The 115,343-nt window shown below is 72.2% G+C and carries 102 protein-coding genes and 1 riboswitch (1 of these 103 cut by a window edge); of the genes, 41 read left to right on the top strand and 61 right to left on the bottom strand.

Translation table 11 applies throughout. The annotated features are described in order from the left end of the window. Positions 1 to 8: 8 nt before the first annotated feature. A complete protein-coding gene (locus tag FHX74_RS02565; RefSeq protein WP_182558496.1) occupies positions 9 to 1,751 on the bottom strand; it encodes a dynamin family protein in 1,743 nt (580 codons plus the stop codon). Continuing rightward, entirely contained in the window at positions 1,748 to 3,052 is a 1,305-nt protein-coding gene (locus tag FHX74_RS02570; RefSeq protein WP_182558497.1) for an MFS transporter, read from the bottom strand. The genes FHX74_RS02565 and FHX74_RS02570 overlap by 4 nt, the downstream gene beginning before the upstream one ends. A 112-nt stretch (positions 3,053 to 3,164) precedes the next feature. Further along, positions 3,165 to 3,244, top strand: a riboswitch (Fluoride riboswitch). Positions 3,245 to 3,316: 72 nt separating this feature from the next. On the opposite strand from FHX74_RS02570, the gene FHX74_RS02575 reads away from it, so the two are divergent. Genes FHX74_RS02575 through FHX74_RS02585 form a run of 3 tightly spaced genes read left to right on the top strand, consistent with a single transcriptional unit; the run spans position 3,317 to position 4,736 of the window. After that, positions 3,317 to 3,901 carry a histidine phosphatase family protein gene (locus tag FHX74_RS02575; protein WP_182558498.1) on the top strand — a complete coding sequence of 195 codons (585 nt, stop codon included), beginning with the start codon at positions 3,317 to 3,319 and terminating at the stop codon, positions 3,899 to 3,901. Then, entirely contained in the window at positions 3,898 to 4,197 is a 300-nt protein-coding gene (locus FHX74_RS02580) for a DUF211 domain-containing protein (protein ID WP_182558499.1), read from the top strand. Before FHX74_RS02575 ends, FHX74_RS02580 begins: the two co-directional genes overlap by 4 nt. Further along, complete coding sequence (locus FHX74_RS02585; protein WP_220483389.1) at positions 4,194 to 4,736, top strand: hypothetical protein; 543 nt, start codon at positions 4,194 to 4,196, stop codon at positions 4,734 to 4,736. Before FHX74_RS02580 ends, FHX74_RS02585 begins: the two co-directional genes overlap by 4 nt. On the opposite strand, the gene FHX74_RS21285 is transcribed toward FHX74_RS02585, so the two are convergent. After that, on the bottom strand, positions 4,723 to 5,118 hold the full coding sequence (locus tag FHX74_RS21285) for a transposase (protein WP_407941456.1): 396 nt from the start codon (positions 5,116 to 5,118) through the stop codon (positions 4,723 to 4,725). The genes FHX74_RS02585 and FHX74_RS21285 overlap by 14 nt on opposite strands. Here FHX74_RS21285 and FHX74_RS19775 point away from each other — a divergent pair. Both FHX74_RS19775 and FHX74_RS19780 read left to right on the top strand, forming a co-directional pair. After that, the gene (locus FHX74_RS19775) at positions 5,029 to 5,601 is read left to right on the top strand and encodes a type IV toxin-antitoxin system AbiEi family antitoxin (protein WP_235970083.1); all 573 of its coding nucleotides are present in this window, start codon (positions 5,029 to 5,031) and stop codon (positions 5,599 to 5,601) included. The two genes, FHX74_RS21285 and FHX74_RS19775, sit on opposite strands and share 90 nt — an antisense overlap. After that, complete coding sequence (locus tag FHX74_RS19780; protein ID WP_220483391.1) at positions 5,598 to 5,861, top strand: hypothetical protein; 264 nt, start codon at positions 5,598 to 5,600, stop codon at positions 5,859 to 5,861. The genes FHX74_RS19775 and FHX74_RS19780 overlap by 4 nt, the downstream gene beginning before the upstream one ends. 612 nt (positions 5,862 to 6,473) lie before the next feature. On the opposite strand, the gene FHX74_RS02600 is transcribed toward FHX74_RS19780, so the two are convergent. The 9 genes from FHX74_RS02600 to drmD all read right to left on the bottom strand — a co-directional run bounded on the left by FHX74_RS02600 (position 6,474) and on the right by drmD (position 27,841). Continuing rightward, positions 6,474 to 9,179: a DEAD/DEAH box helicase gene (locus FHX74_RS02600; RefSeq protein ID WP_182558501.1), complete on the bottom strand. Its 2,706-nt coding sequence runs from the start codon at positions 9,177 to 9,179 to the stop codon at positions 6,474 to 6,476. Then, on the bottom strand, positions 9,164 to 11,101 hold the full coding sequence (locus tag FHX74_RS02605) for a phospholipase D-like domain-containing protein (RefSeq protein WP_182558502.1): 1,938 nt from the start codon (positions 11,099 to 11,101) through the stop codon (positions 9,164 to 9,166). The genes FHX74_RS02600 and FHX74_RS02605 overlap by 16 nt, the downstream gene beginning before the upstream one ends. Positions 11,102 to 11,154: 53 nt before the next feature. Next, the gene (locus FHX74_RS02610) at positions 11,155 to 12,456 is read right to left on the bottom strand and encodes a hypothetical protein (RefSeq protein WP_182558503.1); all 1,302 of its coding nucleotides are present in this window, start codon (positions 12,454 to 12,456) and stop codon (positions 11,155 to 11,157) included. Then, positions 12,453 to 13,979, bottom strand: a complete 1,527-nt coding sequence (locus FHX74_RS02615; RefSeq protein ID WP_182558504.1) for a hypothetical protein — start codon at positions 13,977 to 13,979, stop codon at positions 12,453 to 12,455. The genes FHX74_RS02610 and FHX74_RS02615 overlap by 4 nt, the downstream gene beginning before the upstream one ends. A gap of 71 nt (positions 13,980 to 14,050) precedes the next feature. Beyond that, positions 14,051 to 14,806 carry a DISARM system phospholipase D-like protein DrmC gene (gene drmC / locus FHX74_RS02620; protein ID WP_182558505.1) on the bottom strand — a complete coding sequence of 252 codons (756 nt, stop codon included), beginning with the start codon at positions 14,804 to 14,806 and terminating at the stop codon, positions 14,051 to 14,053. Further along, positions 14,790 to 16,841, bottom strand: coding sequence for a DrmB family protein (gene drmB / locus FHX74_RS02625; RefSeq protein WP_220483392.1), 2,052 nt, complete (start codon positions 16,839 to 16,841; stop codon positions 14,790 to 14,792). Before drmB ends, drmC begins: the two co-directional genes overlap by 17 nt. A gap of 4 nt (positions 16,842 to 16,845) precedes the next feature. Continuing rightward, positions 16,846 to 20,589 carry a DISARM system helicase DrmA gene (gene drmA / locus FHX74_RS02630; RefSeq protein ID WP_182558506.1) on the bottom strand — a complete coding sequence of 1,248 codons (3,744 nt, stop codon included), beginning with the start codon at positions 20,587 to 20,589 and terminating at the stop codon, positions 16,846 to 16,848. After that, the gene (locus FHX74_RS02635) at positions 20,586 to 24,578 is read right to left on the bottom strand and encodes a DNA methyltransferase (RefSeq protein ID WP_220483393.1); all 3,993 of its coding nucleotides are present in this window, start codon (positions 24,576 to 24,578) and stop codon (positions 20,586 to 20,588) included. The genes drmA and FHX74_RS02635 overlap by 4 nt, the downstream gene beginning before the upstream one ends. Before the next feature lie 74 nt (positions 24,579 to 24,652). Then, a complete protein-coding gene (drmD, locus tag FHX74_RS02640; RefSeq protein ID WP_220483394.1) occupies positions 24,653 to 27,841 on the bottom strand; it encodes a DISARM system SNF2-like helicase DrmD in 3,189 nt (1,062 codons plus the stop codon). Positions 27,842 to 28,562: 721 nt separating this feature from the next. Here drmD and FHX74_RS02645 point away from each other — a divergent pair. Next, positions 28,563 to 29,831 carry a Bcr/CflA family efflux MFS transporter gene (locus FHX74_RS02645; protein ID WP_182558509.1) on the top strand — a complete coding sequence of 423 codons (1,269 nt, stop codon included), beginning with the start codon at positions 28,563 to 28,565 and terminating at the stop codon, positions 29,829 to 29,831. Positions 29,832 to 29,892: 61 nt separating this feature from the next. Then, positions 29,893 to 31,167 (top strand): Bcr/CflA family efflux MFS transporter, encoded by a 1,275-nt coding sequence (locus FHX74_RS02650; protein WP_182558510.1) that lies wholly within the window; start codon positions 29,893 to 29,895, stop codon positions 31,165 to 31,167. A gap of 34 nt (positions 31,168 to 31,201) precedes the next feature. Here FHX74_RS02650 and FHX74_RS02655 read toward each other — a convergent pair whose 3' ends face one another. The 7 genes from FHX74_RS02655 to FHX74_RS02685 are packed head-to-tail and all read right to left on the bottom strand — an operon-like array spanning position 31,202 to position 37,523. Beyond that, positions 31,202 to 31,954, bottom strand: a complete 753-nt coding sequence (locus FHX74_RS02655; RefSeq protein WP_182558511.1) for a metallophosphoesterase family protein — start codon at positions 31,952 to 31,954, stop codon at positions 31,202 to 31,204. Between the two features lie 24 nt (positions 31,955 to 31,978). Next, positions 31,979 to 33,970 (bottom strand): S9 family peptidase, encoded by a 1,992-nt coding sequence (locus FHX74_RS02660; protein WP_182558512.1) that lies wholly within the window; start codon positions 33,968 to 33,970, stop codon positions 31,979 to 31,981. A 54-nt stretch (positions 33,971 to 34,024) separates the two neighbouring features. After that, positions 34,025 to 35,224 carry a C15 family peptidase gene (locus FHX74_RS02665; RefSeq protein WP_182558513.1) on the bottom strand — a complete coding sequence of 400 codons (1,200 nt, stop codon included), beginning with the start codon at positions 35,222 to 35,224 and terminating at the stop codon, positions 34,025 to 34,027. Positions 35,225 to 35,244: 20 nt separating this feature from the next. Next, positions 35,245 to 36,066 (bottom strand): aldo/keto reductase, encoded by an 822-nt coding sequence (locus FHX74_RS02670; protein ID WP_182558514.1) that lies wholly within the window; start codon positions 36,064 to 36,066, stop codon positions 35,245 to 35,247. Between the two features lie 10 nt (positions 36,067 to 36,076). Then, positions 36,077 to 36,679: a maleylpyruvate isomerase family mycothiol-dependent enzyme gene (locus tag FHX74_RS02675; RefSeq protein WP_182558515.1), complete on the bottom strand. Its 603-nt coding sequence runs from the start codon at positions 36,677 to 36,679 to the stop codon at positions 36,077 to 36,079. Beyond that, positions 36,676 to 37,191, bottom strand: a complete 516-nt coding sequence (locus tag FHX74_RS02680) for an SRPBCC family protein (protein ID WP_182558516.1) — start codon at positions 37,189 to 37,191, stop codon at positions 36,676 to 36,678. The genes FHX74_RS02675 and FHX74_RS02680 overlap by 4 nt, the downstream gene beginning before the upstream one ends. Then, positions 37,188 to 37,523, bottom strand: coding sequence for an ArsR/SmtB family transcription factor (locus tag FHX74_RS02685; protein WP_328823580.1), 336 nt, complete (start codon positions 37,521 to 37,523; stop codon positions 37,188 to 37,190). The genes FHX74_RS02680 and FHX74_RS02685 overlap by 4 nt, the downstream gene beginning before the upstream one ends. A gap of 166 nt (positions 37,524 to 37,689) precedes the next feature. Here FHX74_RS02685 and FHX74_RS02690 point away from each other — a divergent pair, with 166 nt between their 5' ends. From FHX74_RS02690 to FHX74_RS02700, 3 genes are all read left to right on the top strand, one after another. Then, positions 37,690 to 38,493 carry a COG4705 family protein gene (locus FHX74_RS02690; protein WP_182558517.1) on the top strand — a complete coding sequence of 268 codons (804 nt, stop codon included), beginning with the start codon at positions 37,690 to 37,692 and terminating at the stop codon, positions 38,491 to 38,493. Positions 38,494 to 38,556: 63 nt separating this feature from the next. After that, positions 38,557 to 39,288, top strand: coding sequence for a DedA family protein (locus FHX74_RS02695; protein ID WP_182558518.1), 732 nt, complete (start codon positions 38,557 to 38,559; stop codon positions 39,286 to 39,288). After that, positions 39,285 to 40,193 carry a DMT family transporter gene (locus FHX74_RS02700; protein ID WP_182558519.1) on the top strand — a complete coding sequence of 303 codons (909 nt, stop codon included), beginning with the start codon at positions 39,285 to 39,287 and terminating at the stop codon, positions 40,191 to 40,193. Before FHX74_RS02695 ends, FHX74_RS02700 begins: the two co-directional genes overlap by 4 nt. A 116-nt stretch (positions 40,194 to 40,309) precedes the next feature. On the opposite strand, the gene FHX74_RS02705 is transcribed toward FHX74_RS02700, so the two are convergent. After that, the gene (locus tag FHX74_RS02705) at positions 40,310 to 41,833 is read right to left on the bottom strand and encodes a hypothetical protein (protein WP_182558520.1); all 1,524 of its coding nucleotides are present in this window, start codon (positions 41,831 to 41,833) and stop codon (positions 40,310 to 40,312) included. Positions 41,834 to 42,103: 270 nt separating this feature from the next. On the opposite strand from FHX74_RS02705, the gene FHX74_RS20630 reads away from it, so the two are divergent. The 7 genes from FHX74_RS20630 to FHX74_RS20895 all read left to right on the top strand — a co-directional run bounded on the left by FHX74_RS20630 (position 42,104) and on the right by FHX74_RS20895 (position 48,835). Further along, positions 42,104 to 42,235 carry a hypothetical protein gene (locus FHX74_RS20630; RefSeq protein WP_268925839.1) on the top strand — a complete coding sequence of 44 codons (132 nt, stop codon included), beginning with the start codon at positions 42,104 to 42,106 and terminating at the stop codon, positions 42,233 to 42,235. Then, on the top strand, positions 42,235 to 43,389 hold the full coding sequence (locus tag FHX74_RS02710; RefSeq protein ID WP_182558521.1) for a glycosyltransferase: 1,155 nt from the start codon (positions 42,235 to 42,237) through the stop codon (positions 43,387 to 43,389). Before FHX74_RS20630 ends, FHX74_RS02710 begins: the two co-directional genes overlap by 1 nt. A gap of 50 nt (positions 43,390 to 43,439) precedes the next feature. Beyond that, on the top strand, positions 43,440 to 44,963 hold the full coding sequence (locus FHX74_RS02715) for a sensor histidine kinase (protein ID WP_182558522.1): 1,524 nt from the start codon (positions 43,440 to 43,442) through the stop codon (positions 44,961 to 44,963). After that, a complete protein-coding gene (locus FHX74_RS02720) occupies positions 44,960 to 45,634 on the top strand; it encodes a response regulator transcription factor (protein WP_182558523.1) in 675 nt (224 codons plus the stop codon). Before FHX74_RS02715 ends, FHX74_RS02720 begins: the two co-directional genes overlap by 4 nt. A 91-nt stretch (positions 45,635 to 45,725) precedes the next feature. Next, the gene (locus tag FHX74_RS02725; protein ID WP_220483395.1) at positions 45,726 to 47,105 is read left to right on the top strand and encodes a PQQ-dependent sugar dehydrogenase; all 1,380 of its coding nucleotides are present in this window, start codon (positions 45,726 to 45,728) and stop codon (positions 47,103 to 47,105) included. A gap of 121 nt (positions 47,106 to 47,226) precedes the next feature. Then, positions 47,227 to 47,646, top strand: coding sequence for a COX15/CtaA family protein (locus FHX74_RS02730; protein WP_182558524.1), 420 nt, complete (start codon positions 47,227 to 47,229; stop codon positions 47,644 to 47,646). 61 nt (positions 47,647 to 47,707) lie between these two features. Continuing rightward, the gene (locus FHX74_RS20895) at positions 47,708 to 48,835 is read left to right on the top strand and encodes a phosphodiester glycosidase family protein (protein ID WP_182558525.1); all 1,128 of its coding nucleotides are present in this window, start codon (positions 47,708 to 47,710) and stop codon (positions 48,833 to 48,835) included. Between the two features lie 4 nt (positions 48,836 to 48,839). Here the strand turns inward: FHX74_RS20895 and FHX74_RS02740 are convergent, their stop codons facing one another. Together FHX74_RS02740 and FHX74_RS02745 are read right to left on the bottom strand one after the other, a co-directional pair. Next, on the bottom strand, positions 48,840 to 49,256 hold the full coding sequence (locus FHX74_RS02740) for a BLUF domain-containing protein (protein WP_182558526.1): 417 nt from the start codon (positions 49,254 to 49,256) through the stop codon (positions 48,840 to 48,842). Between the two features lie 79 nt (positions 49,257 to 49,335). Further along, a complete protein-coding gene (locus FHX74_RS02745) occupies positions 49,336 to 50,202 on the bottom strand; it encodes a phosphotransferase (protein WP_182558527.1) in 867 nt (288 codons plus the stop codon). Positions 50,203 to 50,383: 181 nt separating this feature from the next. Here FHX74_RS02745 and FHX74_RS02750 point away from each other — a divergent pair, with 181 nt between their 5' ends. Beyond that, positions 50,384 to 52,069 carry an alkaline phosphatase family protein gene (locus FHX74_RS02750; protein WP_220483396.1) on the top strand — a complete coding sequence of 562 codons (1,686 nt, stop codon included), beginning with the start codon at positions 50,384 to 50,386 and terminating at the stop codon, positions 52,067 to 52,069. A gap of 150 nt (positions 52,070 to 52,219) precedes the next feature. Continuing rightward, the gene (locus FHX74_RS02755; RefSeq protein ID WP_182558528.1) at positions 52,220 to 52,717 is read left to right on the top strand and encodes a pyridoxamine 5'-phosphate oxidase family protein; all 498 of its coding nucleotides are present in this window, start codon (positions 52,220 to 52,222) and stop codon (positions 52,715 to 52,717) included. A gap of 81 nt (positions 52,718 to 52,798) precedes the next feature. Here the strand turns inward: FHX74_RS02755 and FHX74_RS02760 are convergent, their stop codons facing one another. The 4 genes from FHX74_RS02760 to FHX74_RS02775 are packed head-to-tail and all read right to left on the bottom strand — an operon-like array spanning position 52,799 to position 56,970. Next, a complete protein-coding gene (locus FHX74_RS02760) occupies positions 52,799 to 53,806 on the bottom strand; it encodes an NAD(P)-dependent alcohol dehydrogenase (protein WP_182558529.1) in 1,008 nt (335 codons plus the stop codon). Between the two features lie 52 nt (positions 53,807 to 53,858). Continuing rightward, positions 53,859 to 55,103 (bottom strand): sugar ABC transporter permease, encoded by a 1,245-nt coding sequence (locus FHX74_RS02765; RefSeq protein ID WP_182558530.1) that lies wholly within the window; start codon positions 55,101 to 55,103, stop codon positions 53,859 to 53,861. Next, positions 55,100 to 55,879, bottom strand: a complete 780-nt coding sequence (locus FHX74_RS02770; protein WP_328823581.1) for an ATP-binding cassette domain-containing protein — start codon at positions 55,877 to 55,879, stop codon at positions 55,100 to 55,102. Before FHX74_RS02770 ends, FHX74_RS02765 begins: the two co-directional genes overlap by 4 nt. Beyond that, positions 55,876 to 56,970 carry an ABC transporter substrate-binding protein gene (locus FHX74_RS02775; protein WP_235970084.1) on the bottom strand — a complete coding sequence of 365 codons (1,095 nt, stop codon included), beginning with the start codon at positions 56,968 to 56,970 and terminating at the stop codon, positions 55,876 to 55,878. The genes FHX74_RS02770 and FHX74_RS02775 overlap by 4 nt, the downstream gene beginning before the upstream one ends. 133 nt (positions 56,971 to 57,103) lie before the next feature. On the opposite strand from FHX74_RS02775, the gene FHX74_RS02780 reads away from it, so the two are divergent. The 4 genes from FHX74_RS02780 to FHX74_RS02795 all read left to right on the top strand — a co-directional run bounded on the left by FHX74_RS02780 (position 57,104) and on the right by FHX74_RS02795 (position 60,924). After that, entirely contained in the window at positions 57,104 to 58,102 is a 999-nt protein-coding gene (locus FHX74_RS02780) for a LacI family DNA-binding transcriptional regulator (RefSeq protein ID WP_182558531.1), read from the top strand. A gap of 206 nt (positions 58,103 to 58,308) precedes the next feature. Further along, complete coding sequence (locus FHX74_RS02785) at positions 58,309 to 59,430, top strand: glycosyltransferase family 2 protein (RefSeq protein WP_182558532.1); 1,122 nt, start codon at positions 58,309 to 58,311, stop codon at positions 59,428 to 59,430. Positions 59,431 to 59,543: 113 nt separating this feature from the next. Continuing rightward, a complete protein-coding gene (locus FHX74_RS02790; protein ID WP_182558533.1) occupies positions 59,544 to 59,693 on the top strand; it encodes a hypothetical protein in 150 nt (49 codons plus the stop codon). A 133-nt stretch (positions 59,694 to 59,826) separates the two neighbouring features. Next, a complete protein-coding gene (locus FHX74_RS02795; RefSeq protein ID WP_182558534.1) occupies positions 59,827 to 60,924 on the top strand; it encodes a DNA glycosylase AlkZ-like family protein in 1,098 nt (365 codons plus the stop codon). Between the two features lie 12 nt (positions 60,925 to 60,936). Here FHX74_RS02795 and FHX74_RS02800 read toward each other — a convergent pair whose 3' ends face one another. Continuing rightward, positions 60,937 to 61,953 (bottom strand): glycoside hydrolase family 43 protein, encoded by a 1,017-nt coding sequence (locus FHX74_RS02800; protein ID WP_182558535.1) that lies wholly within the window; start codon positions 61,951 to 61,953, stop codon positions 60,937 to 60,939. Between the two features lie 340 nt (positions 61,954 to 62,293). On the opposite strand from FHX74_RS02800, the gene FHX74_RS02805 reads away from it, so the two are divergent. Then, positions 62,294 to 62,992 carry an SDR family NAD(P)-dependent oxidoreductase gene (locus tag FHX74_RS02805; protein WP_182558536.1) on the top strand — a complete coding sequence of 233 codons (699 nt, stop codon included), beginning with the start codon at positions 62,294 to 62,296 and terminating at the stop codon, positions 62,990 to 62,992. 13 nt (positions 62,993 to 63,005) lie between these two features. On the opposite strand, the gene FHX74_RS02810 is transcribed toward FHX74_RS02805, so the two are convergent. Beyond that, positions 63,006 to 63,671: a class I SAM-dependent methyltransferase gene (locus FHX74_RS02810; RefSeq protein WP_182558537.1), complete on the bottom strand. Its 666-nt coding sequence runs from the start codon at positions 63,669 to 63,671 to the stop codon at positions 63,006 to 63,008. 37 nt (positions 63,672 to 63,708) lie between these two features. Then, positions 63,709 to 65,343: a RecQ family ATP-dependent DNA helicase gene (locus FHX74_RS02815; RefSeq protein WP_182558538.1), complete on the bottom strand. Its 1,635-nt coding sequence runs from the start codon at positions 65,341 to 65,343 to the stop codon at positions 63,709 to 63,711. Between the two features lie 135 nt (positions 65,344 to 65,478). Here FHX74_RS02815 and FHX74_RS02820 point away from each other — a divergent pair, with 135 nt between their 5' ends. From FHX74_RS02820 to FHX74_RS02840, 5 genes are read left to right on the top strand one after another with little or no spacing between them, the layout of a single operon-like run. Beyond that, entirely contained in the window at positions 65,479 to 66,021 is a 543-nt protein-coding gene (locus FHX74_RS02820) for an RNA polymerase sigma factor (protein WP_182558539.1), read from the top strand. Then, on the top strand, positions 66,011 to 66,634 hold the full coding sequence (locus FHX74_RS02825; protein ID WP_182558540.1) for a hypothetical protein: 624 nt from the start codon (positions 66,011 to 66,013) through the stop codon (positions 66,632 to 66,634). The genes FHX74_RS02820 and FHX74_RS02825 overlap by 11 nt, the downstream gene beginning before the upstream one ends. 7 nt (positions 66,635 to 66,641) lie before the next feature. Further along, the gene (locus FHX74_RS02830) at positions 66,642 to 67,334 is read left to right on the top strand and encodes a hypothetical protein (RefSeq protein WP_182558541.1); all 693 of its coding nucleotides are present in this window, start codon (positions 66,642 to 66,644) and stop codon (positions 67,332 to 67,334) included. Positions 67,335 to 67,367: 33 nt separating this feature from the next. Next, positions 67,368 to 67,685 (top strand): hypothetical protein, encoded by a 318-nt coding sequence (locus tag FHX74_RS02835; RefSeq protein WP_182558542.1) that lies wholly within the window; start codon positions 67,368 to 67,370, stop codon positions 67,683 to 67,685. Positions 67,686 to 67,707: 22 nt separating this feature from the next. Next, entirely contained in the window at positions 67,708 to 68,115 is a 408-nt protein-coding gene (locus FHX74_RS02840; RefSeq protein ID WP_182558543.1) for an NUDIX hydrolase, read from the top strand. 232 nt (positions 68,116 to 68,347) lie between these two features. Here FHX74_RS02840 and FHX74_RS02845 read toward each other — a convergent pair whose 3' ends face one another. The 7 genes from FHX74_RS02845 to FHX74_RS02875 form a co-directional block, all read right to left on the bottom strand. Beyond that, entirely contained in the window at positions 68,348 to 69,253 is a 906-nt protein-coding gene (locus FHX74_RS02845; protein WP_182558544.1) for a phosphotransferase, read from the bottom strand. Then, a complete protein-coding gene (locus FHX74_RS02850) occupies positions 69,250 to 70,062 on the bottom strand; it encodes an alkaline phosphatase family protein (protein WP_182558545.1) in 813 nt (270 codons plus the stop codon). The genes FHX74_RS02845 and FHX74_RS02850 overlap by 4 nt, the downstream gene beginning before the upstream one ends. Next, positions 70,059 to 71,198 (bottom strand): homoserine O-acetyltransferase MetX, encoded by a 1,140-nt coding sequence (gene metX, locus FHX74_RS02855; RefSeq protein WP_182558546.1) that lies wholly within the window; start codon positions 71,196 to 71,198, stop codon positions 70,059 to 70,061. The genes FHX74_RS02850 and metX overlap by 4 nt, the downstream gene beginning before the upstream one ends. Then, the gene (locus FHX74_RS02860) at positions 71,179 to 72,507 is read right to left on the bottom strand and encodes a bifunctional o-acetylhomoserine/o-acetylserine sulfhydrylase (protein ID WP_182558547.1); all 1,329 of its coding nucleotides are present in this window, start codon (positions 72,505 to 72,507) and stop codon (positions 71,179 to 71,181) included. Before FHX74_RS02860 ends, metX begins: the two co-directional genes overlap by 20 nt. A 110-nt stretch (positions 72,508 to 72,617) precedes the next feature. Further along, positions 72,618 to 73,397 (bottom strand): HpcH/HpaI aldolase family protein, encoded by a 780-nt coding sequence (locus FHX74_RS02865; protein WP_328823582.1) that lies wholly within the window; start codon positions 73,395 to 73,397, stop codon positions 72,618 to 72,620. Between the two features lie 43 nt (positions 73,398 to 73,440). After that, positions 73,441 to 74,661 carry an FAD-binding domain-containing protein gene (locus FHX74_RS02870; protein ID WP_182558945.1) on the bottom strand — a complete coding sequence of 407 codons (1,221 nt, stop codon included), beginning with the start codon at positions 74,659 to 74,661 and terminating at the stop codon, positions 73,441 to 73,443. Between the two features lie 241 nt (positions 74,662 to 74,902). Continuing rightward, positions 74,903 to 75,952: an LLM class flavin-dependent oxidoreductase gene (locus FHX74_RS02875; protein ID WP_182558548.1), complete on the bottom strand. Its 1,050-nt coding sequence runs from the start codon at positions 75,950 to 75,952 to the stop codon at positions 74,903 to 74,905. Positions 75,953 to 76,027: 75 nt separating this feature from the next. On the opposite strand from FHX74_RS02875, the gene FHX74_RS02880 reads away from it, so the two are divergent. After that, complete coding sequence (locus tag FHX74_RS02880; RefSeq protein WP_182558549.1) at positions 76,028 to 76,438, top strand: TIGR03618 family F420-dependent PPOX class oxidoreductase; 411 nt, start codon at positions 76,028 to 76,030, stop codon at positions 76,436 to 76,438. 35 nt (positions 76,439 to 76,473) lie between these two features. Here FHX74_RS02880 and FHX74_RS02885 read toward each other — a convergent pair whose 3' ends face one another. The 11 genes from FHX74_RS02885 to FHX74_RS02940 form a co-directional block, all read right to left on the bottom strand. Continuing rightward, on the bottom strand, positions 76,474 to 76,833 hold the full coding sequence (locus FHX74_RS02885) for a hypothetical protein (RefSeq protein ID WP_182558550.1): 360 nt from the start codon (positions 76,831 to 76,833) through the stop codon (positions 76,474 to 76,476). A 329-nt stretch (positions 76,834 to 77,162) separates the two neighbouring features. Then, positions 77,163 to 77,861 carry a GntR family transcriptional regulator gene (locus FHX74_RS02890; RefSeq protein WP_182558551.1) on the bottom strand — a complete coding sequence of 233 codons (699 nt, stop codon included), beginning with the start codon at positions 77,859 to 77,861 and terminating at the stop codon, positions 77,163 to 77,165. A gap of 88 nt (positions 77,862 to 77,949) precedes the next feature. Then, complete coding sequence (locus FHX74_RS02895; protein ID WP_182558552.1) at positions 77,950 to 79,575, bottom strand: ABC transporter substrate-binding protein; 1,626 nt, start codon at positions 79,573 to 79,575, stop codon at positions 77,950 to 77,952. Positions 79,576 to 79,624: 49 nt separating this feature from the next. Further along, positions 79,625 to 80,695, bottom strand: coding sequence for an ABC transporter permease (locus tag FHX74_RS02900; RefSeq protein WP_182558553.1), 1,071 nt, complete (start codon positions 80,693 to 80,695; stop codon positions 79,625 to 79,627). A 7-nt stretch (positions 80,696 to 80,702) separates the two neighbouring features. After that, complete coding sequence (locus FHX74_RS02905; RefSeq protein ID WP_182558554.1) at positions 80,703 to 81,563, bottom strand: ABC transporter permease; 861 nt, start codon at positions 81,561 to 81,563, stop codon at positions 80,703 to 80,705. Beyond that, positions 81,563 to 83,290, bottom strand: coding sequence for an ATP-binding cassette domain-containing protein (locus FHX74_RS19785; protein WP_220483397.1), 1,728 nt, complete (start codon positions 83,288 to 83,290; stop codon positions 81,563 to 81,565). Before FHX74_RS19785 ends, FHX74_RS02905 begins: the two co-directional genes overlap by 1 nt. Beyond that, entirely contained in the window at positions 83,287 to 84,228 is a 942-nt protein-coding gene (locus FHX74_RS02920) for a polysaccharide deacetylase family protein (protein ID WP_182558555.1), read from the bottom strand. Before FHX74_RS02920 ends, FHX74_RS19785 begins: the two co-directional genes overlap by 4 nt. After that, a complete protein-coding gene (locus tag FHX74_RS02925) occupies positions 84,225 to 85,751 on the bottom strand; it encodes an amidohydrolase family protein (protein ID WP_182558556.1) in 1,527 nt (508 codons plus the stop codon). The genes FHX74_RS02920 and FHX74_RS02925 overlap by 4 nt, the downstream gene beginning before the upstream one ends. Position 85,752: 1 nt before the next feature. After that, on the bottom strand, positions 85,753 to 86,508 hold the full coding sequence (locus FHX74_RS02930) for an aspartate/glutamate racemase family protein (protein ID WP_182558557.1): 756 nt from the start codon (positions 86,506 to 86,508) through the stop codon (positions 85,753 to 85,755). Next, positions 86,505 to 87,440, bottom strand: coding sequence for a carbohydrate kinase family protein (locus FHX74_RS02935; protein ID WP_182558558.1), 936 nt, complete (start codon positions 87,438 to 87,440; stop codon positions 86,505 to 86,507). The genes FHX74_RS02930 and FHX74_RS02935 overlap by 4 nt, the downstream gene beginning before the upstream one ends. Further along, positions 87,433 to 88,620, bottom strand: coding sequence for an SIS domain-containing protein (locus FHX74_RS02940; RefSeq protein WP_182558559.1), 1,188 nt, complete (start codon positions 88,618 to 88,620; stop codon positions 87,433 to 87,435). The genes FHX74_RS02935 and FHX74_RS02940 overlap by 8 nt, the downstream gene beginning before the upstream one ends. A 370-nt stretch (positions 88,621 to 88,990) precedes the next feature. On the opposite strand from FHX74_RS02940, the gene FHX74_RS02945 reads away from it, so the two are divergent. From FHX74_RS02945 to FHX74_RS02965, 5 genes are all read left to right on the top strand, one after another. Further along, complete coding sequence (locus FHX74_RS02945; RefSeq protein WP_328823583.1) at positions 88,991 to 90,052, top strand: PrsW family intramembrane metalloprotease; 1,062 nt, start codon at positions 88,991 to 88,993, stop codon at positions 90,050 to 90,052. A 44-nt stretch (positions 90,053 to 90,096) separates the two neighbouring features. Then, positions 90,097 to 92,334: a glycoside hydrolase family 3 N-terminal domain-containing protein gene (locus FHX74_RS02950; protein ID WP_182558561.1), complete on the top strand. Its 2,238-nt coding sequence runs from the start codon at positions 90,097 to 90,099 to the stop codon at positions 92,332 to 92,334. Positions 92,335 to 92,550: 216 nt separating this feature from the next. Continuing rightward, positions 92,551 to 94,104, top strand: coding sequence for an alpha-L-fucosidase (locus tag FHX74_RS02955; protein ID WP_182558562.1), 1,554 nt, complete (start codon positions 92,551 to 92,553; stop codon positions 94,102 to 94,104). Positions 94,105 to 94,108: 4 nt separating this feature from the next. Further along, on the top strand, positions 94,109 to 95,230 hold the full coding sequence (locus FHX74_RS02960) for a mandelate racemase/muconate lactonizing enzyme family protein (RefSeq protein ID WP_328823584.1): 1,122 nt from the start codon (positions 94,109 to 94,111) through the stop codon (positions 95,228 to 95,230). A 147-nt stretch (positions 95,231 to 95,377) separates the two neighbouring features. Beyond that, on the top strand, positions 95,378 to 95,806 hold the full coding sequence (locus FHX74_RS02965) for a hypothetical protein (protein WP_182558563.1): 429 nt from the start codon (positions 95,378 to 95,380) through the stop codon (positions 95,804 to 95,806). A 117-nt stretch (positions 95,807 to 95,923) separates the two neighbouring features. Here FHX74_RS02965 and FHX74_RS02970 read toward each other — a convergent pair whose 3' ends face one another. After that, positions 95,924 to 96,823, bottom strand: coding sequence for an amidohydrolase family protein (locus FHX74_RS02970; protein ID WP_220483398.1), 900 nt, complete (start codon positions 96,821 to 96,823; stop codon positions 95,924 to 95,926). A 111-nt stretch (positions 96,824 to 96,934) separates the two neighbouring features. On the opposite strand from FHX74_RS02970, the gene FHX74_RS02975 reads away from it, so the two are divergent. Then, positions 96,935 to 97,921, top strand: a complete 987-nt coding sequence (locus FHX74_RS02975) for a zinc-dependent alcohol dehydrogenase (protein WP_182558564.1) — start codon at positions 96,935 to 96,937, stop codon at positions 97,919 to 97,921. 26 nt (positions 97,922 to 97,947) lie between these two features. Here FHX74_RS02975 and FHX74_RS02980 read toward each other — a convergent pair whose 3' ends face one another. The 3 genes from FHX74_RS02980 to FHX74_RS02990 form a co-directional block, all read right to left on the bottom strand. Continuing rightward, complete coding sequence (locus FHX74_RS02980) at positions 97,948 to 98,667, bottom strand: hypothetical protein (protein WP_182558565.1); 720 nt, start codon at positions 98,665 to 98,667, stop codon at positions 97,948 to 97,950. Between the two features lie 68 nt (positions 98,668 to 98,735). After that, positions 98,736 to 99,215 (bottom strand): SRPBCC family protein, encoded by a 480-nt coding sequence (locus tag FHX74_RS02985; RefSeq protein WP_182558566.1) that lies wholly within the window; start codon positions 99,213 to 99,215, stop codon positions 98,736 to 98,738. A gap of 50 nt (positions 99,216 to 99,265) precedes the next feature. Then, positions 99,266 to 100,096 (bottom strand): alpha/beta fold hydrolase, encoded by an 831-nt coding sequence (locus tag FHX74_RS02990; RefSeq protein WP_182558567.1) that lies wholly within the window; start codon positions 100,094 to 100,096, stop codon positions 99,266 to 99,268. 31 nt (positions 100,097 to 100,127) lie between these two features. On the opposite strand from FHX74_RS02990, the gene FHX74_RS02995 reads away from it, so the two are divergent. Beyond that, positions 100,128 to 100,766, top strand: coding sequence for a TetR/AcrR family transcriptional regulator (locus FHX74_RS02995; RefSeq protein WP_182558568.1), 639 nt, complete (start codon positions 100,128 to 100,130; stop codon positions 100,764 to 100,766). A gap of 9 nt (positions 100,767 to 100,775) precedes the next feature. Further along, entirely contained in the window at positions 100,776 to 101,036 is a 261-nt protein-coding gene (locus FHX74_RS03000; RefSeq protein WP_182558569.1) for a hypothetical protein, read from the top strand. Between the two features lie 53 nt (positions 101,037 to 101,089). Here the strand turns inward: FHX74_RS03000 and FHX74_RS03005 are convergent, their stop codons facing one another. The 9 genes from FHX74_RS03005 to FHX74_RS03045 form a co-directional block, all read right to left on the bottom strand. Further along, the gene (locus FHX74_RS03005) at positions 101,090 to 101,734 is read right to left on the bottom strand and encodes a prepilin peptidase (protein ID WP_182558570.1); all 645 of its coding nucleotides are present in this window, start codon (positions 101,732 to 101,734) and stop codon (positions 101,090 to 101,092) included. 2 nt (positions 101,735 to 101,736) lie between these two features. Next, positions 101,737 to 102,627, bottom strand: coding sequence for a type II secretion system F family protein (locus FHX74_RS03010; protein WP_182558571.1), 891 nt, complete (start codon positions 102,625 to 102,627; stop codon positions 101,737 to 101,739). Positions 102,628 to 102,639: 12 nt separating this feature from the next. Further along, positions 102,640 to 103,578 (bottom strand): type II secretion system F family protein, encoded by a 939-nt coding sequence (locus tag FHX74_RS03015; protein WP_182558572.1) that lies wholly within the window; start codon positions 103,576 to 103,578, stop codon positions 102,640 to 102,642. Continuing rightward, on the bottom strand, positions 103,575 to 105,026 hold the full coding sequence (locus tag FHX74_RS03020) for a CpaF family protein (RefSeq protein ID WP_182558573.1): 1,452 nt from the start codon (positions 105,024 to 105,026) through the stop codon (positions 103,575 to 103,577). Before FHX74_RS03020 ends, FHX74_RS03015 begins: the two co-directional genes overlap by 4 nt. Continuing rightward, positions 105,023 to 106,300 carry an AAA family ATPase gene (locus FHX74_RS03025; RefSeq protein WP_182558574.1) on the bottom strand — a complete coding sequence of 426 codons (1,278 nt, stop codon included), beginning with the start codon at positions 106,298 to 106,300 and terminating at the stop codon, positions 105,023 to 105,025. Before FHX74_RS03025 ends, FHX74_RS03020 begins: the two co-directional genes overlap by 4 nt. Further along, a complete protein-coding gene (gene cpaB, locus FHX74_RS03030; RefSeq protein ID WP_182558575.1) occupies positions 106,297 to 107,055 on the bottom strand; it encodes a Flp pilus assembly protein CpaB in 759 nt (252 codons plus the stop codon). The genes FHX74_RS03025 and cpaB overlap by 4 nt, the downstream gene beginning before the upstream one ends. Positions 107,056 to 107,064: 9 nt before the next feature. Beyond that, positions 107,065 to 108,081 carry a pilus assembly protein TadG-related protein gene (locus tag FHX74_RS03035; protein WP_182558576.1) on the bottom strand — a complete coding sequence of 339 codons (1,017 nt, stop codon included), beginning with the start codon at positions 108,079 to 108,081 and terminating at the stop codon, positions 107,065 to 107,067. Further along, complete coding sequence (locus tag FHX74_RS03040; RefSeq protein WP_182558577.1) at positions 108,069 to 108,461, bottom strand: TadE family protein; 393 nt, start codon at positions 108,459 to 108,461, stop codon at positions 108,069 to 108,071. Before FHX74_RS03040 ends, FHX74_RS03035 begins: the two co-directional genes overlap by 13 nt. 78 nt (positions 108,462 to 108,539) lie before the next feature. Beyond that, positions 108,540 to 108,749 (bottom strand): Flp family type IVb pilin, encoded by a 210-nt coding sequence (locus tag FHX74_RS03045; RefSeq protein ID WP_182558578.1) that lies wholly within the window; start codon positions 108,747 to 108,749, stop codon positions 108,540 to 108,542. Positions 108,750 to 108,989: 240 nt separating this feature from the next. Between FHX74_RS03045 and FHX74_RS03050 the strand changes: the two genes are divergently transcribed. Together FHX74_RS03050 and FHX74_RS03055 are read left to right on the top strand one after the other, a co-directional pair. After that, positions 108,990 to 110,849 carry an FAD/NAD(P)-binding protein gene (locus FHX74_RS03050; RefSeq protein ID WP_182558579.1) on the top strand — a complete coding sequence of 620 codons (1,860 nt, stop codon included), beginning with the start codon at positions 108,990 to 108,992 and terminating at the stop codon, positions 110,847 to 110,849. A gap of 128 nt (positions 110,850 to 110,977) precedes the next feature. Then, positions 110,978 to 111,613 carry an MSMEG_6728 family protein gene (locus tag FHX74_RS03055; RefSeq protein WP_182558949.1) on the top strand — a complete coding sequence of 212 codons (636 nt, stop codon included), beginning with the start codon at positions 110,978 to 110,980 and terminating at the stop codon, positions 111,611 to 111,613. Here FHX74_RS03055 and katG read toward each other — a convergent pair. Next, the gene (gene katG, locus FHX74_RS03060) at positions 111,592 to 113,856 is read right to left on the bottom strand and encodes a catalase/peroxidase HPI (RefSeq protein WP_235970087.1); all 2,265 of its coding nucleotides are present in this window, start codon (positions 113,854 to 113,856) and stop codon (positions 111,592 to 111,594) included. The two genes, FHX74_RS03055 and katG, sit on opposite strands and share 22 nt — an antisense overlap. Positions 113,857 to 114,026: 170 nt before the next feature. On the opposite strand from katG, the gene FHX74_RS03065 reads away from it, so the two are divergent. Beyond that, on the top strand, positions 114,027 to 115,343 hold the 5' portion of the coding sequence (locus FHX74_RS03065) for an SWIM zinc finger family protein (RefSeq protein ID WP_182558580.1). It continues 9 nt past the right edge of the window; 1,317 of the gene's 1,326 nt are visible here — the first part of the coding sequence; it begins with the start codon at positions 114,027 to 114,029; the stop codon falls past the right edge of the window.

Here is a 115,343-nt window from a genome sequence, read left to right on the forward strand (position 1 = left end):
CCCGACGCTCAGGAGGCGGCACGGGCGAGAGTGGCGATCAGCGTGGACAGGCGCTCGCGTCGTTCGATCAGTGCGGCCCGTCGGACATCCGTTCCCCCCTGGCGGGCCGCCGAACCGGCCCGGTCGGTGGCCAGGATCGCGGCCAGTCGGTCCAGCCGGTCCAGGTGTTGCTCGCGCAATTGGCCGGCGAGCTTGCGGGTGGCCTGCTCGAGCCGATACTGCAGGTCGGAGCGGGAACGCCCGACCTGGCGGTCGATCAGATCGGGCAGGCCGTCGAGCAACCGCTGCCGGGCTCGACGGGCCGCACCGGGAGTCCTGTGCCGGACCAGGTCGGCGCCGGGTGCCCGCCAGCCCGCGTCCGGCTCCCAGGCGTAACGGAAGTCCGGCGACTCAGGCAGCTCGAAGCGGTCTCCGGCAGCATCCAGCCGGACCCCGACCAGAGTCGAGGCGTCGCTGCGCAGCTGCTGCAGCTGCTCTCCCACCCGGGTGCCGACAAGGTCGCGCAGGGCGCCGAGGCCGCTCTCGATCCGGAACACCTGGTCTTCCCGCCACGCGGTCAGACCGGGGCGGACCGCGCTCTCGACTGCCGCTCGTCCGAGCGACTCGATCTGCTCGGACGTCCCCCTGCTGACAGCGGACGCGTCTGCTGCCGCCTGCCGACCGCACCGGACCAACCGGAGCGTGAGCTCGGTCGCTGCGGCGTCCAGGCGCCGCCTGAGCCGGATTGCGACGCGTTCGCACTCCTCGGTCAGGCCGTCGGTCTCGGCGCTCAGCAACACGATCCGCTTACGGAGCTCGGCCGCCCGGGCCCGGTCCGCCATGCTGTCCGCGGCCAGCACCGCGAGTTCGACGGAGACCTCCTCGGACAGTTCGACGGCCAACCGGTGAAGGTGCCGGGCCATGGCCCGCTCGGCGTCGACGTGACCGCGGTCGCGCAGGTACTCGACGAAAGCGGCCGCGAAGGCGCAGAAGCCTTCGTCGCCCGCCGACCGGGATCCGGTCGGTCGGGCCGAGCCCGACCACAGCGAGGCCGGGTCCAGCCCGGCCCGGCGGCACACGTCGGCGGTGAAGGAGACCACCTCGGCCCGCTCGGCGGGCTCCAGTCGGTCGAGTTTGTTGACGAAGACGAAGGTGCGTACGGCCCGGTCCGCGACCCCGACCAGCAGATCGCGGTCGGCCGCGGTGACCGGCGGGTCGGCGCCGAGCACCACGATCACCGCGTCCAGGGTCACCAGAGCGGTGCGGGCCGCCGCCGTGTTGTGCTGCCAGATCGAGCCGAGCCCTGGTGTGTCGACCAGCTCGACCCCGGCCAGACCGGGCGGTGCAGCGGCCAGCTCGAGACGGACCTCTCGCACTCCGCGCGCGTTGCCGGGGTTGAGCCGCTCGGTGACCAGCCCGGGCAGCGCTTCGACCGGCAGCCGCTCCTGGCGTCCATCCGTGTGGTCGACGAGCAGCCAGCTCGGCGGACCGGTGGGCTCCGGACCCTCGACGTCTTGGGCGGGGCACACGACCGTGGTCGGCACCGCAGTCAGCGGGATCGCGCCGGTGGGCAGCAGGTCGACCCCGATCAGCCGGTTCACCAGGGTGCTCTTGCCGCGTTTGGCCTCGCCGGCCACCAATACCCTCAGCCGGGGCTGCTCGACCCGGGCGGCCAGTGCCTGCAGGCGCGGACGAACGGACTCCGGCGCCAGCCGGTCGAGCTCGGCCACGGTCACGGCCAGGCCCGGCGGCGCATCCGGGTCGTCGCTCACTGCGCCGGGTCCGGGTCGGCGGCGCCATCCGAGCCGGGGGATTCGGACCGGAAGCGGGTCCTGACCACCAGACAGCCGATCACCGCGAGCAGCATCCACCCGGTGGCGTAACCGAAGCCGACGGCCGCCGAGACGCCGGCCCAGAGCGCCCCGACCACCGCGGTCGAGCCGAGGTCGGCGAGCGCCTGCACGAGCCCGAGCAGGCCGAATCCGTGCGCCCGCAACTCCTCGGGCAGCCCGCGGGCCAGCAGGACCGATTCGGCAGGCTCGGCGAAGCCGATACCCGCTCCCGCCATCAGGAAGCCGCCGAGGAGTACCGGCCAGCCGTGCGGGCCGACGGCGAAGACGCCGTAACCCACCAGGTAGAGCGCCGCCCCGATTCCCAACACCAGCCGCGGTCGGCCGGTGGAGTCGGCGACCCGGCCGGCCAGCAGCGCGGCCAGTGCGGCGGCGACGTTGTGGCCGGCGTAGAGCAGCACCGCGAGGCTGGTCGCCGCGGCCAGGGTCCGAGTCGGTGCCCCCGACCCGGCCACACGCAGCAGGTCGGTGGCCCGCAGGATCAGCATCGTGGTGGCCACGTTGCCCAGCTCGAACATCGCCACCGGGATCAGCAGGCGGACCACTCCGGCCCGGCGCAGCGCCGCCAGGTTGAGCCCGAGGCCCCGGCGCGCCGCCGGGGAACCGAGGTTGCGGCGCGCCTCCCGGGCAGCGATCAGGATCGCAAGCGCCGCCAGCAGTCCGGGCACGATGGCCAGCAGGATGGTGTGACGGACGCCGAGGACACCGACCAGGCCGGCGGCCAGGAGCGGCCCGACCACGGCACCGGCGTTGTCGCCGAACCGCTCGACCCCGAACGCCCGGCCATAGCGGTCGGACCGCGCGAGCGAGGTGAGCACGAGGTCGCGCGCCGGCGAGCGGATCCCGCGCGAGACCCAGGCGACGGCCCGGAGCACCGCGACCTGCCAGACGGCGGTGGTCAGACCGATCGCCGCGGTGGCCACCGCCGTCCCCAGATAGCCCGAGGAGGCCAGCCGGGCCCGTCGGCGCGGGTCGGCGGCGAGCGGACCACCGGCCAGTTTCGAGAGACCGGTGAGCGCATCCGAGATCGACTCGATCACCCCGAGCAGACCGGGGCCGGCGTGCAGGGTGGAACTGAGGAACGTGGGCAGCAAGGACGTGACCAGCTCGTGACTGCTGTCGCTGCAAAGAGACGCAGCACCGACACCGAGGACTCCGGGCGTGAGCCACTGCTCCGAGCGCTCGTGCTCGTCGGTGGAAGGTTCGGTCTGGTCGGGGCGCACGCCTACCTCACGATCGCAATCGATCCGGGTAGGGACTGTTGGCGACGGCTGTCACGGTTCGGGTCCGGCGAGCCCCACCGCCGTGTTGTCGAGCATAGCAAACCTCGGCTACACTCCGATTGGCGATGGAGTCCGCCCGAGACCCTTGTGTTCGGATCTCGAACCGCGTGCGCTGATGACCCCTGTCGATGATCTTCGCCAGGAGCAATCATGTCCGTGAGCAATGCCGCCCCACTCCGCCCGACGCACCCACGCTCCGGCCAGGTGTTGTTGGTGCGACACGGCCGGACCGCCCTCAATGCCGGCGACCGGTTGCGTGGTCGATTGGATCCTCCGCTCGATCGCGTCGGTCTGGCCGAAGTCCGCCGGACCGCTCAGGCCCTCGCCGGCCAGTCGCTGCTCGCGGTGTTCTGCAGTCCGCTGCGCCGGGCGGTCCAGACCGCGGAGGCCATCTGCCGGGTCGCCAACCTGGGTGAGCCGAGACTCCGGGAGGAGCTCCTCGATCGCGACTACGGCGACTGGGCTGGAGAACCGGAGTCGGAGGTCATCGAGCAGTGGGGGAGCATCGACGCTGCTCCGGGCATCGAGTCCCGGGCTTCCGTCGCCGACCGGGCCGGTCGACTGCTCGCCGGTCGTCGGCCGCTGCTGGAGCGGGGCAACATCGCCTTCGTCACCCACGACGCGGTGCTGCGTGAGTTGGTCGGCACGGTCGCAGCGAGAACGGACCTGCAAGATCACCACTTCCGCACCGCCGGCTGGAGCGTGATCGAACGGGTCGGACCGGACGAGTGGCGGCTGCTGGCGATGGACCGGACAGCGCGCGAACCGGAGGGCCAGGAGAGATCGTGAACGTGCGTCGGCTGCAGCTGGACGTGGACAAGGCCGTCCAGCGTCCCGACCTGCTCGAACTGGCCGCGGCGATGGAGTCCGTCGCCGGGGTGGAGGCGGTCAACATCACCGTCACCGACATCGACGTCGAGACCGTCGGGACCGAGGTGACGGTGGAGGGTGACGGGATCGACGTCCAGGCGCTGATCCGGGCGATCGAGCGGGTCGGCGCGGCCCTGCACTCGATCGACGAAGTGGTGGTCGGGGACCGGATTGTGGAACGCGTGGCCCGGGTCCGCGGATCCACTGGCGGGTGAGCGGCCTCCGCGGTTCGTGGCGCCAGCAGTACTTGCTGCCGCTGTCCCTCGGGCTGGCCGACGGGATCGTCAATGCGCTCACCCTTGCGTCGGCATCGGTGCTGCACGGCCGCGGCCTCGGGGTTTCGCTCGGCCTCAAAGTCGGGGCGGTCGCACTGGTCTCGGCGGTGTTCACGATCTTCGTGGCCGAGTACGCGCAGCTCCGCTCTGAGCTGACCCGCGCCGAGCACGAACTCAGTCTGACCCGCTCGGGCCGGCTGGCGGCCGGCTCACTGGGCCGACAGGTGCTGCGCGAGGCGCTCACGGCAGCGGGTGTCGGGTGTCTCGCCAGTTTCGTCGGCGCGGTCACGCCCCTCTTGGTCGGCGCCTTGTTGGCGCCGTACAGCTGGACGGCACTGCTCGTCTCGGTCCTCGGTCTCGGCGGGCTGGGCGCGGGGTTGGCCGTTTCGGTGCACGGTCGGGTCTGGCGCTGGGTCACGTCGATGACGCTGATGGGCGCGGTCGTGGCCTACATCGGTGTGCTGCTCAACATCGCCTGACGTGTCGCTGACCGAAGCCCGCCGCATGCCTCACACCGCTCGCTCGGCAAAGTGCGCATTGATCTACTCGCTGGTCACGCCTTTCGCTTAGAGGCTGAGGACGATCACGTCGACGCCGGTCGCCTTCGTTGCGCTTCTTCACGATCTGCGGCTTGAAGGTCCCGTCCCGGTCCTGGGGCACCTCGATCTCGACCTGACTGCGGGCCTCGGTCAAGACGGTCTTCGGCCGGGACCCATTGCGCACGTCATTTGAGTCCCAGCCGGCCGGGGCATCACGGCTCGGTTCGGCAGCTTGCTGATCGTCACGCATAGTGTGACGCCTGTCGACATGGAGATGGTCAGCGTCGCTGCCCCGCGGGCGGCGCATTGGGCGTTGTCGCATGGTCGGTCTTCGTTGACGGTGGAGGAGTTGGCCGCGCTGTTGGGGGTGCCGGTCGATCAGGTGCGGCGGCGGTTGCATGTGCCGGCTCGGCGGGGAGAGTGGGTGCAGCCGGTGCGGGGGTTGTGGGTGCCGGTGTCGCCGGAGTTTCGCACCTGGGGTGGTCCGCCAGGGATCGAGTTGATCGATCTGATGATGGGGTATCTGGGGATCGGCTACGACGTGGGCTGGTTGACCGCCGCCGGGTTGCACGGGGTCGGGCATCAGGCGGCGCAGGTGTTCCAGGTGGCGGTGGTTCGGCAGGTGCGCGGCCGGGTGGTGGGTCGGACGCCATTCGAGTTCGCGCAGCGGAAGGTGGCGGGGATCCCGACGGTGGCGCATCCGACGCGGGCGGGGTCGGCTCGGGTGTCGTCGGTTGCAGCGACGATGTTGGACCTGGCCACGGATGTGGCACGTCGGGAGGGATCGACAACGCGGCGACGGTGATCGGCGAGCTGGCCGAGCTGGAGGGCTTCGAGCTGGCCGATCTGGTGGCGTTGGTGCCGCGGTTCCCGGGGGCGGCGGGTCGCCGGGTCGGTTGGGTGCTGGACCGGTTCACGGATGTCGATGATCTTGACGAGCTGGCGGCGGAGGTGGTGTCGGCGACGCCGACGCCGTCGCGGCTGGACCCGGCTGGAGGAGCGTCGGGATGCATCGATCGGGACTGGATGGTGTTTCTGAACCGGGTCGTGGAGCCGGACCTGTGATCCCGGCGGAGGCGATCACCACCTGGGGCGTGGCGAGGCCGTCGCCGACCCGGGAGCCGAGCGAATCTGGACCGCAAGATCACCAACCCGACCTTCCGGCGCGATCTCGACCTGCTGGTCACCGCCTGGCCCGACGGCTACACGGTCGGGGCCGCCGGCGAGATCATCGGTCGCCGGCTACTCGACCAACTCGACGGCTGAGCCCTGGCCGATCGGCGATTCCCAATGTTTCCGTGTACTGCGCTTCGCTTGCCCGGGTGACTCTGACCGACACCGATGCGCGACGGCCAGTTTGTCCCCATTTCGTCCCGCACAGCCGCAATCTCAAGCGTTTTCCCTTGTCAGAAGAGGTTTGGTGGACGGTCTGTAAATCCGTCGGCTCAGCCTACGAAGGTTCGAATCCTTCACCTGCCACCATGTGTCGAGGGAGTTGAAAGAGGGAGGCATGGCCTCGGCTGCTGGCAGTCAGCTGTCCAGTGAGGCCGCCATATCCACAGGGCTGTCTCGGACCGGCGCCGCAGGTCCCATTGCCATGTTCTTGTTGCCGCTTGTCGGCTTCGAGCTCCGGAGACGACTCTGACCCTCTCTTGAGCGGCGCGATTTGCTGGCCGCTCACCGCGACTCCAGATTCATTCTCAGGGCAGATCGGATCGACGGAGCGAGCGGCACACGCCGCTCCTCAGCGTCGGTTGATGACTCATCTTGGGCCGTCGGTCGTCCCATGACAACGTCGAACCAGCCGGCGCGATCTTTCACGACCCGGAACATCTTTTCATCATGAGTGCCTCCCAAGTACGGCTCCCAGACGGCTATATCGGCCCTCTCCGCCTCGGCCAGGGCGCCGATGCGGTCGAGCCGTCCAGTGCGCTGCTCCAAGACGCTCGGATTCCAATCAAGATCGTGGTGGATGACATGGCGGCATTCCCTGTGTAAGTCGATGCCTTCCCCCATGACCGAACTCGCTACCAGGAGATCCGGAGCGAAGGGAGTGTTGAAGACAGCGATCAGTCGTTCACGGAGTGATCGCTCCGTTCCGCCATGAGCACGACGCACGGGTCGGAGGCTGGTACCACGGCCTTGGACCTCGTCGCTCTCATTCGAGCCAGCCTCAGTCTGCTCTCCGAGCAAGGCGTCGAAGATCCGGACTCGTTCGTCGGCGCTCATCTGCGCGACTCTCGCAGCAAAACGACGCCAGCGGATCCGGAGATCGATCTTGCCGGGGTTGTCGCCTGAGGCCCCGCGCCACAGCTCTTCGGCGGTCATCGAGGGGTGCAGGGGCGTGAACCTGACAAGAGATCCGGGTGTGCGGAGCTGACGGATTGCGGCTTCGGTCAGTGTCACGACCGACTCCTGGTCCACCCCTAGGTCGACTGAGAACAGCTCATGGAGCCTACGGCGAATGAAGTCATGGGATCCCGATCCCCGCCTGAGCAGTCGTTCGGCTAGACGCTCGAGCTCGTCGTCCGTGGCAGTCATGTCGACCGAGAGTGCCGTCGCTGCACGTCGGGTGATCATGGCATCGACGCGTTCGGAGAGGACCCTCTCGACGGCTTGGCCGGTGCGGATAAACCAACAGAAGATTAAGCATTTGTCGCCCCGCGACCACAGGTCCAGTGCCCGGTCGACAGTTGCCGCGATCTTCGGGTGCCGCCCGAGATCAAGGTCGCCTTCTTGCAGCAGGAGATTTATCTGATGGCGGTACCAACCGGCGCCGCTCGCATCTCGGGTCGGAGACTCCGGCGGGGCCCGCCTTTCCTCTGGATCATCGTTGTCGAGCTCGGCACCGACCCCACCCAAGCGGCCGAACGCCTCGAAGGACGAGGCGATCCCGTAGGCGAAGTAGGGGCGGGACCCTCCCTGCGATTCCTCCGTCGCCAGCGATTGCGCTCGGGCAGCCAAGAGGAAGGGGAGGGCGATGTCGTCTTCGATCTGGATTCCACCGGTTTGCTGAGACGCCCCGGGCGAGACCGCTGCTCCGTCGATATAGCTGCGTCGCAGCGCGCGCTGGTGCCGGATCACCCAGGGCGCCAAGACGTCGTGCATCTGCTGGCGGGTGCGAACGGCCTCCTGCGCCGCACGCCAAGCGCTCGTCGCGGCGGCCGATACTTCCGCCGGGACGGGCGCGTCGGGAGTCCAGGTGTCGAAGTCATTCGCTTCGTGTGGTTGGAGCGCCGACCAGCGCCCGTCAAGGTGCACGGCAGCGCCCTGGGCGAGACGGAGCACTTCGGCCAGGGTAGCCAATCGGTCGTGGAGCGGCGGCTGAGCGGGGAGTGGACCCCGCACTGCGCTGAGCCGACTCAGTACGCGTATCAACTCGTGATGACCGAGTTCGAACGGTGTGGCGGTCAGCATGAGCATCCGGTCGAAGTGCCCGGTTAGCGCACCTGCGCTTGCGGCGGCTTTGCGTGGGGCGAAAAGCTGGGAGATCAGTGTCTGGTCGTTCTTGAGTCGGTGTGCCTCGTCCACGATCAGCAGTGGCATCTGCAGGCGCGTTGACGCCAGGGCGATCTTCCACGTTGATTGCGTTGCCGCAGAGATCTGCGCCCGTGCCGCTTTCAGTCGCAGGTCGATGTTCTTGGAGCTGTACTTGGGCAACGCATCGACGCAAGACCTGACGGCAGCGAGATCGAGACCGCCTAACGCCTGGATCACGGCCTCGGGGACGGGGTCGTCGGGCAACTCCTCGCCGGCAATCTCCGCCCAGTCCGACCTCCACCCCTGCGGTGGTCGTTGTAGGAGGCGACGCACTCGGTCAGGGGTGAGCCGTCGATCTTGGATCAAGCCACGCTGACGATCACACCAACGGGCGATCCGGCTTCTCGCGTCATCGGCTCCGGGGCGACCACGGACCGCGGCCTGGAGGACGGCCAATTGGACGAAGGTGTCCTTGAGCCGGGAGGTCAAAGCCGTGTGTGTCGCCACGACGAGGTGGGCCCGCCGGTCGGGCGGATCGTCCAGCGCAGCTAGGAGCGCCTCGCCGCTGCGCAAGGCGCCTGGGGAGCAGCGCACCTCCGGGCCCCCGGGAAGCAGGAGCGAGGCGCTCAGGGCGGACCATTCCCGCACCCATTTGTCAGCCACCGCGGCGGGGGCTAGGACGAGTACCTGTCCCAATGGCTTGGTGGCCAGGATCTGGGAGACGGCCACCGCGAGCGCAACGTAGGTCTTTCCCATACCGACCTGGTCGGCCAGAATCACCCCTTCCTGGCGGCGGAACCGATTCAGGATGTCGCTGGCGGTTCGTCGCTGCCGAGTCCAGTCCTCTTGAAAGGCGGGCACAGGTGAATCGATGCGGAGTCGTGCCGTCAGTTCGACAGACATCGCTGGGCCTCCTTCGCAGCGCGCTTCGTGTAGAGCGTCATGAGGCTGCCGCTCGACCCGACTGCCTGTTGAACTTCCTCGAGGTGGGCCAGTGTCCTTTCGACCGCCAGCATCCCGAGCTGGACGTCGATGTCGGCGCACACCCGCCCCCAGTCGACCCGACCAACGGTGAGGGCCACCTCGGCTACCGTGAACGCCCCCTCAGCCTTGGACAGTGTTGCGTTGCGGACCTCTTCCAGTGCCTTGTCAGCGAGGTGCCGAGGACCGAGGGGACTAGCCAAGCGCGCCTGCAGAGCGTCCAGGTGCAGCGCGGGTCTGCTCAAGCGCTCGTGCAACTGAGCCAGCGCCTTCGAGAGGGCGCGACCCCGCCGAAGCAGGTTCTCCTGGTCGTCGAACCGGCGCAGAGGGTCGAGGGCCACGGAGTTTTCGGCGTGGGTGTCGAGCTGTGCCGCCAGCGCCTCGCGCATCGCCGCTGACAGCGAATGACCCCGAGCAAGAGCCTCGAGCAGTTGGCGAAGAGACAAAGCCGCGATTGCGGGCCCATTTGGCAGGGCTGCTGGATCGTCCACCAAGACCGTCCAGGGTGCCGCGTTCCCGTCCCAGCGCACCACCACGTAGGCCGGCAGGCTCGCCTCGTCGAGCTTGAACTCGGCTCGCCTCGGGCGACCCTCAGCGGCCCAGTCCGCGCCCGACCATAGAGGTTCTTCGCTGGCTGTGCTCACCGTCCAGTCGGACGGCAACTGTTCCGGATCGAACTGCATGATCAAGGTCCAGCAGGAGGCGTCCCGTTGCAGTCGGCAGAGCGTGAAGCCCAGGGGCAGGGCAGGCAGATCCTCGTCACTCTCGTCGACATCGAGGCCGTCGACGCTGAGCGTCTCGTCCGCCAGTTCCTCGGCTGGCGCGACGAGTGCCATCAACCAGACCCCCTCGGCACTTCCGGCCGGCGCTCCGAGCCACACATTGAGCTCGCGGTGGGAGTTCCCACCGTTCAGCCCAAGGCCTGCGCGTGTGTGGTTGGAGCTGCCGACTAGCGCCGCGACGAAGCGGTCGCTCTCGATGACCAGACACTTCGCGTGGAGCGCGCGCAGTTCGCGATCCTCGCGCGCCAGTTCGTACACATGGTCGACTCGGGCTCGGACGGCCGTCGGAACGGGCACCATCCCCTCCGGGGTCCGCACAGTGACCACTTGGTGGGAGCGGGCTCCGTGCCCGGTGAGCAGTCGGCGAACGCGGTTGACCACTGCGAGATCGTGGCTGTCCCAAAATGGTGAGAGGTGGGTCGCACGGAGCGGTCGCGGGCCATCCCACACTTCCTTGAGACTGTCGAGTGGACTTCTCCCAAGCCCGGACGGAGCCAGACAGACCCCCAGGGCAGCGCGGCGTCCCGGGCGGGCTGGCCTCTGGCTGATGGCCCGGTCCCGGAAGAGATCCAGTGCCGAGCGGGCTCGAGCGATTCCCGGCGTGACCAGGTCGGCCCCCGGCACGAGGTTGAGGTAGTCCTTCAGCTCGTCGGCCAGCGCGACCAACAGGTCAGATGGAAAAAGGCACCGAGGGCCGAGGTCAGCGGCGAGGCTCAACTCGATCTGTCGGCGATAGCCGGCAGGAGTCAGATTGGCTGACCCGAGCAGCAGCCGGGTGGCGTCCGCCCACAACAGCACGGCAACCTTGGCGTGCAGTAGTCCTCCGGGGACGTGTCCGTGAAGCAGATCCCACCGCAGCGAGGTGCGGTCAGCACGGGTGGCGCGATCGGCAAGGACCGTCACGGGGACTTCGGCCAGCTTCTCCTCGAGTTCGATCCGCGCGACAAGATCGTGGACTGTGCCGTTCCCCTCCTCGACACTAGAGACCGCCGTGAACCTGGCCAGGCAGTCACGCTCGAAAAAGTCGGGATCCAGGGTGAAGGTCGTGGCGAAGACAGCCACGGGTGCGCCGGCGCCTGGAGGAGGGTCCCAAAGGTCGAGCAACGGGGTCGGTCTCATCCTGTGGCTCGCAGGAAGTCAGTGATCGTGCGTAACCGCATCGGGTGTATCCAGGTGGTGTCGTCGTCCGGGACACGCTGATCTCGGTAGAGCGGTCTGACGACGAATCCGTCGCGCACCTCTTCCACCCACATCCGTCTGCCCTTCTCGGCCTGGACGGCGCTGTGCCGGTTCAGAAGCTCCTGGACGAAGTCCGGGGTGCGGCGACCGCCTCGGAAGGCAGCCAGCGCAGTCTCGACCTCTGCCCCGAGTCGCTGATCGATCGCGCCGACGCGGGTGACCGCCTCGTCGACGAGCCCGTGAAGATCTTGGGACGCACGGTCGGCGAAGGACAACTGCTCCGTCGGACTGTTCCGGATCACCCCCTGAGCTTGGACGACGCCGTGTCGCAGGAGGCGACGGAAGGTATTGGTCAGGAGCGCAGTGCAACGTTCGTACGCGATGGCCGCAGTGAGCAGGTCGCGGACCCGGCCATGGGACTTTGGCAGCAGTCGGCCCGCGATCTTGTGCTCAGGCATCTCGCGGGGCGGAGGCTCAGCGCTGAGCAAGCTGGCGATGACGTGTCGCGCCTCGTGGCGGTCGCTGTTGATGAGGCGGCTCAGTACGGCTCGCTCCCGCCGACCAGCGCCGCCAGGTGTCAGCGTGCGGGCGAACTGCTGCGCCATCCATCCCCACTGCGGGAAGTTGCACTCGCCGGCCTGAAGCGACGCACCGATGTACTTCGAAGCCTCTTGCCGGAGCTGCGCCCCAGCCGAGCCAGAGGCCTCGGCCAAGAAGCCCGACATGTCCTGATCTGCCTCCCAGGCGAGCACCAGTTCCTCGGCTGACCGACCCGGGCTGCCATCGGTTTCGAGCACACCGGAGTCCAGGGAGAACGGACGGTAGACGCCAGTGAAGCCGAAGACGCGAGGGCCGCGAAGATAGCGCCCAAGGCTCAGCCGTTCGTTGGCCCGCATAGCGCGCCTGGCCTTCTGGCTGCCGGGCAGACCTACCAGGTCGCCATCCTTCAAGCGTCGGACGAGGGCCTCGACCGTGATCCACTCAAAGGCGATGTCCGGCGTTGTGGCATGGTCAACCGCCACCGTGCCGCGATGCTCCATCCCGGCGAATGCGCCGATGGCCGAATGGGTGACGAAACGTGGATGGCTCATTCGAGCGCGTAGACCCGGAGCGAGGAGGTCCGCGATCCGGTCCGCGATCGCTGCGACTCCCATCGGGTCGAGGCTGCCCTCACCGAGGACCTCGGGATCGTACTTTGAGAGCCGGGGGAGTTGCGTGGCATATGCGCTCGGGGTCACGTTTGAATCGCGCGCTCCACCTCGCGACCCAGCGATTCGGGGGGCGCGGGTACCTCCGCTACGGGCAAGCGCATGCGCGACGCCAGCAGTTGATTTGCCCAGGCAACTATTTTCCACATCTCTCCGGTGGGCCATTCCCAGGAAAACGCGCCCTCAGTTGTAGCCATCTCGACAAGTCGGGTGCCCGTGGGAGTCCGCACGTAACGAATGGAGTCACCGTCGATCTCGTGAGTCAAGACGTGAGAGTTGAAGAAATCTCTCTCTGCGGTGAGGACGATGCGTTCGTCAAGGACGAACAGCAGCGCTCGAGATGAAGATTCCGTGGTGCAGGTTGAAGCCAGTTGCACATGCTCTCTGCGACCGGTAATCAACGGCAGCATGCGGACCGCTCGACGCACCTTCTCTGGAACACCCATCAAGACGGCAGAAGTAGGTTCCTCGGTCTTCAGCGCCGGCAAATTGGACACGATGCCTGACCTGATCAGCTCAGCTCGTGCTCTGGCTTCGCGAGCCGACTTAAACCGTCCAAGTTTGCGGTCACCGTCCTCAGCCATCAAACCGAGTTGACGTTGGAGGTGATCTGCCAACGACGTGACCTGCTCCATGGTCCCGTCGTACTCGGTTCGGGCTTCATCGCGAATGCGGGTGACCAGCTGTTGCCCCCGCTCGGTCGGGTTAGCCCCTGACACAAACTCGGCTCGAAGCGCCCGGACGACGTACGCACTCTGTTGGATCTGCACGAGTGACTGAAGGTCGGCCAGGCTCTTCTCGGCGTTCTCGATCAACCACTTGCGGCGGGCATCCTTCGACCCGGCATTGCCCAGCCGTTCACTGTAGGAGGTCACGCGAGCAAGAAGAGTTCGTCGCGACTTGTCGAGGAGGTGCGCTTTACCGCGAACTTCGGCGTAAATCTCCTCGGTGACAGCCCCGATGGCCATTGCCTCGCCGTAGGCTCGCCGAACGTCAGCGATCAAAGCCTTCAGTTCAGCGTCGCTCTGCCAGGTCAGCTCGGCCAGGACCTCCTTGGTCAGCTCGATGTTGGCGTCGACCTTCTTACTGATCTGAGCGAGCTGAATCTGGATGGCGATCAACGCGACGGAGGTCCCCATGCTGGCCACGAATGTCGCGGCCGACGGGGCGGCGGCAGGCGTCCATCGGACAACGTGCCCGATCTTCCCAGCTGCATCCACCAGCACGCCGAGGTTGTTGCCGCCGGTGCCCACCATCGGCGTCAGGGTCTGCAACGCTGCCAGGGTCTCCGGGGCGAGGTGCACCAGCCCTTGCGCAGCCGTGACGCCCCCGCCGACCTGAGCCAAAGCATTCGCGAGGCCAACACTGACCGCTGCCGCATCGACGAGCTGGCGTCGCTCCTCGGCGGTCACACCGACCAAGGGTTGGACGTCGAGCCACGCCGGCGCTTGGGCTCCGAAAACGAGCGCGACGTCTTCGGCGACCTGGATCAGCGCAACTTCGGCCGACTCAGACGTTGGTGGTTGCTCACCTTGGACAAGCGAGTCGCTCACGATGATCCCCTCTGAGGTGCACTTGGCGATGGGTCGGTTGGTCCGGTTTTGGCTTTGTGCCCATTCTCTTTTCAGGCATCTGGAAATACCCGCTCATAGAGCACAGGCTCGGCCGCAAGTATGTCGCGCTCAACCGACTCGGCGAGGTTCGGCGAGTCGATACGTACGCCAAACTCAACGTTGGCGTACTCGGCGCTCTTCGAGAAATTTGCGCTGGTCACCAGGACGAAACGATGGTCAACCACGAGGTACTTGGCGTGGTTGCGGACGAGCTTTCCGTTGAGCGACCTCGTGCGGAACACTCGTGCTGGCGCGAGATGTTCGGCCACCTGCGCGGGCGATGGCGGCGTCCACCCGCTCTTTGGGTCAGCAGCCTGAGTGTCGAGGTAGACGCGGACACGCATCGCATCGCGTTGCGCTGCCTCGCGCAAGGCTGCCCACAGCCCGGAGGTCTGCTGGAAGTTGTAGGTCGAGCACACGATGGACGTGCGCGCGTTGTTCACGAGTTGAGGAATTGAGCTCGTCAGCGGGCCGGTCTGCGCCAACTGGCCAGGCATCGTCCAGAGTGGATCGATGCGGGTGCTTCGCGAGCGCGCCCCCTCGATAGCTCGGCACACCGCGGCCACAGCGCCCAGATCGGGCAATCCCGCCTGAGCGATGAGGGACCGGATGGTGGCCCGACGCGAGGGATCGACCGTCTTGAGGCTCCCCGTCAACGACTCACCCGCGACCAGCCCGTCGGCGAGATTTCGAGCCTCGGTCCCCGTCAGGCACCGTCCCAGCTCGACGATCGCTCCGCTGGCCGAAGGCTCACTTGAAGAAGCCAAGGCTGCTCCCCGGCAGGTCGATCACGAAACGGCGATCGAGGAACCGGTTGGCGCGCTCGCAGGAGGTCTCCGAAGCCATCGCGCAGCAGTGGCAGGCCGCGCCGTGCAGGAAGTCTTCGGGATCGCGCGGGGTGCGGCTCGCGCAGACCGGATCAGACGAACAGCGTCTGGCTCGATGGAGTGCCGTCTCGACCACCCGAGCCAGCCGGTCCGGCTGGCTGAGCGCCACCAGGCCGCCCAGGGTTCCGTCGCTGTCGGACGCGGTGGTGCAGATCAGCACCCCTGCCGCTGGCTCTCGATCCCCAACACCCGGCCAGGAGTAGATGCGTTCACTGAGACTCGCGGCAGAGTAGCCGCACTCCATGGCCATGCCCCGAATCAGCAGATGAGCGAAGGTGTGGAGCAGCCAATAGCGCGGTGGCGGCAGCCGTTCGTCGGGGTCGACAGACTTCGCCGTCTCCGACATGCGGTTTCTGTAGTTGCGCCAGTGAGCCTCGCGGTGAGCGTGCCAGATCTCCGAGTCGGCGATCTCGGCCTCCCACTGGGCGACGGACGGCTCATCGAACTGCAGAAAAACGCCCTCGCCGCGGTCTTCGGTGGCTACGGTCCACGTGGGTCTCGCCCGTGCCAGCGGGACCAGGCGGCTGCCCAGATCGTTGACACGGTCAAGCTCGTCGATGCGCGTGAAGCCGAACAAGGCGTTGACTTTTCGCAACTTGTCCACGGCCAGCACACGAGCCACACCCGTCGGCATCGATCGGCCGAGCGGACGCGTGGAGAGCATAAGACCGCTCGGGTCGTCGTGTTGTGCGCCGAGTGGCTCCCGTTGCAGATAGCGCCATTCGGGGACCAGGAGATCGACGGGGCTCCACTTCTCCTGGCGAGCTCGCCGCTCGTCTTCGGCCATCACCGGGGCGGACGCCCGGGCCAACAACTCTTCGAGCTCAGCGTCACTGACCTCGGAGATGTCAATGGTCTGCTTGAGCCGACCGCGTACGAGCCTTGGGTTGGCTCGGTAGTCGTCCAACTCGTCGGCCAGCTCGATCCGGATCCGATCGGCGAGATCATCAACGGCTTCCGCCTTCGTTTGCGGCATCACGATCACCGACTGCGTCGCTGCGAACCACAGATTGGACGCCCCGACGAGCATCAATCGGGTCTCGTTGTCACAGCCTGCGGGATTGAAGCTGTCCAAGTGCGGGTGCCGCCCGCGGCATCTCGGCAGTTTGAGCCGCCCCAGCTCGCCCAGGGCCTCGTTCATCCCCCGACGCAGCGTGCACGAGTCGCAGGTGATCACCGCCGATCCGCGTCCCGCCGTGCTGTCGGTCATCCGTAATACGGGCGCCTCGGCCTTTTCACAAGGCTGTCCGCGATGTACCCAGAGCTGATAGGGGAACTCGTCGACGTGCCCGTCGGCGCAGACCAGCAGATAGCGGGCTGCCACGGCGGTGCGCCGTGCTCCAGATAGCGTTGCCGCTCCTCGGCCAACGCCTCGTGCGGCCGCTCGGCCGCGGCAGTTGGCGTGTTCGAAGCGGGCTTCGTCGGCGCGATAGGGATGGGTGTTGCGGTAGTCGAACTTGGGTAACGGCCCGAGCAGATCACAGCCCGTACACCGCAGCCATTGTGGGAAGACCCGGGCCGGGACGCCGAGGTCAGCACCCTCGCGTGACCGCGTGTTCGGAGCGGGCTGCCAAGGGAAGGGCCGCAGCTGCTCGACCTGAGGGCCGAGCATCAGCCGGACGACTTCGAGCAGACGGGGGGCGTGGATACGGGGGATACCGTCGCGGCGTCTCCAGATCCGATCCCAATCGTCTAAACCGGCCGGCATGATCGTGAACTGCGGCAGATCCATGATGGCGCCCGGACCGTACGTGAAGATCAGCGACGAGGGCCGGCCCGAGCCGACGCGAGCAAAGTTTCGTTTAGAGCCTTCCGTGGACACGCGTTCCGCATCGCCTAGCGGGTCCAGCGGCTCGTTGGCCGGAAGCAGGACTTGATCGCCAGCGATCCCGACCGGTGGTGGCTGAACAGTCACTGGCTCACGCCTCGGTTCCGTCTGTCGGCAGCACAAACTGGCGAGTGCCGGGCGGCTCGGCCGCAAAGAGCTTGTCGGCGACCGGGCTGACGAGCAAGTTGATTTCCGGCTGGACCTCGCGCATGGAGTTGGGCACCACAAACGGGGCACCGCTCACCTGCCCAGAGCGAGAGCGCGCCTTCTCTGCGCTGATCATGAGCGGCGACTGGCCGCTTGTGTCGGTGACCCGCTCGTAGACCAGCACCTTGTTCTTGGCCAGTTCGGCGGCTCGATGCTTCTGCCATTGGCCCAGGCGGTTGAGCAAGCGGAGCCGGACCGCTTCCGCGCTCTCTTCGCCCGAGGCGGCGAGGGCGCGCTCGGTGAGCGTGTCGATGATCGAGACCAAGAGACTGTGCTCGTCCTCCACCTTGTAGGCCGCCTTCTCCGGAGACAGCCCATCAGCCCGGGCCGCGTCGAGCACGCGGGCGACGCTGACCAACACCCCGTCGAGTCCACGTTCGATGGAGGTCGCCGAGAAGGGCGTGACCGAGAGAGCTTCCACCTGAGCATAGAAGGTCTCGTGATAGTGCCGGAACTGCTCATAGTGCGCGAGGTCTCGAGGCCGGGCCCAGTTGCCGAGTGTCACCACAAGCCCCGGTCGCGCGGGGTCACGACCGACCCGGGAGGACGCCTGGATGTATTCGGCGGTGTTCTTCGGTTGGCCAACCATGAGCATCAGGCCGAGCCGGGTGACGTCCACGCCTACCTGGAGCATGGCGGTGGCCAGGATGGCGTCGTAGGGCTGCCGCTCCCGGCCCGGCATCTTCACCTTGGTGTCCGCCGACGACCGGAAGCGGGCCTTGCTGGCTGTGGAGTCCTGCGCGGGATCGAAGCTGACGGCCATCTGGTCGAGGGTGGAGGTGATGTCGGCGCTCGCCACGCGGGAGGTGAGCTCGGCGATGTTGAGGTTGCCGTAATCGGTGCCGGTGCGCCGGGGCAGCCCGGTCCACGGACGGCCCTTGGCGAGCGCGGTCTGGACGTCGTCACTGAGATAGCGGGTCATACCCGCCAGCTCGCGTACGGCACTGAAATAGCCAACGAGGCTGAGGTAGGGGTCGGCCTCGACGCCACCGTGGTCGAGCAAGAACTGACCAGCAGCAAGGAGGACCTCAGCGATCCGGACCTCGGCCGCAGTTAGCCGGACTCCGGTGGTGCTGATGCCGAGGTAGCGCCGGCCGGGGTGGTGCTCGTCGACCGGCACCTCGGTGGAGAAGAAGGTGTCGGCGACATCGAGCACCTGGGGCGGGAAGATCGTGACCCCGCGGCCGTAGAGCCCGCGGATCTGGTCGGCGGCATTGCGGACCGTGGCGGTCGAGGCGACGATGAGCGGCTTGACACGCTCGCCGGTGGCGCTGCGCCAGGTCGTGACCGCGTCGATGGCGATCTCAAACAACCCGACGGTCGTCCCGAGCGCCCCGGTGATGAGGTGCAGCTCGTCCTGAATGATCAGGTCCGGCGGGCGCAGCCGCGCGACCGGGCGAAGGGCCGCCGCCGGGAGCCCGTCCTTGGCAGGGTGCTTGCTTCCGTCCTTGAGGCTGCACGGCAGGTAGTCGTCGTGAACGAAGCCGTGCCGATCGCAGCGTTGCCGGACATAGCCGAACAGTGCCGCAGCGTGACCCTCACGAGCCAGTCGCGCAAACTTGTCGACCGTGGCGATCACAAAGGCTGGCGCGAGGCGGTAGATCTCCTCGTCCACAGTGAGTACCGGCAGCCCGTCGACCACCGAGCCGCCGTCGGCGAACGGGCACTCCGCGAGGTCGTCCCCGCAGAAGATCAGCACGCGTCGGCGGCCGCCGTCGGCTCGCACATTCTTCGGATCGATGCGGGTTCCGCACCAGGGACAGCGTTGGATCTGGCGCACGGTGAGCCGGTGCGACTGCCCGTCGTTGACCTTTCGCAGCTGCTCGTCAGCCTCTTCGAAACGCTTGGGCGACACGTCGGTGCCCACCCACAGGCCGATCCGGAGCGGCTCGGTGCCCCACATGTCCTCGTCGGACCGCCTGATCAGCTCAGCCGCGCAGACCATCGCCGTCGCCCGCTGGAACTGTTGGGAGGTCAGCAACCGCAACGTGTAGCGCATGAGCACGGTCACACCGGAACGTCCGTCCAGTGCCCCGTCGGCGCCGTCGACCACGCCTTGACGTCGTCGGATGGCGAAGGCATACGCAGCCAGCCCCAGATAGGCCTCGGTCTTGCCGCCGCCGGTCGGGAAGAAGAGCAGCTCGACCTTCGCCAAGTGCCCCGATCGTCGGTTGGTGGTCGGTTCGGTGAGGCCGCGAAGTTGCATCAGGACGAAGGCAAGCTGGAACGTGCGCCACGAGTGGGCCCGCGTCGCCCCCTGAGCCAGCACAGCTTCACGCGCTGCCGCGCGGCTGAGCCTCGGGTCGGCGGTGCGTCTTTCCGAGACCTGAGTCTGGATGCGTTGATCGGCCATCACCTGATTCATGAAGGCGAAGCATCGGCGCGCCTCCACGTTCGACAGCAGGAAGGCGAGGCCATCAGCGAGCTGATCCGCGACCTGGGTGGCGTCGATCACGGCGTCGCGGGCATCGGCACGCAAGTGGTCGGGCAAGGCGTCGGTTTCACGCTCCTGCTGATTGAGCCATGCGCGATACCCGTCCACAATGGGCCGCAGGCCCCACTCGAGCTGCGCTACGTCCGCTGTGGCGAGGGCGGTCATGTCCAAAAGGGCTCCGTCGATCTCGACGGCACGGGTCTGCGGAGTCTCGCTGGTCGGCAGCCAGGTCGTGCGCACGGTCGTCGCGCGGCGCGCACCCTCGGCCACCGTCCAGTCGGCCGAGCAGGTTCGTCCGACGGCGAACTCCAGCCGCTTGCGGTACTGCAGATTGAGCCGACGGAGCTCATCGTCCGTTTCGTACCAGTCATCGGCCAGCACATCGGTCACCGGTAGAAAAGCCGCTTCCCCGCCGGCAGCGACGCTCAGCTCGGTCTGAAACATCCAGGCGTCCATAGGGATCTTGCGCGGCGTCTCGCGGTCGTTGCAGAGGGCGATCTCGACGAGCCGGCATCCACGATGCGGTTCGGCATAGGTGTCGACGCGAAGTGTGACGTCGTCGACGAGCGGGTACGACGCCGTCTCGCCTGGCGTCAGCTCGCCCAGAGCCATCCGCACCGGCAGGGCCACATCGGTGCGCTGGTAGGCCCGAATCGGCCGGCCGGAGGCGCTGACCTTCTCGGTCTTGACCGAGCGGTAGACCCCCCAGCGGGCGGTGACGGTGACGTGATCGAGGTCGAGGGGTACCTGGAAACGCAGCCCCATCGACGCAGGGATCATGAGTCCGCGCTTCTGCGGTTCGTCCTCGATGCCGTGCGCGGTGGCGGCATCCTCGCTGCCGTCCGGCCTCTCTTCCTCGACTCCACTGGCCGGGACGCCGCGACCATCGCGGGCCTCAGCGAGGTCGAGGTCGGGGACCTCATCGTCGTCGCCATCTCCTGCTGCGCCGGAGAGGAGTCGGACTGGAGCGATCCGTCCGACCAGATAGCGGACGTCGGGTGCGACCTCGATCAGCTCCTCGGGGCCCTCCGACGGTCCGAGGAGTTCCCGGTGCAGCACGTCGGTCAGATTTTCGCGGGCTGTCCAGGACCGCCCGTCGGGCTCGTGCGCCAGTGAGTAGTGGCGCTGAGCCGCTGCCCCCGGTTGCGGTGCGCGGACCGAACTCTCACGAGCTGGACGAGTCGACGGGCTCATGCGATGACCTCCTCGTCGGTCAGCTCGTCGTCGTCGAGGTCACTCCCGGAGGCCGAGCCGCTGCCGGCCGCGCGGCGGTGATTCTCGGCCAGCAGCCGGTCGAGGATCTCGACACGGGCGGCCGGACTAACCGTCCACCGCGTCATCTGCCGGTAGGTGTGAAACCCGTGATCGAGCGGCACGTCCCCCCAGCCGTAGGCGTCCATGACCGCCCGGTCGAGCTCGACGTGGATCGCCCGCATCCGGGCGACGTCGGCGTCCGCCTCATCCGTGATCTCGGGATCGTTGATCAGGTTGTACAGCTTCGTCAGCCCAAGCTGCCGGCTGAGCATGAGCTGCCTTCGCTCGGAGTCAAGCTCCCGGCCCCGACGTGCGAGTTCCTCGCTCGATGCTGGCCGCGGGAAGGTCTCGAAGACATCCGAGGGCGTGTAGCGAGGATCGTTTCTCATCCCCGACCCATACTTGATGGCCCATATCTGGTGGAGGCTCGATGAGAGTACAGCCTGGTCGGCGCAGGAGTTTGTTGCGAACACCACCAGTGAGTCGCTGAAGATTGAGCTATTCGGTACGCGGACCGGCATCACTGTCTTGCTCACGCGAGTCAGGACGAGGACCTCGTCGAGGTCGGCGATGGCTTTGCGCAAGGCAGGTCGAGAACGAAGAAAGAGCCACCAGGGTGCACTCGACACCGCCTTCGGCTTTCTCTGGCGTTCGATCCTGACTGTTTCACTCACGCGAGCGAAAGGAAGCGGAAAGGTTCTACATCGAGCCTCTGTCCAGCTGCCGAAATCAATCACCCAGCGTGACGGAGACGCGTCGGGCCGTGAATTCAAGTCCTCGCCGTTGAGGTAGGGGAACAAGACTTCCGCATTGCGTCGGTCTGCCTCGATCCAGGCTTTCGCTTCGGCGGGCTCGAGCACGAACCCCATCCCCAAGACGTAGCATCCGATAAACGCAATCCCCGTGTTCTCGGCAAGGCGCTTTGGGTGACCATCAAGTTGGCCGGCCGGCTCCAGCAGCGTTGAGATCCGCGGCACGGGGACATCATCCGACACCCTCTCGGCTTGCTCGCTGACGTGGCCGAACGTCCCCCAGACGGCTGCGTACTCCAGGTTCGCCGAGGCGGCCGGCCAGGATCGGCTCTGAATTGCTCGGGTGATGGTCAAGCCGTTGGACACCAACGGGTCGAGCCCAACCTGGCGGGTGTCGCCCTGGGCCACCGTGTTGGTGGCGATAAGGCCCAGCGTCCCAGTCGGATTGAGCACTTGCGCGGCGCGAAGGAAGAAGTAGGCCACAAGATCGGCACTCCCGCGCTGTCCGCCGGCCAGCTGGGTCACGAACCAGTCGCGGATGTTGCTCCCCATGGACCCGGTGAGCTTCTGCCCACCCAGAAAAGGCGGATTGCCTACCACCGCGTCGAACCCACCGCGTTGGATCACGTCGGGCACCGCGAGAACCCAATGCAGCGGCTGCCAGCGGTCGTAGTCGGTGGCCACGGTCGGAGTGAGACCGCGCTCGATGATGCGATCGAGTTCACCGCCATCCCCTCCTCCCTGAGCAGGAAAGGCGTCAGCGACGGCGAGAGCGAGGTTGGTGTAGCGCTCATTCAGGGCCTTGCCAGGCTTCCCGCCCACGGCAAGCCCAGCAGCGATCACCCCGTCGGCCACCGTCGACAGGGTGGCCATCTCGTCCCGATAGGCCGCCCACAGTCTCCGCTTGGTGGTCGCCGACCGTTGGGGGTCGGCGTCGTCCACGGCCGAGGCCAGTTGCCCTCGAAGCCGGACCGCCCGGTCCACGGTGGCGTCGATGTCAAGGTCGAACAGGCTGGCCTGGGGCGGCGCCGAATCGGGGTCGATGTGCAGGGCCTTCAGCTGACGAAGGTCCGTGATGCCGAGCAACGAGTTGCCATGCAGCACTTTGTCGTCCACAAACGAGAACGGAAGTTTCGGGTCGAGCGAGACCAACCACAGCGACAGCTTGGCCATCTCGACAGCCATGCTGTTGATGTCGGCGCCGTACAGGCATGAGGCCACCACCTCGCGGACGGCCCGTACGTAGAGCTGCTGCGGTTCGCCGACCCCAACCCGCTCGTCGTGCCATGCCTCGACCAGTCGGGCGGCCAGATAGCGCGCGGCCGCCACCAGGAAGGCGCCGGAGCCGCAGGCGATGTCAGCCACCTTCAGGTCGAGCAGGCGGTCGGAGGAGACCCTCCGCCACTGGTCTCGGTCGCCTGTTTGGTGGGGGCCCGGGTGATAGACGAGCGGCTCGAGCGCGTGCTCCACCACCTCCTCGGCCAACGACCGTGGCGTGTAGTGCGCCCCTGCCGTCGCACGCGACGGGGTCTCCACTACGATCAAGCCACCCGGCAGCAGAACGGTCAACCGCTCGCGCAGATCGCGTCGGATCAGTCCGACGAGGGGGCGAAGCCGCTCGCGCAGATCATCGTCTCGGGTGATCGCGAGCAGAGCCAGTTCTGTCTCGGCCGCATCACCGGGCCGCAGTGCCTTGGCGAGTGCAGCTTTGCTGGGCGGCTTGGCTGCCGGTTGATGTTCTTTGACCCAGGCGATCAGCGCCTCGGCGACCTTCGACGGATCAGAATGACTCACGGTGATCGACTCCAGCACCGCGAGCGGCACCTCGGGCTCAGCCCCGGACGCGCCCAGCACCCCGACCGTGATCTCCTCGACGTCCGCGCAGCTGTAACCGAGCAAACCCTCGTAGATATAGCCGATCTGCTCGACGTCGATGTCGCGAAAGCTGATCGGACGCGGAGGCTGTCCCTTGAGCTTGGCCACCTGCACGGCGTCGAGCACCTCGCGCATGACCCGATCGCTGACCGCCAGGCGAAGCGTGCCCCTCGCGGTCCGGTCGAGCAGGAAGGTGAACCGACTGGGGTCAAAGAGTGAGCCCCCGTAAGCCGGCAATCTGAGATCTTCGAAGCTGGCGCCGGCATAGAGGGCTTGCGAGGTCGCCAGCAGCCGGTGCCAGGTCAGATGGCTCGCGTCGAGCGAGTCGGGTCCGCTGTCGCGGGATCGGTTGTCCAGGTCGGTCAGACGGTCGCTGATCCCGTAGCCCTCGGTGAAGAGCTCGCTGCCCGGCAACAGCGACCGCTCTTCGGCGAACAGCAGGAAGACCACCCTCATCATCACCGTGACGGCGGCGTCGTACACCTGATGACGATCGGCGGGCAGAGGATCGGGCTCACCTCGCTCCTGTGCGTCCAGTGCTGCCTCGGACAATGCGCTCACCAGCAACTCGACGGCCCGGCGGACCTGAACCCCAAGCGCCTCGGTGATCTCTTCGGCAGCGGCGACCGACTCGGCAAACAGCGCTGGCAGGCGGTCGCCTGGCTGGCCGCCCAGCAGACGCTGCCGGGAGAGGAGGGCGGCGAAGGCGTCCCGAACGCCGGACTCCTCGGTCCAGGTCTGCGCGTCGGTGATCCCGGAGGCGACCATCGCGCCGGCCCGTGCGCAGACGATCGCCCACCAGCGGCCATCGGTGACGACCCCGATCGGCACTTCGTTTGCGCGGAGCAGACCCTCCATGCGGTCCAGTGGAGAGGCCGCCCAGCCATCGTCCAGCACCGCCGACAGGTTGTCGACGGGGTCGACGACCAGCACCAGCGCCGCCGGTCGGTCATCGCGAACGAGAGCCGCGGTTGCCTCGATGCTCATCCGGTGGTCTGGTGAGGTCGCCGGCGTCAGAGGTAGCAGCAGCCTCTTTCCCTCGATCGGTTGCGCCGCGGCCAAGAGATCCTGCCAGCCGATGACCTCTCGCAGCACCGTCTGAACCCAGCGATCCCTCGTTGCTCGGTAGTCGCTGAGGCTGTTGTCGTCCTCCCGGCGGCGGTCCCAACGATCCCAGGCCTGCTCGAACCCCGGCTTCGTCTCGGCGAGCACCGCACGTGCCTCAGGATCAAGGGTCGGCATCCCCTGCGGCCAGACTCGCTTCAACGCCGGCACGGCGACGAAGGGCCCGTCGGTCGCCATCAGCTGAAGCCATCGACGGTGTAGTTCGACAGCGCTCGGGACGCCCCGCCCGACCTGCTGGGCTGACCGCGCCATCAGCCGAGCCTGCCGTCGGCCACGTCGGAGGGGTTGAGCGCGAACACCACAGCGGCGGCGGACACATGCGGGCGGATGTCGGTGTAACGCTCTTCGATCGCGGCGACCTCGCGGCGCTCCTCCTCAGCCAGCGTGGCCAGACGTTCCTCCATCGTGTGCACGTCTCGCCGTCGCTGCAGGCGCTGATCGTCACTGAACAGGCGTTGGGAATCTTCCTCTTCCGCCTGGTGCAGCGCCGCGAGCGATGCGGTCAGGTTGCGCCGGAAGGCTCCGAAGATCTCGTGTGCGCGAGCTGTGTCGGCGTCCCGCCGTCCGATGAGCCGCTCCGCGACTTGGCGCTGACGGTCGGACGCTCGGGTGCTCATGGCCGCCAGCAGGCGTGATCGCAGCGACGATCTGGGGTCGTTCCACAGACCCGCGGACGCACCCCGGACGGCCGGATCGGCGAGGATCAGTTCGTCAGCATCGAGTGCCTCGTCCAGGAGCGCCTCCACCTTCGCCTCGGCCATCGCCTGGCCACGGATCCGGATGCCGGTGAGGAAGACCTCCTCGTGGAGCCGGAGCCCACCGCGGCCCACCAGCACCAGACGCGAGACGGCTGCGAGGCACGACTGCGGCAGACCCGGCATGACCACCGCGGTGACTCGGCTGAGCTCGGACTCGGCGCTGAACAGCGAACTGCGCAGCACCCGGGCTGCCTTTTGCAGCAGAGGATGGCCCAGATGGACGTGCACCAGATCGGTACGACCTTGGGCCGCGCGGTCGTCGAAGGTGATCGGCCGCGGTGCTCCTGGCCGCAGTCGGGTGTCCAGCCCGCGCAGCGCCGGCTGCCAGGCTGGGCTGAGGGCGGGAACCGTGAACACGTCCGCATCGGTCAGCTCGTCGCCGGTCAGCACGAGGGTGGGCTGGGCGCTCAGGCGCAGAGCGGTGTCGACGACCCGGCGGGCGTTGGCCGGGCGGAGGTGCATGGCGTTTTTCCGCTCGCTGTAGGTGGACGACAGTGCGGTCAGCTGGCGATTAAGTTCGAGTCCGCCGGCCAGGGTCTGGTTGATGATTGCGTTACCGTCAGCGGCCGCCCGTCTGGCGCGGCGTGGAGTGGTCGAGCTGAATCGAGCCTGGATCTCGGCGTCGACAACCTGGTTCACCGAACCGAGGTCGGTCGCGATCGTTCCCACCTTCTCGGCAATCCTGCCCATGAAGTCGAGGTCGGCGGCGTAGGTCGTGGAGGTGGCCACGGGTACGAAGTGATAGACCTCCGGCGGGTGTGGCTGGCCGTACCGGTCAATGCGCCCGATGCGCTGCTCCAACCGGGACGGGTTGAAAGGAATGTCGTAGTTGACCAGACGGTGGCAGTGCGCTTGCAGGTCGATGCCCTCCCCGGCCGAGTCGGTGGCGACCAAGACACGGATGGGTTCGATGCTGGGGTCTTCGCTGAACCGCGCGCGGATGTCCTCGCGTTCCTCAGCCGAGGTTGAGCCGCGGATGGACGACAGCACCGCGCCATAGCCGCGCTGCTCGAGCACGTCCACGATCCACTCGAGAGTGGTCGTGTATTCGGTGAAGACCACCACGCGCTCGTTGCTCCACGTGCGACCGTCCGGACGACAGATGCCGTCGAGGAACTTGATGAGCGCGGTGAGCCGTGCGTCTGGCTGGTGCTCGAAACCGAACCCCCACGTTGCCAATCGGCTGATCTGGCCCGGAGCTGCGGCGACCAGGGGGTCGGAGCCTTTGCTCTGCCGCAACGCCGTGAACTCGGGCTGCTCCAGTTCACCCTCTTCCTCGTCGCTGCCGTCGCTACCGAGGACCTCCGCGTAGTAGTCGTCTTCGTCGTCCAGCATTGGCAGGCCGCGTCCGCCCGCAAGGGATTCGTACAAGCTGATCGTCGTGGCAAAGGCGTAGGGGCTGGAGAGGAAGCGCTTCTTCAGCAGCATCGCGACGATGTCGCCAGACCGCTTGCGTCCATTTCGGCGTGCACTCTCGGAAAGCAGGCCGTCGAGTTCGGCGAAGGCCTCCTGCTCATCGTCGCTTGGCGTGAATGGCAATCGTCGAACGACTCGGGGGTGGAAGTCCTTGTCTTTGAGTTCCGTCTTCAACCTTCGGACCGTCACGTCGCGCAGAGCGTCAGCGTCGATCAGTCCGCCGCGACTGAAGCGACGGTCGTCGATCATGGCCAGCAGGGCCGTGAACGACTCCGGGTGCCCGTTGTGCGGCGTGGCGCTCAGGAACAGCCGGTGTTCACACCGCTCGGCCAGCTCCCGGGTGGCGATCGTGCGCTGGCTGTCGACCGCGTAGCCGCGGTTGCTGCCGGTCGTGCTCGGGCTGGCGGGCGCGACATGGTGGGCTTCGTCGACGACGAGGATGTCGAACGCGAACCGCCGCGCGCTGTTGACGCGCCCGGTCTGAGCGTAGATGTCTCTGAGCAGTCGCTGGGCGCGGAGCGAGGCCAGCCAAGCCATGCTGACGATCACGCGAGGGAAGAGGCGAAAGGGGTTGGCGTTGAGGCCATGGCTACGGCGGACCTCAGCCATCCTCGCGGTGTTGACGATGACGAAGTCGAGCCCGAACTTCTCGGCCATCTCGTCTTGCCACTTCAACGCAAGGCTGGGCGGGCAGACGATGACCACGGAGCGGGCGCGGTGCCGCAGCAGCAGCTCCTGAATGACGAGGCCAGCCTCGATGGTCTTTCCGAGCCCGACGTCGTCGGCCAGAAGAAGGTTGGTGCGCGGGGCCTGGAGGGCGCGACGGAGCGGTTCGAGCTGGTAGGCCTCGACGTTCGCTCCGCTGCGGAAAGGGGCTTGGTAGGCGTTGGCGTCGGCCGAGGTCACCGCACCCCAGCGAACGGCATCGACGAAGGCCGCCAACGTGCTGGGGTCGTCGAAGGCGTCTGGGTTGATCGCCTCCGGCAAACCCTGGTCGGGGGCGACGGTGTGGCCGACCTCAAGCTGCCAGACCACCCGGAGCTCCTCACCGAGACGGTCCTCCTCCAATGACTGGAGGGTGACGACGTGTGTCAGGCCGGCCGCCGACTCATCGGCTGGGCTGCGGGGGAGCCCTTGGGCCCGGACGTCGGCCACGGCCCAGGTGGATCCGCGGACTTCGACGACCTGACCTGGATCGGGAAGCGGGGGTGGGGGAGTGGGAACCGTCGACTCAGCCTGACGGAGAGCCGAGTTGGGGGGAGTCACTATCAGTTCCTACCTACGGGGTCTAGATCGGAGGGCGCGGAGGTCATTGGCGAAGCAGCTGACCGTACGGGCTACGTTGAACGCTTTCCCAGGCCTGGCGCTCCGCCTGACACTACCGACCGGATGCTCCTCGGGAGGACGCGCGAGCCCATCTGTGCCGGTCGGGAGACAGGTCGACCCGACGCGACCGCGTGGATCTGTCTCTCGAGACTCTTGATCTGATGGTGAAGTTTGGCGGCCTTGGCTCGCTCGGCGACAGACCATGGGGAACCGTAGAGCTGTCCATATTGAAGGCGCGCAAGTCGTGATCGAACCTGTTTGTGGCGGGATTTGAGCTGTTCAAGACTTTCTCGCTCGCCGCCACTCAGCCGAAATTTCCTCCGTGGCGCCGTCATTGCATGATCTTACGCATAGCGCTACTGGGTGATTCAAGGGCATGTCGTCGATGAGGATGTGCTAGAACTCACCAGCACACCTGCTGGCGCGATGGAGCCGCTGCCAGGGCGGGTCGAATTTGGGTCGGACTTCCATCAGGTTCGTCGGTCTCGGCCGAAGATGCGGCACCTAGCTGCGCCAGGCGCCTCGTGAAGGCGAACCTCTTGCTCGCCAGTCGCTAGGCGTTGACGCCGGGTCTAGGTCTCACGGGCCCCCGCACACCTCTGACAGACTGCGCCGCAATGATCACTCCGCAGCTCGTCCCGATCCCGACCGCGGTGCCGGCATGACCACATCGCAGGAAGGCACCCTCCCGCGGCACGAGCAGACTGCCGGGGCGTCCTCTCGGGGCCGTGGCGGACCGGTCGCCGTCTCGCTGGTGCTGACTCTGGCGCTGCAGAGCGCGGTGCCGCCCTTCGCCACCGACACGTACACGCCGGCCTTCCCGCGGGTCACCGCCGACCTGCAGACCTCGGCGTCGCTGGTCGGGCTGACGCTGACCGCCTTCTTCATCGGGCTCGCGCTCGGCCAGCTCACCGGCGGCCCGTTCTCCGACCAGCGCGGACGACGGCTGCCGCTGGTGGCCGGTGGTCTGATCTGCATGATCGGCGCGGCCGGCTGTGCGCTCGCCCCGTCGATCGCGGTCCTGATCATCTTCCGGGTCGTGCAGGGGTTCGGCGGCGGTGTCGCCGCGGTCGTGGCCCGTGCGGTGATCGTCGACGTCGCCCACGGCAATGCGCTGGCCAGGGTAATGTCGCTGATGATGGCGATCGGCGGTCTCTCGCCGATGATCGCCCCGGTCGTCGGCGGCACCATCCTCACCGCTGGTGGCGGCTGGCGCACCGTGTTCTGGGCGTTGACCGGTCTGGCGCTGGCGATGGTGGTCACGGCGCTCGTCCGTGTCCGGGAGACGTTACCGCCCGAACGTCGTCACGCCGGCGGGCTGCGGCGGTTCGCGTCCGGGCTCGTGCTGGTGATCCGGATCCGCAGCTTCGTCCTTTACGGGCTGACCGGCTCGCTGTCGGGCTTCACGATGATGGCCTACGTCGCCAACTCCTCCTACGTCCTCCAGGAGCAGAAGGGGCTGGCGCCGCTGCCGTTCTCGCTGTTCTTCGCCTCGACCGCCCTCTCGCAGGTCCTGCTGGCCGTCCTCAACGCGCGGATCGTCGGCCGGTTCGCGCCGCGACGGCTGATCGCGGTCGGACTCGGGCTCGCTGCCGCCGCCGTCGCGACGCTGACTCTCGGCGTGCTGGTGCTCGACACCCCGCTCGTGCTCACCTGCGTCGGGTTCCTGGTGCTGATGGCCGCCCAGGCCTTCGTCTTCGGCAACGCGGGCGCCCTCGCGGCCGGTCATGCCCGCCAGGTCGCCGGTTCGGCGTCGGCCGTGCTCGGCGTCTTCACCGCGATCGCCATGGCGGTCTCGGCACCGCTGGCCAGCTCGGGTGGCGCGACCACCGCGGTGCCGATGATCGTCGTGATGCTGCTCGGGGTCACCGGTGCGATCACCGCCTTCCTGCTCGCTGGCCGGGCCGCGAGGGCGGCCGCCGTCGCCTGACGGCGCTCGTTCCGACGACCCCGCTCACCCCGCCACCTCTGAATCGATTTAGGCTGGATGTGTGGCGGTCATCGGCAGGGCGCGACCGACGACGGGGACGAGACCCTCGTTCGTCGCGCTGATGATGGTGACGGGGACGACCGCGCTGTCCACCGACACGTACATCTCCGCGCTGCCGGACGTGCAGCGCTCACTCGGCACCACGGCCTCGGCCGCCCAGCTGACCCTGACCGCGTGCATCGCCGGCATGGCGGTGGGGCAGCTGCTCACCGGACCGGTCAGTGACGCGCGGGGCCGACGACGGCTGATCCTGGCCGCCGTCGTCGTGTTCACGATCACCTCCGCACTCTGCGCCCTGGTCTCGACGGACTGGCTGTTGATCAGCCTGCGCGCCGTGCAGGGGATGGCCTGCGGCGCGGCGGCGGCGCTCGGCCGTGCGGTGGTCAGCGACGTCTGGACCGGCCGCGAGGCGGCGGCCAAGTTCGGCACCCTGTCGGCGCTCGGTCTGATCGCGCCGGTCGCCGGACCGGCCATCGGCAGCGTGCTGCTGCGGTTCGGCAGCTGGCGATTGATCTTCGGCTTCCTCGCGGTGGTCGGCATCGCGATGACCGTCTCCGCGGTGTTCGGGCTGCCCGAGACGCTGCCGCAGTCCCGGCGCCATCCGGGAGGTCTGCGGCAGCTCGGCCGGCGGACCCGCAGCCTGCTCACCGATCGCGCGTTCGCCACTCCGGTGGTCGTCCAGTGCCTGACGACGAGCGGCTTCTTCATCTACATCGGCGGCTCGTCCTTCGTGCTCCAGCAGGGCGGCGGCCTGTCCCAGCAGCAGTACGCGCTGCTGTTCGGGACGAACGCCGCCGTGATGATGGCCTCGAGCGTGGTCTTCCGGCTGCTCGTCCGCCGCACCGGCCCAGGGCTGCTGCGTCGGATCGCGATGATCGTCCAGACGACGGCCGTGGTCGTGCTCGTGCTGGTGTCGGTGCTGGCCGCTCCGCACGTGCCGCCGCTGGCGGCGGTCTGGTGCTGCCTCGCGGCCATGACGGCGGGTCTGGGCAGCTATCTGCCGGCCAACGCCGCGATCTGCCAGCAGGCCGGACGCCGGTACGGCGGCACCGCCTCGGCGCTTGGTGGCGGTCTGCCGTTCCTGGCGGGCTCGCTCACCACGCCGCTGACCGGCTTCCTGCGGGCGGAGTCGGTGCTGGCCATGTCCGCCGGGATGGCGATCTTCTTCGGGTGCGCGGCGATCGCGGCGATCGGGCTGCGTCAGAAGGCGTTCAGCGACGCCACCGAGGCGGAGGCCGACCGAGAGCCGGTCGACGCGCTGGCTCGCGAAGGCTGACCACCGCTGTGGGAAAGCGCGGAGGGCGGGCCGCTCAGTGGCTGGTCGGCGGCGTGAACGCGGCCAGCGCGTCGAGGTCGCTGTTGGCCGCGCGCACGTACTCCTCGGCCCATGCCCGCCGATCCGGGAAGGACGATCCGGCGATGACGGCCTCGATGGCGCGGTCGAGATCGACGGCGGTGTGGCGGAGGGCCACCTGACCGTGATCCAGCAGCGCCCACGACCCTCCCGGACGCCCGTAGGGGATGCCGATGCTGCCCGGATTGATCACCAGCCGTCGATCGACCAGCCGGACGAACGGCATGTGGGTGTGGCCGCAGACGATCGTGCGGACGGCCGGCGGGACGTTCACGAGGACCTCCGCCCACCGGTCGGGCGCGGAGTCCACCAGGACGGTCTCGTCGTCGCGTCGCGGGGTCCCGTGGCAGAACAGCACCGGCCCGAAGCCGTCGACCTCGACCGTCAGCGGGTGCGGCAGCCCGTCCAGCTGGGCGACCTGCTCGTCGGTGAGCTGGGCGGCTGCCCAGCGGCTGACGGCGTCGGCCGACGGGACGGCGGCACCGCGGGCGCACGCGACGAGTTCGCGATCAGCGTTGCCGCGGACCAGCCGGACACGATCGCCCTCGGCGGCCAGCCGGTCGAAGACCGCCCCGGGTTGGGGCCCGGCGGCGTGGTCGCCGGTGATCACCACCAGCGATGCCGAGCGGACGTCCGGCTCGGCCAGGACGGCCTCCAGCACCGGCAGTACACCGTGGATGTCGGAGAGGACGGCGACGTTCGCGACCACCGGATCACGGTAAGCCGCCGCCTGTCACTCGGCTCGGTTCGCCTCGGTCGGCAGGTGCGTCGCCCACCAGCGCAGCAGGTGGTCGAACCGCTGCCGGCGGTGGCGCGGCTGGCCCTCGCGGGTCAGGCCGTGGCTCTCGCCCGGGAAGATCAACAGCTCGCTCGGGACGCCACGCTTCTGCAGCCCGTGGAACCAGCGCTGGCCCTGCTCCAGCGGGCAGCGGAAGTCGCGCTCCGAGTGGATCACCAGCGTCGGGGTCTCGACCCGGTCGAGGGCGGCCATCGGCGACTGGGCGGCCAGCTGCTCGGGGTCGGTGCCGACCAGCTGGTCACCGAAGAACCAGCCGATGTCGGAGGTGCCGGCGAAACTGACCGGGTCGAGGAAGCCGCGCTCGACCACCGCGGCGGCGAACCGGCCTGCCGCCCGCGGGTGCGCGGTCAGCCAGGCGGTCATGTAGCCGCCGTACGAGCCGCCGAGCACGCCCATCCGGCTGCTGTCGAGCGCCAGCTCGGGATCGGCAAGCACACCGTCGAGGAAGTCGAGCAGGTCGTCCGCGTCACGCCGGCCGAGCGCCCCGATGATCGACCGCCCGTGCTCCTGGCCGTACCCGGCCGAACCACGCGGGTTGGCCAGCAGCACCGCATAGCCGGCCGCGGCCAGCACCTGCGCCTCGTCGTAGACCTGCCAGCCGTACTGAGCGAACGGTCCGCCGTGGATGTCGAGCAGCACCGGGTGCGGCCCCGGACCGTCCGGCAGTACCACCCAGCCGTGCACCGGGTAGCCGTCGTCGGCGGTGACCGTCCGCTCGTGCAGCGGCCGGACGCCCGGACCCTCGCGCAGCGGCGCCCCGAAGTCGGTCAGCACCCGCTCCTCGCCGCTGGTCACCGCCACCAGCTCGCCCGGGGTCACGGCGTCGAGCGTCGTCGCCACCACCACCGCGTCCGCACCCGTGCCGACCACGTCGTGCGCGGTGACGATCCGCGGCCCGCCGACCACGACCGTCGGCTCACCGTCCGCCCCGATCCGGAGCAGCTCGACCGCACCGCGGGTGCGGCGCTGGACGTGGACCCCGTCGGCGGTCACGGTCAGCCGGGTGCCGATCTCGCCGAGGTCGATCGTCTCGGCGTCGGTGTGCCGGGTCGGCCGCCCGGAGCCGTCGGCCGGAACCGACCACAAGCCGGTGTGCCGACCGACGAAGTCGAGGCCGCTCGGCCCGGGGTCCGAGGCGAGCAGCCACAGGGTCGCGCCGTCGGGGGACCAGGCGACCTTCTCGACGGTCAGCGCGCCGTCGGTCACCCGCTGCAGGTCGGTGCCGTCCGAAGCGCAGGTCCAGGCGTCCACCACCAGGTCGGTCGTCCGGGTCTCGTGCCGCGCGCTGACCAAGGCCAGCCGCTGTCCGTCGGGCCGCCAGACCACCTCGACGCTGTCGGCGGCGGCATCGCTCAGCTGCCGCGACTCCGGGACGTCATCGCCCGGCCCCGGCGCCGCGTCGAGCTCCGAGACGTCGACCACGAAGACCTGCTGTCGCCGGTCGCCGACGTAGCCGACACCGTCGCCGAGATAGCGCAGGTCGGTGATCAGCCGCGGCGCCTCCTCGCCGTCGCCGATCTCGGGGTCGGTCCCGTAGCGGCCCGGCTCGGGAACCCGTGCCGTGTAGGCGATCCGGTGCCCGTCCGGCGCCCAGGCGAACCCGCCGGCCCCGAGCGGCGCGTCGGTCAGCCGGACCGGCTCGCCGCCGGTCGCCGCGACGACGTGCAGCTGAGGTTTGGCCTTGGCGTCGGTGGCCCGGAGGAACCCGATCATGGTGCCGTCGGGGGAGTACTGCGGCGCGGTGTCGCGGAACCCGCGGGTCAGCCGGCGCGGCCCGTCACCGGTGACCGGAACCTCCCAGAGCTGACCGACGTAGCTGTTGCTGGCCAGGTCCGGTCGGGTCACCGCGACCACGGCCCGCTCACCCGACGGGTGCAGGGTGGGGGAGGACAGGGTGGTCAGCAGGTCGAGCTGGTCGGGTCGCACGGGCGCGCCTTTCGGGTCGGGTCTTCGTGGAGCGGTCTCGGGGAGCGATCAAGATCAGCGACGACGTCGGCCGACCGCGCCGGCGGCCGCGCGGACCAGGGCCACGGTCTGGTCGACGACCGCGCGTCGGTCCGCCTCGAAGGCGCCGTCGGTGATCACGGTCGGGTCGTCGGGGTAGGCGAGCGCGGAGACGTGCAGGTGGCCGCCGGGGACGTCCCAGGCCTGCAGCCCCTGCCGCAGCCGGTTGGCCCGGTACATGCTCTCGTTGCTGAGGTAGTCGCCGCCGGTGCCCGCGGCCGCGCTGCTGCCCGGGCTCGGGTCCGGTCGGTCGCGGAGCGCCCGCGGGTCGGGCAAGGTTCCGGCCGGCCACTCGCGGATGCCGTCGCGCAGCGCCACCGGCCACGGCCCGCTGCCGGCGGCGATCATCGCGGCGTACGGCAGCGTGGTCTCGATCCACTCGGGCGAGTCGAACGGCTGCGGCCAGTGCGAGGCTCGCGAGACCGCCCCGAACCGCTGCGCCCGCTCGTTGTCGGGGCTGCCACCCCGCGCGTTGCCGGCCCACTTCTCGACGTCCATCCGGCCGCGGCCGGTCATGCTGATGGTCATGATCAGATCGGCGCGGTCCGGCCCCGGTCGCAGCACCGGACCGAAGGCGTCCTCGACGACCCCCTGGTCGAAGGCCCCCCAGCTCACCGGCAGCACCACCGACCGGACGCGGGCGGTGCCGTGCGGGGTCTCCAGCAGCGCGCCGTCCAGCCGCAGCGCCGCCGCGCCGGACGGGTTCGAGTGCCGCAGGCTGGTGTCGAGCCCGAAGACGTCGAAGCCGCTGACCATGATCAGGACCTCGGCGTCGGACCGGTCCGGCCAGAGCGGTCGGTCGATGCCGCGGGTGGTCCGGTCCCAGCGGTGGAGCAGCGCCTCCCGCTGTTGCCGGTCGAGTGGGGGCGTCTCCAGCCTGCGAAGGGCCGCGCCGACCGAGAGTCGCGCCCAGTAGAGCGGCCGGTCGTCGAGACCGTCCCACGCCGTCGCCTCGTCCGCGCGGGCGCGACGGACCGCGTCGTTCCAGCAGCAACGACCAGCGTCGTCCACCACCTCGAACAGTTCGTCGAGGGACTCGCAGGCGGTGATCCGCTCGAGGGCGTCGTCGACGAGCCGGTCCCAGCCGGACGCCTGCAGCAGCGCGGTGGCGAACGGCGCCGAGCCGCCGCCACCTAGGCGCAGCGACAGCCGGCTCTCCTCGACGGTGGACGCCACCGCTGCGGCTCGCGTACGGGTCAGTCGACCGAGTTGCTCAGCTGGTCGAGGGTCGCAACGTCGTCGGCGTCGAGGCTGAAGTCGAGCTCGGCGTTGGCGCGGATCCGCTCCGGCGTGACCGACTTGGGCAGCGGCAGCACGTCCTTCTCGAGGAGGTAGCGCAGCGACAGCTGGGCGACGCTCTTGCCGTACTTCTCGGCGATCCCGGTCAGCCGGTCGTCGTCGAGCAGCTTGCCGGTGGCCAGCGGCGAGTAGCCCTCGACCAGGATGTCGTGCTGCTGGCAGTAGGCGGTCGTCTCGGGCTGGGTGTTGCCGATGAACCACCGGATCTGGTTGACGTGCGGACGGACGTCGGTGCCCGAGGCGAGCGACTCGAGGTCGTCGACGTCGAAGTTGGAGACGCCGATCGATCGCACGCGACCGGCCGCGTGCATCTCCTCGAAGACCTTCCAGACCTCGATGTTGCCCGCGCGGTGGTCGGAGCCCATGTCGCTCCACGGCCACGGCGCGTGGATCAGCCAGAGGTCGATCGGACCGAGGTCGAGGTTGCCGAACGAGGTCTCGAACGCCTCGCGGGCCCCCGCGGCGTCCTTGATCTCCGCCGGGAGCTTGGTGGTCACGTAGATCTCGTCGCGGGCGATCCCGGAGTCGCGGACCGCCCGTCCGACGCTCTTCTCGTTGCCGTAGGCCAGCGCCGAGTCGATGTGGCGGTAGCCGATCTTCAGAGCCTCGGCGGTCGAGTCGTAGGCCTCGGAGCCCTCGGGGATCTGCCAGGTGCCGAAGCCGACCTTGGGGATCGAGTGGCCGGAGGCGAGCGGGAAGGTGTCGGTGAGCACGGACATGCTCGTGACGCTACCGCCCGCTCTCGGCGGCGATCCGGCGGGGCTGACGTCCGGCGAGCACCAGCAGCAGCTCGCCCGCCATGTCCTCGAAGGGCTCTCCGTTCCCGGTACCCCAGTCGAGGTCGAGGGCCCGGAACCTGAAGCCGGGCAGGCTCACCCCGAACGGGTTCGTCGCCGGGTCGGCCAGGTGGTCGAGGACGATCCGGGTCGCCCGGTCGTCCGCGCTACGGGGCAGGGCGTTGGCCGTGGTCACGTCGAGTCCGTGGATGACGACGTGGCTGAGCGCGCCCATCGGCCCACCCTGGGGCGGCACCCACCCGGCCAGCACGTCGCTGCGCAGGTCGGACAACAGGTCGGTGAACGGCCGCTCGGCGTCGCGGCGGGCGATGGTCTCGGACAGCGCTGCGAAGTCGTAGCCGGCCGCGGCGAGCTCGCGTCCGAAGGCCTGCTCGTCGTAGCGCGCCGGCATGGTCAGGTGGGCGACGACGTGCCGCACCGCCCAGCCGGCGCAGCGGCTCGGCCCGTCGGCGATCGCCGGTGGTGCAGCGGCGAGAGTGTCGGCCAGCGCGGCGTACTGCGGGCCGAGCAGGGTGGTGAGGTCATCGGTGATCATGGTCGGCTCCCCGGGTTCGGGTCGGTGCTGCGGGACGGATGGAGGTCGTGCTGCGGCGGGGCCAGAGTGGCGGTGTAGGCGACGCTCCGGTCGAGCGCGGTCCGCCACCCGGCCCGGGCCTGCGGCGAACGCCGTGCCGGCGGCAGCCCGTACTGGGTGGTGATCACCTCGGTGGTGCCGTCGCCGCGGTCGGTCAGGACGATCTCGGTGACCACCGCCGAGTCCGTCTCGCGCCAGCGGAGCAGCCCTGGCCGCTCGACGTCCAGGTAGACGGCGCGCATGGTGTGCTGTTGCCCGTTTGCGTCGTTGATCATGGTCGTCTCGAACCGACCGCCGACCCGGAGCTCGACCACGATCCGGTCGGCGGGGGTGTGGGTGCCGACCGGCCCCCAGAAGTGCTGCAGGTGCTCGGGTTCGGTGAGTGCGGCGAAGACCAGCTCGCGCGGAGCCCGGTGGATCGTCGTCACGGTGAAGAGCTCGTCCTCGGTCGGCTCGGGCCGGGCGCCGCTCACCGCTGCTCCTCCTGGATCTCGGCAAGATGTCCGGCCAGCCGCTCGTGGCGGTCGAGCCACTCGCGGCGTCGGTCGCCGACCCAGGCCAGCACCTCCTCGAGCCGTTCGACCTCCAGGTGCGCGGGCCGGGCCTGCGCCTGCCGGCCGCGGCTGACCAGCCCGGCGTCCTCCAGCACCCGCAGGTGCCGCGACACCGCTTGCTGGGTCATCGGCAGCGGTTCGGCCAGCTGGGTGACGCTGGCGTCGCCGGTCGCGAGCCGCGTCACCAGCTCTACCCGGGTCGGGTCGCCCAGCGCGGCGAACACCCGGGCCAGCATCGTCGGTGTTTGCACAACCGAATAGTTGTGCAAGGAGGAGGTTGTCGTCAAGCCTTCGGCGGACCTGAGACCTCGGCCGTCAGCCCGCCGCTTCTGGCCGATCCCTTATCCGGGCCCTGCGACGCTCGCGGTCGCGTCCGCGCGGACGCGCCGCACCCGCCGACCGTCCTCGGAGGCCACCATGATCACCAACGACACCCTGCCCCGCCCACGTCCCTCGGGCGTCCGGGCGCTGCTCGTGCGTCCGCTCGCGGTCAAGGTGCCGGCGGTGACGGCGGTGTTCTGGCTGGTCAAGGTGCTCACCACCGGGATGGGGGAGGCCGCCTCGGACTACCTCGGCTCGGTCAGCCTGGTGCTCGGCGGGGCGGTCGGGGTGCTCGGGCTCGCGCTGGCCCTCGGCCTTCAGCTCCGGGCCCGGAGCTTCCACCCGGCGCGCTACTGGTTCGCGGTGGCCATGGTCGCGGTGTTCGGGACGATGGCCGCCGACGTGCTCCACGCGATCGTCGGCGTCCCCTACCTGTGGTCGTCGCTGTTCTGGGCGGCTGCGGTCGCCGCGCTCTTCCTGGTCTGGCGCCGGGTCGAGGGCACGGTCTCGATCCACAGCATCACCACCACCCGGCGCGAGCTCTTCTACTGGTGCACCGTGCTGGCCACCTTCGCGCTCGGCACCGCCGCCGGCGACCTGACGGCGATCGCCCTCGGCTGGGGCTTCCTCACCTCCGCGGTCGTCTTCGGCCTCGCGCTGCTCGTTCCCCTGCTCGCCTGGCGGCTCGGCGCCAGCCCGCTGGTGACCTTCTGGACCGCCTACGTGCTCACCCGACCCTTCGGTGCCTCGGTCGCCGACTGGCTCGGCAAGCCGGTCGCCGCCGGCGGGCTCGGCTGGGGCGACGGGCCGGTCGCGCTCGGCGGCTGCCTGGCCATCGCGGCGCTGGTCGCGCTGCTGGCGCGCCGGGTCCCGACCCCGGAGGTCGCCGTCCGCGGCTAAGAGGGGACCCAGAGTTCACCGACCGGGTCCGTGGGATCGGCCGACGCCGCCTACCGTGGCGTCATGACGGCGCTCCTCGGTCTCGCCCCGGTCGCGCAGCTGGTGCCCCTGCTGCTGCCGAGCTGGCTCGACCCCGAGGTGATCATCAAGGCGTTCGGGCCCTACGCGCTCTGGGGCGTCGCGTTCATCATCTTCGCCGAGTGCGGGCTGTTCGCGGTGCTGCCCGGCGACTCGCTGCTCTTCACGGTCGGGATCTTCACCGGCATCGGCACGATCGACCACTCGATGGTCTTCGTCTGTGCGGTGCTCACGGTCTGCGCGATCGCCGGCAACGCCTGCGGGTACGCCATCGGCCGGGCCGTCGGGCCACCGCTGTTCAAGCCGCGGCGCGGTCTGGCCGGCAAGATCTTCAACCCCACCTACGTGGAGAAGACCCGGCTCTTCTACGACCGCTACGGCAACCGGGCGCTGATCCTGGCCCGGTTCGTCCCGATCATCCGCACCTTCGTGACCTTCAGCGCGGGCGTCACCCGGATGCCGTTCCGACGGTTCATCCTCTACACCGGCATCGGTGGCCTGATCTGGGCGCCCGGCGTCACCGTGCTCGGCTACTTCCTCGGCAACGTCACCTTCATCCGCACCCACATCGACGCGGTGCTGGTGCTGATCGTGGTCGTCTCGCTGATCCCGATGGGCATCGAGTACCTGATGTCGCGCCGGCACCGTCCGGCCGGCCCGGCCCCCGCGGACGAGCCGTCGCCGCCGGAGGCCGAGCTGTCGCGCGACCCCCGGTGAGCGGCTTCCTCACCTCCCCCCTCGCCCCGGTCCTAGCGGCGCTGCTCGCCGCCGTCGGCTCGATCGTCTTCGGGCTCGCCGCCGTCCGGCAGCACGGCGCCGTCCAGGACGCCACCGCGGACGAACGGGCCGGGCGCCGGCACTGGTGGCGCCAGGTCACCGCGGTGCTGCGCGACCGCTCCTGGCTGGTCGGGGCCGCTCAGGCCACCGCCGGCGGCGGTCTGCACGTCGTCGCCCTGGCGCTCGCGCCGATCACGCTCGTCCAGCCCATCGGTGTGCTCGCGGTGCCCACCACCGTGATCGCCGCCGCTGCCCGTCAGCACCGCCGCCCACCCCGCAGCCAGCTGATCGGGATGGTGCTCGCGGTGGCGGGGATCGTCGTGGTCACCGTCGTCCTGCTGCTGCCCGGCAGCACCCGCCCGCTCGTCCCGGCGGCCGGTGCGGTCGCGCTCGCGGTCGCGGTGCTGGTGGTGCCCAGCCTGCTCGTCCTGCTGCTGGCCCGCCGGTTGCCCCCGCTGGCCCGGACGCTGGCGCTCGCCGTGGCCGCGGCGGCGCTGTTCGGGCTGAACTCGGTGATGATCAGGATCGGCACCGCCCTGCTGGCCGATCACACGTTCGCCGCCCGCTGGCCGACCACCGTGCTCGCCGTCGTCGGCCTGGTGGTCGGACTGCCGCTCGGACTGCTGTGCATGCAGGCCGCGTACCGCTCCGGGTCGGCCCACGCGGTGATCTGCTGCCTCACCCTGTTCGACCCGGTGTCCGCGGTCACCGGCGGACGGCTGCTGCTTCACGACGGCGGCGGCCTGGCCGGCTGGATCGTCGCCGCGGCGGCCGTCGGCGCGGTGCTCACCGTGGTCGGGGTGCTGGTGCTGTCCCGCGAGTACCCGGTCGAGGTGGGGCGCTAGGTCGCGCCCTTCGACAGGCTCAGGGTCCGTCGACAGGTTCAGGGTCCGTCGACAGGCTCAGGGCACGTCGACCGGCTCAGGGCACGTCGACCGGCTCAGAACGCGTCTCACTCGGGCTAGGCGGCGGGGACGGTCACCGTGCGCACCACCACGTGGCCGGACCGGGCCGCCGTCGGCCAGGACCCGACCAGCCGACGGGTGGTCGGGTCGAACGGGTGGTTGGACGGCTGGTCGAAGCGGCTGAGCACCACCCGGGTGCCGCCGGCCAGGTAGTCCCGCACGGTGGCCTGCCAGAGCTCGTTGCGGCGCCGCGCGATGGTCGGTCCCGCCGGGTGCCGGTCGTAGGAGTACCCGCCCAGGTCGACGACCAACGGGCACCCGCGAGTCAGGTTGCGGCTCAGAACGTCCAGCTCGACGAGGTTGACCGGGTCGTCGGTGGTCACGCACCCCGGCGCACCGGCCACCGTGGGACGCAGGGTGGCCGCGGGGAACGCGGTGCCGAACCGGACGCCCGCCAGCGGGACCGCGGTCAGGGCCACCAGCGCCAGCGCCGCCCCGCCGAGCAAACGGCGGGTCGGCGCCGACGCAGCGAGCCGGCTCCGGACGAGCTCGGCGAGGGTCCGAGCCGCCGACCCGGCGACCAGCGCGGCGGTCGCGGCAACGAAGCCGGCGTAGTGGGTGAACCACACCGGGGTGGCCAGCAGCAGAGCGCCCATCCCGAGGTGCAGCACGGCGAACAGGCGGCCGCGGGAGTCCAGCAGAGCCACGAGCACCAGCGTCGCCCAGCCGACCGCGGCCAGCCCGGCGACCACGGTGGACAGTGCGCCGGCATGGACGTCGCCAACCCCGGTGAGCGCCGCCACCCGCGAGACCAGCTGCCAGTGCGCGGAGCTGCGTCCGAGCTGGTCGGCGACCACCAGCCGGGCCATCGCCGTCGGCGCCGCGACGAAGAACGGCCCGAGCAGGACGACCGACCCGAGACCGGCGCCCGCGGCGTACCAGCCGGCCGCCCGGCGACCCCGGCTGATCGCCAGCCACCCGCCCACCAGGGCCAGCGGGACGACACCCCAGATCTTGAACGCCGGCGACCAGGCCAGCACCGCCCCGACGGCCAGCCAGCGCGCCGCGGAGACGCGAGCGGTCGCCGCCCTCGCCTCGCCGAGGCCCGGGACCAGCAGCAGGGCGACGAGCAGCACCGTGTTCGCCGGCGCCTCGAGCAGGGTCAGGTGCTCGCTGTAGACCGCCGGGTAGAACACCGCGTACGCCAAGCCGCCGACCGCGGCGGCGAACCGCCCCTGCCGCCGCAGCAGCCGGACGACCAGCGCGCAGTTCAGCACGCCGAGCAGCATCCAGCCGACCCGGGCGGTGGCGAGCGCATCGGCGTCGGAGATCACCCAGGTCAGCGCCGCGAACGGACTGAGCGCGAGCAGGATGCCCGGCGGGTGGAGCAACAGGAAGTCCCGGTAGGGCAGTCGACCGTGCACCAGCCCGACCGCACCGGCGAAGTAGACGCCGTCGTCGTAGTTGCCGTAGCCGAACAGACCACCGCCGCGGAGCGTCGGCAGCAGTCGGGCGAGCAGGGCGACCACCAGCACCACCGGTGTCTCCCAGTGGTGGCGGAGCGACCTGCCGGACAGCACCGGGCGCGCGAGTGGAACGGACGGGGAAGACACCCGGCGAGGGTGGCGCGGCTGGTTCAGAGCTTTCTGTGAAGGCCGTCGGCGGGTGGCTCCGGGTGGCGTCCGCCCCCCCCCCGTGATCACCTCAGGGGTTCCTTAACCGGGCTGTCGACACTCGAGGAGACGGCGCAGCACGGTGGACGACCGGTGACGCGCGCGTGACGATCGGGGGTCGGAATGGTGGGAAGCGGGTCGTCGGCTCGCCGGCCCGAGCGGACCCGACGCAGGCTGGTGTCCGGGAGAAGGATCGCCTGGTCGGCCTGGATCGAGTCGATCATGATCACGCTCGGTCTGGTGATCATGGTCCGGACGGTGGCCCGGGACCGGGAGATCCGTCGGGTCGTGACGACAGGAGATCGGTGATGCGGATCGCGATGATCACCGAGACCTGGCGTCCCGGGATCGACGGCGTGGTCACCCGGCTCGAGCACACCGTGCGCGAGCTGATCACCCGTGGCCACCAGGTCGCCGTCTGGGCCCCCAGCACCGACCCCTCGCTCGCGGTGCGGCAGCACCGGACGGCCGGGGTGGTCTTCCCTTTCGTGGACCGCCACCGGCGCTGGGGCGTCCCGGACCCCGGCCTGGCCGCCGCGGTGCGGGCCTGGGCCCCGGACGTCGTGCACCTGGTCAACCCGGTGATGCAGGGCAGCGCGGCGCTGCTCGGGCTGGCCGGCCGGGTGCCGGTGGTGTCGAGCCTGCACACCGACCTGACCGCCTACGCCACCCGCTATCACCTCGGCTTCACGCGTCCGGCGCTGCGCGCGATCAACCGGGCCACCTACCGCCGGGCGGACGTCCGGTTGGCCACGTCCGGGTTCGGCGCCGCGTTGCTCGACCGGATCGGTGCCGGCCCGGTGGAGTTGTGGCCCGCCGCCGTCGACCCTCGGTTCGGCCAGGCCCGCGCTGCCCGGGGCGCCGCCCCGGCCGGCGACCCGTCGGTGCTCCGGCTGCTCGCCGTCGGTCGGCTCGCGCCGGAGAAAGACTGGGACGCGCTGGTCCCGCTGCTCCGGACCGGGCGGCTGGACGGCCGGGCGCTGTGCCTCGACGTGGTCGGTGACGGGCCCGAACGGCGTCGGCTCGAACAGGCCTTCGCGGGCACCCGGACACACTTCCGCGGCGTGCTGCGGGGCGACGACCTGGTCGCCGCCTACCGGGACGCCGACGTGCTGCTCACCGCCTCCACCACCGAGACCGTCGGCCTCACCCTGCTCGAGGCTGTCGCCGCCGGGCTGCCGGTGGTGGCCGTCGACGGGCCGCAGGTGCGGGCGACCATGGCCGGCCATCCCCGCCTCGGGCTGGTCGCCGCGGACCGGCGGCGTCACGACCGGGCCTGGGTCGACGCCCTCCGGGTCGCCCTCGGCCGCGCGGCGCTGCCGGACGGCGCGCCGCCGACCTGGGCCGAGGCCACCGGGGTGCTGCTCGACCACTACGCGACCGCGGCCGAGGCGTTCGGCCGCCGGACGCTCGGCGCCGAGTGGCGTCCACCCGCACAGCCGCTGACCCGGGTCCCGGGGTGAGGCTCGCGCAGGTCGCGACCCCGGGGGCCCCGCGGGTGGACGATGGGGGCGTGCCCAGCCACCCGGCGCACCCGTATGCGAGCGCCGCCGCAGACACCGCCGCAGACACCGCCGCAGACATCGCCCCGGACTCCGCCGAGGCCGCCACCCCGTCACCGCTCACCCCTGCCGCGGCGGCCGGGACCGGGGCGCGCCCGACTCCCCGGCTGCGGCACGGCATCCGCCTCCGGCTGGTGCTGGTGGCCGTCGCGGTCGTGCTGCTCGCCCTGGTGGCCGGTGGCGGCCTGTTGCTGGTGCTGCTGCAGACCAGCCTGCGGTCCTCGGTCTCGGCCGCCGCGATGGCCCGCGCCGCCGAGGTCAGTGCGGACGTCACCACCTCCGGGGTCTCCGGGGCGGTCGCCGGGCTGCGTCCGGGCTCGCGGGACGGCCAGGTCGTCCAGCTGCTCGACCCGTCCGGACGGGTGCTCGGGTCATCCAGCGCCGTCCTGGCCGGGCAGCCGATGAGCCAGCAGCGCCCGGCCGACGGCGTCGCGGTGAGCCAGCAGCGCGACCTCGACGACCTCGGCACGCCCGGCGAGTGGCTGGTCGTCTCGCGCGGCGTCAGCGCGGACGGACGGCTGTACACCGTTCAGGTCGGGGTGCCCTTCGAGTTCCAGCGGCAGGCCGTCCGGACGGTGGCGCTGTTCCTGCTCGCGGCGGCCCCGGTGCTGTTGCTGGGTGTGGCCGTCGCGGTCTGGTTGCTGGTGGGTCGCACCCTGCGGCCGGTGGAGGAGATCCGCCGGACGGTGGCCGGCATCCGCGCCCGCCGCCTCGGTGACCGGGTGCCGGTGCCCCCGGTGCACGACGAGATCGCCGCCCTGGCCACCACCATGAACGACATGCTGGGTCGGCTCGAGCGCGCGGACGCGGCACAGCGCGCCTTCCTCTCCGACGCCGGGCACGAGCTGCGGAGCCCGCTCGCGGGACTGAGCGCGACCCTCGACCTGGCCGCGGGCGCGGACGACCGCACCCGACGCGAGCTGGTCCCGGTGATGGTCTCCGAGGTCGACCGGATGAGTGCCCTGGTGGCCGATCTGATGACCCTCGCCCGGGGGGACGACCGCACCCTGGTCACCCAGCGGGTCGACGTCGACCTGGACGACGTCGTGCTCGCCGAGGTCCAGCGGCTCCGGCTGACCAGCCGCCACCGGGTCGTGCTGCAGGTCTCGCCGGCCCGGGTCGTCGGGGACGCCCGCCGGCTCAGCCAGGTGGTCCGCAACCTGCTCGACAACGCCGACCGGCACGCCCGGACGACGATCCGGGTGGAGCTGGCTCCAGGTCCGGAGGCGTGCGTGCTGCGGGTGGACAACGACGGGCCGGTCGTCCCGGCCGCTGACCGCGAGCGCATCTTCGACCGCTTCGTCCGGCTCGAGGACGCCCGCAGTCGCGAGGACGGCGGGCACGGGCTGGGGCTGGCCATCAGCCGCCAGATCGCCGAGGCCCACGCGGGACGGATCGTGGCCACCGTCGGCCCGGCGGGCGAGTGCCGGTTCGAGCTGACCCTGCCCGCGCGCGAGGTCGGGGAGGCGTCGTGAGGACGCTGCTGGTCGAGGACGAGCGCGTGCTCGGCACCTCGCTCTCCGAGGGGCTGACCGGGCTCGGGTTCGTCGTCGACTGGGTCCGCGACGGCGGCACCGGGCTGCTGGCCGCCACCGGGAACCGCTACGACGTGATCGTGCTCGACATCATGCTGCCGCGGCTCAACGGCTACAAGATCGTCGAGACGCTGCGGCAGCGCGGCGACACCACCCCGGTGCTGATGCTGTCGGCCAAGGACGGCGAGTACGACCAGACCGACGCCTTCGAGCTCGGGGCCGACGACTACCTGGTCAAGCCGATCAAGCTCACCGTGCTCGCCGCCCATTTGCGGGCGCTGGTGCGCCGCGGGGCGCCGCCACGGGAGCCCGAGCTGACGGTCGGGACGCTCCGGCTCGACCCGCGCTCGAAGCAGGTCCGCCGCGGGGACCAGGAGATCGTCCTGACCCCGCGCGAGTTCGAGCTGCTGCAGTTCCTGATGCACAACAGCGGCCAGGTGCTGTCGAAGGCGGCCATCCTCACCGCGGTGTGGGACTCGGTCTTCGAGCTGAGCAACAACGTGGTGGAGGTCTACGTCGGCTACCTCCGGAACAAGATCGACGTGCCGTTCGGGGTGCGGACCGTGCAGAACGTCCGGGGGATGGGCTACCGGATCGTCAGCGACCGATGAGCGGTCGACGTCCCGTGCCGCTGAACGCGTGCTGTGAGGACGCCCGGCCCCCGGCGTCGACGTCGGTGCCGTCGTGTGTTTCGCTCGCCGGGTGATCCCCCTGCGCCGGACGGCCGGGCTGGTGCTGGCCGCCGCCGTGTCCGTGACGATGGTCGCCTGCTCCTCGAGCCCCTCGACGGTGCCCGACCGCGGCTCCGCCCCGACCCCGGGGTCGGCCGGCAGCGCGACCGCGGCCACCACCGAGAACGCGGCGCTCCGCCAGGTCCGGGTGGAGGTCCCGGCCGGGCTCCGAGCCGCTCCCTTCGACGTCGCCCGGACGGTGCGGTTGCCGGCCGGCTGGAGGATGTCGGTGTGGGCGCGGGTCGACGGCGCGCGGCTCGCGGTCTGGACGCCCGACCGGCGGCTGCTGGTCTCGAGGCCCGGGCACGGGGACGTGGTGGTGCTCACGCCGCGCGGCGACCGGACGCCGAGCCAGGCGACGCTGGTCCGCGGGCTCCGCAAGCCGCACGGGATGGCGTTCGCCGGGTCGACGCTCTACGTGGCCGAGTCCGACCGGATCGACGCCTACCGGTACCGCGACGGCAGGGCCAGCGATCGCCGGTTGGTCGTCTCCGGGTTGCCCGACGCCAGCCTGCCCGGGCTCGGCGGACGCTACGCGCACGCACTCAAGTCGGTGGTGGTCGGGCACGACGGGTCGCTCTACTTCTCCATCGGCAGCAGCGGCAACCTGGTTCCCGCCGACCGCACCGCGCGCCCCGAGCGGGCGACGATCATGCGCTGGTCGCCGAAGACCCGGAAGCTGACCGTCTTCGCCCGCGGTGTCCGCAACGGCACCGGACTGGCCCTCGACCCCGACGGCGCGCTGTGGACCGCGGTCAACAACCGCGACCAGATGCCCTACCCGTTGCACCGCGACTGGGACGGCGACGGCCGCGACGACTACGGCAAGGTCATCCAGTCCTACGTCAACGACCACCCGCTCGAACCGGTCGCCAAGCTGACCGCCGGCCGCGACCTCGGCTGGCCGTTCTGCGACCCCGACCCGAGCCAGCCCACCGACGTCCCCGGCGCCGTGCTGCGCTACGCGGACCGTCCGTTCGTCGACGACCCGCAGACCAACCCCGACGGTCGCCGGCTCGACTGCGCCCGGCTGCCACGGATCGAGCAGGGTCTGCCGGCCCACTCCGCCCCGCTGCAGATGATCTTCACCACGCTGCCGCAGCCCTACGGCACCGGCGCGCTGATCGCGGCCCACGGCTCCTGGAACCGCACGCCGCCGCGACCGAGCCAGGTCTGGTTCCTGCCCTGGTCGAAGGGCCGGCTCGGGAACGCGATCCCGCTGATCACCGGTTTCCAGCTGCCCGACGGCAGCCGCTGGGGCCGATTGGTCGGGCTGGCCGTCGGCCCGGACCGCGCGCTCTACGTCACCGACGACAGCGCGGGCGCGGTCTACCGGGTCACCCTCGGCTGACCGCTCCTGAGTCTCCGCTGAGCAGAGCCGGGTCGGCGCCCTCGTCGGCAACCGCGCACCGCGGTGATCACGAACAGACGTTCACCGAGCGAGCCCGCCCCACCCCCGGACAGGACCCACGATGACCGACACCCAGCAGAGCACCACCGCCGCCGCCCCGGCGGCCGTCCGTCCACGCAGCACCCTGTTCAGCGCCCTGATCGGGCTCGCCGCGCTCGCCGTGCTGCTGCAGGGCCTGTGGGCGGGTCTGTTCATCCACGAGGGCCGGAAGTACGACGACTCCTGGGTCGAGGTGCACGCCCGCGGGGCCGACGTGGCCATCGCGCTCGCGCTGGTCGCCACCATCGTGGCGATCGTCAAGCTCCGCTCGCGGCTGGACATCCTGGTCGGCAGCATCGCCTTCACCGTGCTGCTGGTGCTCGAGGCGTTCCTCGGCGGGCTGATCGGCGACTCCCCGGCCGTGACGGCGGTGCACTTCCCGTTGGCCATGGCGCTGATGGGGCTGGCGGTCTGGTTGCCGCTCCGCGCCACCCGCCGCTGACCGGGGGGTCTCCTCGCCGGAGGCTCAACGTCGTCTTAACCGACCGCGCCACCCTGACCGGGTGGTGCGGACTCGGGGGATCCGGACGGCGTCTGCGCCGTCGCGCCGGCTGGCGCTCGGTGTCGTGGGCATCGTCGTCGCGTCGTTGGTGCTGCCCGTCCTGATCCCCTTCGGTCTCGCGGTCGCGGGTGCCGGCGAGGGGACGTGGTCGGCTCGGGCCGCGGACTGGGTGCGCGACCACGGCGGGGCGGCACTCGTCGACACCGTCGAGAACGCCTGGTACACGCTGCGGGCACCGTCCGACGCGTCGCCGCCGTCGTCCGCGCTGCCCGCGCCCGCCGGGGCGCCGGTGGCCGCCGGCCACGGGCCGGCGACCGTGCTCCCGGTGATCACCGGCCGGCCGACGCTGGCCGGTGAAGCGCGCTGGTATCCCGGGCGTCCGGGACGGGACGGTCGTCCGAGCCTCTACACCGCCTGGTTCCGCCCCGACGCGGCCCACGCCGGCGTGGTGGTCGGGGTGGCGTCGTTGCGCACCGCCTCGCTGCGGTTCCGGTTGTTCACCGGAACCGTCCAGCCGGTGACCGGTGCGGCCGGGCCCCACGCAGTGGATCCGAGCCGGGATCCCGGGCTGGTGGCGATCTTCAACTCGGGCTGGCGGATGGCCGACGTGCACGACGGCTTCTTCCTCGACGGCCGGACCTACCGTCCCCTGGTGCCCGGCCAGGCGTCGGCGGTGATCGACCGCCAGGGCCGGCTGACCGTGGGGTCCTGGGGCCGTGAGGTCGGCCCCGGGCCCGGCGTCGTCGCCGTCCGGCAGAACCTCCGGCTGATCGTCGACGGCGGGACGCTCACCCCCGGGCTCGACGCGAATCCGCACCAGGCCTGGGGGAGCGCCAAGAACCAGTTTGAGTACACCGACCGGTCCGCCCTCGGCGTCGACCGGTCGGGGAACGTGATCTATCTGGCCGGCCGCGGTCTCACCCTGCACACGCTCGCGGTGGCGCTGGTGGACGCCGGGGCGGTGCGCGGGATGGAGCTCGACATCCACAGCGGGCTGCCGATGATGAGCCTGTGGACGCCGGGTCCGCACGGTCCGGTCGGACGCAAGCTGCTGCCGACGATGATCTCCCCGCTTGACCGCTACCTCCGTCCCGAGCAGCGCGACTTCTTCGACGCCACGCTGCGCTGACCGCTCAGGCGGCGCGGCGGAACAGCGTCAGCAGCTCCTCGCCGACCGTCGAGGTGCGCAGCGCCTCCTCGACGGTGGACGGCCGACTCATCAGGTCGGTCCAGCCCTCGAGGTCGACCGGGCCGTCGGTCAGGTCGCGGAAGCTCATCGACCAGTCCGGGAACAGCCGATCGGGACGCTCGTCGGCCCACAACGGGACCACGTCATGGTGCCGGGGATCCACGCTGATCGTCGCGTAGAGCGAGCGCACGGTCTCCTCCTCACCCTCGAGCAGCTGGATGATCCGGCCGTCCCGGTAGAGCAGCATCCCGGTGACGCCGGCCGCCCGGTTGTTGGCCAGGCTCTGGCCGAGGATGCCCTCGAGGGTGCTGCGGGTGAACGGTCCGGTGGCGGCGCTGCTGTAGACCAGGGCGAAGGGCACGGGCGTGAGCCTAGAGGCGGCTCCGCCGCCGTCGTCCCAGGGGCCGCGGGCCGGCTGACGGGCGTTTCGATCACGGAGCTCAGTCGCGCGCGAGCGACCGCGTCAGCGCGTCGAGCGAGGGCCACGGGGGTCCCTGCCGCAGCGTCCGGACGAAGGTGTGGGCCCACCGCTCACGGTCGGGGAACGCGTCGCCGCGCTGCCAGCGCCACGCGGCGACGACGGCCAGCACCAGCTGACGGCAGTGGGCGAGCAACGACGGGTCGAGCCCGGGGTAGTGCGCGCAGGCGGCGTCCGGCACGTGGGCCAGGTCGAAGGCGACCGGGCCGACGCAGAGCGTCTCGAAGTCGATGAACCGTGGCCCGTCCGCGGTGCGGAGCACGTTGCCGCGGTGCGGTTCGCCGTGCAGCAGCTGCTCGGGGGCGCCGCGCTGCTCGACCGCAGCGCGCAGCCGGGCCATCCGTCCGGCCAGGAACGTCCGGTCGTCGTCGGTCAGCGCGGGGGACTCTGCCGGGCTCTCGATGACCGTCAGGGCCTCGCCCACCCGGTCGGTCCACCGTGGGACGGGCAGGGCGAGCGTCCGCATCCCCGCGTGCAGCCGGGCGAGCGCGTCGGCGTAGGCGGACGGCGTGAGCTCCGGAGCGGCCGGCGGGTAGTAGACCCACAGGGTCACCGCGAACCCGTCGTGGGTCCGGACCACCGGGTCGAGGTCCGGCAGCACGTCCCCCACCGGGCAGCCGGCGTCGCGGAGCGCGAGCGCGCGGTCGAGCTCGAGAGCGGTGCCGTGGCCGGCGGCCTCGCCGACCCGGGCCAGCACCTCGCACGGCGTGAGCCGCAGGGCCACCTTGTTCGAGTCGTGCAGCACGACCGCATCGTCGGCGGACAGCCCCACCGACCGGGCCACCGCGAGGGCGGCCCCGGTCGCGCGGGCGAGGTCGGCAGGGCGCACACCGCGACCCTAGGGCGTCCGAGTCTGGTCGGTCGCTGAGCAACGGGTGAGCAGACGCTGAGAGGGACGGCTCCCGTCGCTCCGCTGTCACCTCGCGGTCACCTGTCGTCACCGTCCGTTGGGCCACCGGGTCGACGTTCGGCTCGGCCATCGGGGCCGTCCACCCGGGCCAGGAGAGACCATGATCAGGATCCGCCGGCCGCGCCGGTCCCGCACGCTGCTCGCCACCCTCGGCGCCCCCGCCCTCGCCGTCGCGATGATCGGTAGCGGTCTCGCGGCCGCACCGGCCGACGGCGCCGCCACGTCGCACGCGCGGCCCGACCGGCAGCGTCACGTGCTGCTGCTCTCGGTCGACGGCCTGCACAGCTCCGACCTGCGCTGGTACGTCCGGGAGCACCCCGGTTCCGCGCTGGCCCAGCTGGTGCGGGGCGGGACCACCTACAGCGACGCGCGGACCACCTTCCCCTCGGACTCGTTCCCCGGCATGGTCGGTCAGGTCACCGGCGGCACCCCGGGGGTCACCGGGATCTACTACGACGACACCTGGAACCGGGCGCTGCTCCCCGCGGGCACCACCCACTGCGCCGGCGCGACGCGGGGCACCGAGGTCGACCTGACCGAGGACCTCGACCGCGACAAGACCCGGCTCGACGCCGGTCAGGGCCTGAGCGGCCTGCCCGGCTCGATCCTGTCGATGACCGGCCACCCGCTGTCGGTGATCGACCGGGCCAAGCTGCCGGTCGACCCGCGCACCTGCCGTCCGGTGCTGCCGAGCTCCTACCTGCGGGTCAACACCGTCTTCGACGTCGCCCACCACGCCGGCCTGCGGACCGCCTGGTCGGACAAGCACCCGGCCTACCAGATCCTCAACGGCCCGGACCCGCGGGCGATCGACGACGAGTTCACGCCGGAGATCAACAGTGCGGCGACCGGGTACGCGGCCGGCGACGACTGGACCACCGACAACGCCGCCACCCAGCAGTACGACGGCTACAAGGTGCGCGCGGTGCTCAACGAGATCGCGGGGTACGACCACGCCGGCCGGCGCCGGGTCGGCGAGCCCGCCGTTTTCGGGATGAACTTCCAGGCCGTCTCGACGGCGCAGAAGCTGCCGTCCTCGGACGGGCTCACCGGCGGCTACCTGCCGGGCACCCGCACCCCCGGACCGCTCCTCCGCCGGGCGCTCGACTTCGTCGACGCCAGCGTCGGCGCGATGGAGACCGCGCTGGCCGCCCGCGGCCACGCGGGGGACACCACGGTGATCCTGTCCTCCAAGCACGGTCAGTCCCCGGTCGATCCGCGGGCCCTGACCCGGATCGACGACGGGGCGATCATCGACGCCATCGACCACGGCTGGGCGGCGAGCCACCCCGGCGCCAAGCCGCTGGTCGCCTTCGCGGTGGACGACGACGTGATGCTGCTCTGGCTCTCCGACCGTTCGCCGGCCGCCCTCGACTACGTCCGCGGCTACCTGCTCGGGCACAGCGCCACCGGGAACACCGTGACCGGGGCGTCGCGGACCCTGAGCTCCTCGGGGCTGCGGGCGGTCGACGCGGGCGCGGCGGCGGCGCGGCTGTTCGGGGTCAGCGTGGGCGAGAGCCGGCACCCCGACGTCGTCGGTCTGGTCCAGCACGGCGTGGTCTACACGGGCAAGAAGTCCAAGATCGCCGAGCACGGTGGCGACGCGGGCGACGACCGCGACGTCGCTCTGGTGGTCGCCGGTCCGGGTGCTCCCCGCGGGGTGACGGTCCGGCGCGCGGTCTCGACCACCCAGATCGCGCCGACGATCCTGCGGCTGCTCGGCCTGCGGACCACGGCCCTGCAGGCGGTCCGGGTCGAGCACACCGCGGTGCTGCCCCGGATCTGAGCTCCGTTCCGGCGCGACCGCGGTCCGGTCGCGCCGGAATCGGTCACGCCGGTGCGCGTGCGGGAACTCGTTCTGGTGGGATGTCGAGAACCGAGCGTCGGCCTCGTCCCCTGATCGAGAGCGACCCGCACCCGCCACGGAGGTCAGATCATGGAGCCCAGCCGCATCACCGAGATCCTGCGCGACCCGGTCACACGGGACCTCACCGACCGGCAGCCGATCGGGCAGATCGCCTACGCCGCCGCGGACGGCAGCCCCCGCGTCGTCCCGCTCGGCTACCTGCTCCGCGAGGACCGGTTCGTGTTCTTCACCGTTCCCGGCTCGGACAAGGTCGCGGCCTTGCGTCGGGATCCGCGGATCGCCCTCAGCGTCGACACCTATCCGCCGCCGTGCTGCCTGCTGGTCCGCGGTACCGCCGAGCTCCGCGAGGAACCCGGCGTGCCCGAGGAGTACCTCGAAGCGTCCTACCGGACGATGCCGGCCGAGCAGCACGCCGGCTTCGCCGCCCAGGTCCGCTCGCTCTACGACTCGATGGTCCGCATCACCGTCACCCCGACCTGGGTGCGGCTGAACGACTTCCAGCGCACCGCCCCGCGCGCGGTCGAGCGGCTCGTCGCCGCCAAGCGCGCCGGCGGCGCAGCGGTGTGAGTGGTCGCCGCGCTCGTTGATGGTGCAGACCGTCGGGTTCGGCCCTGTAGACCCTGCCGGACCCGACGGTGCGGGACCCGCTCAGCGCTGCGGGTGGATGATCGCCTTGACCGAGTCGGGCACGGCGCTGCCCAGGGTCAACGCCCGCTCGGTCTCGGCCAGCCCGAAGTGGTGGGTGATCAACGGCTCGACGTCCACCCGCCCGGAGGCGATCAGCGCGATGGCCAGCGGCCAGGTGTTCCGGTAGCGGTTGACCAGGCTGATGGTCAGCTCGTTGACGTTGAGCTGGGAGAGCGGCAGTGCGATCGCCTCCTCCTTGGACATCCCGATCATCGCCGCGCGCCCCGCCGGCCGGAGCCGACGGATGCCGCCGGCGAGCGCGCCCTTCGCGCCCGAGCACTCGAGCAGCACGTCGAACGCCTCGGTGCTCGGTTCGTCGGCCCGCTCGGTGGCGAAGCCGAGCCGGCGGGCCAGGTCGAGCCGGAACTCGGACACGTCGGTCACCGTCACCGCGATCGCGCCGAGCGCCCGGGCGGCCGAGGCGGCGAGCAGCCCCACCGGTCCGGCCCCGGTGACCAGCACCTCGTCACCCGGCTGCAGCCCCGCCCGTCGGCAACCCCAGAGGCCGACCGAGAGCGGCTCGCACATCGCTCCCTGCTCGTAGGACATGGCCTCGGGCAGCGGGAACAGGTTGCGGGCGTCGATGGTCAGCTGCTCGAGCAGCGCACCGTCGTAGGGCGGGGTGGCCAGGAAGACCAGGTCGGGACACAGGTGGTAGCGGCCGGCGAAGCACTCCCGGCAGTTGCGGCAGGGCGTGCCGGGTTCGATCGCCACCCGGTCCCCGACCTGCACGGTGGTCACCTCGGCCCCCACCGCGACGACCTGACCGGCGGCCTCGTGGCCGAGGACCAGCGGTCCGCTGACCACGTAGTCACCGATCCGGCCGACCTTGTAGTAGGCGGTGTCGGAGCCGCAGACCCCCACCGCCTCGACCCGCACCACCGCCTGGTGCGGCTCGGGGGCCGGGTCGGGACGGTCCTGGATCTCGATCCGGCACGGTTCGGGCATGACGGCGGCACGGTTGGACATCGGCGTTCTCCTGAGCGTCGGGACGGGCTGCAGACGGTAACGGACGCGGCCCTCAGGCGCGGCCGTGGCTGGCGCGGCTCCGCCGGGCCAGGGAGTCGATGCCGACGGCCACCGCGAGCACCACGCCGGTGATCACGAAGCGCCAGGACGACTCGAGGTTGAGCAGCGTCAGCCCGCTGGCGATGGCACCGATGACGAGGGTGCCGAGCAGGGCCGAGAACGCGCTGCCGCGACCACCGAACAGGCTCGTCCCGCCGATCACCGCGGCCGCGATCGCGTTGAGGTTGACGTCGCCGGTGCCGCTGCTGAGGTTGGCCGAGGCCAGCCGGCCGGCCGAGAGCAGGCCGCCGACGCAGGCCAGCAGGGCGGTGAGCACGAAGGCGCTCCAGTAGATGCCGTTGACGTTGATGCCGGAGCGGCGGGCGGCCTCACGGTTGCCGCCGACGGCGAGCAGCGAGCGGCCCCACTTCGTCCGGGTGATCGCGTAGTTCGCGACCAGCACCATGACCAGGAAGGTGATCACCATCCAGCCGACGCCCCGGGCCTGGTTGAGGTACCAGAAGGCGAACTCGAGGGCGAGCAACAGCAGGACGGTGCCGACGACCAACAGGCTGAGCGGCGTGGTGGACAGGTTCGCCCGGGCCCGCCGACGGCGGCGGTCGAGCCGGGAGAGCAGGAAGCCGAGGGCGAAGACGGCGGCCAGCGCGTACGACACCGGTGCGGGCAGGAAGGCGAGCTGGGCGAACTGGACCAGTCCCGAGTCGTAGGGCAGGTTGATCGAGCCCTGGCTGCCGAGGATGGCCAGCTGGAGGCCGAGGAAGGCGAGCAGCCCGGCCAGCGAGGCGACGAAGCTCGGCATCCCGAACTTGGTCAGCAGGACCCCGTAGAGCAGCCCGATCGCGCAGGCCACCAGGCAGGCGATCAGCACGGCCAGCCCGAGGTTGACGCCGTGGCGGACGAAGAGCACGGCCATGATCGCGGCGGAGAAGCCGCTGAGCGACCCCACCGAGAGGTCGATCTCGCCGACCAGCAGCACGAACACGATGCCCAGCGAGATCACGCCGACCGCGGCCGAGTCGAGGGCGAGGTTGACCAGGTTGGCGCTGGACAGGAACACCGGGTTGAGGATCTGGAAGATCACCGCGATGATCACCAGCCCGATGATCACCGGCAGGAAGCCGAGATCACCGTCGCGGATGTTGCGGATCGACGAGCGGACCAGGCCGCGGGCCCCGGCGTCGCCGGTGAGCCGTTCGTCGGTCCGGTCGAGTGCCGGCTGGGTCGTCTGGGTGGTCATCGGTGGTCCTCCGCTCCGGTGATGGCTCCGACCAGGGTCTGGGTGGTCACGGTCCGGGCGTCGAAGACGCCGTTGTTGCGACCCAGGCGGAGCACCACGACCCGGTCGGCGACCTGGCGGACGTCCTCCATGTTGTGACTGATGACGACGACGCCGAGCCCGCGCTCGCTGACCCGCCGGATCATGGCGAGCACCTCGGCGGTCTGGGCCACGCCGAGCGCCGCGGTGGGCTCGTCGAGCATGATCAGCCGCGGGTCACCCAGCAGCGAGCGGGCGATGGCCACGGTCTGGCGTTGCCCGCCGGACAGCGAGGCGATGGGGATCCGGACGGTCGGGATCTTGGCCGAGAGCGAGCGCAGCAGCTCCCAGGACCGGACCTCCATGGTGGTCTCGTCGAGCGCGAGCGGCGACAGCTCGCGGCCGAGGAACAGGTTGTCGACCACCGACAGGTTCTCGCAGAGCGCGAGGTCCTGGAACACCGTGGCGATGCCGAGGTCGATGGCGTCGGAGGGCCCGCCGAGGGTCACCGGCCGGCCGTCGAACAGGAACGTCCCCGAGCTCGGCTGGTGCACCCCGGCGAGCACCTTGACCAGGGTGGACTTGCCGGCGCCGTTGTCGCCGACCAGCGCGACCACCTCACCGGCGTGCACCTCGAGGTCGATGTCGGTGAGCGCCTGGACGGCACCGAAGCTCTTGCTCACCCCGCGCAGCGAGAGCAGCGGCTCCCCGGTCGCGGACGGCGCGCCGCTCGCCCCGGGCACGACGCTGGTGCTCACTGGATGCCCAGCTTCGAGCAGGCGGCCTGGTACTCGGCGGTGCAGAGGTCGGAGGCCGGGGTGATGTTCTTGTCGACGATCTCGGCCTTGAGGTTCTGCTGCGTGATCAGGGTCGGGGTGAACAGCCGGGTCGGGGAGCCGAAGACGTCGCCGGTGGACTGCGGGGTCTTGTTGTTCAACAGGTCGACCGCGGCCTCGGCGGCGGCGCCGCCGACGATCTCGCTCGGCTTGCTGATGGTGTTGTACTGGTCGCCGGCGATGATCAGCTGCAGACCGGCGACGGTCGCGTCGTTGCCGCTGACCGGCGGCACCTTGACCCCGGCCGACTTGAAGGCGGCGATGGTCCCGCCGGCGGTGCCGTCGTTGGCCGCGACGACGCCCACGATCTTGTTCGCGCCGAAGCGGGAGATCTGTCCGGCGACCCACTTCTGCGCGTTCTCGGGCTGCCAGTCGATCGTGTCGTACTCGGCGAGCACCGGGACGCCGCTGTTGTCGACCGCGCTGTGCACACCCTTCTTGATCAAGCCGGCGGCCGCGTCGGTGGGGGAGCCGTTGACCAGCAGCAACCCGCCGCCGCTGGGGATCGGGCTCTGCTTGACCTTCTTCACCAGCGACTCGCCGATGGTCTTGCCGATCCCCTCGTTGTCGAAGGAGACGTAGAAGTCGACCTTGACGCTGGGGATCGGCCGGTCGTAGGCGATGACTTTGACGCCCTGGCTCTGCGCGGTCTTGACCAGCGACGCGGCGGCCGCCGAGTCGACCGGGTCGAGCACGATCACCTTGGCGCCCTGGGCGAGCGCCGAGTTGAACTGCTGCTGCTGCTTGTCGGCGTCGGCGTCCGCGTTGTTGTAGAGCGGCTTGCAGTCGGCGCACAGCTCCTTGAGCTTCTTCTCGAAGCCCGGGCGGTCGTGCAGCTCGTACCGGGTGGAGGCGGTGTCGGGCATCAGGAAGGCGACAGTCGCGCCGGCCGATCCGCCGGAGGACTGCCCGCTGCTGTTGCCCTGGGAGGCGTTGGTGGTGCAGGCGGCGAGACCGACCACGGCCAGCGTGCTCGCGAGCATCGCACCCAGCTTCTTCGACGGCGTTGTCATGGGGATCCTCCAGTCAGCGGTGACGGCCCGGGAATGACTCGTGTCAAACCCGAGTGGAAGCGAAAGTAGTGGCATGCTTTGGCTCGTGTCAAGGGATTCGCGCGACCCCGTGCGCCGGGTCAGCAGGGGCGACGTGGCCGACCGCGCCGGGGTGTCGCACGGGACGGTCTCGCACGTGCTGAACCACCCGGAGCGGGTGCGGCCGGAGACCCGGGCCCGGGTCGAGGCCGCCATCGCCGAGCTCGGCTTCGTCCGCGACGAGGCGGCCCGGCACCTGCGGGCGGGCTATTCGACGACCATCGGGCTGATGCTGCTCGACGCCTGGAACCCGAGCTTCCTGGACATCGCCCGTGGGGTGGAGGAGAGGATCGGCGACGGACCGTGGACCGTGCTGATGAGCAACAGCGCGCGCGACACCCGCCGCGAGCAGCGCTATCTGACCGAGTACGCCTCGCGCCGGGTGGCCGGGCTGATCGTGATCCCCAACGACCAGGTGCACGCCGAGTCACGCTTGCCGCTGCGGCTGGACGTGCCGACGGTCGTGGTCGACCGCGCGGAGCAGGGACCCGCGACGATGTCGGTGGCCGTCGACGACCGGCTCGGCGGCCGGCTGCTCGCCGAGCACCTGCTCGCGCTCGGCCACCGGCGGATCGCCTTCGTCGGCGACCCGGAGTCGGCGATCCCGGTGCAGGCCCGGTTCACCGGGTTCACCGATGCGCTCGCCGCGGCCCCCGACGCCGACCTCGAGACCGTGCCCGCGCCGCTGACCGTCGAGGCCGGTCTCGAGGTGGGGCGCGCGTTGGCCGAGCGGCGGCCGACCGCCCGACCGACCGTCGTGGCCACGGCGGTCGATCTGTTGGCCTTCGGGGTGCTGCAGAGCCTGCTGTCCGCCGGCATCCGGGTCCCCGAGGACCTCTCGCTCACCGGCTACGACGACATCTCCTTCACCGCGCAGCTGTCGGTGCCGCTGACCGCGGTCGCCCGCCCGCACCTGCGGATGGGCGTCGACGCCGCCGACCTGCTGCTCCGTTCGCTGGGCGGCGAGGAACCGGACCCTCGTCACCTGGTCCGGGCCCCCGAGCTGAAGATCAGGGCCTCGACCGCTCCGCCGCGACGACCGCGGTCAGCCTGACCGTCGGGTTCGGCCCGGTAGGCCCTGTCGAAGTCGACGATCGGGCACCGGGGACCGTCCCGCGGAGATCTTGAGGTGACGCCGAGGATCCGAAGAATCCTCGTTTGTTTCTGATCGAGACCGAAGGCTCAGCCGACGGAAAGCCTGATGTCGGACCGGTTCTCTTCTCTCACCCGGCAACCGCCGGGGCGAGAAGGAGCCCCCTGATGTCACTGCGTATCGCCGCCCTCATCCCCGCCTACAACGAGGCCGGGTCGATCGGGTCCACCCTGACGGCCGTCCTCGGCCAGCACCGCGTACCGGACCTGGTCGTCTGCATCCCCAACGGGTGCAGCGATGCGACCGCGGAGGTCGCCCGTGGCTTCGAGGGCGTCACCGTCCTCGAGCTGCCGCGTCTGGAGCACAAGAAGTCCGAGGCGCTGAACCGGGCCTGGAACACCTACGCCCGCGACTACGACGTGATCATCTGCCTGGACGCCGACACCGTGCTGCCCCCGAACGCCGTCGGCGACTGGGAGCAGGAGTTCCTCGCCGAGGCCGCGACGGACCGGTCGCGCACGACCCGTCGGGTCAAGGTCCGTGATCTTCCGCTGGGTGGCTCCTCGTCGAAGTTCACCATGCTGGGCGGCGACTTCCTGACCCGGCTGCAGCGCGCCGAGTTCGCCCGCTGGACCGACACCTCGCTCAAGCGGGGGTGGACCAGTGTGCTCGCCGGCACCGGTTGCGCGATCAGCGGACGGGCGCTCCGCGAGGTGGTCGCCCTGACCGGTCGCGAGGGTCCGTGGTCCTACGACAGCCAGGTCGAGGACTTCGAGCTCACCCACGAGATCCGCAAGCTCGGCTACCGCTGCCAGGTCAGCCCGACGGTCCGGGCCTACACCGACTCGATGACCACGGTGAAGGCGCTCTGGGGTCAGCGGATGAAGTGGCAGACCGGCACCGTCGAGGACCTGATGCGGATCGGCGTCTCCCGGCTGACGCTGCTCGACTGGTGGCAGCAGGCCGCCGGCCTGTTCGCCGCTGCCGTCCGGCTGCTCTGGCTGGTGATCATGGTCGGCCTGGTCAGCACCGGCACGCTGCACTTCATCTGGTTCTGGTGGGTGATCGTCCCCGTCGTCTTCGTGGCCAGTGAGTTCAAGGCGGCGCTTCGTATCCCGCACCGCGACCGGCGCGACCTGCTGATGGCGCTCGCGATCGTGCCCTCGGAGGTCTTCGCCTGGCTCCGGGCCGGCTGGTTCATCGCCGCCTGGGCCGCGGTGGCTCGGACGCTGGTCACCGGTCGACGCAAGGACCGCTGGGCGCTGCAGTACGCGGCCGAAGGCGTCTGACCCCGTTCCCTCCACCCCGCACGACCAGTTCCGTCTTACCGGGACTCACCGGATCAACCGCACGACCACCGCTCGTCCCAACCCATCACCCTCATCACAGAAGGAGTCACCTCATGTACGGACACGGAGCCAGCCTCTCGGGCCTCGGCATCACCGCCACCGGCCTCGGCATCGGATCGGCCGTCCTCGCGGTCATCGGCATCGTCCTCACCGTCATCGCCCTGATCGGGCTCTTCCGCAAGCCGGGCGCCGTCAGGCCCTGACCCGTCCAGCTCGTCGCACCTCCACGAAGGCCGGACTCCTGCGGGGGTCCGGCCTTCCGCGTCCCGACGTGGGAAGCGGGGTTGTCGGAGGTCGGCCCTAGGGTTCGGGTCACCGGCGCGAGGGGAGGGCCCGATGGGCGAGCTGACCTGGGCGGCGGCGCGGGCCTGGCGGCTGGGTCGTCAGCTGCTCGCGCCGCCGACCGACGACCCGGAGAGCACCCTGGAGGCGGTCGTCGACCGGCTCGGGGCGCTGCCGGCCTGGTCGGGCGATGCGCCGACCGCGCTCGGGCTCCGGCTCGGCCGACCGGCCGGAGACGAGCTGCGCCGGGCGGTCCAGGAGGGACGGGTGTTCTCCGGCTACGCCTTCCGCGGTGCCAGCCACTACCTGACCGCGCGGAGCGCCGCCGCCTACCTCGCCCTGAGGTGTGCCGGCCGGCAGTGGGAGCTCCGCAGCTGGCGTGAGCACTACGGTCTCGAACCCGAGGACTGGCCGCCGCTCCGGGCAGCGGTGCGCGAGGCGTTGGCCGACGGCCCGCTCGGACGCGAGGAGCTGGCCGCCGCGATCGCCGCGGTGCCGCGGTACCGGCACCTGCGGGCCGCGTTCCTCGCTCCGTCGCAGACCCTGCTCAAGCCCTTCTGCTGGCAGGGCGATCTCTGCTTCGCCCCGACCGACGAGGGCGTCGCGTTCCGTCGGCTCGACGGCCTGCCCGGCTGGACCGGGCTGCTCGACCTCGACGCGGCCGGGCACTGGGCGGTGCTGCACTACCTCGACGCCTACGGCCCGGCCGGGGCGGACCGGATCCACTACTGGCTCGGCGAGGGTCTGAGCGCCGGTCGTCGCCGGATCGACCGCTGGATCGAGGAGCTCGGTGACCGGCTCGCCGTGCTGCCGATCGAGGGCACCCCGGCGCTCTGCCGAGCCGAGGACGTCGACGCGATCCGCCGCTCGGCGCCGAGCGCGGCGGTGACCCTGCTGCCCGGCTCGGACCAGTGGGTGCTCGGCGCGGGCACGGCCGCGACCGTCGTCGTCCCGGCGGCCGAGCGGCCGGCGGCGACCCGCGGTCTCCCGCTGGTGCTGGTCGGCGGGCAGGTGGCCGGCACCTGGACGACCGCGGGCGAGGTGATCACGGTGTCGTGGTCCGACGGGCGTCCACCCGCGGGATCGGACGCGCTCGAGGCGGCGGTGGCGGCGCTCGGACGGGCGACCGGACGCGCCTTCACGCTCGGCTAGGCGTCCGGAGGCTCAGTCGGCTGCGCCAGTGAACGCGCCGGGTGCCCGCAGCCGGTCCAGCCGGTCCCACTCGGCGCGGGTCAACCGCAGGATGGTGCCGTGCTTGGTGGACGGCGGGATGTCGACCTCGGCGGCCGGCACCGGCTCCCACCGGCCCGACTCGATGTCGTCGGTGCTCAGCGCGAAGTAGCCCTGCGGCCAGTCGCGGTACTGGTCGAGGAACAGCAGCCAGCGGCCCGACGGCTCGCGGAGCAGGATCGGTGCCTCGACCCCGCCGTGCCCGTAGAGGTCCTCGGCGAGTCGGGTGGTGATCACCTCGAAGTCGTCGGCGAACAGTCCCGAGCCGGCCTCGAGGTAGACCCCGCGTCCGTCGTCGTCGCGGTTCTCGTCCTTGCTCACCCGGTAGACCCGGCCGTCGGCCTGGGCGATCGCGGTGTCGATGATGTCGCGGCCGCCGGTGTCGATCAGGATCCCGGCCGGCCCGAAGGTCTCGAAGTCGCGGGTCCGGGCGTACAGGATCCGGCTGTAGGAGTCTTCCCGGTGGTCGGGGTCGTCGGGGGAGAACAGCCGCGACGACCAGAAGACGATGTGCTCGCCGGTCTCCGGGTCGACCGTGGTCTCCGGGGCCCAGGCCATCCCGGCCTCGGGTGGGGCCACCTCGACCAGCCGCGGCTCGGACCAGTGCACCAGGTCCTCGGAGTGCCAGACGACCAGCGAACGGCTGCCCGCCCGTCGCCAGGTCGGCCAGTCGAGCTCCGGTCCGTTGGCCCACACCCGCAGGTCGGTCGCCAGGATGTGGAAGCGCCCCGCCGCGTCCCGGACGATCGCCGGGTCGCGGACGCCGGTGGTCCCGATCAGCGACTCGAGCACGGGCTCGTTGCCGTTCAACGGGTCCCAGCGGAGCGGGGTGTCACCACGGCTCAGCGACAGGAAGATCTTCTCCGCGTGCCCGACCTGGTCCTCGCGGAAGTGCGCGAACAGGTACCCCCACGGCTGGTCGGAACCCTGGTCGGTCGCGTCGTCGGCCACCGCCGCAGTGTGTCACCCCTGGTCGGAGCGACCGGAGGACACCGACCACCCAGCGGTCGATCCGTCGAGGGCTCTGGCGTGTCGCATCCGGGGAGAGCATCCTGTGGCCCGACACCCCTCCTGATCATGAGCCAGTGGCGGATGCGCATCGCGCCCTCCTCCCAGGCTCGATGCGGGTAGGACACCTGCACGCTGTGCCCGGGTTGGGGTTGGGAAGGGCAGCGCAGGCCCGCCTCCGGACGGTGCCTGCGCTGCCCGTCACATCCCCGGCTCGTCACACCTCCGACCCGGAACGGGGGCCGGCCGCGGGGTGGTCCGGTCGGCGCGCGATGCTGGCCGGGTGACACCCGACTCGAAGAACGCCCTGGTCGTCGGCGCCTCGCGCGGACTCGGTCTCGGGCTCGCCGCACGGCTGCTCGAACGCGGGTGGCGGGTCACCGCCACCGGTCGCGGCGCCGGCTCCGACGGCCTCCGCGCGCTGGCCGGACGCCACGGCGGACTGACTCCCGAGACCGTCGACATCGACGACCCGGCCGCGGTCGCCGCGCTGCACGACCGGCTGGCCGGGACGCCGCTCGACCTGCTCTTCGTCAACGCCGGCGTCACCCACGACCGGTGGGAGACCGTGGCCGACGTGTCCACCGAGACCTTCCAGCGGGTGATGCTGACCAACGCGCTGAGCCCGGTGCGGTTCGTCGAGGCCTTCGCCGACCTGGTGGTCCCGAGCGGCACCCTCGCGGTGATGTCGTCCGGGCAGGGCAGCATCACCAACAACACCCGGGTCACCGGCTGGGAGATCTACCGGGCCAGCAAGGCCGCGCTCAACCAGCTGATGCGCAGCTGGGCGGCGCGGCACCCGGACGACCCGCGGACCCTGCTGCTGGTCGCGCCCGGCTGGGTGCGGACCGACCTCGGCGGCCCCGACGCCGGGCTGAGCGTCGAGGAGAGCACCGCCGGGGTCGCGGACGTCCTCGAGGCCCAGGCCGGCCGCGGCGGTCTGCAGTTCCTCGACCACCGCGGCGCGACCGTGCCGTGGTGACTGCCGACCGCTGTCAGCCCAGCCGGCGGGCGACCACGGCGTAGAGCGGGTCGCCGCGGTAACCGGGAGCCAGCGGGGTCCGCAGGCTCAGCTCCGGTTGCTTGAAGCCGCCGGCCCGGCGCAGGTAGTCCGCGACGATCGCCAGGTGGCCGGCGTCGTCGGTCGACAGCCAGCCGAGGATCGCCTTGGTGGGGAAGCAGCGGTTGGAGAAGGTGATCACCACCGGGGCGCCGGGCCGGAGCACCCGGGCGGTCTCGGCCAGCACCTCGACCGGCCGCACCAGATAGTCGATCGACACGCAGCACAGCACCGCGTCGAAGGACGCGTCCGGGAACGGCAGCGACGGATCGACGTTGAGGTCGGCCACCACGCGCTCGGTCGCGAAGGCGTTGGCGTCGAGCTCCCGCCGGTTCATCCCGAGCACCGTGAGCGCGCCCGGACGCCGACGCAGGTGCGAGGTCCACGACGACATCAGGTCGAGCACCGCCGCGTCCGCGCTGTCGACCCCGAGCTCGGTGTAGAGCGCACCGACCGCCGCGACCGCGCCCTCGTCGATGTGGGTGACCATCCGCGGCACCGCGTAAAAGCGGTCGTCGGAGCTCGGGTCGTCGCGGTCGAAGAAGTGTGCGGGGTAGGGGTCGCTCCCGCCGTCGGGGCTGTCGGACGTCACCCGACCCATGACACCACCGTGATCCAGCGCGGGCCCGGCCCGGGGCTCAGCGCCGGTGCAGCAGGTCGTGCTCCTCGACGGCGCGCCGGGCCAGCGTCTTGTAGCCGACGTCGTCGAACAGCACGGTGAGCCGGTCGTCCTCGACCGACATCACCAGCCCGTCTCCCCACTCCGCGTGGGTGACCGGGGTCTGGTGCGGGAAGGCGCCCTCGTCGGCGGGGCGGTCCTCGGCGGTGCCCTCCTCGCAGTGGTCGCACCGGCCGCACCGGTCGTCGAGCTGCTGTCCGAAGTAGCCGAGCAGCACCTGGCGCCGGCAGCCGGTGGTCTCGGCGTAGCCGCGCATCATCTCGATCCGCGACCGGGTCCGGGCCGCGTGCGCCCGCGCTTCCTCGATCGCGGCGCGGACCGCCTCCGTCGGCGACAGCTCCGGGTCGGCCCAGCGGAGGCGGCCGCGGGCGTCGGTGCGCACGGCCCCGGCGTCCTCGAGCAGGTTGACCGCCCGGACCCGCTTGGCCCGCGGAGCGTCGACCTGCTCGGCGAGCTCGGTCGGACGCAGCGGCCCGGGCGCGTCGTGCAGGGTCGCGGCCACCGCGGCCAGCACCGAGCGCGGGGCCCGGGTCGCGGTCAGGAACCGCTGCAGGTGCAGGTCCTCCGCCCGGTAGTAGAGCGCGATCTCGGCCGGCCCGCCGTCGCGGCCGCCACGGCCGATCTGCTGGTAGTAGGAGTCGAGCGACTCGGGCGCCGAGGCGTGCACCACGAACCGGACGTCGGGCCGGTCGATGCCCATGCCGAACGCCGAGGTGGCCACCACCACGCCGGTGGCGCCGCCGGCGAAGGCCTCGTGGACGCGTTGGCGCTCCGCCACCCGGAGCCCGGCGTGGTAGACCTCAGCCGGCACCCCGGTCCGGCGCACCTCGTCGGCGTACCGCTCGGCGTCGCGCCGGCTGGCCACGTAGAGCAGACCGCAGCCGTCGTCCCCGGCCAGTTCGCGCACCCGGCCCACCACTGCCTCGCGCTTGCCGCGGTCGTCGGTCGCGGTGCCGACGGCGAGCCGCAGGTTGGGCCGGTCGAAGTCGGCGACCACCTCGCCGTGATCCCGGAGGCCGAGCCGGGCAACGATGTCCTCGCGCACCGGCGGCGTCGCGGTCGCGGTGAGGGCGACCACCGGCGGGTGCCCGAGCCGCTCGATCACCGGTCCGAGCCGCAGGTAGTCGGGCCGGAAGTCGTGGCCCCAGGCGGAGACGCAGTGCGCCTCGTCGACCACGAACAGGCTGACGCCGAGGGTGGCGAGCTCGTCCACCACGGCGTCCTTGGCCAGCTGCTCGGGGGAGAGGAACAGGTACTCCGCGCTGCCGTCGCCCAGCGCCGCCCAGGCCCGACGGACGTCGGTGGTGCGCAGGCTCGAGTTGACCGCGACCGCCTCCGGGGCGGTGGACGAGCGCAGCCCGGTGACCTGGTCGCGCTGCAGCGCGATCAGCGGCGAGACCACCAGCGTCGGGCCGTCGAGGAGCAGCGCCGGCACCTGGTAGATGGCGGACTTCCCGGCCCCGGTGGGCAGCACGGCCAGGGTGTCCCGGCCGTCCATGATCAGCTCCATCGCGGCCAGCTGCTCGGGGTGCAGCTCGGCCCACCCGAACCGCTCCGCGGCGACCCGCCGCAGGCGCTCTGCATGTCTCGACACGGCCGCCGCATACCCGCCGGGACCACCGGTGAACCGGGCCCTGCGCCCGGCCCCTGGCCGGGACGGCCGCTTCCCAGCGGTGTCCTAGGCTGTCGGGCACGGCACACATCCTGCGTCCGGCACGAGGAGCCGATCATGGTCAGTACGCACGACGAGGACGATCCCGCCGTCGTCGCGGCGTTCGTCGCGGGCGACGCTGACGCGTTCGCCCGGATCTACGAGCGGTGGTCGCCGCTGGTCTACAGCCTGGCCCTGCGCAGCCTGAAACAGATCCGGGCGGCCGAGGACGTCACCGAGCACGTCTTCACCACCGCCTGGGACCGACGCGCGAGCATCGACCCGGACCAGCTGGTCGTCTCGGCCTGGCTGATCCGGCTCACCCACGACGAGCTGGCCGGACGGGCGGATGCCGCCGGCGGCGCGGTGACCACCGCCCCGGGCGGGCCCGCGGGCGAGGCCGCCGAACAGGACATCATCGAGCGACTGTCGGTGACCGACGGCCTCACCCACCTCGACGCGCCCGACCGCCGGGTGCTGCAGCTCGCGCTGGTCGACCACCTCAGTCACGACGAGATCGCCGAGCGGACCAACCTCCCCCCGCTCGCCGTCCGCGCCAAGATCCACCAGAGCCTGATGACCCTGCGCGACCAGCTGGAGGTGCAGACCGGTGCACACTGACCCGGACCTGCTGAGCCTGGCGGCCCTCGGTGAGCCGCTGGAACCGGACGACCACGCCCATCTCGTCGGCTGTGCCGAGTGCCGCGACCAGCTGGCCGGTCTGCAGCGGGTGGTCGAGCTGGGCCGCGAGGCCGGGCTCGAGCGGCTGCAGGAGCCGCCCGCCCACCTCTGGGACCGGATCCGCGACGAGCTCGGGCTGAGCGTCGCGCCCGAGCGGGGTGCTGACGCCTTCCCGCCGCCCCCGGCCCCGGCCTCGGCGACCGGCCGGACCGACGGGTCCGACCGGGCCGGGTTCGATCTCGGTGCCGTCGACCCCACGTCGCGGGCCACCGCCAGCGTGACCCTGAGCGTCGACGGTCACGGCCGCCGGATCCTCCAGCTGGCCCTCGAGGCGGACGGGCCGCAGCACGGCCTGCGGCACGCCTGGCTGGTCCGGCACGACGACCCGTCCCGCCGCGAGCTGCTCGGGATGCTCGACGGCCCGTTCGGGGTCTGGACGATCGACCAGTCGCTCGACCTCGGTCTGTGGTCGGTGCTCGAGGTCTCCCAGCGGGCCGAGGACGGTGTCGGCGACGAGGCGCTGGTCCGCGGTGACCTCGCCGCGATCAGCTGAGGCAGCCATGACCGACGGCGGGGCGTCGGCGGTCTTCGCGACCGCGCCGCACCCGGTGCCGCCCGAGAGGGCGCGCCGCTTCGACGCCCTGCTCGCCGACCTCGCCGCGCGGCCCGATCATGATCACCAGGGTCCGGTCGACCTGACCGATGCGGTGCCGGGGCCGGTGTGGGAGCTGCTGGTGCACGCCGCGGCGACCGGCCGGTACGCCCTGCACGGCTCGGGCTCCGACGCGATCACCGCGTTCGAGCCGCGGCAGTCCAACGACGTGCACGAGTTCGGCAACCGCAGCGGGGTCTACGCCGCGGCCGACGGGCTGTGGCCGTTCTACTTCGCGATCGTCGACCGCGACCGGATCGACCAGCTGGTCAACGCGGCGTTCGTCGTCGTGGACCGCGAGACCGGTGCCGAGACCGGACCGCTCTACTTCTTCTCGGTGGCCAGCCGCGACCCGGCACCGTGGCGCGACGGCACGGTCTATCTGCTGCCGATCGACGGCTTCGAGCGTGAGGCCGAGGTCGAGCGCCCCGAAGGTCGGGTCCGGTCCGCGCAGCTGTTCCACCCGGGACCGGTCCGCCCGCTGGCCCGGGTCCGGGTCCGGCCGGACGAGTTCCCCCTGCTCTCGGTGATCCGCCACCACGACGCCGACGAGCTCGGTCGCCGCGCCGCCGCCGATCCCGACGGCTTTCCCTGGCTCTGAGCGGGGCCGCGCCGGATGCGCCATGATCGCCGGGTGGGGGACGAGCGGCAGGAGGGCGGCGTCCCGCCGAGCGACTGGACCCGGCGGGCCGAGCAGGCGAAAGCGGACGGGTCCTGGTACTCCGACCGGGAGCCGGTGCCGCTGCCACGGCGGACCCGATGGCGTCGCTTCCTGCTCGGCTTCGGCGGCGTGATGATCACCGGGCTGGTGGTGCAGACGATCCTCGATCTGGTGCGAGGTCGGCCCCTGACGTTCGCAAGCCTGAGCTCGTCCGCCCTCGACTCGGTCTTTCTCGCCCTGATGGCCGGGCTGGCGCTCGCGTTCCCGCCGCGTCGCTGGGGCCGGTTCTGATCACCACGCGTACGGTGACCGGGTGCCTCAACGACGGACCCGGGTCGGTGCCTATGCGGTCTGCGTCCGCGACGGCCGTCTGTTGCTCGTGCACCAGATCTCGCCGGGCCCGGCGGCGAACCGGTGGACGCTGCCGGGTGGCGGCGTTGACTTCGGTGAGGACCCGGTCGACGCGGTGCACCGGGAAGTGCGGGAAGAGACCGGCGGCCGCGTCGAGCTGGGCCGCGTGCTCGGGGTGCACGCCAACGTCTACGAGATCGACCACGTCAGCATCCACGGCGTCCGGCTGCTCTACGCCGCGACGGTCGACGGCGAACTGGCTCCGGGACCGGGCGAAGAGATCGACCGCATCGGCTGGCACCCGGTCGACGACCTGCCGGCCGAGACCACTGCCTGGGCCCGCCTCGGCGCCGAGCTAGCGCACGGGTGACCGCAGGGCGCTTCGACAGGCTCAGCGCGCGGGAGGGAAACGTGCACTGAGCTTGTCGAAGTGCGTTCGGGTGGGCGATGGCGTTTCGACAGGCTCAGCGCGCGTGTGGGTGGCTCAGCGCGCGAGAGGGAACGTGCACTGAGCTTGTCGAAGTGCGTGGGGTGAGCAACTCCACTTCGACAGGCTCAGTGCGCGTGTGGACAGGCTCAGCGCGCAAGGACGCGCGGGAAGCTCAGCGCGGGGTCGGGGGCTCGAGTCCGAGCGCTGCGGCTAGCCAGGCGAGGTCGATCCGGGCCAGCCGGAGGAATACGTCGCGCAGCCAGTCGGGCATCGGGTCCGGCCCGACCGCCCGGGCGACGGTGTCCCCGGTGAGCGGGGCGATCAGCGGCGGCGGCACGCGACCCTGCGTGTCCGGCGCCGGACCACCCTCGAGGTGCAGGGTGGGCAGCAGACGCACCCGATCATGATCACGACAGCCGAGCCCCGAGAGAGACCAGTCGACGAACCTCACCCCGTCGGGGGTGAGGCACAGGTTGTCGCTGCGGACGTCCCCGTGCACCACCACCTCCGGACGCCACACCGCCTCGACGTCCGACCGGGCGAGTGCGGCACCGTGCCGGTGCAGCCAGTCCGGGTCGACCAGCCCGCCCGCGACCAACCGGTCGTCGGAGACCAGGGCCGGCCAGTGCGGGTCCGGCCAGTCGGCCACCGGGGCGAGACCGTCCGGGACACCCAGCTCGGCGAGCCGGTCCAGCCCGGCCAGCACCGCCCCGACGTCCCCCGGGCGCCACCGGGTCACGCACGATCCGGCCGGCCAGTACCCCGCCGACAGGTCCTCGGTGACCAGCACCGGATGATCATGGAACGGCACCCCGTGATCGTCGACGCCGTCGAGCCAACCGAGGACCGCCGGACCCAGCCCCGGACCGACCACCTCCAGCGTCGCGGCCTCGGTGCGCAGCCAGCGCTCGGTCGCCGGATCGGTGGCCCCCTTGACGAACACGGACCGTCCGTCGTCGAGCACCACGACGTGGCGCTCGGCCGCCGAGAGCCCGGTCCCGGGCGAAGTCCAGCGCACCGCCCCGCAGCCGAGCGCCGCCGCGGCGTGCGCGACCGACGCCGGTGGAGCTGCGGTCACGCGGTCAGGTCGAGCAGCAGCGGGGTCACCGCGGTCGGGTCGAGCGTGTCGAGGGCGGGCAGCGTCGCGCCGGGGCAGTGCAGCACCAGGAACGACCGGCGCACCTCGGGTTCGTCCCCGCCGTGCCCGCCCTCCGGCTTGTGGCCGTGGTCGGTGACCACCGCGATCAGCCAGTCCTCGCCGTGGCGTTCCCGCCGTTCGTCGACCGCCTTGACCAGGCAGCGGAGCAGCCCGTCCACCCGGGTGATGGCGGCGCGGTACTCGGCACCGGCCGACCCGTACCGGTGCCCGGCCTCGTCGACGCCCTCGAAGTAGACGAAGGCGGCGTCGGGTCCGCGGTCCGCGATCACCCGCGCCGCGGCGGCCTGCACCTCCTCGTCGGCGGCGACGCAGCCGGTCAGCTCGCCGTCGGCCCAGAACAGCTCGTGCAACCCGTTGCGTTGCTGGTCGATCCGGGTGTGGACGATCGGGCCGCGGCCGTGCGGGTCGAGCAGCTGGCGCCAGGTCGCCGCCGCATAGGTCACCGCGTGGTGGTCGCGCATCCACACCAGGCTGAGCAGATCGGGGCAGGCGCCGAGCTGGTGGTTGATCATGTCGTTGTCCCAGACGCGGGTCTGCTCGTGGCTGCACCCGGTGAGCAGCGACGACCAGCCGGGCCCGGAGTCGGTCGGCGGCACCATCCAGACCGGGGTCGCCGACCCCTCGTCGGCCAGCCGCATCAGCCCCGGGGCGAGTCCGGGTTCGGTGGCCACGTCCCAGCGGAGGCCGTCGAGCCCGATCAGACAGAGCTTGCGTCGCGCGCGGGTCACGGCACCAGCCTGCGCGGTGGCCGGCCGGGAGCTGCGGAGGACGCTCCGAGCGTGCGCCGGACCAGCGGCCCGACCTGGTCGGCCTCGATCAGGAAGCCGTCGTGCCCGTAGGCCGAGGTGATCACGTGCAGCCGCTCGGCGGTCGGGATCAGGTCGACCAGCTCCTGCTGCTGGTGCAGCGGATAGAGCCGGTCGCTGTCGACGCCGGCGACCACCACCGGCACCTCGACGCCGCCCAGGGCCGTGGCGATCCCGCCGCGGCCCCGACCGACGTCGTGGGTGTTCATGGTCTGGGTGAGGACGACGTAGCTGCCGGCGTCGAACCGGCCGACCAGCTTGGCGCCGTGGTGCTCGAGGTAGGAGGTGACCGCGAACCGGCCGTCGGGCTGGACCCGGCGCCCGAACCGGGCCTCGAGCTCGCCCTCGCTGCGGTAGGTCAGGTGGGCGATCCGGCGGGCCAGCGCCAACCCGGTCAGCGGACCCTCGCCGGTGTAGTCACCGCCCTGCCAACCGGGGTCCCCGGTGATCGCGGCCTGCTGGGTGGTCTGGGTGCCGATCTGGTCGGCGCTGGCCGCGGCGCCGACGGCGACCACCAGGGCGGAACCGACCCGGTCGGGGTGGGTGATCACCCACTCGAGCGCGCGCATCCCGCCCATCGAGGCGCCGATCACCGCAGCGAACCGGCGCACGCCGAGCGCGTCGGCCAGCCGGGCCTCGGCCGCCACCTGGTCGCGAGCGGTCAGCTCGGGGAAGCGCGATCCCCAGCGGCGCCCGTCCGGCGCGGGCGAGGCCGGACCGGTCGAGCCGCGGCAACCGCCGAGGACGTTGGCGGCGACGACCCACCACCGGTCGGTGTCGAGCGGACGGCGGGGACCGACCAGCGGCTCCCACCAGCCCGGTGTGGGCTGGTCGGGCCCGGCCGGGCCGGCCAGGTGCGCGTCACCGGTCAGCGCGTGCAGCACGAGGACGGCGTTGACCACCGCCCCGGTGTCGTCGCGCTGCGGCGTGCCCCAGGTCTCGTAGGCCAGGGTCACCTCGGGCAGCTGCCCACCGCGCTCGAGCCGCTGGGGCCCGAGCGCGGCGGACCGCCTCCCGGACCAGCCGGGGAGCGGGTCCTCAGCTGGTCTTCGCGGCACGGAACCCGGCGTCGAGGTCGGCGAGGATGTCGTCGATGTGCTCGAGGCCGACGGCGAGCCGCACCAGGCCCGGGGTGACGCCGGTGCTGGCCTGCTCCTCCGGGCTGAGCTGCGAGTGCGTGGTCGAGGCCGGGTGGATGACCAGGCTGCGGACGTCGCCGATGTTGGCCACGTGCGAGTGCAGCTCGAGCGCCTCGACGAACCGCTTGCCCGCCTCGATCCCGCCGGCGATCTCGAAGCTGAGCACCCCACCGACGCCGCGCGGCGCGTACTTCTGGGCCTGCGCGTGCCAGGGGCTCTCGGCCAGCCCGGCGTAGTTGACCGAGAGCACCTCGTCCCGGCCGGCCAGCCACTCGGCGACCGCCTGCGCGTTCTGGCAGTGCCGCTCGACCCGCAGCGACAGGGTCTCGATCCCCTGCGCGAGCAGGAAGGCGTTGAACGGCGCGATCGCCGCGCCGAGGTCGCGGAGCAGCTGCACCCGGGCCTTGAGGATGAAGGCCAGGTTGGCGCCGAGCTCGGAGCCGACCCCGAGGTCACGGGCGTACACGATGCCGTGGTAGCTCTCGTCGGGGTTGTTGTACTGCGGGTACCGGTCGGGCTGGGCGGCGAAGTCGAACCTGCCGGCGTCGACGATCACGCCGCCGATCGCGGTGCCGTGGCCGCCGAGGTACTTGGTCGCCGAGTGCACCACGATGTCGGCGCCGTGCTCGATCGGGCGGATCAGGTACGGGGTGGCGATGGTGTTGTCGACCACCAGCGGGACGCCGACCTCGTGCGCGATCCCCGCCACGGTGGCGATGTCGAGCACGTCGATCTGCGGGTTGCTGATCGTCTCGGCGAAGAACGCCTTGGTGTTCGGGCGGACCGCGGCCCGCCACTGCTCGGGGTCGTCGGGATCGGCGACGAAGCTGACCTCGATGCCCATCTTGGGGAACGTGTAGTGGAACAGGTTGTAGGTGCCGCCGTAGAGCCGGGCCGAGGAGACGATGTGGCTGCCGGTCTCGGCGAGGTTGAGCAGCGCGAGGGTCTCGGCGGCCTGACCGCTGGCGGTGAGGAGTGCCCCGACGCCGCCCTCGAGCGCGGCGATCCGGTCCTCGACCGCGGCCTGGGTCGGGTTCATGATCCGGGTGTAGATGTTGCCGAACTTCTTCAGCGCGAACAGGTCGGCGGCGTCGGCGGTGTCCTCGAAGACGTACGAGGTGGTCTGGTAGATCGGCAGCGCCCGGGCGCGGGTGGCGCTGTCCGGGGTCTGCCCGGCGTGGATCTGGCGGGTCTCGAACGACCACTGCGCGGCTGACGGTTGGCTCATGACGGCTTCTCTCCCTCGGTGGACGGCTCGGTCGCGGCTTTCCCGAGCGTACTGGTGGGGATTGCGCGGGGGTGCGGTTCTCCGCATGCTGGGCAGCGGGCCGGACGCGGTCAGTCGCGCAGGGTCTCCAGGTCGGCGCGTGCGGCGTCGAGGAGGTGGCTGAGGTCGGAGGCGATGGTGATCATGGTGAAGCCGGCCGCGCGTCGGGCGCCCGCCACCGGGTGGCCGGTGGTGTGCACGCCGGCGATCTTGCCGGCCGCGGCCGCGGCGCCCTGGATACGGTCGAGCGCGGCGTCGAACGCCGGCTGCACCGGGTGGTCCGGATGGGGGGCGCCGAGCCCGAGCGCGAGGTCGCTCGGACCGACGTAGACGCCGTCGATCCCTTCCACCGCGAGGATCTGCTCGACCTGGTCGAAGCCGGAGGCGGTCTCGATCATGGCCAGCACGAGCACCTGGTCGTCGATCTCGGCCGCCGTGCCGGTGACCCGGAGCCCCGACCGGATCGGTCCCCAGGACCGGCGTCCGCGGTAGCGCGCGGCGGCCACCGCGGCGGCGGCCTGCGCGGCGTCGTCGACCAGCGGGACGATCACCCCGCGGGCGCCGAGGTCGAGGGCCCGACCGATGTCGGCGGGCTGCTGGCTGGTCACCCGGACCAGCCCGGCCGGGCCGTGCGCGGCGTCGATCGCCACCAAGCCGGCGTGCAGGGCGCCGTCGTCGAGGACGCCGTGCTGGGCGTCGAGCACCAGGTAGTCGTAACCGACGTGGGCCAGCGCCTCGGTGGAGAGCAGCGAGTCGAGCACCACCCAGAAACCGACCACCGGACGGCGGTCACGCATCGAGGCCACCACCGAGGCGGCCGGGGATCCGTGGTCGTGCGCAGCGCTGGTCACGTCCCGATCGTACGGACGCCCCGGCGCCGGCGCCGGACCCCGGTCAGGACGTCCGTGCTCCCCGGTCGACCGCGTTCCGCCAGGCGCTGAACGAGCGGACCGGGGCCTCGCGCGGCCGCCGCAGCCACGGCCAGGGGTGGGTCTCGACGACGTCGAGCCGCGGGGCGATCCGCTGCCAGCCGGGCACCGGGGTCCAGGTGGCGGCGAGCGGGACGCCGGCGAGCTCGTCGACCGGCCGGCCGCGGCGGACCTCGAGCGGGCGCAGGGTGGCGAGCTCGGCCAGCGTCTCGGCCAGGAAGACCAGCCGCTTGCCCGACAGCCGCAGCCGGCGCAGCAGCGGCTCGTCGAAGACGAACACGGCGGGACGGTCCGGGTCGGCGGCGAGCGCCGGGTCGCCGGTGCCGAGCGATTCGGCGGTCAGCCACACCCGCTCGCCACCGCTGCCCTCGACCGCGGCCGGGCCGGCGGGGATCGGCCCGCGGCCGAGGTCAGGACCGTCGACCGCGGGGCCGGCCTCGGCGTTCGGCCAGTTCTCGATCGGACAGGCGTCCCGGAGCGGGCAGCGGCGGCAGAGCTGCGGGGCGCGCTTCTGCACCTGCCAGCGGCTGAACCCGTACGGCTTGCCGCTGCCGGTGCCCACGGTCCACTGCCAGCCCAGTCGGTTGGCCGCGCGCGAGCCGTCGAGCAGGTGGGCGAACATCCGCTGCTCGCCCTCCCGCCAGTCGGCACCGGCGCGCACCGCCCACTGCGAGGCGAGCCACATCCGGGTCTGGTTGACCACCCAGCCGTCGGTCTCGAGCTCCTCGGTGACCGCGGCCATGCAGGCCATCGACTCCGGCCAGGGCTCGCCGTCCCAGGAGGGCGGCCGCGGCTGCTCGCGGCGCAGCGCGACCCCGAGGTCGCATCCGGTGCGGGCGTAGAGGTGCCGGGCGTACTCGGCCCAGAGCAGCTCGTCGCGATAGCGGCGGCGGTCTTGTGCGGGGGCGTCGGCGACCGCGTCCCAGACCTCGGGGAGCTGCAGCAGGCCGTGCCGCAGATAGGGCGACATCCGGCTCGCTCCGCGAGCCGAGACCGGCAGCACGGTGCTGCGCCGCTTGGCGTAGCCGGTGATGTCGAGCGTGGCCAGCGCCGCGTCGGCGGCCGACTGCCCGCCGCGGAAGCCGCCGGCCGCGATCCCGTCCGGCCCCTCGAGGGTCAGGTCACCGAGGTGTTCGGCCACCCACCCGATCAGGTGCGCGCGATCGGTCGGCGGGGCGGGGAGCATGGTCACCCGCCCAGTGTGCGTCAGGGCTGGGTGCGTCCGGGCTGGGTGCGTCCGGGCTGGGTGCGTCAGGGCTGGGTGCGTCTGGATCCCGCGCCCGCACCGAAGGAGTGGTGGGTGTCGGGCTCAGCGGGAGCCCTGGCGCCCGGATGACGTTCGGTGGTCCAACAGTGCGCCCCGGCGTCATCCCGGTGGCGGGCCCGCACCCGCCACGCGGTCCGACCCGCGCTGGTCGGTCGTCCGCTCACCCTGACGCGGCGGGGGACCACCCGAGCGCCGGACCCAGCCGGGTCGCGATGTCGGTGAGGATCTGGACGTAGTCGTCGGGCGCGAAGGTGAACGGCAACGCGAACGCGACCTCGTCGACCGCCTGAAACCCCGCGTGCCCCCACAGCTGCTCGGCGATCTCCGCTGCGGTGCCGACCAGGTCGGGGGCGAACAGCAGCCGTCCCGGGCCCTGCGGGGTCGCGGTCCGGGGCAGCCGGCCGGCGGCGTAGGCGGCGTACTTCTCGCGCTGGGCGGCGCTGGCGGAGTCGGTGGGGATCACCACCAGACCCTGCGAGACGCGGGCGTCCGGCCCGGCCGGGTGCGCGGCCCGGAACGCGTCGATCTGGGCGCGCTGGAGCGCCGCGAAGTCCCACCGGTCGGGCTGTTCACCGTCGGCGTCGCCCTCGGCCCTGACCACGCTGCTGGTCAGCAGGTTGAGGCCCTGCTCGCCCGCCCAGGTCGCCGACCGGCGGCTGGCTGCGCCGTACCAGAGCCGCGCGGCCAGCCCCGGTGCGTGCGGCTGGACGTGGTCGGAGAACTCCTCGATCCCGACCGTGCCGGAGAACGTGCTGGCGGGCTCGCCGCGGAGCAGCCGCAGCAGCCGCAGCACGCGTGCGTAGCTGAAGTCCTCGGCCTCGGCGGTGTCGGGATAGAGCGCGGCCCGGACGTCGTCCCAGCGCATCGGCGGGCCGACGCTGACGCCCGGGTTGAGCCGGCCGCCGGAGAGGACGTCGACGGTGGCGAGGTCCTCGGCCAGTCGCAGCGGGTTCTCCCACCCGAGCGGCGTCACCGCGGTGCCGAGCTCGATCCGGCGGGTCCGCTGGCTGGCGGCGGCGAGCACGGCGACCGGCGAGCTGATGCCGTGCTGGAGGTGGCGGTGGCGCAGCCAGGCGCTGTCGAACCCGAGCCGCTCGCCGAGCTCGATCAGGGCTAGCGTCGACTCGTGACCGGGCCCCGGATCGGCGGGGTCGAACAGGCCGATGGTCAGGAACCCCAGCCTGCGCAGCGGTGTGGACCGGTCGGGCACGGCAGCTCACCTCTTCCCGGGCCGGCCTGGCAGCCCTCGCCGCGAGCCTAGTGAGGAGGGGCCTAGCCTGCCCCCGTGCCCACCACACCGCTGCCCGAGAAGATCACCGCGATGCTCCGCCGCCCCAACCCCGCCGTGATGGCCACCCTGGCCAAGGACGGGCGGCCGGTGACCGTGGCCACCTGGTACCTGCTCGACGACGACGGGACGGTGCTGCTCAGCCTCGACGCCGAGCGGGCCCGGCTCGACCACATGCGCCGCGACCCGCGGGTCTCGCTGACCGCGCTCGACGAGGACAGCTGGTACACCCAGGTCAGCGTCCAGGGCCGGGTGGTCTCGATCGACGACGACGTCGAGCTCGCCGGGGCGGACCGGATCTCGACCCACTACACCGGCCACCCGTACGCCGACCGCGAGCGTCCACGGGTGATCGCCCGGGTGGAGCTCGACCGTTGGCACGCCTGGGGCGCGCTCCGCGATGACTGAATCCCCCGACGGCCGTCCAGGGCCGACCCGGCGAGTCAGAGCTTGGGCGTGTGCTCGACCGGGTTGACGCTGGGATCGGCGCGACGTTCGAGGCGCTCACGGGCACGGTCGGCCGCCGCGTTGCTGAAGGCCCCACCGCTGACGGAGCCCGGTGCGACCACGTAGAGGCGGTCGTCGGCGATCTCGCTCGCGACGGCGCTGATCCAGGCCCGCGGAGCGTCCGGGAGCCCGCTCTCCGTCAGGCGATCGCGCAGAGCCTGCTCGATCGCCGGCGGCGGCCGGTCGTGCATCTCCTCCAGCAGGTCGACGATGATCTGCTGCTGGGCGGTGATGAGGTCGGCGCGCGCCCGGAGCTCCTGCTGTGCCTGGTGGTCCCTGCTGAACTCTGCGTCCACGGATCGTCCTCTCGTCGTTCGCCGGCCGGGCCAGCTGGTGTGGGGTGCGGGACTCCGACTCGGACGCGCCCGATCTCCGCAGCCTGATTCGCTCCCCGGGCCGGGATCGGATTCCCGGCCCCTGCTGTCGGACTGAGCGGCTTCTCAGCCCCGTCCTCACGTCTTCGCGTCTGCGCCCGCCTCTCCCGCACCTTTGCGCCCCGCCGGTCACGGTTGCGCCCGGTAGACCGGGCGCAACCATCACCGGCGGGGCGCAAAGGTGCCGGGGAGGTGGTGCGGGCGGGGGAGGTGGCGGGCTGAGCTGGAGCGGAGGTGGTGGGGAGGACGGGTCAATCGAGGGCGTCGCCGAGGGACTCGAAGGTCGGCCCGCGGTCGCGTTCGATGTGGGCGTAGGCCACCGACTCGGCCACCCGCTCGTTGCCCGAGGCGATCGCGTCGCGCAGGCTGACGTGGTCGTGGTAGGCGTCGTCCGCCGACAGCCCGCTGGTCAGGTGGAACAGCCAGGTCATCCGTCCCGAGATCGTCCGCATCATCTTGAACATCAGCTCGTTGGCCGCGGTCGCCACCACCGCTTCGTGGTAGGCGGTGCTGGCCCGGGCGATCGCGTAGGCGTCCCGCTCCTCGACGGTGTGGTGGGCGTCGTCGAGGGCAGCGTCGAGGGGGCCGAGCGGCGCACCGAGGGCGACCTGCCGGGCGGCGTGCCGGGCCGCGCCGACCTCGAGGCAGAGCCGTACGTCGAAGAGGTCGTCGACCGCCTTGCGGGTCCAGGTCGAGACCACCGCGCTACGCCGCGGGTTGGTCGAGACGAAGCCGTCGCGCTCGAGCAGCGGCACCGCCTCGCGCAGCGGCACCCGGGAGACCTGCAGTTCCTCGCCGATCCGCTGCTCGGGCAACCGGCTGCCCTGGGCGTAGTAACCGAGGATGATCCGCTCGCGGATCGTGCCGTAGACCAGGGCGGACAGCGACTGGCCGTGCTCGCCGCCCGTCCGCTCGGTCCCGGCACGATCCGCGGTGTGGACGTCGGTCATCCGCCGGCGGTCCGGACCGGACCCGTGGTCCTGACGCTGATCATGGTTCTCTGCACGAGTCCGATCATGCCCGTCATCCTGCCGGTGATCACGATCTCGCCAAGCCCAGCAGTGAGAAGTTCAGCTCGTTGGCCCCGAGGTTCTGGGCCTGCGGCACGTTGGTCAGCCAGCTCTTCGCCACCACCCAGTCCTTGTTGTAGGACAGGTTGAGGAAGCACCCGGTCTTGCCGTAGAGCTCGCCGGCCCTGACGTAGCCGGCGGTGTCGCCGGTGCGCACGGACTGGTCGAGCAGGCTGTTGACTTCCTTCGACTGGCAGCCGAAGTAGTTGATCCCGCCGGAGGCGTCCCAGAAGACGTGGCCCCACATGTACGGGTCCCCGCCGTCGGGCCCGTTGTTGCCGTCGATGAAGGCGTCCGGGCCCTTGCTCGGGTCGTTGATCCAGCCGAACACCGTCGAGGTGTCGTAGCCCTGCGCGGACGCGTTCAGCTTGAGGGTCTGCAGGTTGGCCACCACCAGGTTGGCCATCTGCTGGGCGTTGGCGTTGCCGTTGGCGTAGCCGATGGTCAGCTTGGCCGCCTTGGCCGAGGCCGACAGCCCGTCGACGTAGCTGGACAGCGCCTTCGGGTCGTAGCTGATCTGCTGCTTGTCCTGCCCGTCGGGGATCATCCCCTTGGCGTACATGGTGGTGGCCACCTCGCTGCGCTTGCCGAGCACCTGGTCGACCAGCTTCTGCTGGTCGAGCGAGGACAGGAACGCCACCCGGGCGGCTGCGGTCGAGAAGAACGCGTGGCTCGGGTTCACCGTGACCAGCGCCCCCTGCAGGGTGGGCAGGAAGTAGTTCTTCACCCCGGCGGCGTCGGCGTACTTGTCCAGGCTGGACGACGGCAGCGCGGCCACGATGGTGTCGACGTTGCCCTTGTCGAAGGCCAGCTCCAGGGCCGACTCGTCGGTGTAGACCGGGAGCTCGATCTTGGTGAACGGCGACTTGGGGCCCCAGTAGCCGGGGAACTGCGTCAGCTCGTACTTCTGCCCGGTGACCGCGGCGGTCAGCTGGTAGGGGCCGGTGCCGAGGTCGTGGGTGGCCAGGTAGGTCTGCGCGTCGTCGGACCCGGCGTTCTTCTCCAGCCCGGTGGGCGACTCCATCTTCGGTCCGAACGGCGAGGCCAGATAGCTGAGGAAGGCCGAGTTCGGCTGCTTCAGCGTGATCACCGCGGTCTGCGCGTCCGGGGTGGCCACGCTCTTCACGCCCTCCACCATGTACGCGGCGCCGCCCTTGACGGCGATCCGCCGCTTGAACGCCACCTCCACCGCGGCCGAGGTGAAGTCGGTGCCGTCGTGGAACTTGACGCCCTGCCGCAGGTGGAAGGTGTAGACGGTCTTGGCCGGGTTGACCTCCCAGGAGGTGGCCAGCCGCGGCGCGATCTTCACCTGGTCGGTGTCGTTCGCGTACTGCACCAGCCCCTCGTAGGCGTTGATCATGATCGCGGTGCCGTTGTTGGCGTAGTAGATGTCGGGGTCCGGCGGCTGGCCGATGTCGCCGAGCAGCCCGACGGTCAGCACGCCGTCGGTCGGGGCCGAGGCGTCCCCGCCGGACGAGGCGGTGCGGGTGCCCGAGCTGCAGGCGGCCAGACCGGTCAGCGCGACGGTGACGCCGACCGCGACCAGCCGGCGGGCGACGGCGCCGGCCCGGGTCGGGTGGTGGGTGTGGGACATGGGTGCTCCTGGATGTCGGAACGGATCAGTGGGAACGGGACGGTCGGGATCAGGTGGCGCTGACCCGGGGGTCGGCCAGCGCCTGGAGCAGGTCGACCACGGTGTTGGTGATCACGTAGACGGCGCCGAGCACGAGGGTGACCCCGGCGATGGCCGGGAAGTCGGCCACCGGGATCGAGGCGGCCAGGTAGTTGCCGATGCCCGGCCAGCTGAAGACCTGCTCGACCACCACCACGCCGGCGAACATGAAGCCGAGCTGGAGCCCGGCCATCGACAACGCCGGGCCGATCGCGTTGCGGACCACGTGGCCGACCAGCACCCGGCGTTCGGTCAGCCCCTTGGAGCGGGCGGTGCGGACGTGGTCCATCCCCAGCACGGTGTCGAGCGAGGCGCGCAGCACCCGGCCGACCGCGACCGCCGGGGCCACCGCCAGCACCACCGACGGCAGCGCCAGGTGCCAGATCGCGTCCGCCCAGGCGTCGGCCTGGCCGTGCAGCAGGCTGTCCAGCGCCTGCATCCCGAACGGGCCGGGGTCCTCGAAGTCGCCGACGCCCCCGGCCGGGAGCCAGCCGAGGCTGCCGAAGAACACCACCACGCCGACGATGGCGAGCAGGAACGGCGGGGCGGTGGCGAGCAGCAGCAGCACGCCGCGACCGACGGCGCCGCCCGGCCAGCGCAGCGCCCCGGACACCGCGAACAGGGCGCCGAGGACCAGCGCCAGCACGAACGCGGTGAGCACCAGCTCGACGGTGGCGGGCAGGAAGGCGGCCAGGTCGGCGGTCACCGGGTGCCGGGTCCGCAGCGAGCGGCCCAGGTCGCCGGTCAGCGCGTGGCCGACGAACCGGGCGTAGCGGACCAGGAACGGGTCGTCGAGCCCGAGCCGGGCCCGGGCCTCGGCGACCGCGGCGTTCGAGGCGTTGGCACCGACGTAGGCGCGGGCCGGGTCGCCGGGCGCGATGGTCGACAGGGTGAAGACCACCAGCGACAGCACGAACAGCAGCAGCACCGCCGCGCCGAGCCGACGGAGCAGGAAGCGCACGGTCGGGTGGACGCCGAGGGTCCGGGTGGCCGGCCGGGTGCCGCCGGCGAGCCCGGTGAGCCGGGTCTGGAGCTGGGTCATCGGGTCCTCACCGCCGGGCCGGCAACAGGTTGCGGATGCCGTCGCCGCCGAGGTTGGCGACGAGGCTGAGCACGAGCACGGCGATCCCCGGCACGCCGGGCACCCACCACTGCCGGAGCAGCTGGCTGAGCGCCCGGGCCGTGTCGGCGCCGAGCTCGGGGGCGGGGGCGGCCTGGCCGAGCCCGAGGAACGACAGCCCGGCGAGCAGCAGCACCACGTTGCCGACGTCGAGGCTGGCCGAGACCACCGCGGTGGGCACCACGCCGGGGAGCAGGTGCCGGGTGACCAGCCGGATCCGGCCGGCCCCGGCCAGCCGGGCCGCCTCGAGGTGCGGCCGGGCGGCCAGGGCCTTGGTCTCGCCGCGGATGATCCGGGCGTAGTAGGGCCACCAGAAGATCGACACCCCGATCAGGGTGTGCAGCAGCCCGGGGCCCAGCGCGGCGACGACGGCGATCGCCACCAGCGCGCCGGGCAGGGCCAGGAAGAGGTCGGTGATCCGCATCAGCACCGTGTCGACCCAGCCGCCGGCGGCGCCGGCGACCAGCCCGATCACCCCGCCGACCAGCAGGCCGCTGGCCACCACGGCCAGCGCGCTGAACCAGCTGACCCGGATGCCCAGCAGCGTCCGGGAGAGCAGGTCGCGCCCGATCTGGTCGGTGCCGAGCAGGTGGCCCGGGCTGAGCGGCGGCAGGTTGAGGCCGCCGACCGGCTGCACCGGGTCGAACGGTGCGAGCAGCGGCGCCGCCAGCGCGACCACGGTGACCAGCACCAGCAGCGCCACCAGCAGCCAGGAGACCGGGCGGCCGAGCGCGACCCCGCCGATCGAGCCGGGACGGATCCGCGCCCGCGGCGCGTAGGCGACGGACATCAGGCGGTCCCTCCCTCGAGCGGGGCCGGGCGCTCGTCGAGCTCGGCGATGGTCGGCACCGCGTCGAGCAGCTGCCGGGTGTACGGGTCCTGCGGGTCGGCGAGCAGCGCCTCGGCCTCACCGAGCTCGACCACCCGCCCGGCGCGCATCACCGCGATCCGGTCGCCCATCAGCCGGGCCACCGCGAGGTCGTGGGTGACGAACAGCACCGTGGTGCCGAGCTCGGCGCGGATGTCGCGGATCAGTCCGAGGACGCTGCGGGCCAGCGACGCGTCGAGCGCGCTGGTCGGCTCGTCGCAGAGCAGCACCGCGGGCGGGACGATGGTGGCCCGGGCCAGCGCGACCCGTTGCCGCTGCCCGCCGGACAGCTCCGCCGGACGGGCGCCGACCACGTCGGGGTCCAGCCCGACCAGGGCCAGGGTCTCGACCACCCGGCGCCGGGAGGCGGCCCGGTCGAGCCGCTCGGCCCGCAGCCGCTCGCCCAGCATCTCGCCGACGCTCAGCCACGGCGTCAGCGACGAGCCCGCGTCCTGGAAGACCATCTGGGCGCCGTGGCCGCTGGTCGACTCGGCGATCCGGACGCTGCCCGCGGTCGCCGTCTCCAGCCCGGCGACGATCCGCAGCAGCGTCGACTTGCCCGACCCGGACTCGCCGACGATGGCCAGCGCGGCGCCCCGGTCGACGGTCAGGTCGACCCCGTCGAGCGCGGTGATCACCCCGGCCCGGCGGACCCGGAACTCGCGCCGCAGCCCGCTGATGGTGACCGCGGGGGAGCGGGCCGGACGCGGTTCGCCGGTCGTGTCGCCGGCCATCTCGCCGGCACCGCCGCCGACCGGGCCACCGGCACCGCCGCCGACCGGGCCACCGGTCCCGTCCGGTTCGTCGGCCACGGTGACCGTCCGGGCGAACCGCGGGTCGCGCTCGCCGGTCAGCGAGAGCCGGGCGCCGAGCAGGGCCCGGGTGTAGGCGTGCCGGGGGTGCCGGACCACCTCGCGGGCCGGGCCGAGCTCGACCAGGTCGCCGCGGTAGAGCACGGCCAGCCGGTCGGCGATCTGGTCGGCGACCCCGAGGTCGTGGGTGATCATCAGCACCGAGCAGCCGAAGTCGTCGCGGAGCTCGCGGAGCAGGGTGAGCAGCTGCGCCTGGACGGTGACGTCGAGCGCGGTGGTGGGTTCGTCGGCCACGATCAGTCGCGGGCGACGGGCCACCGCCATCGCCGCCATCACCCGCTGGCGCAGGCCGCCGGAGAGCTCGTGCGGATAGACCGACAGCCGCAGCGCGGCGTCGCGGACCCCGACCCGGTCGAGCAGCCCCACGGAGGTGTCGTCGGCGCCGGTCACCTCGCGGAGTTGGCGGCCGATCCGCATGGTCGGGTTGAGCGAGGTCATCGGGTCCTGGAAGACCGCCCCGAGCGCGGTGCGCCGGACCGGGCGGCGGTCGCGCTCGTCGGCGCGGAGCATGTCGACGCCGGTGACGCTGACCCGGCCCTCGGCCTCGGGCCGCGAGGCGTCCGGGAGCAGTCCGAGCAGGCTGAGGGCCAGCACGCTCTTGCCCGAGCCGGACTCGCCGACCAGCCCGAGGATCTCGCCGGGCGCGACGGACAGGTCGACCCCGTGCAGCACCTCGCGGCGGACGCCGTGCCGGACCAGCGACAGCGAGAAGTTCTCGACCCGTGCCACCGGCTCGGCCGGGCCGGCCGACGCGGTCGGGGCGGCTCCGGTGCTCACGGGCGGGCGCCTTCGGTCGGGGTGGCGGCGGCCACCGGTCGGGACGGCGTCGCGGTGTCCCGGGGATCGCCGGCGGCCAGCGTCGGGTCGGCCAGCACCGCGGCGTGGATGTCGGCGGGGGTGGTCGCGCGGACGCCGGGCAGGGCCAGCACCCGGCCCAGCGCCTCGGCCACCGGGCGGAGCCGGAACGGGACGCCGGTGATGAAGGAGTGCAGCACCACGCTCATCACCAGCGGCCGCTCGGCCGCCTCGGCCAGCAGCTCGGCGCCCTCGTCCTCGATCATCCGGGCGAACTCGACCGGCCCGGCCTGCCGGCCGATCATCGTGCTCGAGTCGTTGAGCTCGGCGGCGTAGGGGATGGCCAGCAGCGGGTCCGAGCCGGTCCGCAGCCAGACCGGCTGGTCGTCGAGCCGCAGGTCGAGCAGATAGCGATAGCCGGTCTCGGCCAGCAGGTCGACGGTCTGCGGGGTGTGGGTCAGCCACGGGCTCGACCAGCCGCCGGGCGGGGTGCCCTCGGCGGCGGCGATCCGGTCGCGGACCGAGGCCAGGTAGGAGCGCTCGTCGCCGCGTGACCGGCCGGCCAGGGTGTCGGAGTTGCTCCGGCCGTGCCCGACGATCTCGGCCCCGGCGGCGCGCGCGGCCGCGACCACCTCGGGTGCCTCGTCGTAGACGTCGGTGTTGAGCAGCACCGCCGGGCGGACGCCGAGCGCGGCCAGCCGGGCGAACAGCCGGAACGCGCCGACCCGGTTGCCGTAGTCGCGCCAGGCCCGGTTGACCAGGTCGGGGGCCGGCACTCCGGGCAGGACGTCCTCGGTCAGCCCGTCGTCGAACCGGTAGGACTCGACGCCGACGCAGACGGTCACGGCCAGCCGGCTGCCGTCGGGCCAGCGCCCGGCCGGCCGGCCGCCGATCGGGCTGTAGCCCCAGCGCGCGGTCACCGTCCCACCCACCGGGTGAAGCCGACGTCGGTCGCGGCCGCGGAGGCCACCATCCGCCGGTAGGCCGGCACCAGCTCCTCGGCGTCGCGCCGGGCCTGCTGCACGGTCGCCCGACGGCGGGCGAACAGCTCGCGCGCCTCGGCCAGCACCGCGTCCTGGTCGACGGTGGTGACCCGGCCGTGTTCGGCCACCACCTGCCCGCCGACCATGGTCAGCACGACGTCGCGTCCGTCCTCGCAGTGCACCAGCTGCTCCCGCAGGTCGTTGAAGGGGGTGAAGGCCACCCGGTCGAGGTCGAGCAGGGCGAGATCGGCGAGCATCCCGGGCTCGACCGCCCCCAGCTCGCCGGCCCGGCGCTGGGCCCGGGCGCCCCCGGTCCAGACCGCGTCGAGGATCTCCGCGGGGGTCGGCCAGTCCCCGGGGTCGGCGCCGGTGATGTTGTGCACCAGGCCGGCGGTCTTGACCACCGGCCACAGGTTGACCGCGTCGTCGCAGATCGCCTCGTCGGTGCCGAGTGCGACCGGGACGCCGGCCCGGTGCACGGCGCGCCAGGGCATCACGCCGCTGCCCAGCCGGAGGTTGCTGACCGGGTTGTGCGCGATCGTCGCGCCCGCGTCGGCGATCAGCGCGAGGTCGTTCTCGTCGACCCAGACCGCGTGGATGACGTTGGTGTGCGGCCTGAGCAGTCCGAGGTGGTGGGTCCAGCCGACCAGCGACCGGCCGCCGAACCGCGGCTGCTCGGTGATCAGGGTCCGCTGCGGCTTGGTCTCCAGCAGGTGCGCGAACAGCGGCAGCCCGTGGGTGGTGGCCAGGTCGTCGAGCGCGGCGAAGTAGTCGGGGCTGACCCGTTGCGGGGCCGACACCGACACCGCGGCACGCAGCCGGTCGTCGCCGGCCCGGTGCCAGCGGGTGATCAGGTGGTCGTAGGCCTCGAGCAGCTGCGGCGCCGGCACCGGGGCCGGCTGGTCGAGCAGCCCGGCGCGCGGGCCGAGGTCGGCGCGGAGCCGGGCGACGAACGGGAGCTTCTCGGCCTCGGTGAGCTCGGGTTGGTCGAGGGCGAGGGTGGCCCGTTGCCCGGCGTCCAGGTAGGCCTGGGCGACCGCGTCGATGATCTCCGGGTCGGGTCCGGGCATCAGGAAGGCGTCGTCCTGGACGCTGGTGACCCCGTTCTGCAGCATCTCCACCGCACCGATCAGGGTGCGCAGGTAGGCCTCGCGCGGGCTCGGGGTGAGCGCCGGGTCGGCCGGCGACTCGAACAGCATGAACAGCTCGAGCGGCAGGCTCGGCACCGACGCCTTGAGGTGGTTGGCCGGCGAGTGGAAGTGGGCGTTGACCAGCCCCGGCACCAGCAGCCGGCGGCCGGCGGCCTCCACCACCCGGTCGCCGGGGGCGGCCTGCAGCCGTTCGCCCGGCCGGCCGACGGCGGCGATGGTCGGCCCCGCGACCCGGACGTCGACCGGGCCGGTCCAGCCGTCCGGGGCCTCGCGGTCCCAGCGGAGGACGTCGCGGAACAGCACGCCCATCTCAGTGCTCCCCTGCGGTGGCGGTGGTGGTGGTGGTGAGGACCGGACCGGGGTGGGCGATCCGCGCGTAGGTGCCCGCGGTCGAGGTGGTCAGCCCCTGGGCGAGCAGCCCCGCGGCCAGGCCCACCGCGGCGGCGACGCCGTCGATCACCGGGACGCCCAGGGCCCGCCCGAGCGGCTCGACCAGCTCGGCCAGCCCGGCGCAGCCGAGCACGATCGCCTCGGCGCCGTCGGCGACCAGCCGGCGGCCCTCGCGGGTGAACGCGGCCAGCTCGGCGGCCGCGCCGTCCTCGAGGTCGAGGACGGCGACGTCGACCGCGGCCACCGTGCAGCGGTGGGCGAGCCCGAGGGCGGCGACCACCCGGTCGGTGTGCGCGATCGTCCGGGGCGGCAGGGTGATCACCGCGAACCGGTGCGCGACCAGGCAGGCGGTCTGCAGCGCGGCCTCGGTCATCCCCACCACCGGGCCGGTGGCCAGCTCGCGGGCGGCGGCCACGCCGGTGTCGCCGAAGCAGGCGACCACGAACGCGTCGGTGTCGGCGTCGTGGTCGCGGACCACCTGGAGCACCCCCACCGCGGCGACCGCCTCCTCGGCGTGGCTCTCCACGCTGGGCACCCCGGCGTCCGGGTGCACCCCGACCAGGGTGGTGCCGACCGGCGCGACGGCCCGGGCGGCGGCGGTGATCGTCGCGGTCAGCGCGTCGCTGGTGTTGGGGTTGACCACGGTGATCCGCCGGGTCGCCCCGACGCCGGTCATCGCCGGCTCCCGGTGGTCAGCGGCCGGTCCGACCCGAGCGCGCGGACCGCCTCGAGCAGCGGGGTGACCCCGGCCCCCCGGACCGCGGTGGCGGCGACCCGGACCGCGGTGCGGGCGGCGGCCAGCGGGTCGCCGGTGCGCAGGTGCGCGACCGCGAAGGCGCCGCAGAAGGCGTCACCGGCGCCGGTGGCGTCGACGGCCTCGACCGGCTCGGCGGCCACGCTCACCGGGTCGGGACGGTCGGTGGTGGCGACCAGGCAGCCGGCGCCCGCCCGCTTGACCACCACCACCCCCGGGCCGAGGGCGAGGAAGCTCCGGACGGCCGCGCGGAGGTCGTTGGTGCCGGCCAGCGCGACCGCCTCGACCTCGCTGGGCAGGAACACGTCGCACCGGGCGACCGCGTCCCGGAGCTCGGGCTCGTGCCCGGCCAGGTAGTCCTCCTGCGGGTCGAAGTAGACCGGGGCGTCGGTCAGCGTCGGCGCGGCGGCGGCCAGCGCGAGCTGCGGGTCGAGGGCCATGCCGGACAGCAGCACGCCGTCGGCGTCGGCGGCGACCGCGGCGAGCTCGTCGGGGGTGGGGGAGAGCGCGGCGAAGTGCTCCTCGCCGTGCACCAGCGTCCAGGTCCGCTGCCCGGCGGCGTCGTAGCGGACGACGTTGCGCACCAGCGGGGCGGCGCGGCGCGGGAGCCGGTCCGGGTCGGTGCCGGAGGTCCGGAGCGCGTCGTGCAGCGCGGCGAGGTCGTCGTCCGCGGCGCCGAGCGGTGCCAGCACCCGCGGACGTCCGCCGGCCAACCGCGCGGCGAGCGCGGCGTACAGCGCGTCACCGCCGACCGAGGTGACCCCGACGCCGGCGGCGTCCACCGCCTCGTCGACCGTCAGGTTGCCCACGCAGACCAGCCGCGGGGCGTCCGGACGTCGGGTGCGGTCAGGCACGGGCACCGTCCCGGGCCGCCTCGGCGGCCGCGAAGCCGGCCTGTCCCAGGTGGTAGCCGAGCAGCTGGGCCGGCACCAGGAAGAGCAGTCCCGCCAACGGTTCGGGCACCGGCGGCAGTTCGAGCACGCCCTCGGGGGCGAGGGCGTCGAAGGCCCGTTCGCCCTCGGTGGTGACCACGTAGAGCCGACCGCCCCAGCGGTGCGCGTCGGTGCCGGTCTCGACGGCGCGCGGGACCGACGGGCCGGTGGGCACCAGCATCACCAGCGGCTCGCCGGCCTTCTGGGAGTTGTAGTGGTGGTACTCCTCGAGCTGGACCTCCACCGCCCGCAGCGGCGTGCACTCCTTGACCTTGGCCGCCCCGACCACCGCGGCGGCCAGGCAGGGCCCGGCGCCGGTGAACAGCACCGTCGGCGCGTCGAGCTCGGCCCGGGCGATCGCCGCGAGCGGGGCGTCGAGGTCGGTGATCACCCGGCCCATCAGCTCGGGCAACCCGTCGAGCGCGACCCGCAGCGCGTCGGCCCCGGCGGCGTCCCGTGCGGTGCCGGCGCGGACGGCCAGCTCGAGCAGCAGCGCCAGCGCCGCGCTGGAGGACTGGGTCGGCCAGCCCTTGCGGGTGGCCCGGATGTGCAGGGTGGTCGCCGCCTCCCGCTCGAGCGTCGAGCTGGGGGTGTTGGTGAGGGCGACGGTATACGCTCCCGCGTTCTGCGCGACCAGCAGCGCCTCGACCGTCCGGGTGGTCTCACCCGAGCTGGAGAGCGCCAGCACCGCGTCTCGCGGGCCCAGCAGGCCGGCCTGGTAGTAGGCGAGCTCGTGGCTCTGCACCGGTTCGCAGGGGACGCCGAGCATGGTCTCGAGGGCCAGTCGGGCGCCGGTCATCACCGCGAGCGAGTCGCCGGCCCCGGCCATCAGCACCCGGCTCGCCTGCCGCAGGCGGTCGGCCACCGCGGTCAGGGCCGCGTCGTTGACGGACAGCGTTTCCCTGATGGCCTGGGGTTGGCCGACCAGTTCGGGTCCGGTCGCGTCCACCCGAGCGCGGCGCTTCGGGTCGAGCGGGTCATCCGACCCGAGCCCGAGGATGAACGCGCGCTCGGCCTCGGCCAGACCGGTGACCAGCGCGCGCTGCCGCTCGTCGAGCACCCCGGCCACCGGGTCGAGCAGCGGCGTCAGGTAGCCCGGCATGTGATCCCCCGATCGCGTCCCGCCCGCTCGTCGTCCGCCGGCTGCTCCGGCGACCGTCCTCTCGGGCGAGCCAAACGGTATACAGAATGCCGTTACGGCGACAGGCGGGAAGTGTTGCGATCTGGTGACGCCGGTCCCCGCCCACGGCCCCTTCTCGCACCTTTGCGCCTCGGCGGTGACCGTTGCGCCCGGTCTACCGGGCGCAACCTCGACCGGCGGGGCGCACAGGTGCGGCGGGATGGGGGCGCTGCGACCGGGGAGGGGTGCGACCGTGCGAGGGCCGTGGTGGCCGGTCACTGGCCCGGCCCACAGCGACGGTGTGCGGTAATGATCGCCGCAGCAGACCGTGATCGTGAGGACGAGCATGACCGTGAACCCCGCAACGCCCGGCCCCGACCCGGCGGCGTCGCAGAGCTGGCCGCGACGGCTCTCCTGGATCGCCGTGCTGGTGGCCGGGGTGATCGCCTACCTGCTGGTGCTGCGGACGATGGTGCGGACCGAGAACCCGAACTTCGTCCCGTCGCTGATCCTGCTCGGCTCGATCGTGGTGCCCGCGACCGTGTTGGTCTTCGCGGCCTCGGGCGGACGCCGGGTGCTGGTCTCGCCCGGGCTGCTCACCCTGGTCGCGGTGGTCGGTGGGGTGATCGGGACGGTGGCCGCCGGCAGCCTCGAGTACGACACCCTGGTCCGGCTGCGGACGGTGCCGATGATCTTCGTAGGGCTGATCGAGGAGTCGGTCAAGCTGATCCTCCCGGTGCTGGTGCTGATCTGGGTCCGGATCCGGCGGAGCTCGCGGGTCGGCGCCGAGGCCGGCGTGATCATCGGGGTGGCCAGCGGGATGGGGTTCGCCACCCTCGAGACGATGGGCTACGGCTTCACCGCCCTGCTCCGCAGCGGCAACGTCGGCGCGGTCGAGGCGACCCTGCTGCTCCGCGCGATCCTCGCGCCGGCCGGGCACGTCGCGTGGACCGGGCTCGCCTCGGCGGCGATCTGGGCGATCCCGGACGCCCCGCACCGCGGCCGGGCGGTGCTCCGGGCCGTCGGGGTGTTCTTCGCGGTCGTGCTCCTGCACGCCGCCTGGGACGGCTTCAACAACAACTGGGTGCGGCTGGTGGTCGGCGTCGGCGGGTTCGTCGCGCTGCTGATCGTCATCCACCGCGCCCACGTCGGTCGACGCCGGCGGACGCCGCCGGCACCGAGCCTGCCGCCGGGCGGCTGGGCACCCGGGCAGCCCTATCCGCCCCAGGCGTACCCCCAGCAGCAGCACCCCCAGCAGCTGCCGCCGCCGGCGTACCCCCAGCAGCAGTACCCCCAGCAGCAGTACCCCCAGCAGCCGTACCCGCAGCCCTACCTGCAGCAGCCGCACCCGCCGGCCGGGCAGGGCTGGGGTGACCCGGGCGCTGGCCAGGCCGGCGAACACCGGCCAGGATGAGGCGTCCCGACCGACCACCGACCACCCACCGGAGGAACCACCGGATGCCGACCATCGCCGAGCGGGCCGAGGACCTGCTGTCCCGGATGACGCCCGAGGAGAAGGCGGGTCAGCTGACCCAGTACTTCTACTTCACCCTGCCCGAGGGGGCCGAGGCCGATCCGGCGCTCGGGCTCGACCCGGGTGCGCAACCGCGCGAGGTCGAGGCGGCGCTGGCCGCCGGGCGGGTCGGCTCGCTGCTGTTCGTCTCCGATCCCGCGCAGGCCAACCGGCTGCAGCGGCTCGCGCTCGACGGCAACCGGCTCGGCATCCCGGTGATCTTCGGGTTCGACGTCATCCACGGCTTCCGGACGATCTTCCCGGTCCCGATCGCGATGGCCGCCAGCTGGGACCTGGCCACCGTCGAGGCCGGGCAGGCGGTCGCCGCCCGCGAGGCGCGGGCGGTCGGGCTGCACTGGGCGTTCGCGCCGATGGTCGACATCGCCCGCGACCCGCGCTGGGGACGGATGATCGAGGGGGCCGGCGAGGACCCTTTCCTCGGCGCCGCCATGGCCGCCGCCCAGGTGCGGGGCTTCCAGGGCCCGGCGCTCGGCACCCCCGAGCACGTGATCGCCGGCCCCAAGCACTTCGCCGGCTACGGCGCCGCGCTCGGTGGCCGTGACTACGACGAGGTCAACCTCTCCGACTCCGAGCTCTGGAACACCTACCTGCCGCCGTTCCGGGCGGCCGTCGAGGCCGGCGCGGGCAACATCATGACCGCCTACATGGACCTCAACGGCGTCCCGGCGACCGGGAACCACTGGTTGTTCACCGAGGTGCTCCGCGACACCTGGGGCTTCGGGGGCTTCGTGGTCAGCGACGCCAACGCCGTCCGCAACCTGCACACCCACGGGTTCGCCCCCGACCTCGAGCAGGCCGGGGCCCGTGCGGTCAACGCCGGCGTCGACATGGAGATGGCGATCAGCGACCCCGCCTACGCCGCGCTGCCCGGCCAGGTCGAGGCCGGGCTCGCGGATCCGGCTGCGATCGACGCCAGCGTCCGCCGGGTGCTCACCGCCAAGCTCACCCTCGGGCTGTTCGAGGAGCCGTTCGTCGACGAGGACCGCGCCCGCCAGGTGCTCGCCGACCCGACCCACCGCGACGTCGCCCGGACCGCCGCCGAGCGGGCCGCCGTGCTGCTCCGCAACGAGGGCGATCTGCTGCCGCTCGACCCGGCCACCGGCTCCATCGCGGTGCTCGGCCCGCTGGCCGACTCGCGCCGCGACACCCTCGGCCCCTGGGTCTTCGACTTCGACCTCGACGAGACCGTCACCGTGCTCGAGGGCATCCGGGCCCGCGCCGGGGCCGACGTCCGGGTCGAGCACGCCCGCGGCGTCCCGGTCGTGCAGCGCACCTTCCCGTCGATGTTCGACATGTTCGGCGGCAACGCGCCCACCGACCCGGAGGGCTTCGACGAGGCGGCCGAGTTCGACCGGGCGGTCGCGCTGGCCGCCGACGCCGACGTCGCCGTGGTGGTGGTCGGGGAGTGGCAGAACATGATCGGCGAGGCGGCCTCGCGGTCCTCGCTCGACCTGCCCGGCCGTCAGCTCGAGCTGCTCCGGGCCGTGGTGGACACCGGCACCCCGACCGTGGCGTTGATCATGAACGGCCGACCGCTCGACCTGCGCTGGGTGGCCGAGCACGTGCCCGCCGTGCTCGACGTCTGGTATCCCGGCAGCCAGGGCGGGGCGGCGGTGGCCAACCTGCTCTTCGGCGACGTCAGCCCGGGCGGGAAGCTGCCGTTCAGCTGGCCGCGGACGGTCGGCCAGCTGCCGATGATCTATGCCCACACCACCTCGCACGAACCGGAGAACCAGGCCCGGCGCTACTGGGACGAGGCGAGCACGCCGCTGTTCCCGTTCGGCCACGGGTTGAGCTACAGCCGCTTCGGCTACGACGGCCTCAGCCTCGACCGCGAGCGCTGCGGGCGCGACGACGTGGTCACCCTCGGCGTCGACGTGACCAACACCGGCGACCGCGCGGCCACCGAGGTCGTCCAGCTCTACCTCCACCAGCGCAGCGGCACCGCCTCCCGGCCGGTCCGCGAGCTCAAGGGGTTCGTCCGGGTCGAGCTGGCGCCCGGCGAGACGCGACGGGTGACCTTCCCGGTCGGCCCGGAGCAGCGGCGGTACTGGAACGCGGCCGTCCGCGACTGGGTGCTCGACGCCTCGACCTTCGACCTGTGGGTGGGCGGGGACTCGACGGCCACGCTCGGGACCGTCCTCGAGGTGACCACCGACTGATCGCGGGGCAGCGACAGACATCCGATCTCTGGCCAGCTCGTCCGGACGGCCGTCTGGTGGTCGGGTAGCGGAATCGCCTAGGCTGCACGCATCGGCTGTCCCGGCGTCGCTCGGTCGTGACCGTTCGCGGCCCCGGACATCCGACCTCCGACGGTGACCGTCTCCGTCGGTGGAGGCCCAGGCCGCTGGGCCCAGGCGCCGAGGACAGGGGACCCGATGACCGCAGCGAACCAGGACACGGCGCCGACGAAGGGTCCGTGGCCCGCCCGGCCGGAACCGCTCGACGACGTCGCCGAGCTCGCCCGGGTCGACGCGGTGATCGCGGCCGGGCCGTACGAGGCGACCTGGGAATCGCTGTCCGGCTACACCGTCCCGGACTGGTTCCGCGACGCCAAGTTCGGCGTCTTCCTGCACTGGGGCGCCTACACCGTGCCCGCCTTCGGCAACGAGTGGTACCCGCGGCACATGTACGTCGAGGGAACGGCCGAGTACGACCACCACCGCCGGACCTACGGCCCGCAGACCGAATTCGGTTACAAGGACTTCCTGGCCGACTTCACCGCCGAGCGCTGGGACCCGGCCGACTGGGCGGACCTGTTCCACCGCGCCGGCGCCCAGTTCGTGGTGCCGGTGGCCGAGCACCACGACGGGTTCGCGATGTACGAGACCGCCCGCTCGCGGTGGAAGACCACCGCGATCGGGCCGCACCGCGACGTCGTCGGCGAGCTCGGTGCGGCGGTCCGCGACCGTTGGATGGTGCTTGGCGTCTCTTCGCACCGGGCCGAGCACTGGTTCTTCATGAACGGCGGCGCGCGGACGCCCTCCGACGTGACCGACCCCGAGTTCGTCGACTTCTACGGCCCCGCCCAGCGCGAGGAGACCTCGCCCAACGAGGCCTGGATGATCGACTGGTTCCTCCGGACCGTCGAGCTGATCGACCGCTACCGGCCGCAGGTGCTGTGGTTCGACTGGTGGATCGAGCGCCCGGTCTTCAAGCCCTGGCTGCGCAAGCTCGCCGCGTACTACTACAACGAGGCCGCTCGCTGGGGCCGCGAGGTGGTGATCCAGTACAAGTGGGACGCCTTCGCCCCCGGCACCGCGGTGCTCGACCTCGAGCGCGGCGCGATGGACACGGTGCACCCGACGGTGTGGCAGAACGACACCTCGGTGGCCCGCACCTCGTGGAGCTGGGTGCCGGACCAGCAGTACAAGACGCTGCCCGAGCTGATCGCCGAGCTGGTCGACGTGGTGGCCAAGAACGGCGTGCTGCTGCTCAACATCGGGCCCAAGTCCGACGGCACGATCGCCGACGAGGAGCGTGAGCTGCTGACCGGGATCGGGGACTGGCTGCGGGTCAACGGGCAGGCGATCTACGGCTCGGTGCCGTGGGCGATCCCCGCCGAGGGTCCGACCGTCCAGGCCGCGGGGTCGTTCATCGACGCGACCGAGCGGGTCTTCGGGGCCGAGGACATCCGGTTCACCAGCCAGCAGCGCTACGGCAACGAGCGGCTCTACGCCACCCTGCTGGCCTGGCCGGAGGACGGCGTGGCCCGGATCCGGGCCTGGGGCAGCGGCTCGGGGCAGCTGGCCCGGCCGATCCGCAGCGTCGACCTGCTCGGTCACGACGGCGAGGTCACCTGGACCCAGACCGAGGACGCGCTCGAGGTCCGGCTGCCCGCCGACCGACCGAGCGCGGTCGGCGCGGTGATCCGGTTGACCCCGGAGCCGGCCGAGGCCGGAACCCGGCTGCCCTTCGACCACGAGCTCTGACCCGGTGAACCAGCCGGGCCCGTCCGCGGCACCCGACGGCGACCCGATCGAGCGGGCGCGGGCCTGGCTGGTCGACCTGCCGGTCGAACGGCTGCGGACCGACGCCGTCCAGCAGTTCGTCAAGCAGGAGACGATCTTCGTCGAGGTGATCACCCGGTCCGGCGTCCAGGGGCTCGGCTACGCCTACACGATCGGCACCGGCGGCACCGCGGTGCTGGCGCTGCTCCGCGACACCCTGCTGGAGCAGGTGATCGGGGCCGACGTCCACCGGGTCGAGGACGTCTGGCGGCGCTGCTTCACGATCACCCGGGCCACCACCACCGGGGTGATCACCGCGCTGGCCCTGGCCGCGGTCGACACCGCCGTCTGGGACGCCCGCAGCCGCGCCTGCGGGGTGCCGCTGTGGCGGCTGGCCGGGGGAGCACAGCCCGACATCGCGGTCTACGACACCGAGGGCGGCTGGCTGCACCTGCCGGTGCCCGAGCTGGTCGAGCAGGCGCTGGCCAGCCGGGAGCGCGGGCTGGGCGGCGTCAAGATCAAGATCGGCAAGCCCAAGGGGTGGGAGGACGCCGAGCGACTGCGGGCCGTCCGCGAGGCCGTCGGTCCGGACTTCGACCTGATGGTCGACGCCAACCAGTCGATGACCGCCGCCGAGGCGATCCGTCGGGCCCGACTGTTCGAGCCGCTCGACCTGTTCTGGCTCGAGGAACCGCTGCCCGCCGACGACCTCGACGGGCACGTCCGGCTGGCCGCCTCGACGAGCATCCCGGTGGCGGTCGGGGAGAGCATGTACGCGCCGCTGCAGTTCCGCGGCTACCTGCAGGCCGGGGCGGCCTCGATCGTCCAGGTCGACGTGGCCCGCGTCGGCGGCATCACCCCGTGGCTCAAGGTGGCGCACCTGGCCGAGACCTTCAACGTCCAGGTCGCCCCGCACTTCCTGATGGAGCTGCACCTGCCGCTCGTCTGCGCGATCCCGAACGGGCTCTACCTCGAGCACATCCCGCAGCTGCGGGCGATCACCACCGAGGGGCTCGACGTCACCGGCGGGCGCGTCCGGCCGTCGGAGGAGCCGGGGCTCGGGATCGCCTGGGACGAGGAGAAGCTCCGGGCGCTGACCGTCGCCTGAGGCCGACCGGGGCGGTCCGCGCTCCCGGCTGGGCCAGCCGGCTGTGTGCCGGCTGTGCGATGGTCACCGGCCCCGGATCCTCTCAGCGACCCCGAGCAGAGTCGCCTCCGTGCGGGCCGGTCCGCACCCGGGGCTCAGGAGTGCAGCATGGTGTGGTCGAGGGGGACGTCGAGGCGGGTGGCGGCGGTGGCGCTGCCGCTGGCCGTGCTGGGTGCGGTGGGGATCGGTGCGGCGACCGCTCCGCCCGCCAGCGCGAAGTCGGACGTGTTGCTCAACGCCGACCGGGCCAGTGTCCGGTCCGGCGAGACGGTGGTGCTGACCGCCACCGGTGACGACGACGCGGCCGGTGGGTACACGCTGATCTGCCTGCAGACCGCGCGGCACCACCGCTGGGCCGATCTGCGGTGCTCGCGACCGGTGGCCGACGAGACCGGCGGCTCGACCCTGGTGGTCCGGCTCCGCTGGCGCGACGCCGGCGACCACCGGCTCCGCGCCCGGCTGTTCGACGTCGACAGCCGCGGCGGCCATGCCGTGGTCGCGCAGGTCAGCCCGGTCGAGGTCGTCCGGGTCCGCTGACGTGCCCTGAGCCTGTCGACGTCCGCCGTTCCGTGCCCTGAGCCTGTCGAAGTGCGCCGTGCACTGAGCTAGTCGAAGTGCTCTGGGCCTCGACAAGCTCAGCCGGCGTCGAGACGTTCAGTCCGCGTGCGCTGCGGCGACCCGCTGCGGGTCGAGGCCGTAGAACGCGGTGGCGGTGCCGGCGAGGACGGCGGTGCGTTCGGCCGGCGTCAGCCCGTCGAACAGCGGGCGGAGCGAGTCCCAGGTGATGCCGTAACCGCCGTGCAGCACCGAGATCGGCCAGTCGCCGCCGTACATCAGCCGGTCGGCGCCGAAGTGGGTGAACGCGTGGTCGACCACCCGGCGGACCTCCTCGGTCCGCTGCGCCGCGGTCCCGTCGCCGGTGGGGTAGAGGCCGCTGACCTTGGCCCGCACGCGCGGGTTGGCGGCGGTGGCCGCGAACAGGTCCCACCACGGCTCGCTCCCGTCGGGTGGGCCGTCCAGGTCGATCGGCGGGTGACCCAGGTGGTCGATCACCAGCGGCAGGTCCGGGTAGCGCTCGGACAGGTCGAGCACCGCCTCGAGGTGGTCGGGCAGCACCGCGACCACGTCGAAGGTCAGTCCGCTCCGCTCGAGCAGCGCCAACCCCTCGCGGACGTCGTCGCGGAACAGCCAGCGCGGGTCGGGCCGGTCGTGGATCAGGTTGCGGATGCCACGGACCACCGGGGTGGACGCCCAGCGTTCGAGCAGCTCGGCCGTCCGGTCCGGCTGGTCCAGCGGCACCCACCCGACCACGCCCGCCACCCGCGGCTCGTCGGCCGCGCAGGCGAGCATCAGCTCGGTGTCCTCGAGGTTGTCGGCCGACTGCACCAGCACGGTGGCGGTGACGTCGCAGGCGTCCAGCTGCGGCCGCAGCTCGTCGAAGGTGAACACCCGGTCCACCGGCGCCAGCTCCTGGGTCAGCCAGGGGTAGTCGGCCCTGCTCTTGTCCCAGATGTGCTGATGGGCGTCGATGATCACGTCGCTGTGCTCGGGCAACCCGGTGCTCCTCTCGCGGGGTTCGCGGGCGCCCAGACTAACGTCGGGCCCGTCGGCGCCGACCGCCGGCGACCGCAGCCGGCGGAGCCGGCCGGACGAGAGGGAGAGCGGATGCGCGCGGCGACGCTGGCCGACCGTGGGGTGATCGAGGTCCGCGACTACCCGGAGCCGGAGCCCGAGCCCGGGCACGTGCTGGTGGCGATGCACTACGCCTCGATCTGCGGCTCCGACCTGCACGTGATCTTCGACGGGTTCCACGACGAGACCCGGCTCGGCCTGCCCGGGTACCCCGGTCACGAGGGCACCGGGACCGTGATCGATCCGGGCGGGACCGGGCTCGCGGCCGGGACGCCGGTGCTCACCGTCCCCTTCGGGCGTCAGGGCGGGTGCTTCGCCGCGGTGCAGTCGGTGCCGGAGGCCCAGCTGGTCCCGCTGCCCGCCGGCGGCGACCTCCGGCGGCTGCTGCTGGCCCAGCAGCTCGGCACCACCGTCTACGCGATGAAGAAGTTCCTGCCCGCCGACCGCGAGGCGCCCGAGATCGCTGTGGTGGTCGGGGCGGGCTCGGCCGGGCTGTTCTTCCTCCAGCAGCTCAAGGCGCGCGGTGCGACGGTGATCATCACCGACCTCGACGCCGAGCGGCTGGCCACCGCGCGCCGGTTCGGGGCGGACGTCACCGTGCACGGACCGGAGGACTCGGTGGCCGAGGCGACGCTCGACCACACCGGCGGCCGCGGGGCGCCGCTGGTGATCGAGGCCGCCGGCGGGATCGAGGCCCGTGCGCTCGCCGTCGCCTCCGCGGCGCACGGTGCCACCCTGGGCGCTTTCGGCTACCCGGACCGGCCGGGGGCCGAGCCGTTCGACGTCGACGGCGCCTTCCGCCGGGCGCTCACGGTGGCCTTCAGCAACAACACCCAGGGTGAGCCGGGGCTGGCCTCGTTCCGCACCGCGGTCGAGCTGATCACCGACGGGGTGATCGAGGTCGACCACTGCCTGCAGGCGATGTACGACCTCGAGGACGCGGCCGAGGCGGTCGCCACGGCCCGCGACCACGGTCGCGGGGCGGCCAAGATCGGCTTGGTGCTCCCGGCCGCCGGCTGAGGCCCGGCCGGGTCCGACCCGACGGGTCAGCGCTGCAGCGGGACCAGCACCGAGCCGGCCCAGACCAGCAGGAGTGCGCCGACCACGATCAGCCCGACGGCCACCGGGCGCCGCAGGTCGCGTCGGCCCACCCCGTCGATCAGCCGGCGGACGGCGCGGCCGAACCCGGGTGCCCGGTGCAGCGCGAACGCGAGCCCGACGTACGGCGCGATCACCCCGAGCAGGAACAGCGAGTAGCCCAGCGACCAGAACACCGGTGCGGTGGTGCCGAGGGCCCGGACGGCCAGGAAGACGGTGGCCAGCCGGGTGGTGCTGATCATGGTCTCGACCGCCACCACGGTGAACAGCACCCGGGGTCTGTCGGTGCCGCCGACCCGGCGCGGTTTGCGTGGAGAGCGGGCCCGCACCCAGCGGACCACGCCGATGATCACCAGCGCGAGCCCGACCGCGGCGTCGAACCAGCGCTGACCGATCAGCGCCCGCACCTGTCCGGTCCACAGCGTGTTGAGCGCCTGCGGGCTGGCCACCGCGAACAGCGCGGCGAGCAGGGTGGCCCCGGCGCAGGCACCGAGGATGATCATCAACAGCTGGAGCCGGGCCCGGCGGGCGCGTTCGAGCACGCCGATCTCGATCCCGAAGGTGGTCGGGCTGAACGCGGTGACCAGCCCGAGCCCGAACAGGGCCAGCACGACCTGCACCAACCGGCCGACGCCGCCGAGGACGGCGGCCAGGTCGAGCGGGTGCACCCGCGAAGGCTACGGGCTCCCGGGCGCGGGTCCGCCTCCCCTCCCGCAAAGGTGCGGAGCGAGGACGCCTACTGCTCGGCGCGGTGGCTCGGACCGACCGCCGAGGCCAGGGCGTCGAGCGAGGAGGCCAGGTCGGCGGCGGGGACCAGCGGGAACTTCACCTTGGCCAGCAGCGCCTTGTCGGTGACCTTCGACCAGTCGTAGGTCAGGGTGACCGTGGTGGCGTCCGAGCCGTCGGCCTCGAGCTCGTACATCCACTCCCAGCCGGGCGGCTGGGTGCCGGCCGGCGCGCTCTGCCAGGCGATCAGCCGGTGCGGCACGAACCCGGTGACGGTGTTGTCCATCTGGTACTCGCCACTCATGTGCGCGCCCTCCATGTTCATCCGGAAGACGTCACCCACCGCGGTGATCGGCTGCGGCTTCTCGGCCGAGCGGACGAACCCGGAGCCGTCGAAGTCGGCGTGCCGGGCGGGATCGACCAGCAGGTCCCAGATCGCGGTGGTCGGGGCGTCAATGGTCCTGCTCACGGACAGGGAGGTGTCGGCCATGCCGCCAGTGTTCCCGGTCGTGGTCGGGGCCGCTGCGGCGGGTCCGGTGGTCAGCCCTGCTCGGCCCAGAACCGACGGAGCGCGGCGGCGAGCGCGGCCGGCTGCTCGAGCGGGACGAGCGTGCTGGCGCCCGGCACGGTGACCGCCCGGGCCCCGGGCACCAGGGCGGCGGTCCGCTCGGCGGCCTCGGGGGTCCAGTCCCCGCGCTGGTCGCCGGTCACGAAGAGGCAGGGGACGGCGATCCGGGACATGCCGGCGGTGACGTCCGTGCGGTCGACCACGAAGCTCCGCAGGGCGAGCGCCAGGCTCCGCCGGGACGGCCGGACCAGGCTCTCGTCGACCACCGCGCGGATCGCCGGATCGGCCACCGAGGCCTCGCTGAGCAGTGCCCGGTGGATGGCGGCGCGCACCGGCCCGACCGGGCCGAGGGCGCGGAGCAGCGGGGCGAGCACGGCGATCTGTCGGCGCAGCTCGTCCGGCACCGGCTCGGTCGGCGCGCTGATCGCCACCAGGGTGCGGAGCAGGGCGGGGTCGCCGGCCAGCTCGTAGCCGACGTGACCGCCGAAGGCGTTGCCGACCCAGTCGACCGGGCCGTCGATCCCGAGCTCGCCGGCCTGCGGGCCGGTCAGCAGGTCGACCGCGGCACCGGCCGCTTCGCGGATCGTGCTCCGGCGGACCAGCGGGTCGCTCCCGCCGATCCCCGGGCCGTCGACCACGACCAACCGGCGGTCGGGGAGCAGCGGCAGCAGGCCGTCCATGGTGTGACCGTCGACGAACATCGACGCCCAGAGCACGGTGGCCGGACCGGTCCCGGTGGTGCGGACGTGCAGCCGGCCCAGCCGTGTCCGCACGCGGTGGCTGGTGATCAGGTCGGTCGGCATCGTCGCCTACTTTCGTGTTAACGTGTCTAACATGAACCGACCGTACCAGATGACCGGTCGGGCTGCCGCCGCCGAACGCACCGCCGACCGGATCCTCGACGCGACGCTGGCGCTGTGGAGCCGCACGCCCTACGACCGGCTCCGGCTCGACCAGGTCGCCACCGACGCGGGGGTCACGGTGCAGACGGTGATCCGGCGGTTCGGCGGCAAACCCGGCCTGGTCACCGCGATGGCGAACCGCGCCCTGGAGGGGATCGCCGCGGGCCGGGCCGACCGGGCGGGTGACGCACCCGACCGGGTGCTCGCCGACCTGGTCGCGCACTACGAGCGCTACGGCGCCGCGATCCTCAAGCTCTACGCCGAGGCGGACGCCGCCCCGGGACTCGCCGAGGTCGCCCGCCGCGGCCGCGACCACCACCTCGCCTGGTGCGCGTCCGCCTTCGCCGACCTGCTCGAGGCGGTGCCCGACCCGGAGGACCGGGCGCGACGCCGGGCGCAGCTGGTGGTGGTGTGCGACGCGACCACCTGGCGCATCCTGCGGGAGGAGGCCGGGCTCTCACCCGGCCAGGTCGAGCAGGCCCTGGGCGAGCTGCTCGCGCCGCTGCTGGTGCCACCGGGCCCGGTCCCGCCGGCACCCGCTCCCACCCGCGGCGTTCCGGCTCGGCCCTAGGCTGGCGGAATGAGCGACCAGACGAGCGAGCCGACCTCCGCCGACGAGCCGGGCACCGAGGAGCTGCCCGAGGGCGGGGTGGACGTCCGCAACAACCGCGAGTCGGTCGCCGGCGCCCGCGACAGCCTGCAGAACGTCGCCCGCGCCTCCGACGGCGGCGCTCCGCCCGCCGACGCGCCGCGGGCCGGTGAGGAGCCGGACCCCGATCCCGAGGGCACCGCCGGCGGCGACCCGCTGGCCGGTCTGACCGAGGACCCGTCCGGGTCCTGACCTGCCTGGCGTGCCGGCCCTGCTGACCTCGCCGACCTCGGGGCGGACGGGGGTCAGCCGGCCAGCACGGTCCGCCCGAGCAGCACCGCGAGGGCGGCACCGGCCACCATGCAGGGACCGAACGCGAAGTGTCCGCGACGGCCCACCCGCCGGGTGGCGAGCAGCACCACGGCGGCCACCGCACCGCAGCCGAACCCGGCGAGCACGCCGAGGACCGCGACCGCGGGGGACAGCCAGCCGAGCGCGAGCCCGAGCACGCCGGCCAGCTTGACGTCGCCGAGCCCGAGGTCGTCCGGGCGCACCCAGGCCAGCGCGAAGTAGCCGGCGGTGATCACCACCGCGGTGAGCGCCGCGACGCCGAGCCGCGGCCAGCGGCCCTCGACGGCGGCGGCCACCAGCAGCGGGACGAGCACGCCGACCGCGGTCGCGCCGACCAGCCGGTCGGGCAGCCGCTGCTCGACGACGTCGACCAGCACCAGCGCCGCGAGCCCGACGGCCAGCAGGCCGAACCCGACCAGCGCGGGCCCGCGCACCCCGGCGACCACCGCGGCCGCACCCAGACCGGCCGCGAGCACCGCCGTGGGCACCGCCGTCGGGCGCCGGACGTCGGGCAGCCAGCGCGGCAGGGTCCGGGCGACGAACCCGCCGGCCAGCGCGCACCCGCCGGCGACCACCAGCAGCAGCGTCACGGCGACCATGATCAGCTGAAGGCCTTGACGATGTCGAGCACCGCGGGGCCGAGCAGCACGATGAACAGCACCGGCAGGACGCAGAACATCAACGGGAAGATCACCTTGACCGGGATCTTCATCGCCTTCTCCTCGGCCCGCTGGCGGCGCTTGAGCCGCATCTCGTCGGCCTGGGTGCGCAGCACGTCGGCGATCGAGACGCCGTAGGCGTCGGCCTGCAGCACGGCCCGGATGAACCGGCGCAGGTCGGCGGTGGCGGTGCGCCGGCTGAGCTCCTCGAAGGCCTCGCGCCGCGATCGTCCCATCCGGGTGTCCTGCAGGGTGCGGAGCAGCTCCTCGGCCAGCGGTCCGGTGCCGTTCTCGCCGGCGCGCGCCATCGCCGCGTCGAAGCCGAGGCCGGCCTCGACCGCGATGGTCATCTGGTCGAGGGTGTCGGCCAGCTCGAGCTGGATCTGCTGGGTGCGCTCCTGGCCACGGCTGTGCAGCAGCAGCTCGGGCAGGAAGGCCGCGATGCCCAGCATCAGCAGGAACGCACAGACCAGCAGCGGCGTCGCCCGCTCGAGCAGGAACAGCCCGCCGAGCACCAGCACCAGCACCGGCAGCACGATCTTGATCACCAGCAGCCGCTCGAGCGGCCAGGCGGCCGGACGCCCGGCGGTGGCGAGCAGCCGGTCGAGCCGGGCGACACCGGCCGGTCGGGCCACCGCGCGGCCGAGCGCGGCCAGCCGGGACGGACGCTGGGGTTGCTGTTCCGGGGATGCCGCCGGGCCGACGAGGCCGCGCTGCAGGTTCTGCAGCGCCGCGGTGCGGACCGGGTCGGGACGGGCGGTCAGCGCGAGGACCAGCAGCGGCACGGCCGCGGTGCAGGCGGCCAGCCCGATCCAGACGGTGACGGGAAGCATCGGTTCCTCCTCTCAGAAGCTGATCTTGGTGACCTTGCGCAGCCAGATCGCCCCGACCGTCATCAGCAGCACGCAGACGCCGATCATGATCCAGCCGATCGGCCCCTCGGTGAACCGCGCCAGATAGCCCGGGTTGGTCATCGAGAGGAAGGCGGTGATGCCGAGCGGGAGCGCCATCAGCACGTAGGCCGACATGGTGCCCTCGGCACTGAGCGACTTGACCTGACGACGGATCTGGTTGCGTTCACGGATGGTCGCGGCCACCCCGTCGAGCACCTCGGCGAGGTTGCCGCCGACCTCGCGGTTGATCGCGATGGCCTGGCTGACCCAGACGAAGTCCTTGCTGTCCATCCGTTCGGCGGTCTCGGTCAGCGTCTCCACCACCGGCCGGCCGACCCGGACCTCGTTGATCACCCGGGTGAACTCGTCCGAGGTGGGCGACTCGGCCTCGGCGGCCACCGAGTTCAGCGCCTGCAGCATGCTGTGGCCGGCCCGCAGGCTGCTCGACATCAGCTGCAGCGAGTCCTCGAGCTGGTCGGCGAAGGCGCGCTGGCGCCGGCCGACGCGCACGGTGAGGTTGAACCGCGAGCCGATGCCCACCAGCAGCGCCAGGGCCAGCGCGGCCAGTGGCCCGCCGGCCACCGCCCCGACCGCCGCCGCGGCCAGCACGAGCCCGGCGCTGACCACCACGTACTCGGGCAGCGACATCCTCAGTCCGGCTCGGTCGAGCAGGTCGGTGCCGTCGGCGCCGCGCCGACCCACCGCGCGTTCGGCCAGCCGGATGGCGGAGGCGCTGAGCCGGGACAGCGCGCTCGGCTGCGCCACGGTCTCGCCGCGACGGCGGCGCAGCGGCAGAGGGGCCGGGCGCGGCGCGAGCAGCACCCAGACCAGCAGGGCCACCGCGAGCGTGCAGGCGCCCAGCGCGCCGAGCACCGGGCCGGTGAGGGTCATCGCCGGCTCCTCGGGTCGGGCAGGGCGAAGATCGCCGGCGAGACCCGGATCCCGAGCTCCTCGAACCGGTCGGTGAATCGCGGCCGGACGCCGGTGGCCACTGGACGGCCGAGGAACCGGCCCCGGTCGTCGAGACCGGCGGAGTAGTCGAACAGGAACGCGTCCTGCATGGTCACTGTCTGGCCCTCCATGCCCTGCACCTCGGTCACCGCCGTCACCCGGCGGGTGCCGTCGCGGAGCCGGGTCAGCTGCACGATCAGGTCGACCGCCGAGGAGATCTGCTCGCGGACCGCGCGGAGCGGCAGGTCCATCCCGGCCATCAGCACCAGCGTCTCGAGCCGGGCGATCGCGTCCCGCGGGGAGTTGGCGTGCACCGTCGACAGCGAGCCGTCGTGACCGGTGTTCATCGCCTGCAGCATGTCGAGCGTCTCGCCGCCACGGACCTCGCCGACCACGATCCGGTCGGGCCGCATCCGCAGCGAGTTGCGGACCAGGTCGCGGATGGTGATCTCGCCCTTGCCCTCGATGTTGGGCGGGCGGCTCTCCAGCCGGACCACGTGGTCCTGCTGGAGCTGGAGCTCGACGGCGTCCTCGATGGTCACGATCCGCTCGTCGTGGGGGATGAACGAGGAGAGCACGTTGAGCAGCGTGGTCTTGCCGGTCCCGGTGCCGCCGGAGACGATGATGTTGAGCCGGGCCCGGACGCACGCGCTGAGCAGCTCGGCCATCTCGGGGGTGAGGCTGCCGAACCGGATCAGGTCCTCGACCCGGAACGGGTCCGTGCTGAACTTGCGGATGGTCAGCGACGAGCCGTTGAAGGCCAGCGGCGGGATCACCGCGTTCACCCGGCTGCCGTCCGCGAGCCGGGCGTCGACCAGCGGCGAGGACTCGTCGATCCGCCGGCCCACCCGCGAGACGATCCGCTCGATGATCTTGCGCAGGTGCTGCTCGGAGGCGAACCGGCTGGTCGAGCGGACCAGCTTGCCGTCCTGCTCGACGAAGATCATCTCGTGGCCGTTGACCATGATCTCGGTGATCGAGGGGTCGTCGAGCAGCCGTTGCAGCGGACCGAGTCCGAGCACGTCGTCCTGGACCTCGCGGATCAGCCGGTGCTGCTCGTCGCCGCTGAGCGGGATCCGCTCGGACTCGACGACCTTGGCCAGCTCACTGCGGACCAGCTCGTGCAGCTGGGCCTCGCCGAGCGTCGGGTCGTTGAGCCGGCTGCCGATCCGGTTGTAGAGCTCGCCGGCCGCCCGGCTCTTGAGCCGGGACAGCGCGTCGTACTCCGACGGGTCGGGCGCAGGCCGGGTCGCGACCGCGACTCCGCCCGCCGGCGTCGGAGCCGCTGTCGCGACGGACGGCGGCGCGGCGACCCCGGCCCGCTCGGGCGTGCCGGGGTTGACGCCGTCGGCGCCGCCCGGGTGCTGGAGGCGTTCGGAGAGCTTCACCGGACCACCGCCGCGGGGACGGCCGGGGCGGCCACCACCGCCGCCGTCGCGCGTCGCCACCGGCTGGCCGCGCGGCGCGGCTCCGGACCCTTGGTCCGGGCGATGCGGCGGCGCTCGGCCGGCCGCGGAGCCGGTCCGGCGCCCCGCGGGCCGTCGGCGGGTCCGGCCAGCCGGGTAACCAGCAGGTCGAGCTGCTTGGTCAGCGGGTCGCGCAGCCGCGACTCGAGCAGCGGGACGCCCTGGTTGACCGAGGTGAGCGCGGCCCGCGACCGCGGCAGGGTGAGGTCGAAGCGGGCCTCGACGGTGGCCTCGGCGTCGGCGACGGTCAGCTGGTTCTTCCGGTCGACCATGTTGAGCACCAGCTGGCGCTGGCCGGGGAGCAGGTTGAGCCGGGACAGCGTGTCCAGCTCCTTGCGCAACCCGCGGATCCCGGGGACGTCCATGCTGGTCACCAGCACCGGGTCGGTGGTCTCGTCGAGCGCGGCGAGGGTGTGCTCGCTCAGCCCGGGCGCGGTGTCGACCACCACGTAGCGAAACTGGCTCTTCAGCGTGCGGAGCAGGGCGGTGATGTCGTCGGCGGTCAGCTCGTCGGCCTGCTCCGGGCTCGGCGGTGCGCAGATCGCGTACAGCCCGGTGCGGTGCTGGGTGAGGAAGCTCTTGAGCACCATCGCGTCGTTCCGGGCCGCGCCGCGGACGGTGTCGGCCAGGAAGAACTCGGGCTCGAGGTCGAGGGCGCTGCCCAGGTCGCCGAACTGGACGTCGAGGTCGACCACCACGGTCGAGGCCGGCTCGCGGAGCGCGAGCCCGACCGCGATGTTCGAGGCCACCGTCGTCTTGCCGACGCCGCCCTTGGGCGACACGACGCTGATCAGCCGACCGGGCGTGACCGGAGCCGCCGTCCCGGCGTGGGTGGAGGCCCGGCCCGCCAGGGCCAGCGAGCGGCGGAGCTGCTCGGCGGTGGCCGTCGGGGGGCAGACGTCGCGGACGCCGGCCCGGAGCGCGGCCAGAGCGAGGTCGTCGGTGCCGACCAGCACCTGGCCGAGCGTCGGGCAGGTGGTGGAGAGCTGGCCGGCCAGCCCGAGCGCCACCGCCGGGTCGGTCCGGGCGTCGATCACCAGCACGGTGGCGGTCCACGGTCCGCCGACCCGGGCGAACAGCTCGGCCGGGACGGCGGGCAGCGGTCCGTCGACGACGGTGAGGGCGTAGTCGGGGGCGGCGGCCCGGAGCCGGTCGGCGAGCTCGGCGGCGGGGGAGACCAGCACGAGGGAGTTCATCGGTAGAGGTTGCCTTCCGTGATCACCGAGCGACCGGTGTCGGTGGTGTCGGCGTTTTGCTTGGACAGCCAGACGGTGCCGTGCTCCGCGGCGAAGACCAGCCGTTCGGCCAGCGGGGTCGCGACGGCCAGGGTGACGGTCACCCCGCCGTTGCCGGCGGCGGCCGCGGTGCCGCCCTTGCCGCCGGCCGACCCGCCGTCGCCGGCGGCGGTGTCGTTGCTCCCGGTGCCGGCGGTGGAGGTCCCGCCGACCACGTTCATCACCAGCACCTCCGAGGCCACCAGGTGGGTGAGCGGGTGGTTGTTGAAGTCGGTGCTGAGGAAGACCCCGACCTTGTCCCCGGCGGCGAGGTTGCCGCCGACCGCGCGCTGCGGGTCGAGCAGCACCGTGACCTGCTGGGTGCCCTTGGGGAGCTCCGGCGGCAGGTGGACTGCGTCCGGAGCGGCGAACCGGGTGGTGAGCACCTGCTCACCGGGGGCCAGGTCGGCGGTGCTCACCTTGCCGGCCAGGCTGGTCAGGTCGTGTGCGGCGGAGTCGGCGACCGCCACCTGCGGCAGGGTGCGGAGCTTGACCATCCCGGCGAGCTCGTCGGCCGGGGTGCCGGCCGGGATGGCCGCGGTGGCCACCAGCACCGAGGTGGTGGCCATGCCGGCCATCGCGCGCCGGTCGGCGCCGGTGACGTAGCGGAGCAGCACCACCCCGCCGCCGAGGGCGAGGACGAGGGCCAGCACGGCGGCCAGCAGACGGCGTTTCACACCGGTCTCCTAGGATGTGAGGACGACCACCTCGGCACCCAGGTCGGGTGCCGACGTGCTGTAGGTGAACGAGGAGTCGAGCGAGACCATCCCGGTGAAGTAGCCGCGGATGCAGCGCGCGTTGCCGCTGCACGGGTCGTTCCAGCCGTACTGACCGGCGAAGTAGTAGCCGGTGATGGTGAAGGCGGCGTAGGCGTAGACCCGGTAGGTCGCGTTGTTGCCGGTGCCGCTCCAGGAGTCGAAGATCGGCAGCAGCACCGTCTTGTTCTGGAAGCCGGCGAACGCGCTCGCGCTGCAGCTGCCGGGCGGGCTGTTCCCGGTGGAGGACGACATCACGCCCGCGACGACGCTGATCGCCTGGCAGCCGCCGGCGTTGGGGTCGACCCAGCCGAAGCCGCCCGGGACGATGTTGCCCGAGGGTCCGGTGCAGCCGGTGTTGGAGGTCTTGGTGAACAGGATGGTGACGGCGGTCGTCGAGGCCGGCAGCCCCAACGAGGCGCTGAGCCCGAACAGCAGGCCGGTCTGGGCGCGCCACTCGCACAGCGAGAAGGTCAGCGGCAGCACGGCGGTGCCGCCGCTCGGGGTGCCCCAGCGGGCGGTGGCCCGCGCGGTGACCGGGGTGCTCCGCGAGCCCAGCACGCCGGCGAACAGGTTGGTCCGGGTGGTGCTGGTGGTGACGGTGACCTGACCTGTGCTCGGCGAGAGCCCGGCCGGCGACACGGCGGCGTTCGCGCTGCCGGTGATCATGTTGGCCGAGGCCAGGCCGGCCGCGGTGGCCGCCGGGGTGCCGCAGGCGCGGCGGGCGCAGTTCTGCGCCACCGCCAGCGCGGCCGCGTCGGCGCCGTTCTGCAGCTGGGCCTTGGTGGCGTAGAGACCGGCCGCGTCGAGCGCGACCGCGGCGAAGCCGAGCACCGGGATCATCAGCAGCGCGACGGTGACGCTGACGCCTCCATGATCAGCGCGGCGGACCCGCCGGCGGCGCGGGCCGAGCAGCCGGCTGACAAGCCGGGTGATCAGCCGTTGCATCGCATGACCGCCCGTCCGTGCAGGGTCACCGGGCCGCCGAGCATCGAGCTGGCCAGGAACGTGAAGGGGTAGTTGATGGTCACCACCGCGGTGGCGGTCGGCGACGACGTGCTGGTGGTGCAGGTCGAGGGGGTGACCGAGATCTGACCGGTGGTCAGGTTCAGGGTCGGTGCGGCGGCCTGGGCGGCGGCCTGGGCGGCCGAGACGTTGCTCTGCAACGCCATGGTGCGCGCGGCCTGCCGGGCGGCGTTGGTCAGCTGGGCCTGGGCGGCGTACGCCCGCCCGAACTGGGTGATCCCCACCACGAGCAGGATCAGCAGCGGTGCGACCAGCGCGAACTCGACGGCGGCGGCACCACGCTCCGTGCGGGTGCGGTCCACGGTGTTCGCTCCATGATCAAGACCCGGTGCGACGGCCGCGCCGTCGCACCGGGTCCGGTGGTCAGTCCGACCGAGCGGTCAGAGCGAGCCGGCGATGTTGTTGAACATCGCCCGCAGGTTGGTGCCGAGCAGCGTGACGGCGGCGATGATCACCACGGCGATCAGACCGACCAGCAGGCCGTACTCGACGGCGGTAGCGCCGCGGTCCTTGCGACCGGCGAAGTGGTCCTCGACGCGACCCTGCAGGGTGAAGAGGGTGCCGTAGAGGTTGAGGAGGAACTGGGACATTCGGGGGCTCCTGTGGAGGATCGGGGGTGGAGAAGGGGGAGATGGTGCTGGAACAGGGCCCCCGCCGCATTCCGTGTCCGGCCCGGGTATCCCACCGATCGGGCCGTGGCAGGAGCATGACAAATCCGGGGGTCTCCGGTCCAGCCGGAAGGGGCCGTTCCGGCTGAGATGTTGATCAACGATTCCCCTGGTCGGCTGGGACTTCCTCAGCCGGGCGGGCGCGACCGTTAGGTTGTCCCCGTGGACGCGTCGGTGGTGCTGGTCGGCGGCGGGCCGCGGGCGATCGCCGTCGCCGCCCGGCTGGTCGCCGACCACCCGGTGCTGGCCCCGGACGTCGAGCTGACCGTGCACGTCGTCGACGCGGTCGAGGTCGGCGCCGGCCGTGCCTGGCGCACCGATCAGGACCGGTTGCTGCTCAACAACACCTACTGCGCCGAGACCACGGTCTTCGCCGACGAGACGGTGCCCACCGCGGGCCCCACCCGGACCGGCCCGACCCTGGCCGAGTGGGCGGCGATGATCACCGGGGACGCCGACGGCCGGACGGGCGGTGCGGAGCTGCCACCGGGGACCGCGCCGTGGGTGCTCGAGGAGGCCCGGACCATCCGGCCCGCCAGCTTCCCGACCCGCGCCTTCCAGGGCGTCTACTTCCGCTGGGCGTTCGACCGGGTGGTCCGCGAGGCGCCGCCCGGGCTGCGCTTCCGGCCGCGCCGCGGCCGGGTGGTCGCGCTGCACGAGCACGACGGGCGCCAGCAGGTGGTGCTGGCCGACGGCGAGCGGATCGAGGCCGACGTGGTGGTGCTGGCCCAGGGCCTGCTCACCGGGGCCGGGGACACCGAGACCGCGCGGCTGGCGACGGCGGCCGAGGAGCTCGGCCTGGTCCACGTCCCGCCCGGGCTGGCCGCCGAGCAGGACTGGGACGTCGTCCCCGCCGGACGGCCGGTGCTGGTCCGCGGGCTCGGGGCCAACTTCTTCGACGTGGTGGGGCTGCTGACCACCGGGCGCGGCGGCCGCTTCGCCCGCCGCGGTGACGGCGAGCTGGTCTATCTCGCCTCCGGCCGCGAACCGCAGCTGGTCGCCGGCTCGCGGCACGCGCTGCCCTACCGGGCCAAGGCCTGGTTCGCCGACGCGTTGCCCCGTCCTGTCGAGCTGCCCCGGCTGTCCGCGAGCTGGGAGCGGAGCGTGCTCGCCGAGCACGCCGGCCGCGAGGACCTCGACGCTGCCGAGACGCTGGCTGCGCTGCGCGCCGACCTGGCCGACGTCCACGCCGCCGCGCGAGCCGCGGACCCGACCGGCCCCGCCCCGCCGGGCCCCGGAACGACCGGCCGCTTCGACCTCGACGCGGCGGCCCACCCGGCCACCGCGCACGGTCCGTTCGCCGACGAGGACGACTGGCAGGCCTTCGTCGACGACTACGTCGCCGCGGAGCTCGACCGGATCCGCCGGCCCGAGCAGAACGCCGACAAGATCGCCCACCGCGCCGTCGACACCGCGCGGCGCCGGATCAGCCGGCTGGTGCTGGCCCGGGTGTTCGAGCCCGCCTCGGTGATCACCGTGCTGCGGGACGTCTTCTGGCCGCGGGCGCTGGCCCTGGCCAGCGGTCCACCGCCCGAGCGCTTCGAACAGCTGGTCGCGCTCCGCCGGGCCGGGCTGGTCGAGCTGCTCGGGCCCGGGCTGCGGATCGACGTCGAGGACGAGCGGTTCGTGGCCCGGACCGCCGTGCCCGGGCAGCGGCGCACCGCGCACGCGCTGGTCGACGCCCGGGTCAGCCTCGGCGACCTGCGGCGCACCGACGACCCGCTGGTCCGCTCGCAGCTCGCCGACGGGCAGGCCCGGTTCCACGCCGTCCGCGGTCCCGACGGCGGGGTGATCGAGACCGCGACCCTCGACGTCACCACCGACGAGTTCCTGCTGATCGACGCGGCGGGACGTCCGCATCCACGGCGGGTCGTGCTCGGCTCGCCGGCCGGCGACATCCAGTGGTACGCGGCCATCGGGGCCATCGCGCACACCGCGGACAAGATGCTGGTCGGGGCCGAGCGGGCCGCCGCGCACGCGCTGCGCACGGTGGCGCGCGACCAGCGGCTCCGCCGCCACTGAGCGGCACCGTTCCGTGACCTCCCGGCCCCGTCGGGCCCGGTCACGGACCGCCTAGCCTGGACGGGCGTCCAGCCGGCGGCGCTGCCGTCCGCGGTCACCGTGCCGCCCGCCGCCCGGAGGCGAGCCCCCTGCAGACGTTCCTCCCGTTCCCCGACGCCGAGACCTCGTTGCGCACGCTCGACGTCAAGCGGCTCGGCAAGCAGCGGGTCGAGGTGATCCAGATCGTCCGCGCCCTGACCGTGCCGGGCTACGCCTGGGCGAACCACCCGGCTGTGCTGATGTGGAAGGGCTTCGAGGAGGCGCTGGGCCGCTACGGGCTGCTGGCCTGCACGCTCTGGACCGCGCACGGCTTCGGCGACACCTGCGCCGACACGATCCGGGCCGACCTCGCGGCCGCCGGGATCACCGGCATCCGCAGCTGGCCCGAGCTCGACGCGGCGGGGGCGCTGCCCGGGTGGCTGGGCGACGAGACCCTGCACCGCAGCCACCGGTCCGCCCTGCTCGGCAAGGACCCCCACCACTACGGGCCGCTGTTCCCGGCCGACACCCCGGCTGACCTGCCCTACCACTGGCCGGTGCGCTCGCCCGCGGTCGTCGAGCGCGAGGCGAAGCGCGCCGCCCGGGCCGCGGCTCGGGCCGAGGGTCAGGCGACCCCGGGAACGCCGACGGCCGGCCCCCGCCCTACCGCTCGGAAGGGAGCGGGGGCAGGACCCGGCCGTCGGAACCGGTCGGACCCGGGAGGTCAGCCCTCCAGCAGGTCGTAGCGGTCGGCGTTCATGACCTTGGTCCAGGCCGCGGCGAAGTCGCGGACGAACTTCTCACCCGCGTCGTCGCTGGCGTAGACCTCGGCCACCGCCCGCAGCTCGGAGTTGGACCCGAAGACGAGGTCGTTGCGGGTGCCGGTCCACTTCTTCTCCCCGGTCGCGCTGTCCACGGCCTGGTAGGTGCCTTCCTCGCCCTCGACCGGCTTCCAGTCGGTCCCGAAGGCCAGCAGGTTGACGAAGAAGTCGTTGCTCAGCGTCCCGAGCCGGTCGGTCAGCTGGCCGTGGGGCGACCCGCCGACGTTGGCGCCGAGCACCCGCAGACCACCGACGAGCACGGTCATCTCCGGCGCGGTCAGCCCGAGCAGGTTGGCCCGGTCGACCAGCTGGTACTCGGCCGGCAGCCGGTGGCCCTTGCCCAGGTAGTTGCGGAAGCCGTCCGCGGTGGGCTCGAGGTGGACGAACGACTCGACGTCGGTCTGCTCCTGGGTGGCGTCGGTCCGGCCCGGGGTGAACGGCACGGTGATCGGGTGACCGCCGTCGGCGGCCGCCTTCTCCAGCGCCGCGTCGCCGGCCAGCACGATCAGGTCGGCCAGCGAGATCTTCGTCCCGCCGCCCGTCCGCTCGTTGAACGCCGACCGGACCCCCTCGAGGGTGGTGAGCACCCGGTGCAGCTCGTCGGGCTCGTTGACCTCCCAGCCGCTCTGCGGCTCCAACCGGATCCGGGCGCCGTTGGCGCCGCCGCGCTTGTCGCTGCTGCGGAACGTCGAGGCCGAGGCCCAGGCGGTCTTGACGAGGTCGGCGACCGACAGACCCGAGTCGAGCACCCGGCTCTTGAGCTCGGCGACGTCGGCGTCGGTGACCAGCGGGTGGTCGACCGCAGGGACGCGGTCCTGCCAGATCAGCTCCTCGGCGGGGACCTCCGGGCCGAGGTAGCGCTGGATCGGCCCCATGTCGCGGTGGGTCAGCTTGAACCAGGCCCGCGCGAAGGCGTCGGCGAACGCGTCCGGGTCGGCGAGGAACCGGTGGCCGATCTCGTTGTAGACCGGGTCGACCTTGAGCGCGATGTCGGTGGTCAGCATCGTCGGCGGCCGGGTGAGGGTGCCGTCCTCGGGATCGGGGACGGTGTTCGCCGCGGCGCCGCCGGCCGGCTGCCACTGGTAGGCGCCGGCGGGGCTCTTGGTCAGCTCCCACTCGAGGTTGTAGAGGTTCTCCAGGTACTTGCTGCTCCACTGCGTGGGGGTGGAGGTCCAGGTCACCTCGATGCCGCTGGTGATCGCGTCGCGGCCCTTGCCCGAGCCGAAGCTGTTGGCCCAGCCGAGGCCCTGCAGCTCGATCGGGGCGCCCTCGGGCTCCGGGCCGACGTACTGGTCGGGATCAGCGGCACCGTGGGTCTTGCCGAAGGTGTGGCCGCCGGCGATCAGGGCGAAGGTCTCCTCGTCGTTCATCGCCATCCGGCCGAAGGTCTCGCGGATGTCCACCGCGGACGCCCGCGGGTCCGGCTTGCCGTTCGGGCCCTCCGGGTTGACGTAGATCAGACCCATCTGGACGGCGGCCAGCGGCGACTCGAGCTCGCGGTCACCGGTGTAGCGCTCGTCACCGAGCCAGGTCTCCTCCGGGCCCCAGTAGACGTCCTGGTCTGGCTCCCAGACGTCGCGGCGCCCGCCGGCGAAACCGAACGGCTTCAGCCCCATCGACTCGAGCGCGCAGTTGCCGGTGAAGATGATCAGGTCGGCCCAGCTGAGCCGCTTGCCGTACTTGGCCTTGACCGGCCAGAGCAGCCGCCGGCCCTTGTCCAGGCTGGCGTTGTCCGGCCAGCTGTTCAGCGGGGCGAACCGCTGCATCCCCGCGCCCGCGCCGCCGCGGCCGTCGGCGACCCGGTAGGTGCCGGCGCTGTGCCAGGCCATCCGGATGAAGAACGGGCCGTAGTGGCCGAAGTCGGCCGGCCACCAGGGCTGCGAGGTGGTCATCACCTGCTGGATGTCGGCCCGGAGCTCGTTGAGGTCGACAGTCGCGAACTCGGCCGCGTAGTCGAAGTCGGCGTCCATCGGGTCGGAGGCCGGGCCGTGCTTGCGGAGCACGGAGAGGTTGAGCGACCGGGGCCACCAGCGCTGGTTGGAGTTACCGCCCTCGGTGGGGTAGCTGCCACGCCCGAAGCCGACCGGGCACCCGCCCGCCTCCTCGGTGTTCATGAACCCTTCGCGGGTGTCGTTGTCGACGTGCTCGGTGCGATCGGTGTCTGACATGGATCCTTCGCTGTCTCGGAGGTCTCGGTGGGGCAGACAGGCGCTGCACCGCCTACGGTGGCGCACAATCTGGAACGAATCAAGTCTTCGGGCGAAGCAGTTCATCCCCGTTCAGCGGGTCGTCAGCCGACCGTCCGACTGTCGGTGCCGTCGGTGATGATGGCGGGGTCATGAGCCGCTGGAGCCACGCCCAGGTCGCCGCCCTGGCCCCCGACCAGGCGTCGCTGGCGGCCGCCCGCCGGCTGGCCCGGCCGGGGCCGTGGTCGGAGACCGGCTCGACCAACCTGCTGGTCTGGGGCCGGTGCCAGGGCTCGGGCCGGACGCCCTACCAGGTGAGCGTCGACCTGACCGGGCCGGCGTTCCGGTGCAGCTGTCCGAGCCGGAAGTTCCCGTGCAAGCACGGTCTCGCGCTGCTGCTGCTCTGGGTCGACGGCCAGGGCTCGGTGGCCGAGGTCGCGACGCCCTCGGACCAGGCGACCGCGGCCTGGGCGGCCGAGCGCGCGGCTCGGAACGCGTCCCGGGACGCCGCGGCGGCCACCACCCGGCAGCCCGACGAGGCCGCCGCGGCCTTGCGGCTGGCCCGCCGGTTGGCGCTGATGGACGCCGGCGTCGACGACTTCTCCCGCTGGCTGACCGACCTGGCCCGCACCGGGACGGCGGCGGCCCGGCAGCAGCCGTACGGCTGGTGGGACCAGGTGGCCGCCCGACTGGTCGACGCCCAGCTGCCCGGGCTGGCCGAGGACGTCCGGTCGGTGGGCGGTGAGGTGGCGGGGCGGACCGACTGGGCCGCGGCGCTGCTCCGCGCGCTGGGCCGGTGGTGGACCGCCACCCGCGCCTGGCTGGGCCGCGACCGGCTCGACGACGACCAGCTCGGCGACCTGCGGGCCTACCTGGGGTGGTCGGTGGCGAGCGAGAGCGTCCGCCGCCGGGGAAGCGTCCGCGACCGCTGGCTGGTGCTCGGTGCGCACCGCACCGACGACGGCCGGCTGCTCCAGCAGCGCACCTGGCTGCGCGGGGCGGAGAGCGGGCTGACCGTCCAGTTCCTCGACTTCGCCGCCGGTGGACAGGTGCTGCCGGTGGCTAGGACGGTCGGCTCGACCCTGGAGGCCGCGGTGGCCCTGTACCCCGGCCGGGGGCCGCGACGCGGGCTGTTCGTCGACGAGCCGCTGGTGGTGGCCACCGGCGAGACCCCGCCGGCCGGGACGCCGCCGGCGCAGGTGGCCGAGGCGTTCGCCGCGCTGGTCGCGGCCAACCCGTGGGCCCAGCGGATGCCGGTGCTGCTCGACCGGGTCACGGTCGGGCCGGACCCGGAGCGCCCCGGGCGGCTGGTGGCCGCGGCCGCCGACGGCACCGGGTTCGCGCTGACCGCCGACGTCGAGCCGTGGCCGCTGCTCGCGCTGACCGGTGGCCGGGCCGACCGGTTGTTCGGCGAGTACGAGCACGGCCGGCTGCGGCCGCTGGCCGCCGCGGTCGGCGGCGGGTTGGTG

This window comes from Microlunatus kandeliicorticis (genome assembly GCF_014137855.1).
In the GTDB taxonomy this organism is placed as follows: domain Bacteria; phylum Actinomycetota; class Actinomycetes; order Propionibacteriales; family Propionibacteriaceae; genus Microlunatus; species Microlunatus kandeliicorticis.

Coding starts and splice junctions, on each gene's coding strand:
- FHX74_RS21285 (WP_407941456.1), bottom strand. CDS start 5,118: ATGCGACAACGCCCAATGCGCCGCCCGCGGGGCAGCGACGCTGACCAT.
- FHX74_RS02600 (WP_182558501.1), bottom strand. CDS start 9,179: ATGTCTGTCGAACTGACGGCACGACTCCGCATCGATTCACCTGTGCCC.
- drmA (WP_182558506.1), bottom strand. CDS start 20,589: ATGAGCCCGTCGACTCGTCCAGCTCGTGAGAGTTCGGTCCGCGCACCG.
- FHX74_RS02635 (WP_220483393.1), bottom strand. CDS start 24,578: ATGGCGACCGACGGGCCCTTCGTCGCCGTGCCGGCGTTGAAGCGAGTC.
- FHX74_RS02645 (WP_182558509.1), top strand. CDS start 28,563: ATGACCACATCGCAGGAAGGCACCCTCCCGCGGCACGAGCAGACTGCC.
- FHX74_RS02670 (WP_182558514.1), bottom strand. CDS start 36,066: ATGTCCGTGCTCACCGACACCTTCCCGCTCGCCTCCGGCCACTCGATC.
- FHX74_RS02675 (WP_182558515.1), bottom strand. CDS start 36,679: ATGATCACCGATGACCTCACCACCCTGCTCGGCCCGCAGTACGCCGCG.
- FHX74_RS02690 (WP_182558517.1), top strand. CDS start 37,690: ATGATCACCAACGACACCCTGCCCCGCCCACGTCCCTCGGGCGTCCGG.
- FHX74_RS02695 (WP_182558518.1), top strand. CDS start 38,557: ATGACGGCGCTCCTCGGTCTCGCCCCGGTCGCGCAGCTGGTGCCCCTG.
- FHX74_RS02710 (WP_182558521.1), top strand. CDS start 42,235: ATGCGGATCGCGATGATCACCGAGACCTGGCGTCCCGGGATCGACGGC.
- FHX74_RS02730 (WP_182558524.1), top strand. CDS start 47,227: ATGACCGACACCCAGCAGAGCACCACCGCCGCCGCCCCGGCGGCCGTC.
- FHX74_RS02750 (WP_220483396.1), top strand. CDS start 50,384: ATGATCAGGATCCGCCGGCCGCGCCGGTCCCGCACGCTGCTCGCCACC.
- FHX74_RS02755 (WP_182558528.1), top strand. CDS start 52,220: ATGGAGCCCAGCCGCATCACCGAGATCCTGCGCGACCCGGTCACACGG.
- FHX74_RS02760 (WP_182558529.1), bottom strand. CDS start 53,806: ATGTCCAACCGTGCCGCCGTCATGCCCGAACCGTGCCGGATCGAGATC.
- FHX74_RS02765 (WP_182558530.1), bottom strand. CDS start 55,103: ATGACCACCCAGACGACCCAGCCGGCACTCGACCGGACCGACGAACGG.
- FHX74_RS02775 (WP_235970084.1), bottom strand. CDS start 56,970: ATGACAACGCCGTCGAAGAAGCTGGGTGCGATGCTCGCGAGCACGCTG.
- FHX74_RS02785 (WP_182558532.1), top strand. CDS start 58,309: ATGTCACTGCGTATCGCCGCCCTCATCCCCGCCTACAACGAGGCCGGG.
- FHX74_RS02790 (WP_182558533.1), top strand. CDS start 59,544: ATGTACGGACACGGAGCCAGCCTCTCGGGCCTCGGCATCACCGCCACC.
- FHX74_RS02795 (WP_182558534.1), top strand. CDS start 59,827: ATGGGCGAGCTGACCTGGGCGGCGGCGCGGGCCTGGCGGCTGGGTCGT.
- FHX74_RS02810 (WP_182558537.1), bottom strand. CDS start 63,671: ATGGGTCGGGTGACGTCCGACAGCCCCGACGGCGGGAGCGACCCCTAC.
- FHX74_RS02820 (WP_182558539.1), top strand. CDS start 65,479: ATGGTCAGTACGCACGACGAGGACGATCCCGCCGTCGTCGCGGCGTTC.
- FHX74_RS02830 (WP_182558541.1), top strand. CDS start 66,642: ATGACCGACGGCGGGGCGTCGGCGGTCTTCGCGACCGCGCCGCACCCG.
- FHX74_RS02860 (WP_182558547.1), bottom strand. CDS start 72,507: ATGAGCCAACCGTCAGCCGCGCAGTGGTCGTTCGAGACCCGCCAGATC.
- FHX74_RS02870 (WP_182558945.1), bottom strand. CDS start 74,661: ATGCTCCCCGCCCCGCCGACCGATCGCGCGCACCTGATCGGGTGGGTG.
- FHX74_RS02890 (WP_182558551.1), bottom strand. CDS start 77,861: ATGACCGACGTCCACACCGCGGATCGTGCCGGGACCGAGCGGACGGGC.
- FHX74_RS02895 (WP_182558552.1), bottom strand. CDS start 79,575: ATGTCCCACACCCACCACCCGACCCGGGCCGGCGCCGTCGCCCGCCGG.
- FHX74_RS02900 (WP_182558553.1), bottom strand. CDS start 80,695: ATGACCCAGCTCCAGACCCGGCTCACCGGGCTCGCCGGCGGCACCCGG.
- FHX74_RS02905 (WP_182558554.1), bottom strand. CDS start 81,563: ATGTCCGTCGCCTACGCGCCGCGGGCGCGGATCCGTCCCGGCTCGATC.
- FHX74_RS02925 (WP_182558556.1), bottom strand. CDS start 85,751: ATGGGCGTGCTGTTCCGCGACGTCCTCCGCTGGGACCGCGAGGCCCCG.
- FHX74_RS02930 (WP_182558557.1), bottom strand. CDS start 86,508: ATGACCGGCGTCGGGGCGACCCGGCGGATCACCGTGGTCAACCCCAAC.
- FHX74_RS02940 (WP_182558559.1), bottom strand. CDS start 88,620: ATGCCGGGCTACCTGACGCCGCTGCTCGACCCGGTGGCCGGGGTGCTC.
- FHX74_RS02950 (WP_182558561.1), top strand. CDS start 90,097: ATGCCGACCATCGCCGAGCGGGCCGAGGACCTGCTGTCCCGGATGACG.
- FHX74_RS02955 (WP_182558562.1), top strand. CDS start 92,551: ATGACCGCAGCGAACCAGGACACGGCGCCGACGAAGGGTCCGTGGCCC.
- FHX74_RS02965 (WP_182558563.1), top strand. CDS start 95,378: ATGGTGTGGTCGAGGGGGACGTCGAGGCGGGTGGCGGCGGTGGCGCTG.
- FHX74_RS02975 (WP_182558564.1), top strand. CDS start 96,935: ATGCGCGCGGCGACGCTGGCCGACCGTGGGGTGATCGAGGTCCGCGAC.
- FHX74_RS02985 (WP_182558566.1), bottom strand. CDS start 99,215: ATGGCCGACACCTCCCTGTCCGTGAGCAGGACCATTGACGCCCCGACC.
- FHX74_RS02990 (WP_182558567.1), bottom strand. CDS start 100,096: ATGCCGACCGACCTGATCACCAGCCACCGCGTGCGGACACGGCTGGGC.
- FHX74_RS02995 (WP_182558568.1), top strand. CDS start 100,128: ATGAACCGACCGTACCAGATGACCGGTCGGGCTGCCGCCGCCGAACGC.
- FHX74_RS03000 (WP_182558569.1), top strand. CDS start 100,776: ATGAGCGACCAGACGAGCGAGCCGACCTCCGCCGACGAGCCGGGCACC.
- FHX74_RS03005 (WP_182558570.1), bottom strand. CDS start 101,734: ATGGTCGCCGTGACGCTGCTGCTGGTGGTCGCCGGCGGGTGCGCGCTG.
- FHX74_RS03010 (WP_182558571.1), bottom strand. CDS start 102,627: ATGCTTCCCGTCACCGTCTGGATCGGGCTGGCCGCCTGCACCGCGGCC.
- FHX74_RS03015 (WP_182558572.1), bottom strand. CDS start 103,578: ATGACCCTCACCGGCCCGGTGCTCGGCGCGCTGGGCGCCTGCACGCTC.
- FHX74_RS03025 (WP_182558574.1), bottom strand. CDS start 106,300: ATGAACTCCCTCGTGCTGGTCTCCCCCGCCGCCGAGCTCGCCGACCGG.
- FHX74_RS03035 (WP_182558576.1), bottom strand. CDS start 108,081: ATGCAACGGCTGATCACCCGGCTTGTCAGCCGGCTGCTCGGCCCGCGC.
- FHX74_RS03045 (WP_182558578.1), bottom strand. CDS start 108,749: ATGTCCCAGTTCCTCCTCAACCTCTACGGCACCCTCTTCACCCTGCAG.
- katG (WP_235970087.1), bottom strand. CDS start 113,856: ATGTCAGACACCGATCGCACCGAGCACGTCGACAACGACACCCGCGAA.